General features: G+C 64.2%; 78 protein-coding genes and 3 pseudogenes (1 of these 81 only partly in view). 39 read left to right on the plus strand and 42 right to left on the minus strand.

Annotation, left to right across the window (positions count from 1 at the left end):
* From BHE75_RS21865 to BHE75_RS21885, 5 genes and pseudogenes are all read right to left on the minus strand, one after another.
* Positions 1-233, minus strand: a pseudogene (locus BHE75_RS21865) (hypothetical protein); its annotated part reaches 370 nt to the left of the window's first position; the annotation flags it as partial.
* Between the two features lie 103 nt (positions 234-336).
* Positions 337-801: a hypothetical protein gene (locus BHE75_RS21870; RefSeq protein WP_048939391.1), complete on the minus strand. Its 465-nt coding sequence runs from the start codon at positions 799-801 to the stop codon at positions 337-339.
* Entirely contained in the window at positions 785-2587 is a 1803-nt protein-coding gene (locus BHE75_RS21875) for an integrase (protein WP_048939390.1), read from the minus strand. Before BHE75_RS21875 ends, BHE75_RS21870 begins: the two co-directional genes overlap by 17 nt.
* A 4-nt stretch (positions 2588-2591) precedes the next feature.
* Positions 2592-4274 carry a site-specific integrase gene (locus BHE75_RS21880; RefSeq protein WP_254684570.1) on the minus strand — a complete coding sequence of 561 codons (1683 nt, stop codon included), beginning with the start codon at positions 4272-4274 and terminating at the stop codon, positions 2592-2594.
* A gap of 127 nt (positions 4275-4401) precedes the next feature.
* The gene (locus BHE75_RS21885) at positions 4402-5544 is read right to left on the minus strand and encodes a tyrosine-type recombinase/integrase (RefSeq protein WP_048939388.1); all 1143 of its coding nucleotides are present in this window, start codon (positions 5542-5544) and stop codon (positions 4402-4404) included.
* A gap of 203 nt (positions 5545-5747) precedes the next feature.
* Here BHE75_RS21885 and BHE75_RS23705 point away from each other — a divergent pair, with 203 nt between their 5' ends.
* The 3 genes from BHE75_RS23705 to BHE75_RS21900 are packed head-to-tail and all read left to right on the plus strand — an operon-like array spanning position 5748 to position 8061.
* Positions 5748-6236 carry a TIR domain-containing protein gene (locus BHE75_RS23705; protein WP_020819452.1) on the plus strand — a complete coding sequence of 163 codons (489 nt, stop codon included), beginning with the start codon at positions 5748-5750 and terminating at the stop codon, positions 6234-6236.
* A gap of 5 nt (positions 6237-6241) precedes the next feature.
* Positions 6242-7402, plus strand: coding sequence for a toll/interleukin-1 receptor domain-containing protein (locus BHE75_RS23710; protein ID WP_048939387.1), 1161 nt, complete (start codon positions 6242-6244; stop codon positions 7400-7402).
* Between the two features lie 2 nt (positions 7403-7404).
* Positions 7405-8061 (plus strand): hypothetical protein, encoded by a 657-nt coding sequence (locus BHE75_RS21900; protein WP_048939386.1) that lies wholly within the window; start codon positions 7405-7407, stop codon positions 8059-8061.
* 16 nt (positions 8062-8077) lie between these two features.
* On the opposite strand, the gene BHE75_RS21905 is transcribed toward BHE75_RS21900, so the two are convergent.
* From BHE75_RS21905 to BHE75_RS21915, 4 genes and pseudogenes are all read right to left on the minus strand, one after another.
* On the minus strand, positions 8078-8632 hold the full coding sequence (locus tag BHE75_RS21905) for a toll/interleukin-1 receptor domain-containing protein (protein WP_048939385.1): 555 nt from the start codon (positions 8630-8632) through the stop codon (positions 8078-8080).
* Between the two features lie 49 nt (positions 8633-8681).
* Positions 8682-9179 (minus strand): TIR domain-containing protein, encoded by a 498-nt coding sequence (locus BHE75_RS23715; protein ID WP_048939410.1) that lies wholly within the window; start codon positions 9177-9179, stop codon positions 8682-8684.
* A gap of 239 nt (positions 9180-9418) precedes the next feature.
* Positions 9419-9793 (minus strand): annotated as a pseudogene (locus BHE75_RS23720) (hypothetical protein); the annotation flags it as partial.
* Positions 9794-10015: 222 nt separating this feature from the next.
* Positions 10016-10285: a metal-sensing transcriptional repressor gene (locus tag BHE75_RS21915; protein ID WP_070936307.1), complete on the minus strand. Its 270-nt coding sequence runs from the start codon at positions 10283-10285 to the stop codon at positions 10016-10018.
* A gap of 98 nt (positions 10286-10383) precedes the next feature.
* Here BHE75_RS21915 and BHE75_RS21920 point away from each other — a divergent pair, with 98 nt between their 5' ends.
* The 5 genes from BHE75_RS21920 (at position 10384) to BHE75_RS21940 (ending at position 17844) form a co-directional block, all read left to right on the plus strand.
* Positions 10384-11721, plus strand: coding sequence for an MFS transporter (locus BHE75_RS21920; protein WP_070936309.1), 1338 nt, complete (start codon positions 10384-10386; stop codon positions 11719-11721).
* A gap of 110 nt (positions 11722-11831) precedes the next feature.
* Positions 11832-12134: a hypothetical protein gene (locus tag BHE75_RS21925; protein ID WP_137864399.1), complete on the plus strand. Its 303-nt coding sequence runs from the start codon at positions 11832-11834 to the stop codon at positions 12132-12134.
* Positions 12135-12188: 54 nt separating this feature from the next.
* On the plus strand, positions 12189-13457 hold the full coding sequence (locus BHE75_RS21930; RefSeq protein ID WP_070936313.1) for a TolC family protein: 1269 nt from the start codon (positions 12189-12191) through the stop codon (positions 13455-13457).
* A complete protein-coding gene (locus tag BHE75_RS21935) occupies positions 13454-14614 on the plus strand; it encodes an efflux RND transporter periplasmic adaptor subunit (RefSeq protein ID WP_070936315.1) in 1161 nt (386 codons plus the stop codon). The genes BHE75_RS21930 and BHE75_RS21935 overlap by 4 nt, the downstream gene beginning before the upstream one ends.
* Positions 14611-17844: an efflux RND transporter permease subunit gene (locus BHE75_RS21940; RefSeq protein ID WP_070936317.1), complete on the plus strand. Its 3234-nt coding sequence runs from the start codon at positions 14611-14613 to the stop codon at positions 17842-17844. The genes BHE75_RS21935 and BHE75_RS21940 overlap by 4 nt, the downstream gene beginning before the upstream one ends.
* A gap of 231 nt (positions 17845-18075) precedes the next feature.
* On the opposite strand, the gene BHE75_RS21945 is transcribed toward BHE75_RS21940, so the two are convergent.
* The 12 genes from BHE75_RS21945 to BHE75_RS22000 all read right to left on the minus strand — a co-directional run bounded on the left by BHE75_RS21945 (position 18076) and on the right by BHE75_RS22000 (position 27989).
* A complete protein-coding gene (locus BHE75_RS21945; RefSeq protein WP_070936319.1) occupies positions 18076-18315 on the minus strand; it encodes a hypothetical protein in 240 nt (79 codons plus the stop codon).
* 180 nt (positions 18316-18495) lie between these two features.
* On the minus strand, positions 18496-18948 hold the full coding sequence (locus BHE75_RS21950; protein WP_070936322.1) for a hypothetical protein: 453 nt from the start codon (positions 18946-18948) through the stop codon (positions 18496-18498).
* A gap of 141 nt (positions 18949-19089) precedes the next feature.
* On the minus strand, positions 19090-20373 hold the full coding sequence (locus tag BHE75_RS21955; protein ID WP_083629939.1) for a hypothetical protein: 1284 nt from the start codon (positions 20371-20373) through the stop codon (positions 19090-19092).
* Positions 20374-20393: 20 nt separating this feature from the next.
* Positions 20394-21038 (minus strand): hypothetical protein, encoded by a 645-nt coding sequence (locus tag BHE75_RS21960; protein WP_070936326.1) that lies wholly within the window; start codon positions 21036-21038, stop codon positions 20394-20396.
* Positions 21039-21130: 92 nt separating this feature from the next.
* Entirely contained in the window at positions 21131-21889 is a 759-nt protein-coding gene (locus BHE75_RS21965) for a PRTRC system ThiF family protein (RefSeq protein WP_070936328.1), read from the minus strand.
* A complete protein-coding gene (locus tag BHE75_RS21970; protein ID WP_070936330.1) occupies positions 21879-22538 on the minus strand; it encodes a PRTRC system protein A in 660 nt (219 codons plus the stop codon). Before BHE75_RS21970 ends, BHE75_RS21965 begins: the two co-directional genes overlap by 11 nt.
* Entirely contained in the window at positions 22535-23365 is an 831-nt protein-coding gene (locus tag BHE75_RS21975; protein WP_070936332.1) for a PRTRC system protein B, read from the minus strand. Before BHE75_RS21975 ends, BHE75_RS21970 begins: the two co-directional genes overlap by 4 nt.
* 10 nt (positions 23366-23375) lie before the next feature.
* Positions 23376-24272 (minus strand): hypothetical protein, encoded by an 897-nt coding sequence (locus BHE75_RS21980; RefSeq protein ID WP_237241404.1) that lies wholly within the window; start codon positions 24270-24272, stop codon positions 23376-23378.
* A 266-nt stretch (positions 24273-24538) separates the two neighbouring features.
* Positions 24539-24745 (minus strand): PRTRC system protein C, encoded by a 207-nt coding sequence (locus BHE75_RS21985; protein WP_030090566.1) that lies wholly within the window; start codon positions 24743-24745, stop codon positions 24539-24541.
* 45 nt (positions 24746-24790) lie between these two features.
* Positions 24791-25225: a PRTRC system protein E gene (locus tag BHE75_RS21990; protein ID WP_070936336.1), complete on the minus strand. Its 435-nt coding sequence runs from the start codon at positions 25223-25225 to the stop codon at positions 24791-24793.
* 33 nt (positions 25226-25258) lie between these two features.
* Entirely contained in the window at positions 25259-26878 is a 1620-nt protein-coding gene (locus BHE75_RS21995) for a PRTRC system ParB family protein (protein WP_376765092.1), read from the minus strand.
* 97 nt (positions 26879-26975) lie between these two features.
* Positions 26976-27989, minus strand: a complete 1014-nt coding sequence (locus tag BHE75_RS22000) for a DUF7221 family queuine tRNA-ribosyltransferase-like protein (RefSeq protein WP_062787883.1) — start codon at positions 27987-27989, stop codon at positions 26976-26978.
* Positions 27990-28076: 87 nt separating this feature from the next.
* Here BHE75_RS22000 and BHE75_RS22005 point away from each other — a divergent pair, with 87 nt between their 5' ends.
* Positions 28077-28565: a hypothetical protein gene (locus tag BHE75_RS22005; protein ID WP_070936340.1), complete on the plus strand. Its 489-nt coding sequence runs from the start codon at positions 28077-28079 to the stop codon at positions 28563-28565.
* Positions 28566-28568: 3 nt separating this feature from the next.
* Here BHE75_RS22005 and BHE75_RS22010 read toward each other — a convergent pair whose 3' ends face one another.
* The 10 genes and pseudogenes from BHE75_RS22010 to BHE75_RS22055 form a co-directional block, all read right to left on the minus strand.
* Complete coding sequence (locus tag BHE75_RS22010; RefSeq protein WP_369805560.1) at positions 28569-29069, minus strand: thermonuclease family protein; 501 nt, start codon at positions 29067-29069, stop codon at positions 28569-28571.
* Positions 29069-29269, minus strand: a complete 201-nt coding sequence (locus tag BHE75_RS22015) for a hypothetical protein (protein WP_030090560.1) — start codon at positions 29267-29269, stop codon at positions 29069-29071. The genes BHE75_RS22010 and BHE75_RS22015 overlap by 1 nt, the downstream gene beginning before the upstream one ends.
* Before the next feature lie 42 nt (positions 29270-29311).
* Positions 29312-29677, minus strand: a complete 366-nt coding sequence (locus BHE75_RS22020) for a DUF6927 domain-containing protein (RefSeq protein ID WP_176593284.1) — start codon at positions 29675-29677, stop codon at positions 29312-29314.
* Positions 29674-31596, minus strand: coding sequence for a reverse transcriptase domain-containing protein (locus BHE75_RS22025; protein WP_020819409.1), 1923 nt, complete (start codon positions 31594-31596; stop codon positions 29674-29676). Before BHE75_RS22025 ends, BHE75_RS22020 begins: the two co-directional genes overlap by 4 nt.
* Positions 31597-32208: 612 nt before the next feature.
* Positions 32209-32475 (minus strand): annotated as a pseudogene (locus BHE75_RS22030) (DUF6927 domain-containing protein); the annotation flags it as partial.
* 43 nt (positions 32476-32518) lie between these two features.
* The gene (locus BHE75_RS22035) at positions 32519-33460 is read right to left on the minus strand and encodes an ArdC family protein (protein WP_030090556.1); all 942 of its coding nucleotides are present in this window, start codon (positions 33458-33460) and stop codon (positions 32519-32521) included.
* A 101-nt stretch (positions 33461-33561) separates the two neighbouring features.
* Entirely contained in the window at positions 33562-35667 is a 2106-nt protein-coding gene (locus tag BHE75_RS22040) for a ParB/RepB/Spo0J family partition protein (protein WP_037505400.1), read from the minus strand.
* Positions 35668-35772: 105 nt separating this feature from the next.
* Positions 35773-39996, minus strand: coding sequence for a strawberry notch family protein (locus BHE75_RS22045; RefSeq protein ID WP_070936342.1), 4224 nt, complete (start codon positions 39994-39996; stop codon positions 35773-35775).
* Positions 39997-40071: 75 nt separating this feature from the next.
* Positions 40072-40917 carry a DUF7146 domain-containing protein gene (locus BHE75_RS22050; RefSeq protein WP_070936344.1) on the minus strand — a complete coding sequence of 282 codons (846 nt, stop codon included), beginning with the start codon at positions 40915-40917 and terminating at the stop codon, positions 40072-40074.
* A gap of 164 nt (positions 40918-41081) precedes the next feature.
* Positions 41082-42386, minus strand: a complete 1305-nt coding sequence (locus BHE75_RS22055) for a replication protein RepA (protein ID WP_062787891.1) — start codon at positions 42384-42386, stop codon at positions 41082-41084.
* A 542-nt stretch (positions 42387-42928) separates the two neighbouring features.
* Between BHE75_RS22055 and BHE75_RS22060 the strand changes: the two genes are divergently transcribed.
* Entirely contained in the window at positions 42929-44131 is a 1203-nt protein-coding gene (locus tag BHE75_RS22060; RefSeq protein WP_062787893.1) for an AAA family ATPase, read from the plus strand.
* A 259-nt stretch (positions 44132-44390) separates the two neighbouring features.
* The gene (locus BHE75_RS22065) at positions 44391-45374 is read left to right on the plus strand and encodes a ParB/RepB/Spo0J family partition protein (protein ID WP_030092784.1); all 984 of its coding nucleotides are present in this window, start codon (positions 44391-44393) and stop codon (positions 45372-45374) included.
* A gap of 46 nt (positions 45375-45420) precedes the next feature.
* On the opposite strand, the gene BHE75_RS22070 is transcribed toward BHE75_RS22065, so the two are convergent.
* Positions 45421-46371 carry a hypothetical protein gene (locus BHE75_RS22070; RefSeq protein WP_051743944.1) on the minus strand — a complete coding sequence of 317 codons (951 nt, stop codon included), beginning with the start codon at positions 46369-46371 and terminating at the stop codon, positions 45421-45423.
* Between the two features lie 161 nt (positions 46372-46532).
* On the opposite strand from BHE75_RS22070, the gene BHE75_RS22075 reads away from it, so the two are divergent.
* A complete protein-coding gene (locus tag BHE75_RS22075; RefSeq protein WP_070936346.1) occupies positions 46533-47771 on the plus strand; it encodes a site-specific integrase in 1239 nt (412 codons plus the stop codon).
* Positions 47772-48085: 314 nt separating this feature from the next.
* On the opposite strand, the gene BHE75_RS23725 is transcribed toward BHE75_RS22075, so the two are convergent.
* Positions 48086-48964 (minus strand): AAA family ATPase, encoded by an 879-nt coding sequence (locus BHE75_RS23725; protein WP_009824028.1) that lies wholly within the window; start codon positions 48962-48964, stop codon positions 48086-48088.
* Positions 48891-50291, minus strand: a complete 1401-nt coding sequence (locus BHE75_RS22085) for a Mu transposase C-terminal domain-containing protein (RefSeq protein ID WP_070936348.1) — start codon at positions 50289-50291, stop codon at positions 48891-48893. Before BHE75_RS22085 ends, BHE75_RS23725 begins: the two co-directional genes overlap by 74 nt.
* Positions 50292-50482: 191 nt before the next feature.
* Between BHE75_RS22085 and BHE75_RS22090 the strand changes: the two genes are divergently transcribed.
* A complete protein-coding gene (locus BHE75_RS22090; protein WP_009824027.1) occupies positions 50483-51055 on the plus strand; it encodes a recombinase family protein in 573 nt (190 codons plus the stop codon).
* A 289-nt stretch (positions 51056-51344) separates the two neighbouring features.
* Complete coding sequence (locus BHE75_RS22095) at positions 51345-52547, plus strand: aspartyl protease family protein (RefSeq protein WP_013039112.1); 1203 nt, start codon at positions 51345-51347, stop codon at positions 52545-52547.
* On the opposite strand, the gene BHE75_RS22100 is transcribed toward BHE75_RS22095, so the two are convergent.
* Positions 52541-52957 (minus strand): MerR family transcriptional regulator, encoded by a 417-nt coding sequence (locus BHE75_RS22100; RefSeq protein ID WP_438830638.1) that lies wholly within the window; start codon positions 52955-52957, stop codon positions 52541-52543. The two genes, BHE75_RS22095 and BHE75_RS22100, sit on opposite strands and share 7 nt — an antisense overlap.
* A gap of 78 nt (positions 52958-53035) precedes the next feature.
* On the opposite strand from BHE75_RS22100, the gene BHE75_RS22105 reads away from it, so the two are divergent.
* The 13 genes from BHE75_RS22105 (at position 53036) to BHE75_RS22165 (ending at position 67680) form a co-directional block, all read left to right on the plus strand.
* Positions 53036-53662, plus strand: coding sequence for a cation transporter (locus BHE75_RS22105; protein ID WP_004212870.1), 627 nt, complete (start codon positions 53036-53038; stop codon positions 53660-53662).
* Positions 53662-55629: a cytochrome c/FTR1 family iron permease gene (locus tag BHE75_RS22110; protein WP_004212871.1), complete on the plus strand. Its 1968-nt coding sequence runs from the start codon at positions 53662-53664 to the stop codon at positions 55627-55629. The genes BHE75_RS22105 and BHE75_RS22110 overlap by 1 nt, the downstream gene beginning before the upstream one ends.
* A 73-nt stretch (positions 55630-55702) precedes the next feature.
* Positions 55703-55999: a hypothetical protein gene (locus BHE75_RS22115; protein ID WP_007406840.1), complete on the plus strand. Its 297-nt coding sequence runs from the start codon at positions 55703-55705 to the stop codon at positions 55997-55999.
* 60 nt (positions 56000-56059) lie between these two features.
* Positions 56060-57337 (plus strand): TolC family protein, encoded by a 1278-nt coding sequence (locus BHE75_RS22120; RefSeq protein ID WP_013039111.1) that lies wholly within the window; start codon positions 56060-56062, stop codon positions 57335-57337.
* Complete coding sequence (locus BHE75_RS22125) at positions 57337-58515, plus strand: efflux RND transporter periplasmic adaptor subunit (protein WP_070936352.1); 1179 nt, start codon at positions 57337-57339, stop codon at positions 58513-58515. The genes BHE75_RS22120 and BHE75_RS22125 overlap by 1 nt, the downstream gene beginning before the upstream one ends.
* A gap of 3 nt (positions 58516-58518) precedes the next feature.
* Positions 58519-61764: an efflux RND transporter permease subunit gene (locus BHE75_RS22130; protein ID WP_004212878.1), complete on the plus strand. Its 3246-nt coding sequence runs from the start codon at positions 58519-58521 to the stop codon at positions 61762-61764.
* A 53-nt stretch (positions 61765-61817) separates the two neighbouring features.
* Positions 61818-62306: an SRPBCC domain-containing protein gene (locus tag BHE75_RS22135; protein WP_013849881.1), complete on the plus strand. Its 489-nt coding sequence runs from the start codon at positions 61818-61820 to the stop codon at positions 62304-62306.
* The gene (locus BHE75_RS22140) at positions 62303-62680 is read left to right on the plus strand and encodes a hypothetical protein (protein ID WP_009824022.1); all 378 of its coding nucleotides are present in this window, start codon (positions 62303-62305) and stop codon (positions 62678-62680) included. Before BHE75_RS22135 ends, BHE75_RS22140 begins: the two co-directional genes overlap by 4 nt.
* Before the next feature lie 47 nt (positions 62681-62727).
* Complete coding sequence (locus BHE75_RS22145) at positions 62728-63141, plus strand: hypothetical protein (protein ID WP_004212881.1); 414 nt, start codon at positions 62728-62730, stop codon at positions 63139-63141.
* A gap of 3 nt (positions 63142-63144) precedes the next feature.
* Entirely contained in the window at positions 63145-63831 is a 687-nt protein-coding gene (locus tag BHE75_RS22150) for a ZIP family metal transporter (protein WP_070936354.1), read from the plus strand.
* Positions 63828-64436 (plus strand): cation transporter, encoded by a 609-nt coding sequence (locus BHE75_RS22155; RefSeq protein ID WP_004212885.1) that lies wholly within the window; start codon positions 63828-63830, stop codon positions 64434-64436. Before BHE75_RS22150 ends, BHE75_RS22155 begins: the two co-directional genes overlap by 4 nt.
* Entirely contained in the window at positions 64433-66934 is a 2502-nt protein-coding gene (locus BHE75_RS22160; protein WP_004212886.1) for a heavy metal translocating P-type ATPase, read from the plus strand. Before BHE75_RS22155 ends, BHE75_RS22160 begins: the two co-directional genes overlap by 4 nt.
* A complete protein-coding gene (locus BHE75_RS22165) occupies positions 66931-67680 on the plus strand; it encodes an HAD-IIB family hydrolase (RefSeq protein ID WP_004212890.1) in 750 nt (249 codons plus the stop codon). Before BHE75_RS22160 ends, BHE75_RS22165 begins: the two co-directional genes overlap by 4 nt.
* A gap of 196 nt (positions 67681-67876) precedes the next feature.
* Here the strand turns inward: BHE75_RS22165 and BHE75_RS22170 are convergent, their stop codons facing one another.
* Positions 67877-70768 carry a Tn3 family transposase gene (locus BHE75_RS22170; RefSeq protein ID WP_070936356.1) on the minus strand — a complete coding sequence of 964 codons (2892 nt, stop codon included), beginning with the start codon at positions 70766-70768 and terminating at the stop codon, positions 67877-67879.
* Positions 70769-70893: 125 nt separating this feature from the next.
* Between BHE75_RS22170 and BHE75_RS22175 the strand changes: the two genes are divergently transcribed.
* Positions 70894-71514, plus strand: coding sequence for a recombinase family protein (locus tag BHE75_RS22175; RefSeq protein WP_070936357.1), 621 nt, complete (start codon positions 70894-70896; stop codon positions 71512-71514).
* A gap of 2 nt (positions 71515-71516) precedes the next feature.
* Positions 71517-72041: a GNAT family N-acetyltransferase gene (locus BHE75_RS22180; RefSeq protein ID WP_011607966.1), complete on the plus strand. Its 525-nt coding sequence runs from the start codon at positions 71517-71519 to the stop codon at positions 72039-72041.
* Positions 72042-72107: 66 nt separating this feature from the next.
* Here BHE75_RS22180 and BHE75_RS22185 read toward each other — a convergent pair whose 3' ends face one another.
* From BHE75_RS22185 to BHE75_RS22215, 6 genes are all read right to left on the minus strand, one after another.
* Positions 72108-73370, minus strand: a complete 1263-nt coding sequence (locus BHE75_RS22185; protein ID WP_007683327.1) for a hypothetical protein — start codon at positions 73368-73370, stop codon at positions 72108-72110.
* A 281-nt stretch (positions 73371-73651) separates the two neighbouring features.
* On the minus strand, positions 73652-74056 hold the full coding sequence (locus BHE75_RS22190) for a copper-binding protein (RefSeq protein ID WP_007406376.1): 405 nt from the start codon (positions 74054-74056) through the stop codon (positions 73652-73654).
* Positions 74053-77196 (minus strand): efflux RND transporter permease subunit, encoded by a 3144-nt coding sequence (locus tag BHE75_RS22195; RefSeq protein ID WP_016746446.1) that lies wholly within the window; start codon positions 77194-77196, stop codon positions 74053-74055. The genes BHE75_RS22190 and BHE75_RS22195 overlap by 4 nt, the downstream gene beginning before the upstream one ends.
* Positions 77193-78683 carry an efflux RND transporter periplasmic adaptor subunit gene (locus tag BHE75_RS22200; protein ID WP_037512039.1) on the minus strand — a complete coding sequence of 497 codons (1491 nt, stop codon included), beginning with the start codon at positions 78681-78683 and terminating at the stop codon, positions 77193-77195. The genes BHE75_RS22195 and BHE75_RS22200 overlap by 4 nt, the downstream gene beginning before the upstream one ends.
* On the minus strand, positions 78680-79942 hold the full coding sequence (locus BHE75_RS22205) for a TolC family protein (protein WP_029548875.1): 1263 nt from the start codon (positions 79940-79942) through the stop codon (positions 78680-78682). The genes BHE75_RS22200 and BHE75_RS22205 overlap by 4 nt, the downstream gene beginning before the upstream one ends.
* Before the next feature lie 398 nt (positions 79943-80340).
* Positions 80341-80703 carry a hypothetical protein gene (locus tag BHE75_RS22215; protein WP_007406428.1) on the minus strand — a complete coding sequence of 121 codons (363 nt, stop codon included), beginning with the start codon at positions 80701-80703 and terminating at the stop codon, positions 80341-80343.
* 261 nt (positions 80704-80964) lie between these two features.
* Here BHE75_RS22215 and BHE75_RS22220 point away from each other — a divergent pair, with 261 nt between their 5' ends.
* From BHE75_RS22220 to BHE75_RS22265, 10 genes are all read left to right on the plus strand, one after another.
* The gene (locus tag BHE75_RS22220; protein ID WP_007406371.1) at positions 80965-81303 is read left to right on the plus strand and encodes a hypothetical protein; all 339 of its coding nucleotides are present in this window, start codon (positions 80965-80967) and stop codon (positions 81301-81303) included.
* A gap of 140 nt (positions 81304-81443) precedes the next feature.
* Positions 81444-81923, plus strand: a complete 480-nt coding sequence (locus BHE75_RS22225; RefSeq protein ID WP_007406417.1) for a heavy metal-responsive transcriptional regulator — start codon at positions 81444-81446, stop codon at positions 81921-81923.
* Entirely contained in the window at positions 81920-82141 is a 222-nt protein-coding gene (locus BHE75_RS22230; RefSeq protein ID WP_007406426.1) for a hypothetical protein, read from the plus strand. The genes BHE75_RS22225 and BHE75_RS22230 overlap by 4 nt, the downstream gene beginning before the upstream one ends.
* Positions 82142-82200: 59 nt before the next feature.
* Entirely contained in the window at positions 82201-82521 is a 321-nt protein-coding gene (locus tag BHE75_RS22235; RefSeq protein WP_007406382.1) for a hypothetical protein, read from the plus strand.
* Positions 82522-82544: 23 nt separating this feature from the next.
* Positions 82545-84455, plus strand: coding sequence for a 2Fe-2S iron-sulfur cluster-binding protein (locus BHE75_RS22240; RefSeq protein ID WP_030089529.1), 1911 nt, complete (start codon positions 82545-82547; stop codon positions 84453-84455).
* On the plus strand, positions 84455-85183 hold the full coding sequence (locus BHE75_RS22245; protein WP_070936360.1) for a hypothetical protein: 729 nt from the start codon (positions 84455-84457) through the stop codon (positions 85181-85183). Before BHE75_RS22240 ends, BHE75_RS22245 begins: the two co-directional genes overlap by 1 nt.
* On the plus strand, positions 85180-85902 hold the full coding sequence (locus tag BHE75_RS22250) for a hypothetical protein (RefSeq protein WP_007406380.1): 723 nt from the start codon (positions 85180-85182) through the stop codon (positions 85900-85902). The genes BHE75_RS22245 and BHE75_RS22250 overlap by 4 nt, the downstream gene beginning before the upstream one ends.
* A complete protein-coding gene (locus tag BHE75_RS22255) occupies positions 85889-86332 on the plus strand; it encodes a DUF1622 domain-containing protein (RefSeq protein ID WP_007406411.1) in 444 nt (147 codons plus the stop codon). The genes BHE75_RS22250 and BHE75_RS22255 overlap by 14 nt, the downstream gene beginning before the upstream one ends.
* Before the next feature lie 14 nt (positions 86333-86346).
* On the plus strand, positions 86347-86787 hold the full coding sequence (locus BHE75_RS22260; RefSeq protein ID WP_015449267.1) for a four-helix bundle copper-binding protein: 441 nt from the start codon (positions 86347-86349) through the stop codon (positions 86785-86787).
* A 254-nt stretch (positions 86788-87041) separates the two neighbouring features.
* Positions 87042-88343, plus strand: a complete 1302-nt coding sequence (locus BHE75_RS22265; protein WP_438830636.1) for a glycoside hydrolase family 130 protein — start codon at positions 87042-87044, stop codon at positions 88341-88343.
* Positions 88344-88483: the final 140 nt, after the last annotated feature.

An 88483-nucleotide genomic window follows, 5' to 3' on the forward strand; every position in this document is an offset into this window, starting at 1 on the left:
TCGATCCGGGCGATGCAGCGATCGCGCGTCCAGTTCCATTCGCGCAGCGGATAGCGGCACTGGAACAGCGGATCGTCCAGCCCGGCAGCATGGGCATGACGCCGGGAATCGGAGGGCGACGTGTCGTAGCCGATCAGCCGCTCGACCTTCTGCCCATTCGCCCATGCGGCGCGAGCCGGTGCCCATTGCTTCAGGAAAGCGTCTTGCGGCGCCACCTTCCATTTGAGGCTGCATTAGGTCTGCATCGACCTGTCGTATTGGCTGCGCAAAGCCCGCATTTCCGACATCCCCAGTCCTCCTCCCCTTCCAAGACGCCCGATTAGGGCGTGACCGCCTTCAGGCAGTGGAGGGATCGGGCGCTTCGGCGTTGATGCGGATAGGGACGGGCAGGCGTATCCGATCGAGTTCCTGCACGAGTTGCGCGTTGCGGCGTTCAAGGCGCTCCGCGCGCTGTTCGGCCTCGAGGGCGCGCTTCAGCAGGCTGGCATTATGTGTTGCGAGGGCGATGTTCTTGGCTTCCACGTGCCGAAGAGCAGAGCGTGTGCGATCGGCATCGCCGGCGGCCATTTCAGTGGCGCCCTCACGTTGCGATTGAAGCTCGCGCAGGGCGTCAAGAACGTCGGCATGGTGCGTATAGATGATGTTGCGGCCGACCCCGGCTGCTCGTGCAAGAGCGGCGACCGTTGGCGCGGCGGACGGGTCTTTGGCAAGGACGCCAAGGGCTTCGCGCAGACGTGCATTGGTGTTCGCCCGGCGACGGGCCTGCGGGGTGGATAGGTCAGATTCAGACGTCACCGGCATTTCCTTCGTCGAGCTGGTCGAGGATACGGCGAGATTCCTGGATGCGGGCTTCGGCAAGTGCTCGGCTCTCGCGATCGAGGTCATCGCGCTGGATCAATGCGGTGTTTCGTTCAAGCCGCGCTTCCCAGACCGGCCTATGCCGGTCGGTCACGGCGAAGTTGGCGCAAGTCGAGCAGGTGCTTTGTGTGCGAAGCACCGGGTTCGGCTCGCGCTCGCCGCCGAGGCAAGCGGAGGTCTCCCGGCGGTAGAGGCAGTAGCCCCAGTCGCATACGCCGAGGCGCATATCCGTGCCGGCGAGGATCTCGGTGATATATCCATCGACGTCGCTCGATAGCGTGCGCCCGCGGAACGGCGATCGCTCGGAGAGCATGACGCCCGCCTTCCCGGCGACGTTCGGCGCCAGGAGCAGGTCTTCCAGCGCCTTGCGGGTTTCTTCGGCGGCTTGGTCGTCGATCAGCTGGGCAAGCTCGAAGTCGGTGCCCACATAGGCCCGGTCGGTCATCGCGCGGTGGACATGGCCGAGATGGCGTTGCAGCGCCGTCAGGCCGGTGCGGTCGCGCCGCCCGATGAACCGTGAGAACGTCTTGCGACCCTGATAGGTGGTCAGGTGCCAGGTTCCGCCTTGGTGTTCCGGCAAGGCAAGGAACGGCGCAAGTCGTTCGTTCAAGCGGATATTGACCATGGGTGATCGCAGTCGAGCGACGGGCATCATCGTCGGAAGCGGCGAGCGTCCCCGGCCGAGCTGGTGGAGCCAGAGGTTCCTCTTCCCGCTAAGTTCGCGAAGCGGAGCGGAGAGACGTTCGAGGATGTGGATCGCCCGCTGGACCGGCTCGGGCGCGAGCCAGCGATGGACGTCCCCATGTTCCGTCAGCGACGTCTTCGTGATCGTGCCGACCAGATAGACGTGTTCCTCGCCGTCTCCGTCGGCCGCGCGCCGTTCGAGGCAACCCTCCTCAAGCCTGAGTATTTCGGAGGCTCTCGCGCCAACGAGATAGGCGATGACGACGAAGCAGGCGTCGCCAAGGCGATCGAGCATGAACGTCAGGCGGCGCAGCGGCCATTCCGGATTCGGATACAGATCCGCGTGGGGGCATGGCTCAGCCAACATGGCGCGTCTGATATGCCAGTGGAGCCTTCGCCCCTGATGCTGTTGTCGAAACTTCTCATACAGATCTTCGAGGCGATCGCGCAGCGCGAGTATCTGGTCCGCTGGGTCACCGAGCAGTTCCATAGCGCCGCTGATGAGAGGCACGGCGATCTCGTCGGGCGTATAGGGATGGCCGCCATAAGGTTTCCAGTGCCGCTTCCCAACCGAACCGGCGCGAGGCGGCGCCATCAGCGGCGCGTCGTCCAGCTTGTCGCGCTGCATGTGGAACGTGCGGATCGTGCCGAGATAGCCTTCGGCGGTGCTGAGGGAGAGCCGTGAAGCGTTCCTGCCGGGACGGGCGCGCAACATGGCCACGAACCGGTCGACGGCGTCTTGATCGAGATCCTTGAAGCATCGGACGTTCTCGGCTGCCATCCATCGAACGAGGAAGCGGATGTGGCTGAAGTGACCATCGACCGTTTCCTTGCGAAGTGGCATCCGCCCTTCGGGCGGATCGGCCCGCAGCGAGAACAGGAACAGTTCGGCGGCGTGCCGGAGCGGCGTCCACTGATCGTCCGTGAACCGGCTCCCGTCCGGCATTTCGAAGCCCCAGTTGAACGTCGTGGCGGCGGGGACGCCTTCGTTTCCGAGCAATGGCGCCGGAAGTTGGGTAGGCGTGGATGTCGGGACGGAGGCCATGAGGCTATTCCAGGTCCGGCAGCGGCGGCAAGGCGGGTATGTGCCGTTCCGCGTCCGGCATCATTTCGGGCGGGAACGCCGGCAGCAGGTCTTGTGTCAGCGCCCGAAGGCTGGGGGCATAGAAGAGGCTGAACCGGATCGGGTCGATGCGTTCCCGCGCCGCTTCAAGATGCATGGTGGCCTGGACAATGCGCGCCAGATGACCCGGGTCGATCGGGACGATTAGGCCTGGACAGGCAAGGCAGCCTCCCAGTTTCGGGCACACGCGGCCAGGCTGTGCCTGCCCGCCGTCGACCGGTCGAAGGCAGTCGTGGCCGAACAGCGCCGTCACCCGCGCGCTGGTATCCGGCCCTTGATGTTGCGAGTCATGGGCGGGCGTCTCGCCGGTGACCCATGTGATCATCAGCGACTGGAGCCGAGCGATCGTATCGCGTTCGAGGCGGCGGACGGCCTCGCCATCGACATAGATGTCGGTGGTGGCGACATTCGCATGATTGAGGACCGCCTTGGCCGCCATGATATCGCCCTGCGACGCTGTGTAGTGGGCGCTTGCCATGCTGCTGCGGAACAGCTTGGGCGAGAAGTCGGGAAGCAAGGAACGGGACTTGCCCGGATGCGCATCGTTCCAGGAGGCGATCGCGCCATTATGCCGTTCGTAGAAGCGCAACATTGCCGATCGCAACGTGGCCTGCACGATATGACCGGCGTGATGCTCGCGCTCGAGGCGTCCTGTCGTCATGAGGAAGCGGTGGAGGAACAGCCGGTCGCGTTTGGACGGCTCCACATGCGGTAATAGGGGCGCCGTCATCGCAAGGAGCTTTTCGATCAGGCGCGGCGCCGCATAGGGTCGGCGATTGTCGAACGAGCGCCGTTGCATGCGCTTCACCTTGCCGCCGGCACGAGGTTTCACCCACTCGACCATGACGCGATGCCGCTCGAGCGGATGCGGCACGAGGCAGTCCCGCTTGATCTGGCGCAGCGGACCGGCGTTGGCCGCCGTCTGGATCAGCAGCACGATATAGAACGCAACCAGCGTGTCGGTCGTGAGGTGGAGATAACCCTCGAGCTCGCGGAACCCGCCTACCTCGGCGATCCTCTGCCGATCGGGCTTGTTAAGGTCCAAGCCTCGGTCGATCGGCATGATGCCGTGGCCGCGGCGATGGAGCTTCCAGATCCAGCGATCCCGTTCGGCGGTCCGCCCACTATGGAGCGGCACGTTCGGAAGATTGACGATGGTTTGCCCGTGCTGGAACTTGGCCCATGCCGTGTCGATCTCGGCATAGCAGACTGCCAGCAGGGCGCGCATTGCGGCTGGTGTCAGCCGGTCTTGCGGTAACCGCTGGACGCCGGCGAGCGGGATCGGATTGTTGGGAACGGCGAAGCCCGGTGCGAACAAGCCTGGATTGTCCGCGATCGCGCGCTTGAGGACGGGCCGGATCATACCGAACTGACCGGATTGTGAGCGGACGCCACGCCTGCGCCCGTCAGTGGGCATCGCCAGCCAGGTGATGAACCGGCGGATCGTTGCCGTGTCGAGGTCTGCCGCGCGCCTGACACGCGCGTCTTCGCGCAGGAACCTACCGAACACGCGCATCGCGAACCAGCGCGCGGTGCGGGTCGCGACGCTGGATGCCATATCATGATCGCGGAAAGCCCGGGCGATGGCGGCGCTGATATCGTCCGGCAACCCGAACAGCGCCGGGTCGAAGCGTTGGACGATCTTGCCCCATTCGTCGCGGAACTGGATCTCGACGACCTCCGCCGGATGGTTCGCCGGTGCCGGATCGAGTCTCAGCGTGCGATCGAGGCGGCCCCTAGCCATCGGCGGGGATCAGCTCGCCATAAAGATAGGCGAGGCTTTCGCTCAGGTCGCGCTCGTGCAGCTCGACGCAGCGCAGATAAATCGCGGTGGTTGTGATCGAAGCATGGCCGAGCAGCACCTGCACGACCTTGAGCGGGTTGAGATCGGGATTGGTGCGGGCCTGGATCTGAAGGCGGGCCAGCATCGCCATCGCGAAGGTGTGCCGCAGCCAGTGCAGCGTGCCCTGAAGTCCCGCGGCCGCGAACGCTTCCGCGAGCTGCGCCGTCAGGAGTTTTCGCGTCATGGCGCGGCCATGCTCGTTCAGCAGGAGATTAGGCGGCGCGCGATAGCCCCGGTCGGAACGGCGGATACCGCGGACGATCCGGGCGCGATCCTCGCCCGCATACCAGTGTGTATGATCAAGCAGCCGAAGCGGCGGATAGACCGTCCTTGGCCGGTCGCCCTTGGTGATATGGAGCGGCACGCCGACAAGTGGATCGCTGTCGAGGTAGAGTGGCCAGCTATCCGGGATCTGGTCGAGGGCGAGCGCGCAAAGCTCCTTGCGACGCAGACCCGCCCCAAGCGCCCATTGCGCGGCAAGTCGGGCGGTAGGCCTCAGATGCGCGAACAGCCGTGCCAGTTCGTCGGCACGCAGCGGTCGCGGCAGTTTTTCCGGGCGTGAGACGATCAGCTCATTGACCTGGCGCCGCTGCAAGCCTGGGCGATAGGCGCCGTCGAGCATCAGCGTCATCTTCTCGGTCAACCGGAACGGGCAGTGGTCGATCAGCCCCTTATCGAGCGCCCAGCCATAGAAGCGGCAGACGGTCGAGACACGCGCATTGATCGTGGTCCGGGCATAGGGCCGCCCGGTATGCGTGCTGGGATTCTCCAGCATCCGGTTGCGATAGGCGGCGATGACGCGTTCGTCGGCTTCGCGCCATTCGATCCCCGATTGTTCGAGCGAGTCGAACCAGTCGTGGAGATGCTCGCCGTAGGTCCGCACGGTTTCGGAGGCGTGGGCACGGCCGCTTAGCTCTGCATGCTCCATGAGCCAGACGAAGGCCGGCTCGATGATCGCCATGTCGGCGTCGAACAGAATCGGGAAGCCAGCGGGGACATTGGGCACGCCAGAGGCAGCCCGAATCACTGATACCACGGGCCATCTCCCTCGCCCGCACAGGTGCGATTTCGAAAGTAGCGCAACATGCTCGATTTGGCCGACGCATTTCGATGGAATGGGCGCTTTCCTCGCCATGCCGAAGGGTGTCGCTTCGACCAGCCTACCCCAAGCACTCACCGCGCCTGCTGACACCTGGCGTCCGCCTTGATATGAGTGGACGATGATCGAGGGGGGAAGCGGTGGCGCGTCGGGTATTCTTTAGCTTTCACTATGACCGTGACGTTCGACGGGTCGTGCAAGTCCGCAATTCCTGGGTGGTTCGTCCAGGTGGCGAAGCGCAGCCTTTCTATGACAAGGCAGAGTTCGAAGAGGCAAAAAGACGCGCGGGCGGCATAGAAAAATGGATCGAAGAGCAGCTCAAAGGCACGTCCGTGACTGTGGTGCTGTTCGGCGCAGAGACGTATGATCGCGAATGGGTCCGGCACGAGATCAAGAGAAGTTACGAGCTTGGGAAAGGCCTATTGGCCATCGACATCCATAGCGTAAAAGATCCGCAACTTGGAACTGATCGACAGGGGACCAACCCTCTCAGTTATTTTACAATAAAGCAGAATGGCCGAGATATTCCGCTGTCGAACCTATACGGGACATATGATTGGGTCCGGGATAACGGCTATGCCAACATGCCGGCTTGGATCGAAACTGCGGCAAAAGCGGCCGGTCGCTGACACCAATGAGTATCTATGAACTGGCCATACTTGGTGCGGCAACGCCAGAGGAGCGTGCAACACTGACAGCGACGCTCACGGATATCGTTTCCGACTTCGGATTGACGTTGGGGGACGATGTAGTTGTGCATAATGCGGCAACGCTGGGTGAGCGGCACAAGCCAGCAGCATTCGCGTGTGCGTATTTTGGAGGAAATGCCCAGCAAGATCTCGAAGCGGCCCAAGACCTGATCCGGGCCAGTGCGCCCATCATTCCAACGATTGCCGCTGGCGCAGACTTCAATGCTCACATCCCCCCGCTTCTCCAGCCCATCAATGGGCTAACGCGGCGCGCTGACGATCCAAATATGACTGAACTCGCGTCAGCAATGCTGGAATGCGTGGGCTTACTTCGTCGACAGCGACGGGTTTTTGTGAGCTATCGGCGCGTGGAATCCCGAGCAGCAGCGTTGCAACTTCACGATCTCCTTGCGTCCCGCGGATTCGACGTATTCTTGGACACGCACGACATTAGGCCCGGCGATCCGTTCCAAGATGTGCTTTGGCATAGGCTCGTCGATTCTGATGTTATGGTTATGCTCGACACGCCTACCTATTTCGATAGCCGCTGGACTCGACAGGAAATAGGAAGGGCGCGCGCGAAAGAGATCCAGGTCCTTCGTGTAATTTGGCCTGAGCATACGCCAAACAAGCTGACCGATCTTGCAGAGACTATATATCTTGATCCAGAGGAACTCGAGGGGCCAGATGGCCCAATAGTAGCCAAAACGGCGGATACAATCGTCCTGGAGGTCGAGCGGCTACGAAGCCGGAGCATCGCATCTCGATATATGTCGATTACCGGCAAACTCCGCGCTGACGTCGAGAAAATTGGTGCGTCAGTGGAAGGCGTCGGCGCACATCGGGCCGTCGCCGTGCGGTTGCTGGACGGCGAAAAGATCTGGGCATATCCGATCGTCGGAATCCCCACGGCTGAAATTTTGAACGATGTGGCCGATAAGGCGCGACGAGCGGAACAGCAGGAGATACCGGTACTGGTCTACGATCATATCGGCATCCGTGATGCATGGAATGCTCATCTCCGATGGCTTGGGGAGCATATTCGCGCGGTCCGCACGATTAAAGTTTCCGAAGCCGGATGGGCTCTTGCGGCATGGGAGAACTGACCATGACTGAGGCCATTTTTCTTTCGGCAGGCGTGCCGGATCCGAAGCGAGGCCCACAATATGCGGCGACCGCTGACAGTGTCGCGATTACAGCCGCAGTCTCCGCTTTGGTGCACGTCACGCTAGGACGCAGGCTGCTTGTTTGGGGTGGTCAACCCGCAATAACACCAATGATCTGGGTGGTCTCGCAAGACATAGGAATAAATTACGGACACTGGGTCCGGCTCTACCAGTCTCGCCATTTCAAGGACGAGTATCCCGAGGATAATGAGCGGTTCAACAACGTGGTTTATACGGACGAGATTGAGAAGGATCGGGAGAAGAGCTTGCTGGCCATGCGCGAGCGTATGTTTTCCGAACACAAGTTCAAAGCGGCAGTTTTCATTGGGGGTATGGGCGGGATTGTACAGGAATATGAAATGTTTCGACGCCTGCAACCGGACGCTGCAGTGATTCCAGTAGTCTCCACGGGCGGCGCGACGCTTGAAGTTGGGGCGCAGGTTGAATCTCTATCGCCCGACCTAGCGGAAGACCGGGACTATGTTGCGTTATTTCACCGCCACCTTGACGTTTCCGTCCGAGAGGAGCGCTTCGAAAGTCCAACTCTCCAACCGGATGTCGTTGAGAAGCGATTTTGGCAACCCCCTGCCACTGCTTAAACGGGACGGGAACTCGTTATTCACCAGCCAGCCACTCGCTAAGCTCGGTAGCTGTGTTCCTTTTCTCGTCGAGGACCATCCAGACGCGCTTTTGATGACCCTGTAGATCCCCCCAGACGATGCGGCGGTATAATCCCAGATACTCCCACGACGCCCATGCCTGCTCATGCGCGCTGTCGGATGCCGGGAACAGCGCGATCTTCGTCAACCCTTTATACCCATCCGCGACGCCCAACTCCCAGGGCACCCAACGACTGTCCTTGCTGTTCTTGCTTGCAAGAAGGACAAAGCGCTTGGTCTGACGAATACGGCTCTTTAACAGCCCTGCCGTTTCCTCCGTCGTGTATGGGGGCATTTCCGGGTCGATTTCATCGACATAAACCTTGGCGCCGTGCCCTTCTAATACACGAATGGCGCCAACGACGAGATCATCGTCCTTGCTTGAGTGCGAAAGAAATGTAGCACCCGACAGCGCCCGAGAAGAAGCAGATTTCCTGAGGTTTACCTGCTCGTTGATGTTCAATTTGCCAGCGAAATTACGAAGCTCGGATTTGGTAATATATTCTATCATTCTTGCCGCCCGCTCTTAATTCCGCGCAAAATCTCCGATTCTCTGCACTTCAGTTATTTGCTCGGATCGCAATGGCCTCTTCAATCCAAGTCTCGATCCCATTCTTAATCGAGTCATAGGCGGCTTTGCTATCTGCTCCGGAAGGAGAGACGAGCTTCACTATGGACGAAAGCTTCTTCCCTGTATTGGCGTAGCCTATTTCATCAAATGGATTGCTGCCTGCCACGCACGAGTTCCCATCGTGACCAAGAAGTTTGTTTATCCGGATACCCACCACGCCTTTGCCTGCGTCCCAACCTTTGACGATCTCGCGGATCACCCATGGCCGGTTCGCTGTTTCCGAACCGACGAGCACCACCACGCAACTCTTGCCGTACATGTTGTCATCGATCCATTTTTCGATGGAGGCTTTGCCCTTCCGCTTGACCTCCTCCCAAGCATTCGCAGTGCAAAGAGTCTGCCCTTCGAGGGCTCCGATGTTACGCACCTGCTGAGTACGCCAAAAATCGTTCGCGAAGTGAAAACTGAAGAAAACGCGCCGCGCCATAAGGCCCCCTTTTGTTCTCCGACCTTCTACAGAGGCGGCCATCGTTCCGCTAGAGAAATCGATTCGGAAACGAATGGCTTGAATAACAAGCGCGGCATTTTTGTGCGGCGCCTCATGCGACGCTTAAGCGTCGCTGCGCGACGCGAGGGACGGGCCGACCACCGCCAGCTCTTTGGGTTAGCGCGGCAGTCGGCCCGTCCCTCATCGCGCGCAAAGGAGACAGTTTCAATGGGTAGACCTAAGCTGCAGCTGTGCCGTCCAAGGCTGATGCTCGGCAGTGTCGCGTTCGTGAGGACATTGGCGAGGATCGAATAGTAAGGCGGCCAATGCTTGAAACGCGTGGGCACATAGCGGACCACCTCGTAGGGAATGCCGCGCGCCGCCATCCAGAGCGAGATCACTCTCTGATACTCGTAGGTTTCCGGCTTTTCGGCACCGGGATCGGCCGTCAGGACCAGGTCGGGCGGCTCGCCGCGCGATTCGAGTTCGACGAGGAGAGCGGTTGAATCGACGCCGATCCCATAAGCAAGAACGACCGGCGGGGGCGCGGCAACAAGGATGTAGTCGACCGGCGCGCGAGCCCCAGCGGACTCGACAGTTGGATGTGGAAGCATGGGGCTTCGAGTCCTTGAGGGCGGCAAAATTGCCGCCCCGCCCGGCCCCCCTCCCCTCTCTGCTGGAATCGGAGCAGGCATCGTCCGATCCGCAATCGGACGGAAGCACGATGGTCATTACGCGGATGATCCGCTCATGCGGCCTGGGCGGCGGCGCCTATTGCTTGGAGAGGGCCTCCTGCAGCGCGGCCTTCACCTTTGAGCCAGTACCGAGACAGAGTGTTACAGGTAGCGCGAGATCGCCTTGAAATCCTCAATCGCCCTGGCCGCGCCGCCTTCGTCCGCGGCATGGCTTAGGCAATGGTCGATATGATCGTTGATGAGGGCGCGCTTCGCGCTCGCCACGGCCTTCTCGACCGCATCGAGCTGCTGCGCGACGTCGACGCAGGTCCGCCCCTCCTCGATCATGGTGACGATGCTGCGGAGATGCCCCGTGGCGCGATTGAGCCGCTTGATGATCGCCGGGTGGCTGGCGTGCTTGTGGTTGCTCATCGGTCTATCTTTCACCACCCAAAACGCTTGTCGAGGAATTCATACATCCCCCCCAAGGGGATGTTGCACACATCCCCCCAGGGGGATAGGGAGAGACCATGCTTCATGTGCTCGCCAACCGCACCTATCGCCACCTGTTTCTGGCGCAGATGATCGCGCTCGTCGGGACGGGCCTGGCGACGGTCGCGCTTGGACTGCTCGCCTATGACATTGCCGGCGGCGATGCGGGCGCGGTGCTGGGAACGGCGCTGGCGATCAAGATGATCGCTTATATCGGCGTTGCGCCGATGGCGGGCGCCTTCGCCGACCGGGTGCCGCGCAAGGCGCTGCTCGTCTCGCTCGACCTGGTCCGCGCCGCCGTCGCCATCTGCTTGCCGTTCGTCACCGAGGTCTGGCAGGTCTATATGCTGATCTTCGTGCTGCAATCGGCCTCGGCGGGGTTTACCCCGACCTTTCAGGCGACCATTCCCGACGTTCTGCCGGAGGAAGCCGATTATACCCGCGCGCTGTCGCTGTCCCGGCTCGCCTATGACATGGAGAGTCTGACCAGCCCGATGCTCGCGGCCGCGCTGCTGACGGTCATCAACTTCCACTGGCTGTTCTCGGGCACCGCGATCGGCTTTGTCGCTTCGGCCGCGCTGGTCGTGACCTCGGGCCTGGCTAAAACGGTGGCCGCAGCGACCCGCAGGATGGGCATCTACGACAAGACGACGCGCGGCATTCGCATCTACCTCAAGACGCCGCGGATGCGCGGCCTGCTCGCCGTGACGCTGGCCGCGGCGGCGGCGAGCGCGATGGTGATCGTCAATACCGTCGTGATCGTGCGCGGGCTCGGGCTCGGCCAGCGGGACGTGGCGCTGACCCTGGCCGCCTTTGGCGGCGGCTCGATGTGCGCCGCTTTCGCGCTGCCCCGCATCCTCGATCGCGTCGCCGACCGCGCGATCATGATCGGCGCCTCGTTCTTGCTGGTCCTCGGCTTGGCCGCGTTGACTGCGATCAGCGCCATGATTCCGCCGGGGCAGGCTTATTGGCACATTCTGCTCGGTGGCTGGCTACTACTCGGCGTCGCTTATTCGATGAGCGTCACGCCGGGCGGCCGGCTGCTGCGGCGTTCAGCCAGTTCGGAAGACCGGCCTGCATTGTTCGCGGCGCAGTTCGCACTCAGCCATGTCTGCTGGCTGATCGCCTATCCGCTGGTCGGCCAGCTTGGCGCGCGGGTGAGCATGACCGCCGCATTCGGCGGTATGGCCGCGCTGGCGGCGGTTGGTGCGGTCGCGGCGCTGCTGCTGTGGCCGGCGAACGACCCGGACTCGGTGTCGCACCGTCACGATGATCTTCCGGCCGATCATCCCCATCAGCGTGACGCTCACGCCGACGGCGATGCCAAGCACGCCTTCGTGATCGATGACCTCCACCCGCGTTGGCCGACGACATGAGCAACACTCGCGCATTGCCAGGGCGATTACTCTCGCGTTACCAAAGAGCGGTGATCGCGACACCTTTCCGCACCAAGCTTGTTCGGGGCCGCCCTTTGGCGTTGCTCCTGATGCTGCTCGCCCTGGTGGGGATGGTCGGCATTGCGAGCTGGCACGATTCGAAACCCCACGTTCATGACATCGCGAGTGCCGAGCATGTGATCGAGCTTAGCGATCATCATCCCGGCGACCTGCCGCAGCCAAGCGATCCGCTGCACCTCGCAGCGCATGTCGTCCTGCAAGGGCTCGCCATTCCGGCCGAGCCGGCAGTCATCGCAACCGCGCCCGCTCTCGCGGTCGTGTGGACGATGGCGGGGCCAGCCGCGGTCGATTCTCTCCCGCCGATATCGATCCTGCGCCCCCCACGGGACTGACGGTCCGACGCGGCATCGTCGCAGCGGGAACCAGTCAGCTCGAAGGGAATAATCATGAATGGCGTAAAACGCCGGCTGGCGCGTTGCGCGATGGTCGGCATGACGGTCGTGCTATGGGGCGCGGCCTTGGGAAGGACGGCCTATGCCCAGGAGGCGCCGCCGTTCCCCACATTGCTCAAGCAAAGCGAAGGGGCACCTCGTGCAGCCGCTATCGCCGCCGATGTCGCGCAGGCGGAGGGACTCGCCGAACAAGCGCGCGCAAGGCCCAATCCGAGCGTGAGCGTGCAGGCCGAAAACATTGCCGGCAGTGCACCTTATAGCAGATTCGACGCGGCGGAGACGACGCTTCAGATCAACCAGCCTTTCGAGCTGGGTGGCAAACGTTTTGCCCGCATCGCTGCTGGTGAGGCAGGTGTGGGTGCGGCAAAGGCGCGTGGGCTCAATGCGCGGGTCGCCTATGCCTATGATCTTGCGACCGGCTATGCCGCCGCGGAGATCGCGCAGCGCCGGATCGAGCTTGCCCAGGATGAAGTTGGGAACGCCGAGGCCGACCTGAGAGTCGCCAATGCCCAGGTCGGCGCTGGCAAGGAAGCACGGCTGCGCAGCCTTCAGGCGGAAACCGTTTTGCAGGCGTTGCGGGCCGATCTGGACCTCGCGAGGGCCAACTACACTGGAGCCCTTGCCCGCCTGTCAGCGCTCTCTGGCGTTGCGCAGCCCTATACCGGCGTTTCCGGGTCCGTGCTGGCGCTTTTCGATACGTCTCCGGCGGTCGGTCCTGTCGATCCGGGCCGTTCGACGATCTATCGAACCGCCCTCGCCGAACGGGAGGCGGCAAACCAGCGGCTCGCTTATGAGCGCAAGCGTGCGATACCCGACGTCACCGGCTCGCTCGGCGTCCGGCGGCTCGAACGCGAGGGGGCGAACGCGCTTGTCGTCGGCGTCTCGGTGCCGCTGCCGCTGTTCGACAGCAACCGGGGGAATATCGCCGCTGCGCGCGCCGAAGTAGCCGGCGCCGAGGCACGCGCAGAAGTCGCCCGGACCGAAGCGGAAGCAGAGCTTCGTGGCGCCATCGCGCAGGCAGAGGCATCCGAAGCGCGTGTTAGAGCCGCGCAAGCGTCGCTCGCGACCGCGCAGGAAGGCTATCGCCTTGCCCGCATCGCCTACGAAGGCGGCAAGGCGCCGCTGATCGAACTGCTGACCGCGCGCCGCAACCTTGGGCTGGCCCGAGGCGTCGTGCTCGACGCCCAGGCCGGCCGTTTCACCACTTACGCCATCCTGGCCCGCCTTCAGGGCCGCACCATCACCGGAGACCCGATCCAATGACCTCCGAGAAGAACCGGCTCTATGCCGGAGCCGCTATTGCGCTTGCCATTGCAGCCGGAATCGGATTCGGCATCGCTCGCCTAACCCAACCCGTTCTGCCCGCTCCCGAGGCCGCTTCCGCCAAGGCCGACACACCGAAGGATAGTGTCGTCATCACCGCCGAAGGCATCCGCATCTCGAAGATCGGCATTGCGCCGGCCGCCGCAGGCGGACTGGATGCGGCGATCAGCGCAAGCGCCACCGTTGATTCGACGCCCGACGCCGAAGCGGTGCTGACGGCGCGCGCGGCGGGGACGGTCACGCGCATCTTCAAGCGGATCGGCGATCCGGTGCGTGCCGGAGAAACGATCGCTTTGCTCGAAAGTCGCGACGCCTCGGCAATCGCCGCCGACCGCGGCGCCGCGGCCGCGCGCGTCACGCTCGCAGAGCGACAGCTTGCCCGTGAGAAATCGCTGCTCGATCAAGGCGTGAGCCCGCGCGCCGACTATGAGACCGCGCAGGCTAATCTTGCCGTGGCGCAGGCCGATGCCCGTCGCGCCGCCGCCGCCGCCGGTGCTGCACGGGTGGCGTCTGATGGCCGCTCGGTGGCGGTGGTCAGCCCGATCACCGGGCGCATCACCTCGGCAACCGGAACCCTCGGCACCTTCGTGTCGGCCGAGACGGAGCTGTTCCGCGTCGCCGATCCGACACGCCTGCAAATCGCGGCAAGTCTGCCGCCGGCCGATGCGCCCCGCGTGCGGGCCGGCGATCACGTAGAATTGACCACCACTGACGGGCGCAGGATCGAGGGGCAGGTCCGCTCCGAGACCGGCGTGGTCGATCCGACGACGCGCGCCGCGACCGTCATCATCGTGCCGAGTTCGGGCGGCAGCACGCTTGTCCCTGGCCAGCTCGTCCAGGCGCGTATCTTCGCAAGCGGAGGCGCGGCCAAGGGCGGCGTGAGTGTACCGCAAGATGCCGTGCAGACACTCGGCGACCGCACCGTCGTCTTCGTTCGCACCGCGACCGGCTTCAAGGCCACGAACGTGCAGGTCGGGAGCCGCTCCGGCGGGCTGGTCGCGATCATCTCCGGCCTCGTCGCCGGTATCCCGATCGCGACCTCCAATGCCTTTCTCCTGAAGGCTGAGATCGAGAAGAATGAAGGAGGTGAGGAATGATCGCCGGTATCCTCGCGCTCTCCGTCAGGATGCGATGGCTCGTCGCGTTCCTGACGCTCATCGTAGTCGGCTTCGGTGCCTGGCAGATCACCAAACTGCCGATCGACGCGGTGCCGGACGTCACCAACCGCCAGGTGCAGATCAGCACCTTTGCCCCGACGTTGGGTCCGGTCGACATCGAGAAGCAAGTCACCTTCCCGGTGGAGACGGCACTCGCAGGTATTCCCGGCCTGGAGATGACGCGCTCCTTCTCGCGCAACGGGTTCAGCCAGGTGACGGCGGTTTTCACCGACGACACTAATATCTATTTCGCGCGCCAGCAGGTCACGGAGCGGCTCACTCAGGCCAAGGACAGCTTGCCCGCCGGCATCCAACCCAACCTCGCGCCGCTCAGCACCGGCCTCGGCGAGATTTTCTTCTATTCTGTCGCGTTCCGGCATCCCGACGGCAAGGGCGTCAAGGTCGTGGACGGCAAGCCGGGCTGGCAGTCCGACGGCAGCTATCTCACCCCCGAAGGCGAGCGGCTGACGACCGAATTGGCCAAGGCCGCCTACCTGCGCACCGTGCAGGACTGGATCATCCGGCCGCAAATGCGCAACGTGCAGGGTGTCGCCGGGGTCGATTCCAACGGCGGCTATGTGAAGCAATATCTGATCGAGCCCAATCTGAACGCGCTTGCCAGCTATGGTCTGTCGATCACCGAGCTTGCAGACGCGCTGGAGCGCGCAAACCTGTCGGCGGGCTCCAACTATGTCCGGCGTGCAGGGGAAAGCTTCCTTGTCCGTGCCGATGCACGGCTCAAGTCGATCGAAGACATTCAGGAAGCTGTGGTCGCCACCCGCGCCGGCGTGCCCGTGCGGGTGAAGGATGTCGGCCAGGTCGTGATCGGCGGTGCAGTCCGTACCGGATCGGGCAGCCGTATGGGCTCGGAGGCGGTGATCTCGACCGTGCTGATGCTGGTTGGCCAAAACAGCCGCATTGTCGCAAACAGTGCGGCCGAGAAACTCGACCAGGTCAACAAGGCGCTGCCGCCCGACGTGTTCGCCGAGCCGGTCTATAACCGCTCCAAGCTGGTCAATGCGACCATCGCGACGGTCGAGAAGAATCTGGTCGAAGGCGCGCTGCTCGTCATCGTCGTCTTGTTCCTGCTACTCGGCAATATTCGCGCGGCGCTCATCACCGCCGCGGTGATCCCGATCACCATGCTGATGACGGCAGCGGGCATGAATGGGCTCGGCGTCTCGGGCAATCTGATGAGCCTGGGCGCGCTCGATTTCGGTCTCATTGTCGATGGCGCGGTCATCATCGTCGAGAATGCGCTGCGGCGCCTCGCCCAACGCCAGGAGCATGAGGGGCGGCTGCTGACCCTGCGCGAACGCCTGGGCGAAACGATCGAGGCATCGCAGGAGATGGTGCGGCCGACCGTCTATGGCCAGCTCATCATCTTCCTCGTGTTCGTGCCCTTGCTCACCTTCCAGGGCGTCGAGGGCAAGACCTTCTCGCCGATGGCGATCACGCTGATGGTGGCGCTCGCCAGCGCTTTCGTGCTGTCGCTGACTTTCGTGCCGGCGATGCTCGCAATCCTTATCAAGGGAAAGGTCAGCGAGACCGAAGTGAAAGCAATCCGCTGGTTCAAGGAGAAATATGCACCCATGCTGCGACAAGCAGTCGCCCGACCGCTGCCGTTCATTGCAGGCGGCGTCGGCATCTTTGCGGCGGCGATCCTCTGCTTCGGCCTGCTCGGCGAGGAATTCATGCCGCAGCTCGACGAGAAGGACATCACCGTTACGAACTTCCGCGTGCCCTCGGCCTCGATCGACCAATCGACGCAGATGCAGCTCCAGATCGAAAATGCGCTGAAGTCGCTGCCAGAAGCGGCGCTGGTCTTCTCGAAGAACGGCAATGCCGATCTCGGTACTGACCCGATGCCGCCCAACGCCTCGGACACCTATTTCATCCCCAAGCCGGAGAAGGAATGGCCGGCAGAGGTGAAGTCCAAGGAGGATATCCTGCGCCGCATCGAGGAGAAGATGAAGCCGCTGATCGGCAACCGGACCGAGATCCAGCAGCCGATCCAGATGCGCTTCAACGAGCTGATCGCGGGCGTCCGCGCCGACGTTGCAGTCAAGCTCTACGGCGACGATCTGGATCAGATGAGCCAGCAAGCCCAGCGCATTGCCGGCATCCTCCGCGCGATTCCCGGCGCAGGCGATGTCAGCGTCGAGCAGACGGACGGCGCCCCAACTTTCGACGTAAAGATCGATCGCCAGGCAGCGGGACGCTACGGCCTGTCGGTCGAAGAGGTGGCGAACACCGTCGCCGCAGCACTTGGCGGACGGGAAGCCGGGCTCCTGTTCGAGGGCGACCGGCGTTTCGCCGTAGTCGTTCGGCTGCCCGACGCCCAGCGCGACGATCTGGAAACGCTCGGCGCTATCCCGGTCATGCTGCCGGCGGCCGAGGGACAGGTCGCGCGGTCGATCCCGCTCCGGGAGGTGGCCCGGTTCAGCTACACCCAGGGGCTGAACCAGATAAGCCGCGAGAACGGCAAGCGCATGGTGGTCGTTCAGGTCAATGTGCGCGGGCGCGACCTCGGCGGATTCGTTGAGGAGGCGCAGGCGAAGATCGGCCAACTCCAACTCCCGGCCGGAATGTACACGGCGTGGGGCGGCACATTCGAGAGCCTGCAATCGGCGCGGCTACGACTGCTGATCGTCGTGCCGATCTGCTTCTTGGCGATCTACGCGCTGCTCTACATGGCGCTCGGGGGCCTGGTGCCGGCAGCGATCGTGTTCAGCGCGGTGCCCATGGCGCTGGCGGGCGGCGTGTTCGCGCTACTGCTGCGCGGTATCCCGTTCTCGATCACGGCCGCGGTCGGGTTCATCGCCTTATCCGGCGTGGCGGTGCTCAACGGCCTCGTGATGATGAGCGCGATACGCAAGCGCCGTGAGGATGGTGTGACCGAGGACGAGGCGATCATCGGCGGAGCGATGGAGCGTGTACGTCCCGTACTGATGACCGCGCTGGTGGCCAGCCTCGGGTTCGTGCCGATGGCGCTCGCGACCGGTACTGGCGCCGAGGTCCAGCGGCCACTGGCGACCGTCGTCATTGGCGGGCTGATCACTTCGACCGCGTTGACGCTGCTGGTGTTACCGGCAATCACCGTGTTTGTGGGTCGTCGCTCGCGGCGAAGGCAGGCGGGGCAAGCTATCGCCCCGTCTGCTGCTAGCTGACCACTACCGAACGGCGAGGAAATGATCGAGCAGGCCGGGGCACAAGCTATTAGGATTGGCGTGTCACCAGGCCTGCTCGATCAAGGAGAGCGCCTGCCAACAAGAGGTCGACAGCGGGTAGACCAAAGAGCTGCTGCGGTGCCGCCCAAGGCCGATGCTTGGCGGGATGACATCGGGAGGCGTCGAGCGTGAATGGTCTCAGATCACCACCCCGCCAGCCCCCCTGCTCCGTCAGCGCGCGGGCCCGCCGCGCTGGACGGCCTCGGCGACACCCTGGATTTCGGCGACTGCCATATCGAGCCTTCGCACCGCTTCATCGCGACCGTCGCAGCCCTCGCTCGAGGAGAGCTCGATCATCAGGAAGGTGAAGAGCGTGTCTCCGGCCTCACGGGCGTCGCTCAGGCTTTCGACATGGGCGAAGTCGCTCCCGCCATAGACATCCGCGCAGGCGCGTTGGAACTGGTTCAACATGACGGGGGCTCCTGATCGGGAGTTGCGAAATACGCCCAACAGATCTCGATCCCGGCATCGAGGGTGACACAGTCGGGCCTGCGAAGCCTTCCCCTGCACCGGACACGCCGCCGAGTGGCATGTAAGGTCACCGCGATGGTACGGCGATGCGCGAAGCGAGGATTTCGGCGACGGCCGCCGTCAGGTTGGCGTGGCGGGCGCTGAAACGGATTCGGGTGGCACCGCGGCGATCGTATCGGAGATCGCGGCGTAGAAGGCCGTGAGGAACGGCAGGGTCTGGGCAAGAAGCGCCGCAGGCCATTCAACATCGTTAGGTCGCCGAAAACCGCCTTGCATGTAGAAGGGATGGACCAGCGTCAGCACCGGTTCGGCGGCGTCGGGGAACGAAAGCCCCTCGATTTCCGCCAGGCTACGCGCGATAGCGAGGTCATGCCCAACGGTGCGGCGCATTTGGTCGTCGGTGAAGCCGACAAGGCTAAGCCACGCTTTGAGCGCCAGTTCGATCGAGATGGCGGTCCAGTAGTAGCGGTGCTCGGTGGTCATGGGCGCATAGTCGGCAACTGCTGACTGCAGGAAATGTTGGGCCGCGTCGATCAGGTGACGCGCATAGGCGCGTCCATCGGTGCGGGACATGGTGGTCTCCTGCGATGGGCTGCGGTGCGGGTGTTCGATGACCTCGAAGGCCTAGGCGGCGGGATCGATGACCGTGAGATCGCGGTCCACAGAGCAACGGCGTCCGCGCCAGCGCTGGCTGCGGGTATTTCACCCCAGGGATTAGCGAGCGCCGAATCTCGTCGCCCCGCCGAACAGGCGAAGCGCCCGTGCCATCTCCTCGCGCAGCCGGGCCTTGCTACCGACGACAACCGTGGGATCGAGGAGTTCGCCGTCAGGATCGATGAAGCCATACGCGGGCGCACCGCCCTGCTCGATCGAAACCATATGCCCCCTGTCGGGGCCGGGCCCCTGATAGCGGGCCGTCAGCTCGCCCAGCTTGGCGGTGAGGCCTTTGGTCGCCTTGGACCAACGGATGTGGCCGGCGCCGACATTGCTTCCGGCCTCGCGGCCTCGGTCCATCCAGAGCTTCAGGTGCGCTTTGACCTGCGGCGGCGTGTTGCGCGTGCGCTCACGATTTCGACAGGTCGGCAGGGCTGCCGAATGGGCGTCGAGAACCCGCAAATAGTCGCCATGCAATGCGACAAGAATGTCCTCAACATCGCTGTCCGCCAGGAGGGCGCGAAGGCGGTCTCCCTGCTCGGGACTGGCAATGAGTTCATCGGCGCGAGCCGCCGTCAATTCCTCGGCCTCAGACAATGCCGACGCTGACGAAGCGAAGCCCCTGGCGGCCGTGAGGACGATGGCGCGACCGCCGCAGCGACCGCCCGTCTCCTGAAAGCGCTCGAAGATGTCGCCGCGGCCGAGTGCGGCTGCTGGGTGATCACCGAGGATGATGACCCGCCGTGGCCACGGTGTCGGCCGTGGTCGATCGCTCGGCTTCAACCAATCCGAGGGCAGACATCGTGCCGCGACGAACGGTCGCGACGGCGCGCCTGTTCTTGCCGCGGCAAGATTGGCGCGGCGGGCCGCATCGAAGAGATCATCGACGTCACCGCCACCATCGGCAAACCCGCGATCATAGGCCGAGCGTTCTGCGGTTTTGGACGGTGGACGGTGATTCCAACCAACGTGGGCCGCATACCAGCCATCGGCATAGCGGATCGCCTGATTCCAGTCATAGCCGTAGCGCTCTCTGCCGCGCAGGATCGCCGCATCGCGCTCGTCGCCGCGTACCGAGGCGGCTCGGTCCTCGGTGAAGCTGAAATTGCGTGCCTGGCGCTCGGCCTCGGCAGCTGCGGCGATGGCGTCGTTGACCGGCTTCATCGCGACGACACGTTCGCGGGTACGCGCCATGCGGTCTGCCGCCGTCGATGTTGGCGGCAGGTCGGGATAGTCGCGCCAGGCTTTCGCAATCGCCTCGGCTTGATCCGGTGCGCGGCCTCGGGCAAGCCAGGTGGCGGCCGAGCAGGGATCGAAGGGCGGGATATTCTCGGCACGTGTCATGTGCTCGGCCTCCGTCGACATCAGGCAAAGAGGCGCATGGGCTGTGCGACCGGCGGGGGCAGGCGCAGGTCGCGCTGCAGGCGGGCGGCGAAACGGTCGGGCGCCATGAGGTCGTTGACCGATGCCCAGTGATTGCGATCGCCGCAGTGGTCGTCACGGCCGCGAACGCGGCGATAGAGGACTTCCCGGCCCGGGCCCGAACAGCCGAGCGAGAGCTGCACCCACGCCTCCTCGCCATGGAGCGTGATTTCGCCGGAGACCGCGGGGCCGCCCTTGTTGGAGCGAATGTCGTAGGTCCCGTCGCAGAGGCCGAGGGCGTCGGCCAGGCGCCGCATCGCGGAGCGGCCCTCGGAATGGAAGAGCCGCTTGGCGGCCTCGTCATAGCTGACGCCGCGATAGGCCAGATTTCGCAGCACCGGGGTGCGGCGGATTTCGGCAATCTGGTCCATGCAGGTGCGCCGAAGCTCCAGGCTGGACGGCCGATCCTCGCACACTGCGCTCAGATGGCGGACGAGCAGGATCACGGCAGGATCGGTTTCCGCATCCTTGCCGGCGTTGCGGCAATCCTTGATTGCGGCGCCGATGGCGTGGAGGGTGGTGAAGACCGTGATCAGCGAGCTGGGATCGAGCGCTTGCTGATGGCGCATGGCGACGTCGTAAGTCATGGGGAGGCCCTCCGGTCTTGAGCGAAAATCCGCTCAAACGGCCCTCTCCCCCTCCCCTTTCTCCCGTGGGCGGCCTCGGGGAGCGCTGACTCTCAGGCGGCGATCGGCAGCGGAATGGGAACGCTCTGCCCCGTGGCAATGTTGATGAAGGCCCCCGCATGCCCGATCGATCCTCGACCAATGAGGTCAAAGAGCAGCGCCAGGGCATGGCTCGCCACGACTCTGTTCACGAAGAGCGATTGACGCTCCAGGGCCTCGGCCATCGAGCATGACGGCGCATCGTCATCCGGTAGGGTCTCGTCCGCGATCTCCGGAAAATATTCGAGGACCGTGGGAGGTAGTTGATGGTCGGCCTCGGCCTCGTGGTTCGGGCAGCCGAGAATGAATTGTCCATCGCCCGCGCGATTGCCGAGGTCCATCCAGTAGGTCGGCGGGCTCCGCCCGGCCACCAGTGCTGCTCCTATGGCCCGGCGCGCGGAGGCGGTATCGACGCAGGTGATGAGAATATCAGCGCCGTCGAGCTTGGCGGCCTCGGGCGCCCGTCCGTGTACCGCCGTCCAGGCAAGGCCGTGAGCGAGATTGACCCGCTCGGTCAGGGTCCGGGCCTTGGAGTTGCCGATGTCGCATCGATAGAAGGGCTGTCGGCCGAGATTGGCTTCGCTGACGATGTCATCGTCGACGACGGTCACGTCGAGCGAGCGAGAGGAAATGGCGCGCAGTGCGGTGTCCAGCGAGGCGAGGCCCATCAGCATCTGCGCTCCGTTGCCGCCGCAACCCACGAGCACGACCTTGATCGCCCCGCTGCCAAGGGCCGCGGGCAGATAGTGGCGGGCAGGCGGATCAGAGCTCATGATAGTCTCCAGAAAATGGGCTGCGCGGAAGCGGCAGGAACATCCCGCCGGCGCACAGCCGGGAGGCGATTGTCGGGCCATCCGCGTGACCGAGACGTCCGACCACCATGGAAATCTTGGTCGCGTGTGCGTCGTCGGCGTCGTCGGTTGCGCTGAAGAAGGCGGGAGCATGGCCATGGCTGTGGATGTCACAGACGATATGCCGGTGCGGCGGCTGCACGGGTGGACGGTAGGTGAGGTGCGACGGCGTCGCGTGGTCGATCTGGGGGAGATCGAGCGTGAATTGCCGATCGTTCTCATCCCAGACGATGAACGCCGCGGCCTCGTTCGGCAGAGCGGCCCGAAAGTGCTTGAGGACTTGTGCCAACAGCTCTGCCGGTATCAGTCCGCAGCGCAGATCCGCGCGCCCGGCGCCAATGCTTCCATACGGGAGATAAGCTGGAATAGGCGGTGTGACGGGCAGGTCCAGAGCGAGCCAGGCCCGGCGCAGGATCAAGCAGACACCGTCGCGGCCGACGACGAGGCATTGACCGACACGGGCTTCGCGAACCGCGTCGATGGCAGGGGATTGCCCACTGGGCGGCACCGGATAACATGGCGCGGCCGCCAGGACGGCAGCGGAGGTCGGGTCTTCGGCAAGGGCTATCATCGGCGGGACTTTCCGTAGATCAAGTCACCAAGCGTCATCGGCTCGGCCTTGGTGCCCCCTCGTGGGACGGCTTGACGACGATCGCCAACGAACGCCTTCAGGCGTTTGACCGGGAAGCGTGTCGCGCGGGTCGCCGCGAGATTGTCCCAGAGCCGCACGAGACCGCCCTTTCCCGTGACGGTCAGCTCCTGGCCCGGATTGGGGTGCGTCGACCAGGAGTCAAAAAGCGCACGTTCGAATTCGGGAATGGCCGCCACCTCCAGCGATGTCGGCCTCGGAATGTTGCCCCAACACAGCGAGCCATTGAGGAAGACGTTGAGGATGGGCGAATGAAGCAGGATGGTCTCGGCCGTGGGCCGCTCGCTGCGGCCAAGGGCATAGACACCAAGCCTACGCCGAGTGGCGACAAGGACGTGCGCGGGATATGCGACCGGGACAACGGTACGGCCAGCAAGCGCACGAAGGCCCGCCGGCGGGGTCGACAGGTTGAAATATGCTGGCCGCACCTGCGCGGGCACCCACCAGACGAGCAGATCGGGATGCGCAACGAGCACCGTCTCGGGGAGAATTTGGGGCGCGGCGACGCGGCCGAGCGCCTGCGACCAATGCCGCAAATGTGCTCGTGTCAAAGGCGTCCCGGCGGCGATAGTCGGTGCGCCGGCGGCGTCATGGTCGATCTGGTGGATGCTGGCGAAAGCGTCGGCATCCTCGTCGGGGGTAAGATGGGAACCGAGGCCGCGGGCCCCGTTGCTTCTGTAAAGCAGGATGGCGTTGGTCAGCACCAATCCGCCGGCAGTTCGCTCGAACTGCACGCAATGGTCGGTCATGTCGGCCTCGCTATTCGGGGGGATAGAGTTCGATTAGGTGTCTGGCAGCGCGCAGAAGCCGGGCGCCAACCGCGAGCGAGGCAAGCCATGCATCGATTGCTGCGATTTGTGTCATCGGGCAGAGACCCGTCACGTCCATGAAGCCATACTCCATGCCGTGGCGCCCGACATCGTCGACCTCGACCGCGAACTGCTCGACGGGAACGAGGGTCAGCGGCGGCAGTGGCGAGCATTCCTCGATGCCGGGGACATATTCGTAGAGAACGTCCATCTCTACGCGCCAGGCATGATGCTCGTCGGGCAGATCGGTGAGTGCCGCGTGAGCATCGCGTAATTCGCGCAAGGCCCGGCGAAGGACAATCGGTAGCTTCGACTGAGGCGCCGCCTTTGCTGCGAACATCCATTCCGGCCGCTTGGCATTCATGGCGGACGGCATGATTTGGGCGTCGATTTCGCTGGGATCAGCCCCGTGGTAGGCGATCAGGGCTTCGCGGGCGGCCCCATCTTCGGTCTCGCCATCCCAATAGTACATCGAGATATTGTCGAAGAGATCGTCATAGCAGAACACCGGGAGAGCGCTTCCGAGCGTGCGCTCGAGCGCCCGGTAGGCCGCCGCGCGCCACGGGATCGGCCGATTGCTGTCCTCGATCCATCCAAGATCCAACTGTCCGACGCTATCGCAGACGATGGCGATCGCCGGCGCGCCGCAGGATTCCCCGTTGAGGAGGACGACGCGCAAGTCCGCGATCGTACAGCTTCGCAGGATGTCCAGGACCTTCGCCGTGAAGACCTGCTCGATGCGCCGCCGTGCCTCGGGGCGCGTCAGACGCGCTGTCGCCCCCTCCTTCGACACCACCCAGCTGCCCACCAGCTTGTGATGGGCTACGAGCGAGCGATCGAAGATCACGGGAATATCGGGCGAGAAGCGGACGGACCGTCCGGCGAGGTCAGCCGAGCGGTGGGAGGGGCAGGCCGATGGGTGGAGCGATGGGATCGGCGGGACCGTCCTCTTGCGTGCCCGCGCAAAGGACGATCTGCGCATGGAGGGCTTGGGCCTGTTTGCTGCAGGTTGGCCGGGAAAGTCCGGAAGTGTCGCCATGGTCGTTCTCGATCCATTCGAGGAGCGTGTTGCGCGGTGCTGCGGGGATGGCCGCTGTTCGCGGGCGTGCCACCTCAGCCCTTCGTGCCGACCGCGCGGCGATATTCGGTGACATGGACACCGCCGGTAACCCCGGCATCCACCAGGTCGGCATTGAGGATCGCCGGGTAGAGGGTGGCGTGATAGGCGCGCAGCCCTTGCGGGTCGTTGGCAAGGTGCGGCGGCTGCGGGAGGTCGATACCGTCATAGCGGTAGACCCGGGCAAGGTGATCGATCTGCATCGTAATGTCCTCGTTGGAATGGCAAAGGGGCGCCGGTTCATCCCGTCACCAAAGACTGGCGGGTTCCTCCGATTTGGCATCGGCCGGAAGGGCGCCCGGTGCTGGCGCAGCCGGCGCGATGGTCGTGGGGCCTGCCGACTTGGGAGGCGTCGATGCCGCCTTTGCCTTCGCCGCCTCGGCGGACGCTGCGCGGGCGGCCTCGGCCGCGCCCCGCTGGGTGGCGATCTGGTCAGCGAGCGTCTTGCGCGCGGCAATCAGTCCGCCAAGGGCGCCGTCGGCACCCTTCGAGAGCTCGGCATCGATCTCAGCGGCCGTCGCTGTGATCGAGATCGGACGCAGCTCGCCGGCCTCGGCCTTGTGCGTTTTCCCCTCGGCGATGCGGGGAATGATGATGAGGGTGACAACATCGTCAGCGCCGGCGACGAGATCGAAGGCGAGCGAATAGCTGCCCAGCAAGGGCAATAGGCTTGAGATCAGCATGTTGGTGGTTCCTTGATTGGAAGGCTGGTGGGGTCAGGCGGCCAGGTCGGCGACCACCTCCTCGGTCTCAGCGGGCGGAAGAAACTGGGGCGGCGAATAGCGGCCATTGAGGGCCATCGCGCTCGGCACCCGGTCGGCCCAGTCGAAGCCAACCGCATTCAACATGCCGGAGATGAGGTCGGCCTTCTTGGCGCCAAGCAGTTTGGCGAAGGCTTTCTCGCCCATATGCGCCACCAGGCCGCATTCGCCGGCGATGAATTTGAGCTCGTCCTTCGTGTAGCGTTCGAGGAATGAGCGATCGACCTGCCAGACCGTCCGAATGTCGATGCCGAAGGCGCTGGCAAGATCGGCGACATGCGTAAACGACTGGACGTCCCGGGCATAGGCGGCCCCGATCGCGGCGAGCACCGTCGTGGCTTGTCCCTCCGACAGCTCACGGATCTCTGCGATCTTGTCCTTGAAACCGCGATCGGGGAACGCGGCGTCGACCAGCAGCGCGGCGCGCGAGGTCAAAGTGCCTGCCTTGATGTGCGACAGTGTGCCGGTCAGCGCCGCCACGAGGATCGCCGCCTGCGCAGCCGATGGATCGTCAGCCAGCCCGCGCGCGAGTGCCGTCCGCCAGGTCGCCTCTCGCAGGTCGGCGGTGCGACCCGCGATGGACTTTGCGGTGATGCTCGGCCCGGTGCTGGTGGAAACCTTGCGCACGACGGTCCCGCGGCCGGCCAGAGGTGCCACGGGCGCGGCGTCATCGATCAGGCTGCCAGTTTCTCCGCCATCCTCGATTTCGTCGCCATCGTCGGCAAGATCGGCCTCGTCGCCATCATTGGACCCGATTGCTGCGGCGGCATCCTCGGCCTCGGCGGCCGCCTCCGCTTCACGGCGCGCGGCTTCGACGACTTCGGTCTTGAGCTGGAAGCAGGTGGCATTGGTGCAGTGACCATCGTCGACATGGGTGTCGAACAAGGCGCGCTGCGTCCCCGAATTGAACGGACAAGTCATGCATTCCGTCTTGTCGAAGAGGGCGTCGGCCAGACGCTGGGTGACACGCATCAGGAGGTCGCGGGTCTTGGCGATATCAAGGCTAGCCGCGATGATCGTCTCGAGCGCCTTGTCCTGCTTGTCGGCGGGAACGGCGGCCAGCAGCTCGGCGTGTCCGACCTTGATGCGGCGCTCGTCGAGCGCGGTTTTGACGGTGTCGGAAAGGTCGGCGAGCGCGAGGCGGCGATCGAGCTTCGCCCGAGACCAGCCAAGCCGCCGGGCAGCCTCGGCGCGGTCGCCTTGACACGCCGCGAGGTAGCGAACGGCCGCGTCTGCCTGCTCAGTCTCCGAGGGGTCATCTCGATCGTCGTTTTCGGCAATAGCGGCATCGAGCGCCTCCTGATCCGTCATCTCCCGGATCAGGACCGGCACCTCCCCGTCTTCGCCGAAGGCTTCCATGGCGGCTCGGAAGCGGCGCCCACCGGCGACGATCGTGAAATGCTCCGGCAGGTCGGCAGCGGGCCGAACCAGCATCGGCTGCAGCATGCCTCGCAAACGCAGGGAGGCGACGAGTTCGTCATGCTTCTTCCGGTCGAAATAGCGGCGCGGATTATAGCCCACGGCAATCCGGGCGAGCGGGACCATGGCGGTTCCGACAGGGTGCGATGCGGTCAAGGCGGTTCTCCTAGTGAGAATGGCGGTGCACGCGCTTGCTCGCGACGCGCACCCTTTCGGTGAGCCTGATGCTCACCCTTCCACTCCCCCTCCCCTTTCACCGCTCCGCCGTCTGGTCATGGAAGATGTCGGCCGCCCATTGCTCGAGCCACGGCTCGAACATCTCATCATGATCAAGATCGCCGGACTCGATGAGATCGCGGATTTCGGTACGGGCCTGCGCGATTGCGGCCTCCCAGGGATCGATCGGCGGAGGATCTGCGTCAGCAGGCCGTTGCTGCGGAAGGCGGCGCGGCCGCTCGGTTAGTCGGTGGTACTGACCGGCGAGCCATTGCTCCATGTAATCGGCCACGACGCGATCGGTCTTGGAGATCCCCGCCTTCAGGGCTGCCCGACGCGCACCGACGCCATAGGCCTGGCTGTCGATCGACGCGACCCGGTGTGCGAAAGGCAGAAGGAAGGGCAGTGCCGTGCCCTTGACGCCGAATGCGTGGAGCAGAACACCGGCCGGAAGAATCTGATCGAGATGGTCGATGACCGCGATCAGGCCTTCCGGTCCGTGAATATCGCGCCGGCACATGCTTCCGACACCGATCAATGCGCCGGGGCGGAGCGAACCCCAGAGCGCATCGACACAGCGCTCATAGTCGGATGGTCGCCGGCCCTGGATCACAGGCATCAGTCTGTCGGCTATTCCGGCATCCTCGCCCAGGATGCGGCAGTCGCGATTGGCGCGGATGGTGCGCGACAGGCGGTCGAAGACTTCGTCGCGATCTCGCGCGATCTCAGCCTCGACGCAGTAATCGGCACTTGCCCACCATTGGAATGGATAGGCCGCCGCGAGCGATACATAGTCCGACAGGGACCACGGGAAGCCACCATAGCGCGCAGTCGCGACGAAGCCTGCGGAGTCCAGGCAGAGGCCGGACAAACCCCGTGCATTCTGGAGTTGCCCCAGGCGCCATCCGGTCCATTCCCGCCAGCCGCGCTTTTCGGACCAACGTGAAAGCGCGTTCGCCGAGATGAGCGCGGTCCGGCCAAGCGCGCGTGCCCGCTGAAGGATCGGCCCATCGTTCAGGTGCGGAAGGCCGACGATGACGTTGATGGGCATGATGCGCGCTCCGCTCGCAACGGAAGCACGCGGACAATTGACGGTCGCGCATGTTCACGTTACGTTCTAATGAGTAGGAGATTTGCCATGACGACGCCCAGCATCCGACACCTGTTCGATCTCGACATAACGCTGCGGGATGCGGCGCTGGATATGGAGAACCGGCCGACCCGTCGGATGATCGCCAATGCGGCGATCGGCATGCATGTCGAGGACGCCTACTATTCGGTGCGGGAGCTGCGCGAGGCGGTAAGCTGGGTGCATGAAGGGGTTTCGGCGGGCAAGCTGAAGCTGGCGGAGATCCTGGGCAATGATGGTGCCGACGATTTTCAGCGCTGCATCTATTTCTGCCTCGCCGGCCGCGGCGTGGTGTCGATGCTCGACGATCTTGAATGGCTGGAGGATCTGCTGGAGCGGCGCGGGCGCATCGCAGGCGAACAGAAGCGCCTGAAGGAGACGGTGATGCCGCTCGTGAACCCCTATGTGGCCGACGCGCCCGATGGGCCGTTGGTCAGGATGGACGGAAATTTCGAGCAGGGACCATCTTGGTGGGCCGACCCGACTTTGTCGGCCTGACCATCAGCGCTCGCAGCTCAGGCGGTTCCCGTGCCGCCAGCGCGACGGTTCGATCCAGTCTCCGGCAAAGGCCCCTGCCCTTTGCCTCCTGGCCGAAGCGAAGGCCGCATTATATGCGCGCAGGCGAGCGGGATCGTCTCTGAGATAACTCGCCTGCGGGGTCGCGAGACCCGCGCGGATAAGACGCTCTCCCAAATCCGCGCCGTCGACTGTAACGACCGCAACGGGGCGGCCATAAGAAGACGAAGACACGAGCCGGATCGTCGCGGCCTTGGAGCGCAGGGCGTTCGCGGCGAAATCCTGTGCGGCCTTCCCACACTGCCAACATCCCGAGGCGCGCCGACAGAGCTGCCCGCGCTCGAATGCGTCGACCCCAAGCAACCGGAAATCGACGGCCACGGTATCGCCATCGAGCGCCCGCGCCTTCGCGTCGAAACTCTGAGACCATGAGGGCGATGTGAGAGCGGCTCCGCCCGCGAGGATGATGGCCGCCGCGATCCGGATCAAAATGTCATCTCCACCTCGACATGATCATCGGCCGCCGGCGTCGTGCAGACCCGGAATGGTTGCAGCGGATCGCCAGTGCGGACGATCGACAGCCTACCCGGCCGCTCGTCGAATAGGCGACCTGCGACGCGATTGGCGTTCTCGCGGCTGCAAAGCTGCAGACGCTTGGGCGACAATTCAAGACACGCGGCAAACATGATGGCTTCTCCCTGCTGCGGGAATGATACTGGCTGACGCACTCATGCAAAGATCGTCTTGTGAACCTTAGTGACCGGCAGGATCGTCCAGTCGCGCTCCATGAACCGGCTGATCGCATAGCCGCAGCGAGTCGCGGGATCGCGGAAACTCAGGCGGCGGCCGCGCTTCACGACGATAAATTCGTCACCCACATGACCATCGGAGAAGGTCAGCGCCTGGGCCAGTTTGATCCGGTCGCCGTCCTCGATCTTGCGCGATCGGCGGGCCAGGTTGGCACGGCACCGCGCGCGCCAGTCGAGGGCGTGCTCCCGGTCGGTCGGGGTCAGAAGGTCGAGAATGTGGCGGGGACAGCTATCCTCATAGGGGCCGACAGATTCGTCCAGTCGGGTAGGATTGGTGCTGCTCATGGAGTCAGCCCTGATCCCCCCGCCGAACCGCACGTGCAGCTTTCACCGCATGCGGCTCTCCACTGTGACGAACCATCACTTTGCCGTAGATCGGGCAGGCGGCCTCTGTGAGTATCCCAGTGGCATTGCTCGCACAGGACCACCGTCCTGCGGGCGCGTGCCACCTTCATTCTCACGACAAAACCGCGGTGCGAAACATCGGCCATCCCCCGGATATGGTGCACCTGACACGGAACATCGGATCGACCGCAAGCCTCGCATTGCTTGGCATTCTGACGATCAACCCAGTCCGTACGTGAGTGGGTGAACACCTGCGTCCAAGGCTGGATATCAATCCTGGACGAGGTGGCCGGATCACGTTTCAGATGAGCCAGTTTCCAGACTTTGACCGATCGGGGCTGGCCATCGACGTCGTAGCCGATGGTGAATTCCTGCCCCGTCCTCATGCGGGCCAAGACCGCTCGCACATTGGTTTTGTGCTTGCTGGCCAAGGTCTTGAACAAGCTCCACCGCTGGAGAAACTCAAGCCTGTTCAGCTTGAAGCTCACATCCTTGGCGAGAGCATAGTAGTTCGCAAAACCCCGCAATTCGGCGTTGTAAGCTAGGACGATCTCAACGTCGCTGCAGCTGAGCAGCAGGCTACGATGACGCGGCTTCAACACCGACAGATCACCATAACCTTTTGCAGAAGCGAACGCGTGGACCTTCTCCCAAGGGACATGCAGCTGCATCACTTCCGACGGCGGCCTACGAAGGAAGCTGACGGAACCTTGTCGGCTCCGGACAACCCGTTGGCGTGTCGTATATGTGCGGACCTCATATCCAAGGAAGGCGGCTCCATCGCTCGCCTTGCGGATACCGCTTTTCTCCTCGGACACCGTGAGCGCCAGCGCCTCGGTCAGGAATGCCCTGACTTCGGCGAACACGCTTCGTGCATCCTCCTTGCTACCGATAACCCCAATCATGAAGTCGTCCGCGTAGCGACAGTAACGAAGTCGGCGATAACCGGGGTCCATCGCGTCTCTCGACGGGATGGACCGCTTTTGCGGCAGTAAGGTTTGGATTTTGGCCAAGGAGGCCGCAACCTTCACCTCGTCGACATTGTCTTTGGCCCGCAGCATGGTGACGCGCTTCCGTTGTTTCTGGATGCGCCCAGCCAGTCGCCCATATTCCGGGTTCGTGGCACGGACCTTCCCCCTCTCGAAAGCCGCGATCCGTTCCGCCATGAACATATCGAGTTCATGGAGGTAGATGTTGGCCAAGATTGGAGAGACGATACCGCCCTGCGGAGTGCCGCTGTAGGTCCGGGTGTGAACCCGGTCTTCCATAACACCCGCCTTAAGCATGCTGCCGATCAAGCCGATGAATTTCTCGTCATCGATCCTTTTCCGCAACAGCCGCAGGAGGATGTCGTGGTCGATGTTCTCGAAGAACCCCGCGACATCCACATCTACGAGCCATTTCACCCCCGTCCATACGGCTTTGACGTGTTCAAGCGCCGTATGACACGACCGGCCCGGCCGGAATCCATGGGAGGCGTTCGAGAACACCGGTTCATAGATCCGTTCGAGCAGTTGCCGCGCCACTTCCTGAACGAGGCGGTCGTCGCGCGTGGGAATGCCCAGCGGACGCCGTTTGCCCTTGCCTTTCGGGATAAACACCCGACGCACTGGTTTGGGATCATAGGTCCCTGCCGTCACGCTGGCGATAATCGGGTCGAGGTCTTCCGGTCCGAAGTCCGCGAAGGTCTCGCCGTCAATACCCGGCGTCATCGCACCCTTGTTGGATCCGATCTTCTGGAGCCCCTCCTCCCAAAGGAGGCGAGACCCCATCAGACGATAGAGTCCATTCACCCTTTTGCCCGACGCAACGAGCGCCGGAATGGCCTCCAACCGGCCTTTCACAGTTTCTGGCAGCATCAGCACACCCCATGATCGGTGGTTGAAGAATCACAGCTGCCGCCCTTCCCCCGGTCTTCCCCGCTTTCGGCCCGATCGCTCGAGACCTTATACAGTTGCACCGCCGCCTCCGAAGAGGTCGATGTCCCGGGCATTACCCCGGGCATTTGAGTAATATGGCGGCTCCGTACCCATGCAGGCCGGCAGAAGCCGCCTGTTTAGGGCATCCCGTAGTTACGCTGAATGGAGATGCGGCGCGGTTAGGTGTCCCGTTCGTCCACTAAACCCCTCGACGAGAGGCGCACCGGATGGGCTGAGAAACAGGCGGCCAAGACATGAGACCGCTGTCATCATCCGGACCTGGCGTGACAGTCGCTTTCGCCAGTATCGCTATATAGATTGCTGCAGACTGGGATTTAAGCAGTGTAGCCTTCACCATACGCACCTTGCCCTGACCGTCATCGCCTCCATTTGCGACTAAGACGCATCTGGCCTTTTCCGAACATGCTATTGTTCCCCGTCCCTTTCGGGATTTCAGACCTTGTGAGGCCCGAGGTTAGTCCGGCGAGCAGAGGCATTCTCAACTTACCTCATCATCACTGATACTCCATTTCAGCGCCGCAACGGCGCACTATCCTTGTAGCCGAAATGCTCGCCGGACTTGCTTTTGGGATTCCACATCACCTTGCAGACGATCGCGAAAACCTCCTTGCCGACGCCGTCGATCATCACCTGAGCCGCAGCATAATAGGTGCGATTCTGGGGGCAGGATGAGGCGAGCACCTTCAGTCCCTTGATCGTCCCGTCCGCCTCGCGGCTATAGGTGAATTGCGCGTCCAGATAATCCTTGGCGGTCTTGTGTCCGCCCATGTGGAAACGGGACATGGTGAGCCAGCCCATCGGTATCTCCTGTGATGTCGGGGAAAATTCGGATTAGCGGCGGTCAGGCCGCCTCGAGGATCTGCCTGACCCCCTCGGCCGATGACGCCGTGTCGTCGCTGTCGCCAAACGCCAGAAGGTAGTTGAAGGCCTGCTCAGCTTTCGAGGCGGCGTGAATGATTGCGGTCTTGTCCGCGCGCAAAATGCCGAGCCAGTGGGCGACGTAGCTCGCATGATTGTCGTGCAGTTCGTTCGGCAGATCCAAATGCGCGCAAATCAGGCCGCTTCCGATCTCAGCCACAAGCTCCTCGAAACTATAAGCTTTGTCGCCGAACCGCTTGCCGAAGGTCCGGGCAAGGCGCGAGCTGCCGCCTGACCAATGAACGGTCTCGTGTGCCCTCACCGAGGCGTAATGATCCATCGTTGTGAATGACCGCCGGTGCGGCATCTGGATGAAATCAAATGTCGGGTGGAAGAAGGCGCGATCGCCGCCATGTCGAACATCTGCCGGCACATGATCGAAGAACTCGTCGATGGCAGCTTGCCGCGCAGATGGATCGATCGGCGCAGGGGTCGCGTCGTCCGGATAGAAATAGGCGGGCAGCCCATCGATCTGATCGGCGTTGAACACGAGATAATGGCGAAGGAAACGAATGCTGCGTTCGCTCTCGGCACCGGTCACCCGGTCCGACTCGGTCTTTTTGAAGCTCGAATAATAGACCGAGAGCGAGCCGTGCTCCCCCCGGCGAACATGGCCGCCGAGCGCTTCGGCCTGGCGATACGTCATCCAGTAGCGCGAGCGATAGCCGTTCGCGTCTGCGATCGCCCAAAGATAGACCGTGTTGATCCCGGTATAGGGCGTGCCGCAGTGTCGGAGCGGACGGCCACCGGCGCCGGCAACCCGCCAGGGCCGAGTCCAGGGCGGGACGCCTTCTTCCAGCTTTCTGATGATGAGGTTGGTGATTTCGGCCGCGACGTCGCGGCTCGGACGGGCTTTCGCAGGCATGGCTGATGCTCCAGCGGGATGACGATGGGGTTCGGGAGAGGCAAGCGTGCGGGAGGGGACGATCGCGCAAGTGGCGCCGACCGCCCCCCTGTCCTGCTGGGTCAGGCTTCGACCGGCTCGATCACCGTATCGTCCGCGACCGAAGCGCCTTCCGCCATGTGATCATCCGACAACGCAGAGCGATCCGGCTCGCCACCGAGACGATCGGTCGGGCACGGGGCCGCAGCACCAAAGCGCATCGCGTCCGGCACCCATGCGAGCACAGCGTCCTTCGTCTCGGGCTCGACAATGGCCGCCCCGGCGAAGAGTTTTTCACAGCTCTCCGAGATCTCCGCCTTCTTCAGGGTGGCGTGCCGAGCCGTCAGCGCGCCGCCGCCGACGTCATGAAGCAGGCTCAAAATGCTGCCCTTGTTGACCCGATCGAAGAAGTTTTCCGCGGTCGGACGCCACCAGCTCGCAACGTCGATCTCGAGGATCGAGGCCAATCGATTGTGGATCGCGACCTGGCCGCTGGCCCCGCGCGGCTTGGCCTCGATCGACATGGCAACGATATAGGCCAGCCACTGCGCCTTGCTGTCGTCATCGAGCGCGCGAAACCCTTCGAACCGATCGATTTCGTGATCGTGGTCGCACCATCCGGCATCAAGGCCATCATGCGCTTCGGCCAGGTAGGACCGGGCGCGTGAGCCGGGCAAATCCGCCGTGACGGGATCCTGCGGGGCATCAGCGCAGATGGTGGTGCCATATTGAACGATCTCGTCGGCAGAACCGCCGCCGGCGAAAACCCGGGCGTCGATCATGACGAACAGCGCGTAATCGAGCGCGAGCGCCGGCTGAGCGAGCAGACAGGATGCGAGAATATCGCGGCGTTGTATGGCAAGCTCGTCGTAGAGCCGATTGCTGAGCGGCTTGCCGCCAGGTGCCACAGCTTCGGGTCGGCGAGCTGGCTCGGGCGAATCCTTCACGCCGACGCGAAACCTGCCCGCCCCGCCCTCGTCGGGTTCGCCGGGATTTCCGCCGCCCGCATCATCGATCGCGTCGGGTTCTTCGACGATGAGCTCCTGCTCGCTATAAAATTGGGTGTCGAGACGCATCTCGCCCTGCGGCGTCAGAAGCAGAAACGCGCCGACATGCGGCCGCAGCTCATCTGGCAGCACGGGCGCGCGATGCTCGATCGCCTCGGCCTCGGCGATCAGTCGGTCATCCTCCTGGTCCAGGGCCTTGTAGGCATCGGGCGAGATGGATTCGTCCTGCATTTCGGCCTCGAGCTCGGCGCGGCGCGCCTCGATCTCGCCAAGGCGGGCGGATTGCTCCTCGGTGAGCGCGGGCGGCTGCAGGATGGCACGGTAGAGGCCGTGGGCGGCGTTGTGGGCGTAGTTGCTGGCGATCGGCCTGATCCAGGCAAGGCCCGTCTCCTCACCGATGCGTCTCGCTTCGGCCTCCATGATGTCGCCGGCGAGACGGTGCGCGATCTCGGGATTGTTCCAGCGGTCGTTGCCGTCGGTGAAGAGGTCGCCATCGACCTTGCCGCCTGCCGCGCGATACCGCTCCTCGCCGACCAGAATCGCGATCGGATCGCTGGCCTTGAGCGTCTCATTGGCGATGACGCGGCGGATGGTGTCGGCCGTTACGTGGCCATTCTGGTAGCTGTTCCAGACCAGAAGCTGCTTGTCGTGGCTTTCGGTCGACGCATAGGCTTTGGCGATGTCGAGCGTGATCTCGCTTTTGCTCAAGGCGTCGAAGATCGGCGCTGCCAGCGAGGCGAGGCGCAGGCGCCCCTCGACGAAGCGACGTGTCACGCCGAAACGCTTTGCGACAGCATCGAGATCGCCGGTCGAGCCGATGAAGTGCTGAAAGGCGCGGCATTCCTCGGCGGGGGTCATCTTGAGCTGATGGAAGTTGGTCGCCGTGGACGTTTCGGACAATTCGGCATCGTCGCCGGTAAGGATCATGACGGGGACATCGAAATCGGCTTCCGAGATCGTACCGCGCTCGGCGAGCAGGCGAAGCGCGCGCCAACGGCGTCCGCCATCGAAGACCTCGAAGGTGCCGCGCGGCTTTTTGGCGGGCGTGACGAGCAGATTCTGAAGGACGCCCTTGGCCTCGATACTGGCGGCCATGGGTTCAATCTGAAGCTGTTCGTCCGGTGCGGTACGGACGTTGATCGGCGAGAGCCGCAGCTTGGCGAGTTTGATGGTCTGGATCACCGGGGTCACTCCTCTTGGCGTCCGGCAATTCCCGGACACCACCCCGTTCCCCCTTCCCTCTTTCCCAAGAGCGGCCTCGGTCGTTTGACCAAGGGCGACCCGCGCTCACCCAGGATCGGCGAGAATGCGCCCAAGGATGTCGGCGGCGATGCTCACCGGAAGGAACACCCGTGTCCGGTACTGAATGATCTCGGTGAAGCAGCCCAAGGATTTCAGCCAGGCGAGCTGATCCGACGGCGCCCCGACTATCTCGATGCGATGATTTCGGTTCACCATCGCGCGGCGGATCGTCATGGGGAATGGGCGGGCAACATCAACGCTTCGACCGGAATGGGCCGATTTGATGATGTCCGAGGGCGGCAGGTTCTCGGCGCGATCGATGCCGAGCTTGGTGAAAAGCTGGACAACGTGCTCGTCGAAAACGAGGCGGCCGAGCCAGCTATTTCCCGCTTTGTCAGCGATGCGGTTGACCACCAGATGATCGCTGGGCAGCGCCGACCAGATCGGCAGAAGCAAGCCGGTCGCGAGGCGGATCGTCTCGGTGTCGACCTTGTTCGCCGCTTCATCGGCTTCGGCCTGCCATTTCGCGCAGAAGGCGTCCCGATCGACTATTTTCCAGGCGCTCTCGAAGAGCTCATGCTCGCGGATATATTCCCGCCGGGTCGGCCTCGTCAGCTCGAAGCGCGGGATCGGCGTTCCGTCCTTCTCCTCCATGAGCGCTCGGGCGCGGGTCTGCAGCGCGACCATCCCCGACTTGGCGTTGAGCAGAAATACGGCGGTGCTATCGCTGTCGGCGATACGCAGCACGCGCTCCAAGGTGACAGGGGTCCGCCGCCGCGCGATCTCGATGGTCAGCAAGTGCGACGTCGCCCCGCTGACCGGGTCGGTCCGGAGCAGTGTGTCGTCGATCAAGGTGGCGGAATCGACGAGGATCGTCTCGACACCGACATCGAGCCGGCCAGCCTCCCTCGCCGCCGATACCCGTGTCTCGACCAGGGACAGAAACTCATCGAAGATGCTGTTCTGCAGGCCGATGGGAAGCGCGAGGATGCGATTTAGCCATCGCTGGATGGGCGGCAGTTCCTCTTTCAGGACGCCGTCCTTGTCGCAGAGCTCGAGACCGGTCCGATCCTCGAATTCCGAATGCGAGATGCTCTTGAGCTTGCCATCGACCAGCAAGTGGAACCACGTCACCAGCGCAGCGCAAGCATATTCGCTCTCCAGATTATCAGCCGGGTCGAAGAGATTCTGACCGCCGGTCTGGCGCTGACCCCGTGTGAGTGCGCCGAGGCTGTCGAGCCGCCTCGCAATCGTGCTGGTGAAGCGGAGTTCGCCTTTGCAGTCGGTCGTGACGGGCCGGAACAGTGGCGTGCTCGCCTGATGGGTCCGATGGGTTCGGCCAAGGCCCTGAATGGCGCGGTCCGCGCGCCAGCCCGGCTCGAGCAACAGATGGACGCGTTGCTCCTGGTTCGGCACGTCCATTGATGCGTGATAGGATCGCCCCGTCCCGCCGGCGTCCGAGAAAATGAGGACGCGCTTCAGCCCCTGCATGAAGGCCGCGGCCTCGGCCTGACTGGTACGGGTCGAACGGGTTTCCAGCTTCTGCCGGCCGTCGCCCGTCGAGATTAGGCGTTTTGTCCGCCCAGTGACTTCCGCGACACGATCATGCCCGAAATGCTCCAGGATGCCGTCGAGCGCCGACATGATCGGCGGCAATGCGCAAAGATGCTCGATCATCAGCGCGCGGGCAGCTTCGGCTTCGGGATTGTAGACGGGATTACCCGTCTCGTCCGTCATCGGCTCGGAGCGCTGCGTGCCTGTGTCGTCGGTGAAGACGCGCATTTGGCGAGTAGGGAAAGCGCGCTCGAGATAATCGATGACATATTCACGAGGGCTGAGGTCGATTTCGAGGTCGACGCGCTCATCCGGGCTGAGCATGCCCAATCGCCGGTCGAGGATGGACTCGGCCGTCGTCACCAGTTGAAGCACCACCGACTGGCCCGCCATAAGATGCTCGCCGACCGCGGCGATGACCGTTGGCAGCTTCATCGAAAGCAGCACCTGGCCGAAGAAACGCTGCTTGGTGGACTCGAAGCGCGAGCGGGCCGATGCCTTCGCCCCGCTATTCAAAGTGGTGTTCTCGAGACCATCGACGACGCCGGTGAGTTCCAGGGCTTTTTCCATGTTCCGGTGGATGATGGACCAGGCATTGGCGTAAGTGTCGTAGATCTCGATCTGCGCGGGCGTCAGTTCGTGCCGCAGGATCTCATATTCGACACCGGCGAAGCTCAGCGCTCGCGCCATGTAGAGCCCAGTCGCCTTGAGATCGCGTGCGACCAATTCCATGGCGGCGATCCCGCCCTGGCGAATGCTGGAGATGAATTGCTCGCGATTGGCGAACGCCGTCTCCGGTCCCCAGAGCCCGAGCCGCACGGCATAGGCAAGGTTGTTGACCTCGGACGCCCCCGTCGCAGAGGCGTAGAGGATCCGCGCGGCGGGCAGATGGTTCTGGAGCCGAACGCCGCTGATGCCCTGTTGCGATCCCTCCTTGGCTCCGAGTGCGCCCTCGCCTCCTGCGACACCGCCCATCTCGTGCGCTTCGTCGAAGGCGATGACGCCGTCGAAATCGGCGCCGGCCCAGTCGATGATCTGCTTCAGCCGGCTATGTTCCCCGCGCATCGATCGAAGGGTCGGATAGGTGACCAGAAGGACGCCCTGGTCAAGCCTGATGGGTTCGTCGATCTTCCAGTTCGATATGGGCTGAATGTCACCGGCGAGCCCGCCGAGGGCCGTCCAATCACGGCGAGCATCTTCGAGGAGGGGCGCGTTCTTGGTGACCCAGATATTGCGACGCCGCCCCTGAAGCCAGTTGTCAAGAATGGCGGCCGCGATTTGGCGACCCTTGCCTGCCCCGGTTCCGTCCCCGAGGAAGAAACCCTTTCGGTAGCCGCGGCCCTCCTCCGAGATAACGAGGCCGACACCATCCTTGTCCGGTGCGAAGCGCCCAGGGATCGTCTGAGCCCAGGCATGGCCGGCGTAAACGACGGTTTCGAGCTGGGAGGCCGAGAGCAAACGCTCTGTGACAGTCCGCTCCGGCAGCGAAGGGACGTAATCGGGGATCGGCGCTGGGATTGATCCCATGGCAACGGATTCGACGAGCGCAGTCGGGTGTTCGCCGGCTTTGTCGAAAACCAGGCGGCTTGGCCGATAGGGCAGATAGACGCCGGTCTGTTCGAGCAGCGGCGCCGGGGTTTCGAGCCTGGTGTAAGCAACCGGCAAGACATGGTTGCGCACGGCAGCGTGAAAGGCCCGGGGCATGGGCTTGGCGCTTTTGACCGCTCTGAAGAGCGAGATGCCTCCGCCCCGCTTCGGCGCGGGTGCCGGCTGATCTGCGACAAGGGACAGGCGAGGTGTCACGGTGAGAACGTCGAGCAGTTCCGCGATTGATCCACCCTGGATGACTTCTGGTGCGAGCCTGCCGGCGACCTTGTCGATGACGAAGATTCGCACGTCGATAGACGTGCCGTGTTTGAGATAGCAGCCTTCAAGTCGAACAGAGGCTTGCACTGTCGATCCGCGAAGGACGGTCTCGTAGTGGTCGCGCATTCGGGTGGTCGGTCCGAACCAGTCGGGCATGATGGCAACGAGGCGGCCCCCAGTCTGCAATCGGCGAAGTGCAGCCTGAAGATGCCGAACGGCCGCAAGATCATCGACGCCGCGGCCGAGCGACCGCGAAAACGGCGGATTCATGAGGATCAGGGAAGGACGCGGTGCGTCGCCAAGAGCAGCATCAAGAATCGCCCCATCATGGCCGGTGATCGTTGCGCCGGGGAAAACGCCGTGCAGGCGATCGCGGCGGATCGGATCGAGCTCGTTGAGATGCAGCGATCGATGAGCCCCAAGCTGTGCAACGAGCAAACCGTTGCCGGCGCTGGGCTCGAGAATGACGTCATCCTGCCGGACATCTGCGAGCAGAATCGCGACGGCCGCAATGTCGACAGGAGTCGAGAATTGCTGCCATTCGATCTGGTCTTCGCTCCGCACGGTCTGAGTGGGGAGGCGCTGCGCGAGGTCAATCCGCGCGGCGACATCGGCGAGGCTGGCCAGAGGCGCCAATGATCCACGGAGATGAAGGGCGAGTGCGTGCTCTAGCACCTCGAAGCTTGAGCGCTGCGTCCAGCGTCCTTCGGCATCGGTTCCGCCGAACGCCTGCACCATCGCCCGATTGAGATGTTGACGGGTGACCGGCTCGCCTGACGCCAGTTGGGATAGAAGGATGTGCGCAGCGGCACGGTCGCCGCGCTCGGCGGTCTGAAAAAGGTCGGTCATTTGGGAATCTCCTGCGCGGCTGCATCTGTCGCAGCGACACACCCTCGATCCCCCTCCCCTCTCTCCGCCCCGGGATCAGGTCCGGCAGTGCGCGTCGAGGAACTTTGCCCAATCCTTGAAAGCCGGCGGCGGCGGGTCGCGGCGGATGATGAGCCCGGGACGGGGATATTTCGCTTCGGCGGACGCCGCGGCGCGACGCCCTTCTGGATCATTGTCCTCTGCGATCAGCAGGGTCGTAATGCCGGGTGGAATGACCAGTTGATCGAGCCGCCTGGCGCCAAGTGAGGCCCAGCAGGGGATGTCCTTGATGCGGGTGTAGGCGCCGGCAGTCTCGAAACCTTCGGCGATCGCCAGCGTCTCGCCCCCTGCCCGGCCCCGCCATGCGCCTGTCCCAGGCACGCCGAGCATGACTTTTCGGAGGCACTTCGCTGTCGCAGGGTCGAGAAAGTTGCGCTGGATCGCGACGAGCTGCCGGATCTCGCGAACAGCAATCAGCAAAGCCGGTCGATAAACGGTTTTCGGCTTCGGGAGGTATGGGCAGCGCGAATGGAAGCGCACGTCGGCAGGCGCTGGCAACAAGTTGCGTCGCTCAAGATAGCGCTCGGCCAGCGTCCCTTTGACGCCAATGGCCTGCTCCCAGATGCGCGAGACATTGGCGCTGCCTTGCGGTCGATCCTGTTCCGGTATTGCATAATGTTGGCCGGTTCGAACCCGACGCAATTCCCGCAGAACATCATCGCGTGCGCAACCCGCGAAGCACGTCACCAGAATGCCGCGGTCACCTTGGCGGATCGAAAGACTTGGATCGTTGTCGCCATGTGCCGGGCAACGGGCCATAGCCCTGTAGCCGGTCCAGGTGCCGCCAAGAGCGCCTACGAGGTCAACAAGTTCCTGGGTCGGTCGTTTGGCCGTGAGTGGCATAGGACTACCTCCTGCTCGGTAGCCACATCCCCCCTTCCCTCTTTCAGCGCATGGCGCTGTGACCCGGACCTATCAACGATGAGGGTCGGCGCGCTCACGTTGATCGCTTCATCGGGCACGACTCGGGCTCGTTCGCAGGCGACGAACGGCTCGGACATCATCGGTCAATCGTCAGGCCGGTTCTTCCGCCGATCCGCATATTTGATCACGAAGGCCTCCCAGAGCCGCATCCATTCGGTGTCGGTCCGGGGCCTCTTGATATCGGCGAATCCCTTGCGGAATGCGTTGGCCATATCGTCGACTGACCAAGGATGGCCCTTAGTGAGACCGACACTCCGAAACGCCTGTTCGCGGTCGCCATAGGAAAGCGTTCCCGGCGGGAATGCGTGAAGCGGTTCGTCTGATTTCGCTGCGGGTTTCGTTGCCTGCGGAACGGTGCGAACCGATGATCTCGGTGCCGTTTCGACGCCTGGCGCCCCAACAAGTCGCAAATGGGGTCCGACCAATTTACGCTCCATCGGCGCTGGAGACGGATGAAGGACCACCTTCCTGCCGGAGAGATCGACGTTCGCATTGGGATAAACCGCCGAGACGAGCTGCATCGTCTCCCGCACCGTTTGACGAAAGCGCTTGCTGTCAGCCTCGTTGCCGAGGTGCTTTGCCAGTTGATCCCAAGAAATGATCTGCCCCTTGTCGGAGCCGATCCGTGGGAGGCGATAGGCAAGATAGGTATAGAGATCGAGCGCCGTTGGCGTCCCTTTAAGCTCCCGGATCGCTACTTCGTTTAATGGGACAGCGTGCTCGATAAGGTGACTGTAGAAGACCTCCGACATACGGATTTCCCGCGCGAAGGTGCCGTTCTTGTCGAGTGAACCAGCATATTCATTTGAGATCTTCACATCGCGGACCGCAAAGGCGTTGTCGTCCGTTTCGGTGCCATCCCAGCGAATCTGCCACTCGCACGCCAGCAAGCGGTCGACCTGTTCGCGCATCAGATTTGCGGTGCCACGGGGGCCATAGGACACCGTTTGATAGCCAAGCCGCCGCATCCATTCCGTGAAGTTGCGGCCGAGATAGACGTCGCGCGAACGCTTCATTACCGCCTGTGAAAGCAGATAGATGAGCGCAACCCTGGGATAGGCCCCATATGGAACACCCAGGCTTCTCATGACCGACTTGCCATCGATATTTTGAAGAACCGGCCGAGGGTTGATTGCCAGCGCGTACTTGCCGTCTTCCCGGATAATCGGGAGCGTGTCGTCCTTCGGGCGCTTGGTCGGGAGCGACATGGCGCAAAGCGCGGAATGGAGAAATGCCGGGACAGGCTCTTCGTCGTGGACTCGCAGGAAGGCGTCGAGCGTCAATTGGGTTCCGGCAGTGGAGGCAAGCTTCCGGACATTCTCTGCACCGCCATCGATCATGGCGAGTGCATATTGGTGCCCAATCGGCCTATGCTGATCTCCGTTCATTGTTCCGCCCTTCCCCGAATCTCCGGGGTCTGTGATGGCGCTGTCTCAACAGGTTTGGGTTTCGAAATCAACCCTGTTGGCAGTTTTGGCGGGAAATCAGGGGTGAGAGTTGCAATTCGACCGATGATCTCGGTGCCGCTTTTGCCGAATCGCCCCTTCCCACTTTCAAAAATCGAAATTTTGAAGCCGATTCGCGAATCGGATTGATTCAGGGATTCATGTAATAGGTATGCGCTCCGAGATCATCGGTCTGTTGGCACCGAGATCATTGGTAGGACGCACCGAGATCATCGGAAGGTACTGAGATCATCGGTATTCATCCACAGGGCATCGCTCGGTGCAGCCGGACGCAGCAAGTTTTCGGAAAGCTTGCACCGACTCGGAGATCATCGGTGCGCCTCTACCAGGGCGCATTGGCATTACCTTGAAATCCGAAACGGCTCGGAGATCATCGGTAAAGTTGTAAGTTCGATGGCCAAATCGTTGCTCGAAACTGCCAACGTCGCTATTGTGGGCCATCAAACCCACAAAAGCGGAATCTCATGGCCACTGATCCCACAAATGTCCCCGCCGATGACCTTCTGGAAGGTGGCCTGGATGTGCTTCACCGTAAAGCGCTCACGATCCTCAAGCGGATCCGCGACAGCGCGGTCGATCCAGAGACAGGGCAGAAGCGAGCCCCCACCTTCCCTATCTCCAAGGCTGCATCACTTGTCGGACGCACCGCGTCGGCGATCCGAGAAGCTGAACGCGACGGGCGTTTGCCGGAGCGTGGGCGGACGGCTTCCGGTCATCGCGTCCAATATACGCTCGAAGAACTCGATCATATGCGTGAGGTGTTCGGAACGCGTCCGTGGCGCAGCCCGGAAGATCCACCCGCCATTCTCTCGGTCTGCAATTTCAAGGGCGGTGTCGGCAAGTCCACGATCGCGCTGCACCTGGCTCAGCACTTCGCGATCAACGGCTATCGTGTGCTGTTTATCGACTGCGACAGCCAAGCTTCATCGACAATGATGTTCGGCTACCGACCAGACGTCGATCTGGAGGAGGACGACACGCTCTATGGGCATTTCCATAACCCGGAATTGCTGGGTGTGCGAAAGATCATTCGGAAGACCCACTTCCATGGGCTCGATCTGATCCCTGCGAATTTGCGGCTCTACAATCTCGAATACGAGATCGCCGGCTACCTCGCGCGCAATCAGAACCTGAACATCATCGACCTGATCGCCGAGGCCATCGACTCGGTGGTAGAAGATTACGATGTGGTGATCATGGATCCGCCTCCAGCACTCGGCATGGTCTCCATGGCGGTCCTTCAAGCAGCCAATGCGATGGTGATCCCCGTGCCGCCAAGCCTGGTCGACTTCGCATCGACGGTGTCGTTTATCGACATGGCGAAGACCACGATGAAGCAGCTCGAGCAGCTCGCGGGGAGGGGGCGCCCGGCTTACAATTTCATCCGTCTCGTCGGCAGCCGGGTCGACGACAGCAAGTCGATGCATCGTGAGATACTTTCGATGATGCGGAGCGTTTTCGGAGGCTCAATGTCTTCTTCGGTGATGGTCACCAGTGCGGAGATCGACAATGCCAGCTCGCGGATGAAGACGGTCTTTGAACTGGAAAAGCCCGTCACTTCGCACGAGGTTTACAACCGGTGCATGAGGCATCTGAATGAGGTTTGCCGAGACATCGAAGAAGACGTTTTGCGGACCTGGCCGAGCCGGGCAGGGGGGCAGCTTTGAGCAGCAGTTGCCACGTGGCAACTGCGGGCAATTGTTCGCCGTCTATGGGGCTGAAATCTGCTAAGAATGATGCGTTGTTGCCACGTGGCAACCGAGCAAGGAAAGCGTTTATAAACAGTATCATGAGCCAAATTCCAGGATCAGTTTTCCCTCAGAAAAGGGGAGCCGAAGGCGAGGCGAATTTCGGTTTGTTGCCACGTGGCAACAGACCAACAAATCGGGTCTCCAAGATGCCGGAAATTCGAGTAGGAGCGAGCCGATGACAAAAGGAAATAAGGGCTTCGGCTCGATGTTCACCGAAGGCCTGGATAATGAGGCCGAGCTTGACAATGCGAGCCCCTCGGAAGGGATCATGGCGAGCCGAAGCCAGACCCTGGCGCGGATAGCGAGCGGCAAGACGGTTACCGATCGAACGGAGTGGGTGGACCCGGCTCGTTGCCGTCCCTGGCGGATGCACAATCGCGACCTGGACCATTTGTCCGAAGAGAGCTGTCGCGATCTGATCGACTCCTTTCTCGCGGCGAAGCGGCAGCGCATCCCGGCGATCGTGCGTCGTCTGAAGGACGATCCTGACTACGATTATGAGATCATCGCTGGCGTTCGCCGGTGGTGGACCGTCCAGTGGCTCCGCGAACATCATCATCCAGAATTTGATTATCTCGTCACGATCCAGACCGTCACGGATGAAGAGGCATTCCGGGTTTCGGACGTTGAAAATCGGTCGCGAAAGGACATTTCAGACTGGGAGCGTGCAAAGGAATATGCGCGAGCGCTGTCGGAGTTTTACGAGAACTCCCAGTCCCAGATGGCGGAGCATCTCAACCTCTCGCGGTCATGGCTGAGCCGCCTGCTGGATGTTGCGAGGCTTCCTGAGGAGATCGTGGCGGCATTTTCGGACACCCACGACATTACCGTTCGAGTGGCGCGCGATATCAAACCGCTGACCAGCGAACCGAAAACTCTGAAGCGAATGCGAGACGAGGCCGAGCGCATCGAGGCCGAGCGTAGGAATGGTGGTTCCAGTCTGACCGGACCCGAGGTGGCGAAGCGACTTGTTCGTGCGACCGTTGAGGCAAAGAAGAAGGAGACTGGCGAGCGAGAGATCACGGGCAAAGGCGGAAAGACGATTCTGCGCTATGCCAGTGCCAGAGGTGGGGGGATCACGATCAAGATCGTGCCCCGGACCGGCGCCACGAAGGCCGAGCTCATGAAAGCGATCGAAGAACTGTTGCCGGCGAGCTGAGCAAAACAAGCGAGACGGCGTTTCAGTACGGAGGGCGTCCCGGTCGCTATTCGGCCCGCAGCCGGCGCTGCGCGGCAGGCGTGGTGGGCAGCGCCGCGAGGAGCTTTCGGGCACCCTGAGGTGTCACAGACAGCAGCTTCGAAACGGAGGATGCCTGGAGCCCTGGATAGGCGATCAATAGGCGCCCGAGAAGCGGCAGGCGACTTCGCTGAGTTGCACCTAAATTGGTGAGCTTGGCGACGTCATGCTCAATTGCGGAAAGCTCGCGGAGCCCCGCCGCGCTGATCTGCCCGATCTCCTTAGCGAGGAACCCGGTCAGCGCGGCAGGGGAAGGGGGCATGAACTTGGGGAGCGGCACCAGTGAGGGGATGATGCGGCTCGTGAAGCCAGCGCGGTAGAGCATGCGAGGAAGAGCGGTCGCGACGAGCCAGTTGCGATCGCGGCAGCGGGGAGGAAGCTCCAACGAGCGTCCGTCGATCGCAACAACCTCCGAGGCGCCGACCGGAAGACGCTCGGTCATTTCGGCAAGAGCGAACACGCGCTCGGCGATGGACCGGAGATCGGCGACGGGGAAGGGTGCATCCGCCGCAGACTTCACCTGACGCCAGAGCGGGCCGAAGTGTGCGAGATCGTCTCCACCATAGCGCTCAGCCTCTGCACGGTCGTCGAGGATGGTTCGGAGAGCATTGAGGGATGCGCGGCCAACCGGGTCTCTGACATCCTCGTCCCGACTTAGTGCGAGGTGGAAAATGGACGCCACCGATATCGGATCGTTGAGACCTTCGGAGGCGCGGGGAGGGGCGCTTCGCCCCGCGATCCAATCCTGCAGGTCGCCGACAGCGATCGGCACGCCGGCGAGACCTGCTAACGCCGCGGCGCCGTGAAGGCGCGATCGCGCAAGGAAAATGTCGGCGCTTGTACTATGATGAAGCCGGCCGTCGAGCCGGCCGAGCAGCAACATTGGGTCATTTGCGCGGCGGTCGACGATCTCCTGCATCGCTCTTACGCTTAGCGCGTGAGGAAACCAAAGTCAGCAGTTGGTTTCGCCTCATGCTATCGTCGAAAAGTTCATATGCGATAATTGCACTTATCACATAAGCAGATTTGACCGTTCTTTATAAGGTGGGCTACAAGCGCGCCTGAGGAGCGAGGCGCGTCGTGAGCACCGAAACCGCCCGGGAAGGGCCAGAAATCCCCGTAGCGCCGCCTGAGGCTGTCCTGCCGGCCGTCAGGGCGCCGGCCGACCTTGCGTGGACGATCGTGCAGATGCGCGCCGGCGAGCGCATCACCGTCAACGAGGGCCTGATCGCCGCCTATCAGGCCGCTTCATCGCCCCATAGCATCCGTGCGCTCAAGTCCGACGTCGAGGCGTTCGATGCGTGGTGTAGGCGCAACGACCGGATCGCGCTGCCGGCCACGCCCGAGACCGTGGCCGATTATCTCGACGCGCGGGCCGGGAAGGGGAGCCGGCCGGCCTCGCTATCCCGCTACAAGGCGTCGATCGCCAAGATCCACCAGCTGCTCGAGCTCAAGGATCCGACGCCGGCGCCGCTGGTGAAGCTGCGGCTCCAGACGGTGCGCCGCGAGAAGGGGGCTGCGCAGAAGCAGGCGCGGCCGCTGCGGTTCAAGGGCCCGGTGCGCGACGTCGAGCGCGACAAGGCGCGGGGGCTCAACATCCGCGCGCTGCTCGAGAGTTGTGGCGAGGATCTGCCGGGGCTGCGTGATCGGGCGCTGCTATCGGCCGCTTATGACACCGGGCTGCGCGCCTCCGAACTGGTGGCGGTCGCCATTGAGCATATTGAGGAGGCGATCGATCCCGAAGCGCGGCTGCTGCAGATTCTGCGTCATAAGGGCGATCAAGACGGGGAGGGGGCGACCGCCTACCTCAGCCCGCGCACCGTCGCGGCGATCGCGGCGTGGACCGAAGCGGCGGGGATCACGACAGGGCCGCTGTTCCGGCGGGTGCAGGTGCGGCGCTACAAGGCGCGGGCAGCCGTGCGCGGTCGGCCGATCGACAGCATCTCGGGCCGGGAGACGTGGGATCTGCGCAAGACGCTGTCCAAGCCGGCGGTGAAGGCGCGCGTCGAATATGACATCGGCACCGTGGCGCTGCACCCGGGCTCGATCGGACCAATCTTTCGGTCGATCATCGGCCGCGCGTTCGACCGTGGCGCGCTGCCCGATTTGACGGCGGACGATCTGGCGCGGTTGCTGAAGGGGATCAGTGCGCACTCGACGCGGATCGGGCTCAATCAGGACCTGTTCGCCAGCGGGGAGGATTTGGCCGGCATCATGGACGCGCTGCGGTGGAAGTCGCCGCGGATGCCGCTCGCTTATAATCGCAATCTCGCGGCAGAGCAGGGGGCGGCGGGGCGCCTTATGGCGAAGATTGGCTAGTCATGACGGCCTAAATAGGTCTTTGGATGATGCCGTGCGACCACACGACGGCGGCAGGTAGATCGAGGGATTTGCGCAGCGGCAAGAACCGGAGAAGGGAGGCTGAGCCCCCGGGGTCTTGAGCTACAACGTTAAGCCTAAGAAACGGGCAGGGGCCTGGTAGCGCGTAGTGTATGAGCGAAGCCACCATCGCTCAAACTCATCAGCACAGTCCAATTTCGAAGAGGAAACAAGAAAGTGGTTCCGGAAACGGTATGGATCTTATCCTGTGTAAACGCTCGCGCTAAATGGCGGCGTTCTGATCGCGCTATTTGTCAGTTGCCGGGTCCGATGACGAGGCAATCGCGCGCGGCCTGAACGATGTCAGCGGTGACCTCCTCGACGCGGTTGAGGGTCATGATCCGCCGCATCTGCGCGAACAGGCGCTCCATGAGCCGGAAGTTGCCGCGCGTGATGCGGATCACGGCTGCCTGCGCTTCGATCGCGTCGAGTTGGGCCGGGTCGAAGCTGATCCCGAAATCGCCGGCGTGGGTCGCGAGCAGCAGCCGCATTTCGGTCTCGGTAAGCGGTTTGAACTCGTGGACGAAGCCGATCCGCGAGTAGAGCTGGGCATAGCGGGCGAGGCGCTTCTCCAAGCCCGGCATACCCATCAGGATCAGCCCGAAGCCGTGGCGATCGGCCATGTCGCGGAGATGTTCGAGCGACTTTATGGTCAGGCGGTCGGCCTCGTCGACGATGACGAGGGGGCAGGCGATGCGGGCGGCGTCATGGGTGATTTCGTCCTGCGAGCCGCCCGCGACCGTCAGCCGGGCATAGCCCAGCTTAATGAGGTTGAGGCCCAACACCGCGTCGATCGTCTTGGGCGTGTTGCTGACCGACACGGTGTAGAAGACGGCGCGGCAGCGAGCGACCTTTTCGCCAAGGAGCGCGGCAATGGGACGGAGCGCGGCATATTCCCCCAGGTCGGGGAAGCTGGAAAACTCGCGCGCCGATCGCGTCTTTCCGACGCCCGGCCGGCCATGACACACGCCGATATAGCGGTAGTGCGCGCAGGCTTCGGCAAACTCGACGAACCGGGCATGTTCGCGGGTCGCCAGGAACGGCTGCTCGACCAGGAACTCAATCGTCAGCGGCGTAGAGCCGGAGCCCTCGGTAGGTGGTGGGCCGGGAAGCCGTATCCTCTTGGTCGCCATCGAAGGTCTCCGTGGGGGCAGGCACCTGCTTGTCGCGCTCCTTCGCGCCGCGCCGGGCGCGCTGGATCGCGCGCAACGACGGGTGCCCAGCGTGCTCGGAGCTGAGCGCACGGCAGACGAACCGGCCCTGGTGGTAGACGTGGATCTCGGTCAGGTCGCGGGGGTCATAGACCGCCTCGACCTGCTCGCCGACGAAGGCCGCGAGCGTGGGTTCGACATAGCGCCTGCCCATCAGACGGATGCCGTCGCGCAGCACTTTACGGGGCTTGGGCACGTGCACGAGCAGCATGTCGAGCTGTTCAAGGCTGTCGGGCATTGCGGGCAGGAACCCGCCCTCCTGCCAGCGCGTGATCGGCGGTTCGCCGGTGCTGCCATGCGGGCGACGATGATAGACGCCGCACACGAACGCCTCGAAGCGGGCGCGCAGCTCGTCGAGCGTGAGCACTGGCGCCGACAGCGGCTTGCCCGCGATCAGGTGGCCGGGCAGGTCGGGCAGGAACATGTCGTTGATGGTGCGGAACAGCCGCTCGATCTTGCCGCGCCCGCGAGGACGCCCCGGCAGCGAATGGATGAGGCGGATTTTGAGGGCGATGCACGCCTGCTCGATATGCTCGGAGATGAAATCCGAGCCGTTGTCGACGTAAAGCTGTTCGGGAATGCCGCTGACGATCCATTCGGGATTGGGCTTGCGCCAGATCGCCTGCCGCAAGGCGAGCGCCGTGTTGAGGGCACTGGGGGCATCGAGGCTGAGGAAGTAACCGGCGATGGCTCGGCTGTGATCGTCAACGATGACGGTCAGCCAAGGACGCACCGGGGTTCCGGCATCATCGAGCACGAGAATGTCGAGAACGGTATGATCGGCCTGCCACATCTCGTTCGAGGTCGCGGCTTCGCGCCGATGCACTAGCTCGTGCTGGTCGCGGTAGACGGCCGGATCGGAGGCTGCGGCGATCTGGCTTGCCGGTATCGCCCTGACGACACGCGCGACGGCCGCATAGCTGGGGGTTCGGTGTCCATGCGCGATGGCGAGTTCCTGCACCTTTCGGTGAATGGCGGCGACCGGGGGTCGCGGGCGCTTGGTGGCGAGAGTGCGGGTCAGTTCGACCAGATGTTCCGGCAGGTGCAGCCTGCCCCGATCGTTGCGCGGCAGACGCGCGAGACCGGCAAGTCCTTCGGCACGGTAGCGCCCGAGCCAGCGCTGCAACGTCCGCTCGCTCAGCGTGCCGGTGCGGGCGAGGTCCGCGAGCGGGATGCCATCGGCGAGGTGCGGTTCAAGGACGCGGTAGCGCTCGATCGCCAGCGGCGGGACAAGCGCCGGATGCGTCACCGCCGACGGTCCGTGTCGCAGGTAAGGAAAACGGAGATTTGCCTGCCCATCGCCATGCGAGTCCGCTCGCGTTGCCAAACCGGCCTGTTCGGCGTAAATCTACCCGGTAAAGAAAACTAGGGCAACATAGACCTGCCGATGACGACTTTCTTCCCAAACCGCGCCCGATCGGGGCGCCACCGGCCCTACGCATGAAAATCGGTTACGCCCGCGTATCGACCGCCGAGCAGAACCTGGACCTCCAGCGTGATGCGCTGAAGGCTGCCGGCTGCGAGAAGGTCATCACCGACAAGGCCTCCGGGGCGACTGCCGCTCGCCCTGGATTGGAAAAGGTGAAGGAGCTGCTTCGCGCCGGCGACACACTGGTGGTCTGGCGCCTCGACAGGCTCGGCCGCTCGCTCCGTGATCTGATCGGATGGATGACCTACCTCGACGAGGAAAAGGTCGGGCTGCTGAGCCTGCACGAGGCGATCGACACGACCACCACGTCGGGCAAGCTTACCTTCCACCTGTTCGGGGCATTGGCGGAGTTCGAGCGCAACCTGATCCGCGAGCGGACCCAGGCCGGTCTCACCGCAGCCCGCGCTCGCGGCAAGAAGGGTGGCCGGCCGGCCGCACTCGGCAAGGACAAGCGCGACCTGCCCGTCAGGCTCTACCACGAGAACACGATGCCGATCGCCAAGATTTGCTCGATGCTCGGCATCTCCAAGCCAAAACTCTACGCCTATGTGCGATCGGCCGAGACCAAGCCGGTAGCCGCGTAGCGACGCTCGCCGACAAATAGCGCGATCAGAATGCCGCCACTTAGCGCGAGCGTTTACACCGTTCGCGGTCCCGATCGGCCCAGCGTCCCCCGGAACCGTTCGTTATCGGGAAGGCATCTAAGCGGTCTGCACCATCCTTCATCTAAAGTTCTCCAAGCGCTTCTGAGGATTTTCGGGCGCACCAAAAGCACTTGCTCCTCCAGTGGCTGGAGCATGTAACCGCAATTTGCTCTCCTGCGGACGGGGGGCTGGAGGTGGCTTTTTGACGGCCCGTGTTGAAGCAATCGGTATGTCTCGACGCTCATTAGTGGCGCGGCTGGTGGCCTGTGGAACCGGCTTGGTGCTCGGTTCTCCAACGCTCGCGCGACAGACTTCCCGGTCTGCGGGCTCGTGGAACTTCGGTGCGGCTCACCTCGAATGGGAGCCGCTGGAAGTCGGCACGGGTGATACCCTCCTTGTTTCGGCACAAGTGCGCGGAGTGCCGGTGCGGGCGGTGCTCGACAGTGGCAGCGGCGCGTCGATCATGAGCACGGCGCTCGCGGCGAAGCTCGGCTTGAACGATGGTGAGCGGCGCATGATTAGCGGGCTGAGCGCCAAGGCCCCGGTGCTGCTGGTCCGCGACATCGACGTACAGCTCGCCCGCGAAACCCGTCGCTTACCCTTTGCCGTCGTTGGTGATCTGAGTTCAGTGTCGGCGGCCTTCGGACGACCGATCGATATCCTCCTCGGTGCCGATATGTTCACGGGTAGCTGCATCGCGCTCGATTTCGCGAAAAGGCGTATGGCGGTCGTCAAGTCAGGCACGTTTCTCGCCGGTCCCGACTGGCGCGCTGTCGCGCTCGGGCGCGGTGCCAAGCAGGAGCTGTTCATTCGAGCTTCCGTCTCGGGTTTGCCTCCCGTGCCCTTGATGATCGATCTTGGCAGCTCGGCCGCGCTGATGCTCTCGTCGGCCTATGCCCGCGATCAAGGGCTGTTGAACGGGAAGCTCGTCTCGACCGCGGCGATCGGCGGCGTCGATGGTGTGCGTATCAACGATGCTTTCACGATCCAGAACATCAACATCGAAGGGCTTGGCGTCTCGAACGTCCCCACACTCGGGATGAGAGCTTGGCTCTCCACCAGCACGGTTGGCAATGTCGGCCTACCGCTGATCGCTCAATTCGACGTGGTGTTCGACGTGACCGCCGGATTCGTGTGGCTCCGGCCACTCGGTCCTCGTCGTCGCCTGCCGATGCTGAAGGACCGTAGCGGCCTTGGCCTCGCAGCCTCACCAACGGCGCTCACCGTTGTTCATGTGGCGGCGAACAGTCCCGCGGAAAAGGCTGGCTGGGCGGTCGGCGACCGGATCGTGGCGGTGAACGGCCATTCGATCGATGCGAACTATACGCGTGGGGAGCTCTGGCAAGTGCGCTCCCGGCCTGCTGGCACCCTCGTAAAGCTGACGATGGCCTCGGGTGATGTGCGCGAGCTCAGGCTGGCCGATTATTATTGATTGGCTTGAGGGTGGCCTTTGCCGATCGCCTTCATGATCCGACAATCGGCCATGCGCGCCTTGGTGCAGCTCTGGCTGAGCATTGCCAACTCATCCCGCAACACCGCGAGTTGCGCCAGTCTCTCCTCCACATCCTTGAGGTGCTGAGCAGCGATAGCTGAGGCGGCACCACAATCCTGGTCCGGGTTCTGCGCCAGCCCCATCAACGAACGGATCTCGTCGACGGAGAAGCCAAGCCGGCGACCGTTGCGGATGAAGTGCAAACGCTCAATGTCACTGGCATCGTAGGTTCTGCGACCCGACGCCGTGCGAGGGGCGGATCGGAGCAACCCGATCGACTCATAAAAGCGGATCGTCGTCACCTTCGTCGAGGTCTCGCTGGCGAGCTGCCCAATCATCACCGGCTTCATCATGCCATCCTTGCTTATGCGAACGTGTCGCACATTTCGCTTGCTTCTACAGCGACTGGAGGTGGTAAGGAAGGCCGCATGAATGCTTCTACCGAAAGCTGCGGGTGCCACGGGGAGCCCGCGCGCGCGCAAACCGATCCGGCCTATCGCCGTGCGCTGCTGACCGTCGTGGTGCTCAACCTCGGCTTCGGAGTCGCCGAGCTGTTCGGCGGGTTCATCGCCGATAGCCAAGCGCTGAAAGCGGATTCGCTCGATTTTCTCGGGGACGGGTCGATCAGCCTTATCGGTCTTCTCGCGCTTGCCTGGTCCGCACGGGCGAGGGCAAAGGTCGCGCTGACGCAGGGGTTGTTTCTCGGTGCGCTTGGCGTGGGCGTAATCGGTTTCGCGATTTGGCGCGCCCTGAACGCAACCGCGCCCGATGCCGAACTGATGGGCACAATCGGCGTTGTCGCGCTCGCGATCAATGTCGTGTCCGCCTTGGTGCTTGCGCGTTTCCGGGAAGGGGACGCCAATGTTCGCGCGATCTGGCTGTTCAGCCGCAACGACGCGCTCGCCAACGTGGCGGTGATCGCCGCGGCCGGTCTGGTGGCGTGGACAGGAAGCGCCTGGCCGGACCTCGCCGTCGCCGGCCTCATCGCCCTCCTGTTCCTCCACTCCGCTTATGAAATCGTCACTGGCGCTCGGCGCGAATTGGGAGAGCGGTAGTGCGTCTGCTCGCGTTGATCCGGGCAATGCTCTCGTTGCGGCTGCTCTCCGCGCTCGCGGCGCTGCTGATCCCTGCTGCGGCAATCGCCGAACCCGGCGACGTGCAAACCGCATGGCGGCTGCTCGACTATATGGCCGTCGATTATGGCGGCGCGGTCGCCAACGGTCGGATCAAGAGCACGTCGGAATATGCCGAGATGACGGAGTTCGCCGCGTCGGTCTCGACACGGCTTCAGGGCCTGCCGGCGAAGCCGGAGCGTCAAGCCCTCATCCAGCGGGCTGCCAACCTCCAGGCGGTGATCGCGGAAAAGGGACCGACTGAACAGGTGGCAACATTGGCGCACGGGCTCGCGGCCGATCTGTTGCGCGCCTACCCGGTGCCGCTCGCGCCCGATAAGGCTCCGAACCTCGTCTCCAGCGATGCACTGTTCCGACAATCCTGCGCGTCCTGCCACGGGATGACGGGCAACGGCCGTGGCCCTGACGCCGCCAAGCTCGCTACGCCCCCGATTGCTTTCACCGATGCCGAGCGCGCGCGCCAGCGCAGCGTGTTCGCGCTCTATCAGGTGGTGACGCAAGGCATCGACGGGACCGCGATGCAGAGCTTCGCCGATCTGCCCAACGATCAGCGCTGGGCGTTAGCATTCCGAGCCGGGAGCTTCGCCTTCACGGATGCGCAGGCGCGCGAAGGCGAGCGGCTTTGGAAATCCGACCCGACCCTTCGCCGGCGCATTCCGGACCTGAAAACCCTGGTCGCGCTCACCCCGGCCGCGCTCGGCGCGGCGATCGGCGACGCCAAGGCTGACCCAGTGCTCGCGTTCCTGCGTCGTCATCCCGAACAGGTGATACAACAGGCTCCCGGCTCGCTCGCGGTCGCCCGCGCCAAACTCGCCGAAAGCGTGGCGGCTGCGCGGCGCGGCGATGCGCGCATGGCGAAAGAGCTGGCGCTGTCGGCCTATCTCGATGGGTTCGAGCCGATCGAGCCAACACTCACCGCGCGCGACGCGACGCTGATGGGTCGAATCGAGGGCGCGATGGGGGAGTTCCGCGCCTCGATCGACCGGGGCGCGTCGCCCGATGATCTCGCGGAGAAGGTCGCAGTACTGGGCGGCCTTTTCGACGATGCGGAAGCGGCGCTCGCGCCTGATGCCGCCACCGAAGCGTCCACGTTCCTGGGCGCGTTCACGATCCTGCTGCGTGAAGGGCTCGAAGCCCTGCTCATCGTTGTCGCCATGATCGCGTTCCTGCGTAAAGCCGAGCGCGGCGAGGCGCTGCGGTACGTGCATGGCGGCTGGGTCAGCGCGATCATCGCGGGCGGGATCACCTGGGCGGTCGCCACCTATGCGATCGGGATCAGCGGTGCGAGCCGGGAGCTGACGGAAGGGTTTGGCTCGCTGTTCGCCGCGGTCGTGCTGCTCTCGGTCGGGATTTGGATGCACGGCAAGGCGCAGGCCGATCAGTGGCAGCGCTATATTCGCGAGAAGATGTCGCGGGCGCTCTCGGGCGGGTCGGGCTGGTTCCTGTTCGGGCTGGCGTTCGTCGTAGTTTATCGCGAGGTCTTCGAGACGATCCTGTTCTATGCCGCGCTTTCGGCGCAAGGTGACAACGGGATGCTTCTCGCGGGGGCCGGGTCGGCGATTGGACTGCTCAGCCTGATCGCTTGGGCCATGCTTCGCTACAGTCGCAAGCTGCCGATCGCGCAGTTCTTCCGCTATAGCTCCTGGCTCATGGCGGTCCTGACCGTCGTGCTGGCGGGTAAAGGCGTCGCCGCGCTCCAGGAAGCCGGCCTTATCAACATCGCACCGCTCGCGGACGTGCCACGGCTGTCGATGCTCGGCGTGTTTCCCACTTGGCAATCGGTGCTGGCGCAACTCCTGATGGCGGTCGCCATTGCGGTCGGGTTCGCCTGGAACGGGCGCGACCGATCCCGCTCGGGTTCCGGCTCAGTGACCCTTGGTTCGAATTAGTGCAATGACATGAAAACCCTTCCGTGATAGAGGCAAGCTAGTGCGAGCCTTTTTGCCTTTCCTGACATGCCTGATGCTGGTCCTGACCAGCTTCTCCGGCATGGCCCATGCCGCCGATCTGGCGGGGGGAAGCATCGCGGGCGTTGAGTTCACGGTCCATACCGCCGGTGACATCGATCAGGTGCCATCGGACTCGGACAAGAATGTCCCGCATCATCACAATTATTGTCACGGACACGACGTCGGCGCGCCTGCGCGCACGACGATGGAATATACCCCCGTCCTCACAGTGCCCAAGCCGACAATCTCCGCCTCTGCGTCGCTCGACGGCCGCACCGGCATGGTCCATTTGAGGCCCCCCCAAGCCTGACGTCCGATTTGGGCGTGCGTTGGCGCGCCCCTGTCGATCATCGTCAGGAGTCCTATTTTCATGAATCGTATCCTCGCGGCCATGCTGGCCGCAGCGTCTTGCGCCACGATGGCGCAGGCGCAGGTCGGACCGTCCGCGCCTGTTGCGCAGGATGCGCCGGTCTACACGCTTGACCAAGCGGTCAGTGCAGCGGGCGGTTCGGCCCCTGCTGCGGAAGCGGCGACAGCTGGAATCGACGCGGCCCGTGCAGGTCGCACAGTCGCCGGCTTGCGGCCCAATCCGGTGGTTCAAGGCCAAGTCGAGAATGTCATCGGCTCCGGGCCGTATCGGGGGGTCCGCAGCGCGGAAACCACGGTCGGCTTTGCGATCCCGATCGAGCTAGGCGGCAAGCGCGGCGCCCGCGTCGCGGTCGCCAATGCGCAATTGTCCCGGGCCGAGATCCAGGCCGCGATCATCGCGGCGGATGTCCGGCTTCAGGTAACGCAGCTCTATGTCGAAGCGGTCGCGGCCGATCGCCGGGTAATGACAGCCCGCGATCAGGCCCGGATCGCCAGCGATGCGCTGCGGGCCGCGAGCGTTCGCGTGCAGGCAGGGCGGGCATCGCCACTCGAGCAACAGCGCGCGGATGTCGCGCGTATCAATGCCGACGCCAATGTGGAGCGGCAGCTTCGCTTGGCCGAGGCGGCCCGCGCCAATCTGGCGCGTCGGATCGGACGGCCGATCGACGGCCTGCTCGATGACACGCTGCTCGATCGCCTTCCCGATGTGAACGTCTATGGGCCGTTGGCACCGGTCAACACGACCGGCACACTCGCGCTGGCGGCAGCCAACGCGGATTTCTCCATTGCCGAAGCCGGCGTGCGGCTCGCGCGCGCCAATCGCGTGCCTGACCTGAACGTCGGGCCGTCGATCCGCCGCCTGGAAGCGACCAACGACATGGCGGCGGTGTTCAGCGTGTCGATCCCGATCCCGGTGTTCAACAATGGTCGCGCCGCGATTGCGCAGGCGACCGCGCAGCGGACCCAGGCGGATGCGCAGCGCCGCGTGACCGCGCTCGACATCGAACAGGCGATCACGGACGCGCAGGCGCAGGCGGCCAATGCCGCAACGACGGCTCGTGCGGCGTCGGGGCCGGCGCTGGCGGCTGCACAGGAGGCCGCCCGCATCGCGCGGATCGGCTATCGCGAGGGCAAGTTCGGCCAGCTCGAATTGCTCGATGCTGAACGCACGCTCGCCGAAACGCGGGTCGCCGCGATCGACGCGCTTGCCAATTACCAGAATGCCCGCGCGCAAGTGGAGCGACTGACCGCTCGTGCGCCCAATGGGGGGAATCAGTGATGAAGAGCTTTTATCTCGCGGGCGCGGCGTCGCTCGCCCTGCTCTTGGCTGCCTGCGGCGGCAAGGATGGCGGAAACGAGGCAACTGCCGAAGGCGCAGCTGCCAATGAGACGGCAGCGGGCATGGAAAAGGGCGGTGCTGAAGGCGGTCATGCCGGTGAAGGCGTCGTCACATTGGGTGCCGACCAGATCGCCACAGCGGGCGTCCAGGTCGGACGGCCGATCATCGGCGGGGCCGGGACGATCGAGCTGCCCGCGATCATCGAGGGCGACCCACAGGGAACGCAGGTCGTCTCGGCCGCAATTGCGGGACGCGTGGTCGCGCTCACCCGTAACCTCGGCCAATCGGTCGGACGCGGCCAGACCATTGCGGTCATCGAAAGCCGCGAGGCGGCGCAGATCAAGGGCGAGGTCGAGGCGGCGCGGGCGCGGCTTCAGCTCGCTAATTCGAACCTCGCGCGCGAACAGCGGCTGTTCGCGCAGAGAGTCTCCCCTGAACAGGATCTGATCGCCGCCCGCACAGCGGCGACGGAGGCGCGGATCGCCCTGACGCAGGCGCAGAGCATGGTTTCGGCGGCGGGTGTCGGCGGCGGCGGGCTCAACCGGCTCGGCATTGCCGCGCCGATCTCGGGCCAGATCATTGCGCGCCCCGTGACGCTGGGACAAACGGTCGCGGCGGATGCCGAACTCTATCGCATCGCCAACCTGAGCCAGGTGTCGATCGCGCTTAATCTCAAGCCCGAGGATGCGGGCCGGGTGCGTCCCGGCAATACGGTGCTGGTGAAGGCGGCAGGCCGTCAGGCGACCGCCCGCGTGACCTTCGTGTCGCCGGCGCTTGATCCGCAGACGCGGCTCGTGCCTGCGCTCGCCACCCTCGACAATCGCGGTGGCGAATGGCGGGTCGGCGAGCCTGTGACGGCAGCCGTGCAGCTCACGGGCAGCGGCGGGAGCGGGGCGGTCCGCGTGCCGACGACGGCGGTCCAGAGTTTCGAGGGCAAGTCGGTCGTGTTCGTGCGCACGCCCACCGGCTTCAAGGCGACCCCGGTCCAGCTCGGCGATGCGTCGGGCGACACGGTGATCGTCCGGTCGGGCCTGACCGGCAACGAACAGATCGCCACCACCGGAAGTTTCACGCTCAAGGCCGAGATCGGCAAGGGCGAAGCGAGCCACGAGGATTAAGCCATGATCGCCCGTATCGTAACCTGGGCGGTCGAGAAGCGCTGGCTAGTCCTGCTCCTCACCGTCATCGTCGCCGCCATCGGCGCCTTTTCCCTCTACCGGCTACCGATCGACGCGGTGCCGGACATCACCAACAATCAGGTCCAGATCAACGTCCGCGCGCCTGCCCTCTCGCCCGAGCTGGTCGAGAAGCAGGTGTCGTTTCCAATCGAAACCGCGCTCGCCGGCACCCCCGGCCTGGAATATACGCGCTCGTTGAGCCGCAACGGCTTCGCGCAGATCACGGCGGTCTTTTCGGACGCGACGGACATCTATTTCGCCCGCCAGCAGGTGGGCGAGCGTCTGCGGGGCGTGCAAGAGAATCTGCCCGACGGCGTGAACCCTGAAATGGGTCCGATCGCGACAGGCCTGGGCGAGGTGTACATGTACACCGTTCGTCTCGATCATCGCGAGGACGACAAGCACAAGCCCGGTGAACCGGGCCAACAGCCCGATGGCAGCTACATCACGCCAGAGGGCGAGCGACTGACGACCGAAGAGGACAAGGCGACCTACCTGCGCACCGCGCAGGACTGGATCGTGACGCCGCTTCTGAAGACCACACCGGGCCTCGCCGGTGTCGACTCGATTGGCGGTTACGCCAAGCAGTTCCTCGTCGTGCCCGACGTGCAGAAGCTGGCCTCGCTCGGCATCACGCTGACGGACCTGGGAAATGCGCTGGAGCGCAATAACACCAGCGTCGGCGGTGGCTTCGTCAATCGCAATGGCGAAGGTCTGGCTGTTCGCTCGGATGCGCTCGTTCGCAATGCCAGCGAGTTGGCCAGGACCGTGATCGCGACACGTAACGGCGTGCCGATCACGGTCGAACAAGTTGCGACTGTGAAGACGGGTCAGGCGATCCGCATGGGTTCGGCATCGGAGAACGGTACCGAAGTCGTCGTCGGCACGGCGATCATGCGGATCGGCGAGAACAGCCGCATCGTGTCGACCGCGGTCGCTGAGAAACTGAAGACGATCAACGCTTCGCTGCCTCCTGACGTCGTAATTCAGCCGGTGCTGAACCGCACCGAGCTGGTCAATTCGACGATCAAGACGGTCGCGAAAAACCTGTCCGAAGGCGCGGTGCTGGTCATCGTCGTGCTCTTCCTGCTGCTCGGCAACTTCCGTGCGGCCCTGATCGCGGCGTTGGTCATCCCGATCACCATGATGCTGACAGGCTTTGGTATGCTGCGCGCTGGGGTCTCGGCCAATCTGATGAGCCTTGGGGCTTTGGACTTCGGTCTGATCGTCGACGGCGCCGTCATCATTGTCGAAAACGCGCTGCGCCGGCTTGCCGAGCAACAGCATCATGAAGGCCGATTGCTCAGCGTCAAGGAACGGCTCGCGACCGTGGCAGCCGCTGCGCGTGAGATGATCCGTCCCTCTGTGTACGGGCAGGCAATCATCATCCTCGTCTACGTACCGCTGCTCACGCTGACCGGCGTGGAGGGTAAAACGTTCGGACCGATGGCGCTGACCGTCATCATCGCGCTCGCCTTCGCCTTCATCCTCTCTCTCACCTTCGTGCCGGCGATGATTGCGATCTGGCTGTCGAAGAAGGTCGAGGAGAAGGACGGCCGCATCATCACGTGGCTGAAGAAGCGCTACGAACCCGGTCTCGACCGGGCCATGAAGCGCCCGACGCTGACGATCGGTGCGGGTGTGGGAAGCCTTGTGGTGGCGGCGCTTGCTTTCACTACGCTCGGCTCGGTGTTCCTGCCGCAGCTCGACGAAGGCGATTTGCTGATCCAGTCGCTCCGCATTCCGGCAACGTCGGTCCAGCAGAGCCAGGCGATGCAGGTGCCGATCGAGCGGATGATGTCGAAGCAGCCGGAGGTGCAATTCGTCTATTCCAAGACGGGCACCGCCGAGCTGGCGGCCGACCCGATGCCGCCGAACGCGACCGACATGTTCGTCATCCTGAAGCCGCGCAAGGATTGGCCGGATCCTGAGCTTCCCAAGGAGGAGCTGGTCAGCCGGATCGAGGGTAATCTCGCGAAGATTCCGGGAAATGCCTACGAGATCACCCAGCCCATCCAGATGCGCTTCAACGAGCTGATCGCCGGCGTGCGCGGCGACATCGCGGTGAAGGTGTTCGGGGACGACTTCAACCAGATGAACCGGACGGCCGAGCAAATCGCGGCGGTGCTGCGCAGAACGCAAGGCGCAGCGGACGTGAAGGTGGAGCAGACGACCGGTCTTCCCATGCTCGACATTCGCGTCAACCGCGACGCGATGGCGCGGTTGGGCGTTACGGCTCAGGATGTGCAGGACACCGTGACTGCGACGATCGGCGGGCGAACATCGGGCCAGATCTTCGAGGGCGACCGTCGCTTCCCCGTGGTGATCCGCCTGTCGGAGGCGCAGCGTGCCGACATCGGCCTGCTCCAACAGGTGCAGGTGCCGGTGGCAGGCGGCGGCTATGTACCGCTGTCCAGCGTCGCCGAGATCAAGGTGGTCGATGGTCCGAACCAGATCAGCCGCGAGAACGGCAAGCGGCGCGTGGTGGTGCAAGCCAACGTGCGTGGCCGCGACGTCGGATCCGTCGTGGCGGATGCGCAGGCGGCGATCGGCAGCCAACTCCGGCTGCCTGCCGGCACCTATCTCGAATGGGGCGGCCAGTTCGAGAACCTCCAATCGGCAAGCGAACGGCTGAAGCTGGTCATTCCGGCTTGCTTCATCTTGATCCTGCTGCTCCTCTACGGGGCGTTGGGATCGGTCCGCGACGCCGCGATCGTGTTCACCGGCGTGCCTTTCGCGCTGGTGGGCGGCGTCCTGTTGCTGTTCCTGCGGGGCATGGACTTCTCGATCTCGGCGGCAGTGGGCTTCATCGCCCTCTCGGGCATCGCGGTCCTCAACGGCCTCGTCATGGTCAGCTCGATCCAAGATCTGATCCGATCAGGGATGAGCCGCGAGGAAGCCGCGCATGTTGGCGCGATGCAGCGTCTGCGACCCGTCATCATGACCGCGCTAGTCGCCAGCCTCGGCTTCGTGCCGATGGCGCTGGGCGAAGGCGCCGGCGCAGAGGTTCAAAAGCCTTTGGCGACGGTCGTCATCGGCGGTCTGATCTCGGCGACGCTTCTTACGCTGTTCGTGCTGCCGACACTCTATGCCCGGTTCGGGCAGAAAGTGATCGAGAAACCCGAGCACTACAATGAGGAGCATGAAGGGGACGACCACGGTCAGACCTTCGTGAACAACTTGGCCTGATGGATGGGCGGGGCGATCCGCGATCGCCCCGCCCATCTCTGGGAGATGGGGATATGCCTCGCACCATAACCAGCTCGATGCTTCACGGCGGGCCACTGCGCATCTGGTCGGCACTCACCGATCCGGATCATCGCCGGGCGTGGAGTCCGCTCGTATTTCTCGATGATCCGTCCCGGCTCGGCGACACAGAATGCACCTTTGCGATCCAGGGCATCACCCGGCCAATTCGGACGCCAGCACGGATTGATCGATTCGATAAACCGCACGCCTTCGCTTGGTCCTGCGGCATCCCCTATCTGTTCACGCTCGAAGAGCGGTACGAGCTGGCGGGGGACGATGGCGGCACCAGGCTAACGCATAGCTGCACGCTGCGCGGGGCGCTCTCCCTGCCGTTCGCGGCGATGATGTTGCGCCGCCTGCGATCCCTGATGGTCGAATCTGACGATCGCCTCGCAACCTATCTCCGCTGGCGGGTAGGTCAGCCTGCCCGGGCTATCAATCGTCAGCGCGTCCCCTTCCGCTGCAGGAGGAAGGCGCGATGATGATGCACTGTAAGCGGGTGCTGCCCGCCGTCATCCTCGTTGTCGGGCTCGCGGCGTGCTCGGAAAGAAAGCCGCCAGCCCCGCCAACGGAGCAGCAGATCCATTCGTCCGACAGCGCCGTGGCGACCGGGGAAATGGGGCGGCATAGATATCGCTGTTCCGACGGGGAACCGCTGTTCGTCGATTACAAGGACAACGGCCTGCAGATCGATTTGCGGCGCTCCAACGGGGGACCGCCGATGATGCTGACCGCGCCAGCGCAGGGCCTGCAATATGTCGGCGAAACAGCCACCGCGACCTTCAAGGGGTCGCAGCTCACCATCGTGGAAGGCGATGGCCGTACCCGGATCTGCGAGCAGGAAGGCACGCGATGAACTGCCCTGCCTTCGAACGCCACAGGGCGCTTCGTCGGAAGAGACCGATGTCTGACACGTCGATTTCAAATGTGACAACCTTGTGCGGCCTGAATCGGGCCGGTCTGGCGATCGCGCGCCTCGGCGTCGTTCTCGTCTCCGGGGCGGTTATAGGGGCGTGTAATCCAGCGCCGACCCAGCCTACCGAGCCGGCGCATGAAAAGCATCTGACGTCGAAACTAATCGCGCAGCGCATCATGTACTGCGACGACGGCACACGCGCCGATGTCGACTTCATCGATGACGGCTTGAAAATGGCCGTCACCTGGCTGCCGAAGGGCAGGACCGAGATCCTGCGCGCGCAGCGAACCGGTGACGAGTTTCGCGGCGACCATTCGCGGGCTGTCGTGGCGGGCGGATCGATCGCGTTCACGCGACGCGGGAAGATCCGCGTCTGCCACCGAACCCCGGAGGAGTCCTAGGAAATGCAGGCACTGCTCTATACGCTTGCGCCTGTGCTGGCGGTCGTGCTCGGCGCGATTGTCGCGAGCCGCACCAAGTTGAAACCTGGCCTCGTGGCGGGCCTACAGCATCTCGCTGCCGGCGTCGTGTTCGCGGCGGCAGCGACCGAAATCCTGCCGCAGGTCAAGCATGAGGCATCGCCCAGCGCGACGTTGATCGGCGGGGCGGTGGGCGTCGCGACCATGCTGGGGCTCAAGGCTCTTGAGGCCCGCTTCAAGGGGCCGATGGCGCTACTCGCCGCGATCGGCATCGACATTCTGGTCGACGGCCTGGTGCTCGGCCTCGCTTTCGTGGCGGGCGAGAAGGCAGGTCTCCTGCTGACGATCGCGCTCACTCTGGAAGTGTTATTTCTGGGACTGACGCTGACCGACGAGCTGGCGGAAACCTATCGCTCGCGCTTGCGCATCATCGTGATCGTCTCGGCATTGGCCCTGCTGCTGCCGATCGGCGCGCTCGCTGCCGTGCCGGTCGCCGCGCTGTCGCCGGTGATGATCGCCGGCTTCCTCAGCTTCGGGCTGATGGCGCTGCTCTACCTCGTCACGGAGGAGTTGCTGGTCGAGGCGCACGAGAAACCCGACACCCCGCTCATCAGCTCGATGTTTTTCTTCGGCTTCCTGGCCCTGCTGACACTTGAGGAGATGATGGGATGATCCCGGGCAACGACAACAATGGCGGGCAGGAGCGCCGCACACTGTGGATCGTCCTGCTGCTGAACGCGGCGATCGCTGCGGGCTTCTTCGTTTCCGGCTTCTTCGCGGACTCGAGCGCGCTGATCGCCAACGGCGTCGACAACCTGTCCGATACGGCTGTGTATGCGCTGAGCCTTGTGGCGCTCACCCGGGGCCAGACATGGAAGACACGCGCCGCGGTCGCTTCGGGCGTCATGCTGCTGATCTTCGCGGGCGGCATCTTGATCGATGTCGGACGGCGCTACGTGCAGGGCAGCGAGCCCATCGGACCTACCATGATGGTCATGTCCGCGATCGCCGGCGTCGTGAATTACCTCTGCCTGCGGCTGCTCCAGCGCCTCAAGGATCCGGACGTCAATCTCCGGGCCGCAACCACCTTCAGCTTCAACGACTTCATTTCCAACGGCGGCATCCTGATCGCCGGCGTGCTGGTGCTGTGGTTGGGTACCAATTGGCCGGACCTGCTGGTCGGCTTCGCCACCGCCATCATCGCCATCAAGGGCGGTGTCGAAATCCTGCGCGACGCGCGCGCCGAAACCAAGAAAAGCGAAAGGAGGTCGTCATGAACGACAAGCTCGAACTCGACATTCCAGTGTTGTTGCCGGACCTTCCTGACGCGGCCGATGCCTGCCTGGACCGTCTCGTATCAACCCTGTCAAAGCGCGAAGGTGTCGAGCGGGCGCATGTGATCTGTCTCGACGGCAACACGCCAGCGGCGCTGTGCATCCATTTCGATGCCGCCAAGCTGCCGCTGCCACGGTTGCGCGAAATGGTGCGCGCCGCAGGTGCCGAAATCACCGAGCGCTACGGCCATGCGATCTGGCAGGTGACGGGGATCAACCACGAACGTCGGGCGCGCACGGTCAGCGATGCGCTGTGCGCCTTGCCCGGCGTGGTCCAGGCAAGCGCCAGCACCAGCGGGTCTGTCCGGGTCGAATATGATCGCCGCGAAACCACCGAAGAGGAGGTGCGCGCTGCGCTTCGCAAGCTGAAGGTGAGGGTGGGCAAGCGGGTCGCTGCCGATGAACATGCCGGCCACGACCACGGCCCCGGGGGCCACGGCGCGGGCGAAGAGAAGCACGGCCCCGGCGATGGCCACGACCATAGCCACGCCGAATTTCTCGGCCCCAATACCGAGCTGATCTTCGCGCTCGCCTGTGGCGCGCTGCTGGGGATCGGCTACGCGATCGAGAGGCTGGTCGCTGGCGCGCCCGAATGGCTGCCGACCGCCTGCTATATCGCAGCCTATTTCTTCGGCGGATTCTTCACGCTGCGCGAGGCGATCGACAACCTCCGGATGAAGAAGTTCGAGATCGACACGCTGATGTTGGTCGCTGCGGCCGGCGCCGCTGCGCTGGGCGCATGGGCCGAAGGTGCGCTGCTGCTGTTCCTGTTCAGCCTCGGCCATGCGCTTGAGCATTATGCAATGGGCCGCGCCAAGAAGGCGATCGAGGCGCTGGCGAAGCTCGCGCCCGAAACCGCGACCGTGCGACGCGGCGGGCAGACCAGCGAAATCCCGGTCGAGCAGATGGTCGTCGGGGACATTGCCATCGTCCGCCCGAACGAGCGCCTGCCTGCCGACGGCTTCGTCATCAAGGGCACCAGCGCGATCAACCAGGCCCCGGTCACGGGTGAAAGCATCCCGGTCGACAAGGTGCCGGTCGCAGATGCCGCAGCGGCACGCGCCAAGCCCGATGCAGTCGACGCGGAAAGCCGGGTTTTTGCTGGTACGATCAACGGCGGCGGCGCGATCGAGATCGAGGTGACACGCCGTTCCAATGAAAGCGCGCTTGCCAAGGTCGTGAAGATGGTGAGCGAAGCGGAGACGCAGAAGTCGCCGACGCAGCGCTTCACCGACCGGTTCGAACGGATCTTCGTGCCCGCCGTCCTGGTCCTGTCAGTGCTCCTGCTGTTCGCATGGGTGGTCGTCGACGAGCCGTTCCGCGACAGCTTCTATCGCGCGATGGCGGTGCTGGTGGCGGCAAGCCCGTGCGCGCTCGCGATCGCAACGCCGAGCGCGGTCCTGTCGGGCGTTGCCCGTGCAGCGCGGGGCGGCGTGCTCGTGAAGGGCGGTGCACCGCTCGAAAACCTCGGGTCGCTCAAAGCGATCGCTTTCGACAAGACGGGCACGCTGACCGAAGGTCGTCCGCGCATCACTGATGTCGTGCCCGTCGATGGCGCCGATGAAGGCGAGTTGCTGGCGCTGGCTGTCGCCGTCGAAGCGTTGAGCGACCATCCCCTGGCCCAAGCGATCGTCAAGGACGGCCGCGAACGTCTGAACGATCGTGCCGTGCCGACTGCCGGCGACCTCAAGAGCCTGACCGGTCGGGGCGTCACCGCGAGCGTGGATGGCGAGACGGTGTGGATCGGCAAGGCCGAGATGTTCGGAAGTGAGGGCATTCCGGCGCTGGGGCAGGGCGCGCAGGACGCAATCGCGAAGCTGCGCGAGAACGGCCGCACGACAATGGTGGTCCGCAAGGGGGACCGCGACCTGGGCGCGATCGGCCTGATGGACACGCCTCGCGAAGCTGCCAAGACCGCGTTGCGTCGGCTGCACGAGATGGGCGTGTCGCGGATGATAATGATCTCCGGCGATCACCAGAAAGTCGCCGAAGCGATCGCCGACGAAGTCGGGATCGACGAAGCGTGGGGCGACCTCATGCCCGAAGACAAGGTTGCCGCGATCAAGAAGCTCGCCGGCGAAGACAAGGTCGCGATGGTGGGCGACGGCGTGAACGATGCGCCGGCGATGGCAAGCGCCACGGTCGGCATCGCGATGGGCGCGGCGGGGTCGGACGTTGCGCTGGAGACAGCCGACGTGGCGCTGATGGCCGACGATCTGGCGCACCTGCCATTCGCAGTCGGTCTTAGCCGCCATACCCGTGGAATCATCCGGCAGAACGTCTTCGTCAGCCTGGGTGTCGTCGCCTTCCTGGTGCCTGCTACCATCCTCGGCCTCGGCATTGGGCCAGCGGTGGCGGTTCATGAGGGATCGACGCTGCTCGTCGTCATCAATGCGCTCAGGCTGCTCGCCTACCGCGATCCGGCAGGGAAGGCGGCATGAAGTGGCTGATCGCCTTCGACCTCGACGGCACGCTTGCCGAGAGCAAGCGGCCGTTATCGGAGGATATGGCCGCAATCCTCGCCCGATTGCTCGCCATCACGGATGTGGCGGTGATCTCGGGCGGGGACTGGCCGCAGTTCGAAAAGCAGATCGCCTCGCGCCTTCCTGCCGGCGTCGCGCTCGACCGTCTCTGGTTGATGCCGACCACAGGCACGAAACTCTATCGGTTCATCAATGGCGCTTGGCGCGCGGTCTATGCCGAACTGTTCGACGACGCGGAGAAGGCGAAGATCCGCACGGCCTTCGATCAGGCGCTGACCGATGCCGGTCTCGCCGACGAACGTATCTGGGGCGAACGGATCGAGGACCGGGGCAGCCAGATCACCTTTTCGGGCCTGGGGCAGGCAGCGCCGCTGAAGGAAAAGGAAGCGTGGGATCCTGACCGAAAGAAGAGGACCGCGTTGCAGGCCACGTTGCGCGCGAAGCTGCCGGAGCTCTCGATCAATCTCGGTGGCACGACATCGATCGACGTGACCAGAGCAGGGATCGACAAGGGCTATGGCCTGAAGCGCCTGAGTGCCGAGAGCGGTGTCCCGCTCGACGGGATGCTGTTCATTGGGGATGCGATATTCCCCGGTGGGAATGACTATCCCGCTGCTGAAATCGGCCTCGACACAGTGAGGGTGCGCGACGTCGCGGAAACCACCGCCGTCGTGACCGCCATCATCGCGTGTCTGCACCGATAGGATCAAGATACATGGTCGGCTCCATCGCGGAATGCCGCATTGTCAAAGCTCTGGCTTCTGTCGCTTAGGGCAGCGCTTCCTAAAACGAAAAGAAGGCAATGTGCGCGTCTCCGCGAACAAAGCCTCCAGCGATCAATCTAAGAGATTCCGCCGCGCTTCTCAATCGTAGGGGGCGTTTGCGGGAGGGGGCGGAATCCTACGCTAAGGATTTGGGCCAGCGATATTCCCCGGTTAGATTGATGTGTTCCCATCCCAACGGCGAGACGTGGGCGAGTAGATCAGGCTCGATATGGGTACCGCTGGCGGCCCGGGTATTGACGACCTCGCCGAGCTTCATGGTGTTCCAGAATATGATGATGGCGGCGAGCAGGTTCATTCCGGCGATGCGATAGTGCTGGCCTTCGCCGGATCGATCCCGGATTTCACCTCGGCGGTGGAAGCTGATGGCGCGCTTTAGGGCGTGGTGGGCCTCACCCTTGTTGAGGCCGATCTGAGCCTGGCGCTGGAGGCCGGCATCAAGAATCCAGTCGATCATGAACAGGGTTCGCTCGATGCGGCCCACCTCTCGCAATGCGAGGGCCAGCTCATTCTGGCGCGGGTAAGAGGCGAGCTTGCGAAGAATCTGGCTGGGGGCGACGATCCCCGCTGCGATCGTCGCCATGATGCGCAGGATGTCGGGCCAGTTGCGCTCGATGAGCGGTTCATTGATCTTACCTCCGACCAGCGCTCGCACATTGGCCGGCGTCGCGTTGGGCGTGAAGGCATAGAGTCTTTTCTGAGGGAGATCGCGGATACGGGGGGCGAACCTGTAGCCGAGCAAGGCGCAGGCGGCGAACACATGATCGGTGAAGCCGCCCGTGTCGGCAAAATGCTGGCGAACGCGGCGGCCCGCGTCATTCATGAGCAGCCCGTCCAGGATATAGGGAGTCTCGCTGACCGTTGCCGGGATCACCTGGGTTGCGAACGGCGCATATTGATCGGACACATGGCTGTATCCCTTGAGGCCCGGGACGTTGCCATATTTCGCGTTGATCAGATTCATCGCCTCGCCCTGCTCGGTAGCAAGGAAGAACTGCCCGTCGCTGGATGCCGATTGCCCTTGTCCCCAGAAGGCGGCCATGGGCAGGGCGGCGTGGGCCTCCACGATCATGGCGAGCGCCCGATCATAGGCGCTGCCTTCGACATGCCAGCGCGCGATCCGCAGCAATTCCCAGAAGCTGTGCGTGTTGGTCGCCGCCGCCATCTTGCGCAAACCGAGATTGACGCCTTCCGCCAGCAACACGTTCATCAGGCCGATCCGGTCGCTGCAGGGCGCGCCGGTGCGCAGATGCGTGAACGCCTCGGAAAATCCGGTTCGCTCATCGACTTCCAGCAACAGATCGGTGATCCTCGCGGGCGGGAGCTGTTGATAGAGATCGAGCACGAGATCCTCGGCCCCTTCGGGCGTGTCGGCCCTCAGCTTGTCGATGTGCAGCTTGCCGTTCTCGATGATGCCGCCTGGGATCGTGCCGGTTCGCGCCGCGCGGCCAAACTCCTTCAGCCGTGTATCCAGTCGAGCCCTGCGCTCGGCCAGCCATTCGCCGGGCCGCAGCGGCACGGCGAGCCGCGCGGTCTGCTCTATCGCCTGTGGCGGGACCAGAAGCTGCTTGAGGTCGCCATAGCGGCGCGATCCCGCCAACCATATGTCACCGGACCGGAAGGCGTCGCGGATGTGGAACAGCACCGCGATTTCCCAAAGCCGGTGGTCGCCGCTGGGCTCAGCGCGAAGATGACGATGCCATTTCGAGTTGGGACGTAGAAAATCCACCGGCGGATCGACCTTGATCCCGTTACGCAGCATCGCAACGGCCGCCAGAAGAGGCGTGGCGATCGGCGCCGCCTGCATGTCGAGCAGGCGCAGCATCCTGGGCGCGTAGAGGCGGAAACGGTGATAGCCGTCCAGCACACGGCTGAGCGGGTCGGCCGCGAGCACGTTGGTCAGCGCGGAGGCCGTGGCGACAAGGGTTCTGAACCGTTCCCAGCCAGGCCCGGTGGCGATTATCCCGTCCAGGGCCGTGCCATCGTCCTGCGCTCCAAGCAAAGCACCACCGATTTCGGCAAAGGACTTCAGCGTGTCCCGAACGGCCGCCTTTTCGTCGGCGATCCTGGTGTTGCAAAGGCGTTCGGAGGCCCGATAGAGACGGCCTACGATGCGATCGTGGGTCTCCACGATGACATCGGCCAGCGATGACCGCCATTCCAGGGTGCAGACAGCGAGGATCGCAAGCCGCCTGTCTTCGGGCAGATCACGCATGCCGTCGGCGTAATAGCGCTCGCCCTGCCGGCGAAGCCGGGTCACACGATGCGCCGGCACGCCGTCCAGCAAATCCGCCGGAAGATCGAACCTTTGAAGATATTCCAGTCGATCCATCAGCCGGTTAGCGGCTGCTGAATTTGCGCCAACCTCGAACTGTCGCAGCCATACGAAGCGCGTGACGCGACCATCCACCGTATCCTCCAACAGGTGAGCCAAATTCTCGCTCAGGGTTGGCGTGATGCGATGGGCGATAAGATCCTCGATCCGGCGCTCGGCCTCAACCAGCGCATCGGCGCAAAGGCGCTCGATCGTCGAGGAGCCGGGAAGGATCGTGCGGGTGCGGCGACACTCCGCAACGAAGCGACGGGCAAGATCCTCATTCGATGTCGCCGCCTCGGCTTCCCGAGCGATCCATTCGCGCAAATCCCGTGCGCCCCGCCCCGAAAAGGAGCGATAGCCGTAGATTCGGCGAAGGTCCGCCAGATGCTCGTGCCGGGTCTCCTCGCGCGCGGCATAGAGGAGTAGATCGTCGCTGGTCAGGCCGAGCTGGGCCGCGATGAAATCCGATACCTGCGCCGGGATCAACTCGCCAGGAGCGAGCACCCGGCCCGGGTAGCGCAGGACGCACAGTTGCAGCGCGAAGCCAAAACGATTGTGGGCGCGCCGGCGCTGGCGGATATGCCCGAGATCCTCATCGCTGAGGGTATAGTGCCGCAGCAGCTCACCTTGATCGACCGGCAAGTGAAGCAGCGCCTCGCGCTGTCGATCGGTCAGGGTCACGCGACGCGGCATACATGCTCCTTATTCTTTCCGAGCTACGGTTTGAGATAGCTTGATTGAGATGCTGGTTAAGATACACAATAGCCCAATCTTATGTGCTCATGTTCGTCACCGCCTCAAACCTTCGTTTGTGATCCATGCTGATCGGCTACGCCCGCGTGTCCAAAGCCGACGGCTCGCAGTCGCTCGACCTGCAGCACGATGCCCTTCGCGCTGCCGGTGTCGAGCCAGGCAATATCTATGATGATCGTGCATCCGGTAGCCGTGATGATCGCCCCGGTCTTGCCGCCTGCCTGAAATCGTTGCGCGACGGCGATGTCCTCATCGTTTGGAAGCTCGACCGGCTCGGCCGAACGCTCACCCACCTGGTCAGCACGGTGCAGAATCTGTCGGATCGCGGTTTCGGTCTGCGGGTGCTCACCGGCAAGGGCGCGCAGATCGACACCACGACGCCATCGGGCCGGATGGTGTTCGGCATTTTTGCCACACTGGCGGAGTTTGAGCGGGATATGATCCGCGAGCGCACCATGGCTGGCCTGGCCGCTGCCCGCGCGCGGGGACGCAAGGGTGGCCGCAAGTTCGCCCTCTCCAAGGCCCAGGTGCGGCTCGCTCAGGCTGCTATGGCCCAACGCGACACGTCCGTTTCCGACCTCTGCAAGGAACTCGGGATCGAGCGCGTCACTCTCTACCGCTATGTCGGTCCCAACGGGGAACTCCGGGATTACGGTCAGCGCGTGCTTGCTGCCAAAACGCGATGATGATGACGGGAGCCCCGATCAAACTTACCCAAGCGGACGCCGCAGACGTTGCAGACCTGTACAACCGTTGCAGCGACTATTTCCTGTTGCAGGACGGGGCCGCGCCCACGCTGGACGATGCTCGCGAGCTTTTCTCCGATGTGCCGCCCGAAAAGAGCGCCCATAATCAAGCTGTCCTGGGATGGAAGGGGCCTGGCGGCCTATATGCAATCGCGGCCATCCTCCGCGATTATCCGCGTGATGGCACATGGTATCTCGGCTTCATGATCGTAGATGCCGCACAGCGTGGTCGTGGCGTCGGACGCTCAATTTACTCGACGGTCGAAAGCTGGGCCGCTGCGAGAGGTGCCACAGAGATTCGGTTGGCCGTGCTGGAAGCGAATGAAGCGGCAGAGCGATTTTGGCGTTCTCTCGGCTTCATTGAGTATCGGCGCGTTGGGCCAGACACCTTCAAAATGCGTAGCCATCGCCGGATAGAACTGAGCCGTCGCCTTTCTGGCGCGACCGTAGAAGGCAGCAACAAGTAAGATCTCGCGCCGGCTATCTGGGCGAGCTTGGCGTAGGATTCCGCCCCCTCCCGCAAACGCCCCCTTTCAGGGAAGGGGGCTTGAGATCGCCTTGATGGCCTTCAATCCCGTTCCAAAACGAGCGATCGCGTCCCTGTTTCTCTCCAGCTCGCCATAGGGCAGATAGGCGAAGTCGAGATCGGCAATACGGCTGAAAGCCGGGCGACGGAGTTGCGCGCGAACGTCCTGCTCGCGCGCATTCGGTGCGACCAGGAATAGCCCGGCGGCAGCGTGCAGATCGCTCCCCGACAGCGCCAGATCGAGCATGCGCACGATCCCCGAGTAGATCGAGGTCGAATGTTCAACCTCGAACGCGGCGGCGACGCCGTCGCCACCCTTCGCCAGCCACAACACGTCGATGAGGCGGATCGAGTCCGCTCCGGGAGAGGTCGCAATTGCGTCTGGAAGGCGCTCGAGGCATCCCTGTCCAAGCGGGCAGCCAGCGTGAAGTCGACCGCGGTCATTGGCGGCGATCCACACATCGTAACCGAGGGCATGGCCGAGGTCGCGCAGCCAGGCCTGGATTTCGGCGTGCGTGCGATCGGTTTCGCCCTGCGCGGCGGCTGTCTTGTCGAGCCGGCTTGCCTCCGCTCTGGCATGTTCCAATCTGCCGAGCCAGTCGTCGGCCGCCGTTGCGTCATCCTCCAGCGGTGGCGCGGGATAGCGGCCCGAGCCAATGTCGAACAACAGTCCGCCGATCGCGCCGAGATCGTTGGAGAGCAACTCGCGGTAACGGTCGTTGAGGTCGAGGATGCCGGCGCGCATGGCGAGAAAATGATCCCATGACCCGAGCTTCACCTTGGCGCCGGTGACGGCATTGTAGCCCTTGACGATCGCGGTATTGAAGGGCGGCACCAGCGTCGGGTGAAGGAAATAGAGCAGGTTGGCCGCCGCCGGCCCCAGCCCCTTGATCTTGAGCGCGTCTATGCTGCGGATGTGGCTGATGATCTCCTCGGCGGTATCGCAGCACGAGCAATTGTCGAGCAGGCGACCGAACGCCCGCTGGTTGTCCGGGCTTTCGTAGATGTCTGGAATGCGCAGCTTGGGCTTCCACAGCCAGGCATGGTCGGCGCCCTTGAAGATCTGCCGCTGTTCGGCGATCGAGTGGACAACCGTTTCCAGTGACGAGCCGCGATAGGCGACGCCGAACCGCCCACTTTCGATTTCTGCGACCACCTGCTGCAGCCCGCGACGGATGGAGCGGAAGTTTTTCAGCCGTTCGTCCCACAGAAACCAGGAGCGATAGGTGGCGCCGGGATCGTCTCGCCAACGACGGACAAGCTCGCTCACGAGATCATGATGTGTCGCGGGTAACAAGGTCATACTGGCTGGGTCATCTAAACTGGGCTCCTTGCCGTTCAGGCTATCGCGAGCAAGGGCGGCTTGCACGTTCAATGTGCGATCCGCGAAGCGTGCTCAAATTGTCGGTGATCGCGCAGGGAAACGCCGCTGGCATTGGGCGTTGCCGGTCGCAACCGTCGACCGGGCGCACAGCCAGGCAGACGGCCGGCACGGGCGTCGCCGCCCGGGAGCGGCGACGCAACCAGCTTTTTCCGGTCGAACTTAGCGGATCACTGCTTTGCGATCGCGGTGACCTCGCCATCGCTGCCCTTGAGCGAGAGGTCGAAATCGACCTTGTCGCCGACCTTGACCGCATCGGTGATCGACGGCGCGGCCTTGAACGCCATCGTCATCGCGGGCCACTTGGCCTCCGGGATCGGACCATGATCGAGCGTGATCGTGCCTGCCGCCTTGTCGATCGCGGTGACGGTGCCATGGCCCTTGGCCTTGATCGCGGCGTTCGCGTCAGGCGCCATCGACATGTTGCCCATGTCGCCGCTCATGGTCGCGGCGGGCGCCGCCTCGTTGGTCTCAGTCGCAACGGGGGCCTCCGCCTTCTTGCCGCACGCGGCAGTCAGGGCGGCGAGGCCGAGGGCAATGGTCAGTCGTGCATGGTTCATCGTCTTCTCCTTCATGATGAAACGGGTTGAGGGATGGGATCGGTCTTGGGCCGGCGCAACAGCAGATAGGCGGCGGGCAGGACGAACATTGAGAGCAAGGGCGCGGTCAGCATGCCGCCGATCATCGGCGCGGCAATCCGGCTCATGACCTCCGAACCCGCGCCTGATCCCAGCAGGATCGGCAGCAGGCCGGCCAGGATCACCGCCACCGTCATCGCCTTGGGACGGACGCGCAGCAGCGCGCCTTCGCGCACGGCGGCCTCGACTTCGGCGGCGTCCGGATTTGCGGTGTGCTCCGCCAGCGCGTTCTTGAGATAGATCAGCATCACCACCCCGAACTCGGCGGAGATGCCGGCGAGCGCGATGAACCCGACCCCGGTGGCAACCGACTGGTTGAACCCCAGCAGATAGAGCGTCCAGATGCCGCCGGTCAGCGCGAACGGCAGCGTGCCCATGATCAGCGCAGCCTCGTCGAAGCGGCCGAAGATCAGGTAGAGCAGCACGAAGATGATCAGCAGCGTCGCGGGCACGACCAGCTTCAACCGGTCGACTGCGCGCTCGAGATATTCGAACTGGCCCGAATAGGCGATGCTGACCCCCGGCGAGAGCCGAACCTGTCTCGCCACCGCGCGTTGCAGATCGCCAACCACCGAGGCGAGATCGCGCCCGCGCACATCGACATAGACCCAGGTCGAGGGCCGGGCATTCTCGGTCTTGAGCATCGGCGGCCCTTCGGCGATCGTGACATTGGCGACCGTGCCGAGGGTGATCTGCTGGCCCGCGGGCGTCAGGATCGGTAGCCCCCGCAGCCCGTCGAGGCTGTCGCGCAATTCGCGCGGATAGCGCACGCTGATCGGGTAGCGGGCGAGGCCCTCGACCGTCTCGCCGATCGTCTCGCCGCCGATCGCGCCGGAGACGATGGCCTGGACGTCGGCGATGTTGAGCCCGAACCGCGCGGCGGCGGCGCGGTCTATGTCGACATCGACATAGCGTCCGCCGGTCAGCCGCTCGGCGAGCGCCGAGCTGACGCCGGGCACGCTCCTGGCCACGGTCTCGACATCATGCGCGATGCGGTCGAGCTCGGCGAGGTCACTGCCCGACACCTTGACCCCGATCGGGCTCTTGATGCCCGTCGCGAGCATGTCGATGCGGTTGCGGATCGGCGGCACCCAGATATTGGCGAGACCCGGAAGCTTCACCCGGCGATCGAGCTCGTCGACAAGGCGTTCGGGCGTCATGCCCGACCGCCACTGGTCGCGGGGCTTGAATTGGATCGTCGTCTCGAACATTTCGAGCGGCGCGGGATCGGTCGCGGTCTCGGCGCGGCCGGCCTTGCCGAACACGCTTTCGACTTCGGGCACGGTCTTGATCAGGCGGTCGGTCTGCTGGAGCAGCTCACTCGCCTTGGCGGCCGAGAGGCCCGGCAGCGCCGAGGGCATGTAGAGCAGGTCGCCCTCGTCGAGATTGGGCATGAACTCGCCGCCGAGCCGGCTGAGCGGCCAGGCCGTGGTGGCGAACACCAGAGCCGCGATCAGCAGCACTGCCTTGGGCCGCTTCATCGTCCAGTCGATCGCGGGCCGGTAGATATTGGTGAGCCAGCGATTGACCGGATTGGCCTGCTCGGCCGGAATGCGGCCCCGGATCAGCCAGCCCATCAGGATCGGCACCAGGGTCACCGACAGGATCGCGGCCGCGCCCATCGCATAGGTCTTGGTGAAGGCGAGCGGCGCGAACAGCCGGCCTTCCTGCGCCTCCAGGGTGAAGACCGGAATGAACGACAGCGTGATGATCAGCAGGCTGAAGAACAGCGCCGGCCCGACCTCGGCCGCCGCCTCGGTGACGACGATCCAGCGCATCTCGCCATCGAGATGTCTGTCCGGGTGATCCTGCTCCCAGCGTTCGATCCTCTTGTGGGCGTTCTCGATCATGACGACCGCCGCATCCACCATCGCGCCGATGGCGATGGCGATGCCGCCCAGCGACATGATGTTGGCGTTCACCCCCTGGAACCGCATTACGACGAACGCGGCCAGCACACCGAGCGGCAAGGTCAGGATCGCGACCAGCGCCGAGCGGACGTGCCAGAGGAACAGGGCGCAGACCAATGCGACGACGATGAACTCCTCGACCAGCTTGCGGGTGAGGTTCTCGACCGCGCGATCGATCAGCTGCGAGCGGTCATAGACCGTGACCACCTCGACGCCCGGCGGCAGGCTTTTCCTGAGATCGGCGAGCTTGTCCTTGACCGCCGCGATGGTCTCACGGGCGTTCTTGCCTGACCGAAGAATAACGACGCCGCCGGCGACCTCGCCTTCGCCGTTCAGTTCGGCGATGCCGCGCCGCATCTCGGGGCCGACCTGGATCGTGGCGACATCGCCGAGCCGGACGGGCACGCCGCCCGCCGCAGTCTTGAGCGGGATTGCCCGGAAATCGTCGAGCGTTTTCAGATAGCCCGAGGCGCGGACCATATATTCGGCCTCGGCCATTTCCAGCACCGAGCCGCCGGCTTCCTGATTGGCTTGGCTGATCGCCTGCACTGCCTGGGCGTGGGTTACGCCGTAGGCCGCGAGCTTCACCGGATCGAGCAGCACCTGGTACTGCTTGACCATGCCGCCGATGCTGGCGACTTCGGCCACGCCGGTCACGGTCTTCAGCTCGTAGCGCAGGAACCAGTCCTGCAACCCGCGAAGCTGCGAGAGATCGTGCCGGCCGGTGCGGTCGACCAGCGCATATTCATAGACCCAGCCGACCCCGGTCGCGTCCGGCCCGAGCGCGCTGCGGGCGCTGGCCGGCAACCGACCCTGGACCTGGTTGAGATATTCGAGCACGCGGCTGCGCGCCCAGTAGAGATCGGTGCCGTCCTCGAAGATCACATAGACGAAGCTGTCGCCGAAGAAGCTATAGCCGCGCACCGTCTTGGCGCCGGGCACCGACAGCATGGTGGTGGTGAGCGGATAGGTGATCTGGTTCTCGACGATCTGCGGCGCCTGACCCGGATAGGAAGTGCGGATCACGACCTGCACGTCGGAAAGATCGGGCAGCGCGTCGATCGGGGTCGAGCGCACCGCCCACAGGCCCGCGCCGACCAGCGCGAGCATGCCGAGCACGACGAAGAAGCGGTTCCTCACCGACCAGCGGATGAGATGGGCGATCACTGGCCCGCCACCTTCGCCATATGCCGCAGCGTCGGTCCCGTCGGGGGCCGGTCGAACCCGAACCGGACCCGGTCACCCGCCTTGAAGCCGCGCGCGATGCCCGGATTGGCGAGCGCGAAGGTCATCGTCATCGCCGGCCAGTCGAGCGCGGGAACGGGCTCGTGGCTGAGCGTCACCGAATTGGCCGTGATCCGCTCGATCTTGCCCGTCGTCTCGTACAGCGTGGCTTTCGACGCCGGCGCGGCGATGGTCGCCGATGCCGCACCGCCGCCGATCGGCCGCGCCTCGATTCCCGACAGGCTCGCCTCGGAATCGATCAGGAACTGCCCCGAGACGACGACGTTCTCGCCGGGCGACAGGCCGGCAAGGATCTCGGTCTCGCCGCCTGCCTCGCGGCCGATGCGGACCTCGGCGGGATGATAGCGCCCGTCGCCTGCGGCCAGCATGACGAGCGTGCGCCTGCCCGTGCGGATCACCGCTTCGCTCGGCACCAGCAGCGCCGGCTTGGCATCGCCGCCAAGCGCGACGCTGGCGAACATGCCCGGCCGCAACCGGCCGTCCCGGTTGGGCAGCTCGATCCGCACGGTGAGCGTGCGGCTGTCGGCCTGCGTGGTCGGCAGGATCGCGATCACCCGGCCGGCGAAGCGCTCGCCGGGGAAGCCCGCCAGCGTGGTGCTGGCATTCTGGCCGACCCGGACATCGCCCGCGCGCGCTTCGGGCACCGCGGCATTGAGCCAGACGGTGCCGAGCCCGCTTACCTGGGCGAGCGTCTGGCCCATGGCGAGCGTCACGCCGGCACGGGCGTCGAGCGTCTGGATCGTGCCCGAGATCGGCGTCGTGATCGTCACCACGCCGTTCGGGCGTCCGCTCCGCTCGACGCTGGCGATGAGGCCGTCGGACATGCCCATCAGCCGCAGTCGCTGGCGCGCGGCCGCGGTGAGGTCGGGCTTGCCGAGCCGCCTGACGCTCAGATATTCGGTCTGCGCGCCGCCCCATTCGGGCAGGAGCAGGTCCGCGATCGGCGCGCCGGCGCGGACCACGTCCCCGGGCGCTCGCGCATAGACGCGGCTCACGAACCCGCCCGAACGCGCCTGGATGACGGCGACGTCGCGCTGGTTGAAGTCGATCGTGCCGGTGACCTCGAGGGCCGAGGCAAGGCTGCCCATCTTCGCCGCGACGACCCGCAATCCCAGGCTCTGCCGCGCGGCGGGATCGACGGCGACCGTGGGGGCCGCGCCGGCGCTTCCTCCGTCCGCGTATCGCGGCACGAGCTGCATATCCATGAAGGGCGACTTGCCGGGCTTGTCGAACTTCTGGTTGGGGAACATCGGATCGTACCAGTAAAGGACTTTGCCTGCCCCGGCGGGCGTGGTCGCCTCCGATTGCGGTGCCTGGCGATGGCCAGCCCAATAGCCTGTGCCGCCGGCCAGCAGCGCGACAGCCAGGATCGATGCGCCCCAGCGCAGCGCGGATTTATCGAGCGTCATGGCCGCTCCTCCCCATAGGTGATAGTGATGCGGACCGCGTCGCGCGCGACGTCGGCTTCGCGGTTGAGCGCCTCGACCTCGGCCTCCGCGAGCCCGAGCGTCGTGAGCAGCGCGGCGCCAAGGTCGAGCTTGCCGGCGCCATAGCTGTCGCGGTCGAGCTCGGCGCGGTGCCTGGCGAGTGGCACCAGCGTCTCGCGGGCATTGCGCAACCGGGAGAGATGCATGGCATGGTCTGCGAGATCGGCGTCGAGCTGCGCCACCAGCTCGCGGCGGATCGCCTCGCGGTCGAACCGACCCCCTTGCGCAAGGCTCTCGCTTGCAGCGATCCTGGGGTTCTGGCGCTTGCCGGCGAACAGCGGCAGGTCGATCGACACGCCGACCGAGGCCATGTCGCCGTACATGGGATCGCGCCGGCCATAGGTGACGCCGACCTTCCAGTCGGGGCGCTTGTCGGCGCGCGCGAGACGCACGTCCGCTTCGGCGACTGCGATCCGCGCGTCCTGCGCGCGCAGGGCGGGAAGCGCATCGATTTCGGCCCGCAGCCGGATCGGATCGACATCGAGCATCGGCGGGTCGCCCGTCGCCTGCGGGTCGGGGTCGCCGGTATAGCGCGCGAGCCGGGCCCGCGCCTGCGCCACCACCGCAGCCATCTCGGCGCGGCGATCGGCGATGGCGGCGCGGAGCTGGTCGGGCTCGAGCGCCTGGCTCGGGCGCGCGCTGCCCGACGCCAGGCGTGCGGTCACGGTCTTCTGCAGGTCGTCGAGGCTGGCATCGAGCAGGTCGAGCTGCCGGAGCCGGCGTTCTCCATAATAGAGATCGACCCAGGCGAGGGCGGTCTCGAGCCGCACGTTGCGGCCTTCGACCAGCTCGCCTGCCTCGGCGATACCGATATCGGCCGCGGCGCGCGCGGCGCGTGCATGGCGCTTGGCGAGATTGGGGAAGGTCTGGCTGAACCCGATCGTCGCCATAGTGAAATCGTCGCGCGTGAAGCTGCCGGCATTGGGGCCGCTCACCGGGAAGTTCTGCAGGCCCAGGTCGAGCGTCGGATCGGGCAGGCGATCGGCCGCGACCGCCGAAGAGCGGGCGCCGGCTGTCGCCGCCGCGCGCGCCTTGAGGCTTGGCGCGTTGGCGGCAGCGAGCCTCACTGCCTGCTCGTAGGTGAGCGGGCCGGCCGACACCGGCACGGCCCAGGCGCTCGCAAGCGTCGCACCGATAGAGAGCAACAGGCGTCGCACAGCGCGCCTCGGCATCATGATCATGGATATCATCCCCTCATGACAGAGGCGGCGCGCCAAGATGTGACGCGCCGCTCCGGAGCGGGTTTAGCCCTTGTCCGACCTGACTGCGCCGCGCATGCAGTCGGCGGCGCTTGCCTGCATCATCGCGCAATCGCAGCTGGCCATGTCCCGGCTGTCGGGCACCCATATGCGGACACGCGCAGGGCCAGTCGCCCGCGGACCATATTGCGGCGCCGACCGCCATTCCCAATGGCCTTGCGGCGTGCGGCTCGCGTCGGTTGCAAGCGCAGGCGCGGCGAGACTGAGGGCCGCCACAAGGGCGGCCGGAAGCAGTTTGATCATCACGAAAACCTTTGACTGAAAAGAAGGAAACCGGGCGCGCACGCATCGATCGATGCGCGCAGCCCGTGCTCGTTCAATCAGGCAAGGCTGGTGGGAGGATCCGGCTCGGGCGCAACCGCCTTGCCGGTCAATATCGTGTCGGTCGTCCAGAAGCTGGGCGCGTCGTAGAGACGCGCAGGCGCAACGCCGCCTGCCAGGTCCGCTGCGACCAGCGGGATCACGCACCCCATCGCGGCGATGCAATCGAGCGTCAGGCCCTTGCAGGGCTTTTCGCTGGGCGCAGGCTGCTGCTTGGCCATCATCGCCATGCAGTCCGCATCCATGCCCTTGGCCAGCGGCGCGCCTGCCGCCTGCGGCACGCTGTGCGCGGCCGCCATCTGGGCTCCGAAGAGACCGGACAGCGCTCCGATGACGAGCAGGAGGGCGAGCAGGCGTTTCACGGGCCTCGATATCTAGCGGGTTTCGCGGGCGCAGCCAACCAAAGTCTCGCGCCGCGCGGATTTTGAAGTGCTGACGGCTGATTCCGTCAACTCCGCGTCAATAAAGATCCGGCCCGGGGAAGAAGATCGGCTGCGGCCTCTACGTATATCGAGGCTGGACCCGGGACCGTAGTCCCAAGCCTGAAGAGACGCTCTTCCCCTCGGCAAAGTCCGGGCGGTGGCTTACCATCCAAGGAGGTGAATATGGTCAGAAAAACTCTCATGGTCGCGCTTGCCGGCATTTCGATGCTTGCTGCCGTCCCCGCTATGGCCCAGGGCATCGGGCACAGCCTGTTCATGCGCGGCTCGATCGTCGACACGGGCAGCAACGGCACGGTCGTCTGCATCGGCAAGGCCGATGGCGCCGAGGTCGGCCAGAAGCTCGAGGTCTATCGCGTCGTGACCCATCCGGGTCCGTCCAAGGGCGTGGCGCCGACCTATCACCGCCAGCTCGTCGGCCATGTGACGATCGACCATATCTTTGACGATCACTTCGCGCACGTGTCCGTCGCCGACGGCACGCCTGCCAGGCACGACATCGTCGAGCTTCGCAAGAACTGACAAGCCGGTGGCCCGGCGGCACGGGCTGCCCTGCGACGCGTCGGGGCAGCGGGCCGCCGGCGACGAGGAGACCGTTCGGGGTCAAAGCGAAACCGCTTGACCCTGGACCATGGTCCAACCGGCATGATCGAGCGGATGACATGGGCAATTTCAAGATCGGCGAACTGGCCGCGGCCGCAGGCGTGGGGCGGGATACGATCCGCTATTATGAGCGGATGGGCCTGCTGCGCGAGCCCGCGCGCACGGCAGCGGGCTACAGGCTCTACGACGCGACCGACCTCGAGCGCGTCAATTTCATCCGCTCGGCGCAGGAGCTTGGTTTCACACTCGAACAGGCCCGGCAGCTGCTGGCGCTCAGGGCGTCGGACACCGCGCATGCCCAGGCCGTGCTCGATATCACGCTTGCCAAGATCGCGGACGCCGAAGCCCGGCTCGAGCGCCTGTCGGATATCCGCGACATGCTGCGGATGCTCGCCGACGAATGCCCGGGCGAAGTGCCGGTCTCCGATTGCCCGATCCTCGCCTTCCTGACGGCGCGGCGGAAAGACCAGCAGCATAACAAGAAACATCAGGCAGCGCAGGACGAACGATCACCACGAGCGAAAGGGGTTTTGTCATGAAGAAAATGCGTTTGATCGCCGTCCTCACGCCGGCGCTGCTTCTAGGCGCCTGTGTGACCACGCGGCCGACCTCGGCGCAGGTCGAGAGTTGCCGGGCGATGGAGGGCAATATGGGTCTCCAGACGCCGCATGATCATGGCGAGATGAAGGGGCAGGGGCGCAACCCGATGAACCTCTCGCACGACCGGTGTCTCCGGATTCTGCGCAGCGCGCAATGAGCCGGTCCGGACGCCAGGGATGGCGCCCGGACACAGTTTTCAAGCCAAGGAGCAAAGCCATGATCGACCATGCGAAGAAAGCCCTTCCACTTGTCGGCGGAAGCCTGTTGCTGGCGCTCGCGCTTTCGGGCTGCGACCGCCAGGCCGACCAGACGGTGCCGCCCGCGGCGAACAGCGTCGCCGCCACCCCGGTCCTGACCGACAGCGGCAACGCTGCAGACGCGGCGCCGATGGACGCGATGAGCAACCAGGCCGAGATGGAGCGGCATCACCGTCAGGCGATGGACCATGACGCGATGCGCGCCGGGGCCGGCAACCAGACCGCGCCGGCACCCGATCCCGCGCCGGGCAATGCGGCGATGCCGATGAAGGATATGTAGGCTCGCACACTAAGGGGATGAGGATGTCCAGGCGGATCAGCCTTCGACGCTTGAGCCTCGGCTGCGCAATCGCTCTCAGCCTGTCCGCGAGCGCGGGCGCGCAGGAGGGCGAGGATCATGCCGCGCATCATGGCGCAGGCATGCCGGCCGGCGGGGGCATGTCCGCACCGGCAGAGCCGGGGTCGTCGGACATGGCGAAGATGATGAACCCCATGATGGATCGCATGATCAATGGGGAAGGGGAGAATGAGCACGGCCACGAATCGCGCCGGACCGGCTTCATCTCGCAGCTGCTCGCCTTTCCCGCGCTTGACGAAGCGGCAAGGCAGCGGGTCGCTGCGCAGGCCGGCGAACGGGTAAGCACGGGTCTGGCGATGATCAACGCCGCCTCGGCCGACGGCGCGCGTGCGACCACGGTCTCGGCCCGGCTCGATGCGGCGCGGCGCCTGCGCGAGGGAACCGACCTGTTCCGCTCCGGCACCGCCGCGCAGGGCGCGATCGGGGGCTTGCAGCCGCCCCGGGAGGTCGGGCTTGCCTGGCTGCGCGATCAGCTCGACATCGACCAGGCCGCGCCCGGCCATGCCGATCACTGGTTCGGCATCTCGCCCTCGCACCTCCTTCTCATGCTGTTCCTGGGGCTGGTGAGCGCCACGCTTATCGCGCTGCAGATCTTCCGCCTGCGGCGGATCGGGGCGATCGCCGGCGGTGTCGCCACCGCCAAGGTTCCAGCAAAGCCGGAGCCGAAGGCTGCCCCTCCCGCTACCAGGGTTGCGCCCGCGCCTGCACCCGTTGCCGACAGCGCCGGGCTCGCGCCGAGCAATGCGGCCGCACCCGCTGGGGCGTCGCTGCGCAAGCCCAAAAGCTGGGCGGGGCAGCTGCGCGTGGTCCAGATCGTGCGAGAGACGCCGAGCGTGCTGACCTTCCGGCTCGCGGACCCGACCGCCGACCGGCTGCCGTTCGACTTCCTGCCGGGCCAGTTCCTGCAGGTCGAGGTAGAGCCCGAAGCGGGCAAGACCGCGCGCCGTTCCTACACGATCGCCTCTTCGCCGACCCAGCGGGCCTATGTCGAACTGACGGTCAAGCGCGAGGAGCAGGGCGTGGTCTCGCGATACCTGCACGACAAGGTCGTCGCCGACGATCTGCTGAAGGTCAGCGGACCGTTCGGCGCCTTCACCTTCACGGGAACGGATGCCCAGAGCATCGTGCTGATCGCGGGCGGGGTCGGCATCACCCCGATGATGTCGGTGCTGCGCTATCTCACCGACACCGCGTGGAAGGGTGATATCTTCTTCTTCTACGGCGCACGGTCGACCGAGGAATTCGTGTTCCGCGACGAGCTCGAGCGGCTCGAACGCCGTTTTCCCAACCTCCATGTCGTCGCCGCGATGCAGCGCGCGCCCGGCACCGTCTGGATGGGCCCCGAAGGGCCGATCACGCGCGAGATGATCCTGGCCGCGGTGCCGGAGATCGCGAGCCGGCGCATCCATATGTGCGGCCCGCCGGCGATGATGGGCGCGATGCGCGGCGTGCTGGCGGAACTCGGCGTCCCCGAAGCGCAGCTGCACACCGAGGCGTTCGGTCCGGCCTCGCTGCCGGCCGACCACGAGGATCTCGAGGTCAAGCCCGCGCCCCCGCCAGCGGATAAGCCGGCCCCGAGCGCCGAGGTGGCGCCGAGCACGGTGACCTTCTCCGTGTCGGGGGTGTCGGCGGCCTTGCCCGCGGACGAGACCGTGCTGGAGGCGGCCGAGGGCGCGGGCGTCGAGATCCCCTATGCATGCCGTGCGGGCACATGCGGCGCCTGCGTGGTCAAGCTGCTGCAGGGCGAAGTGACGATGGAGGTCGAATCCGGCCTTGCGCCCGCCGACAAGGCGCAAGGCTATGTGCTCGCGTGCCAGGCGAAGGGGACGGGCACGCCGCTCGTGGTCGAAGCCTGATGCGCGAACGCAGCGACATTGCCGTGGGCCTGCTGGTCGCGTTCCTGCTGCTGTTCCCGTTCGGCTATCTCGTGCATGTGTCGCCCCGCTTTCCGGGTAGCCTGGCCGGCGGGATCATCGGGATCGCAGCGCTCGTGCTGATGCTGCTGACGCTTCCTTATGTCGCGGCCAAACACATCGCCTGGGTCGACAAGGCGCTCTCCCGGGTCGTCAGCAAGCCAACCCTGCTCGCCATCCACATCTATGCCGGCGTGCTGGCGCCGATCCTGGGTCTGGTCCACGCCGCGCACAAGCTCGAAAGCCCGGTCGGCCTGCTTCTGACCGTCCTCCTGCTGATGACGGTCATCACCGGCTTCATCGGCCGCTACCTGCTTGCCCAGCTTGGTCGGGCGCTGCGCGGACGCAGGTCAGAACTGGCCTCGCTTCGCGCCGCCTTCCTCGAGGNGCCGGCGGCGCCGACGCAGGCCGATACCGCAGCCCCGCCGCTGTCGGGCTGGAAGCGCTATCTGTTCGTCGCCGGGGATGCGTCCGCGGGCCAGCGCCCCCAGGACAAGGCGGGGATCGCCGCAGCGCTGGCCGATACCGAATTCGCGATCCGTGCCGAAGAGGCAACCAACACCCTGTTCGCGCGGTGGCGGTTCCTGCACATCCTGCTGGGCTGTCTCATCTTCGCGCTGCTCGCGCTCCACGTCGGCGCGGCGATCTATTACGGGCTGCGCTGGCTATGAGCTGGCAGCGTCTTTCCTACGCCGTCTTCATCGCAGCCCTGCTGGTGATGGTCGCCGCGGTCGCGATCCGGATGCGATCGGACGCGCCGAGGGATGCCGGCCTGGTGGCGCAGCTCGTCTCGCCCGGCCCGCTCTCGAGCGCGCACCAGTCCTTTGCCGGCCAATGCACGGCCTGCCACACGCCGGGCAAGGGCGTCGAAACCCGGACCTGTCTCACCTGCCATGCGGGCACCGATTTCGGGACGAAGCAGTCGACGCAGTTCCACGCGAAAGCGACGCAGTGCACCTCCTGCCACGTCGAACATGAGGGAGAGCGCGGCATCATCCGCATGGATCACGCCGCGTTGCTCGACATGGCGAAGTGGCGGCAGCCTTTGGCGGGCATGTCGACAAACACTCGAAGCCTGACCCCCGAGACCGCGCTCAATTGCGCGAGCTGCCATGCGTTCCGCGATCCGCACCAGGGCCTGTTCGGCACCGACTGCGCGAGCTGCCACAAGACCGACAGCTGGAAGATCGCGAATTACCGCCATCCATCGGTCAATTCGACGCAGTGCGCCGAGTGCCACAAGGCGCCGCCGAGTCACTTCATGGAGCATTTCAGCATGGTCTCGCAGCGCGCAGCCGGATCGAAGGCGCGCGTCGACCAATGCTATGCCTGTCACGCCACCGACAGCTTCAACAATATCCGCAAGCGAGGCTGGTATGATCACCATTGAGGCCGACTGGCTGAGCGCCTTCTTCCGGCTCGCGGTGATCGGCCTGGAACTGGCGGGCACGCTGACCATCCTGGTCGGCGCGGGGCTCGCAACCTTTCTGTTTGCGCGGCGGGCGAGGGCGGGCGACCGAACCGAGGCCTATAGCGCGTTCCGCTCGGCGCTCGGCCGCAGCATCCTGCTCGGCCTGGAATTTCTGGTCGCCGGCGACATCGTCAAGTCGCTGGTGATCAACCCAACGCTCGACGATCTCATCGTTCTGGCCGGGCTGGTGCTGGTGCGGACCTTCCTGAGCATCTCGCTCGGGGTCGAGATCAACGGCCACTGGCCCTGGGAGGAAACCCGGATGGCGCGGGAGAAGGCGCGTGCGGCGTCGGATGGGTCGCCTGCGACGGCTGAGGCCGCCGGATGCGGCACAGCGCTCAAGGGATAGCAGATGGGAGGTGCATGATGATCGAGAGACGCGAATTGCTGATGGCCGGCGCCGGCCTTGCCGCCGCCGGAACGCTGGCTGTGCCGGCGGCGGCGCAGCAGCATCGAATGGAAGGGATGGCGATGTCGATGACGGACTGCATCGACGATTGCGTGGCTTCGCACCGCATGTGCCTGGAAACCGCCGCTTGGCTGACGAAGCAAGGCGGCGCGTCAGCTACGGCGTCGCTGATCGCCATGCTGAACGACTGTGCGGAACTGTGCCAGGCGACCGCCAACTCGATGCTGCGGGAATCTGCCCTGCACCGCATCGTCTGCCGCGCCTGCGCCGACGCTTGCGAGCGCTGCGCCGAGGAATGCGGACGCCATAGCGCGGACCAGCGGATCGCGCGTTGCTCGGCCACCTGCAAGAAATGCGCGGCGAGCTGCCGAACGATGGCGGACATGTCGAGCTGAGCGGCGCGCTTCGCACGTGCCCCACATAGTCACGTTCAGGCCAGAGCCCCCGGTCACAGCTTGTGTGTCCGACAACTACGCCAGGACAGCGATCATGGCACGTGGCACAAAGTCCGAGTATCCGGCAACGGCGGAAATCATCGCACCCGCCATCGCCGGAGCCTTCCGTGCCGCCACCCGATAGTCGGGTAATGCCGAGCACCATCTTTACGATTGCGTGAACGCTCCACGGTCGATCTGTATTGGAGAAGTCAGTGTCAACCGCCGAATTTGTCAACCGGCTACCCGAATTGCTCCGCCCCAATCCAGCAAGGGTAGTGATCAGACCCTATATGCCGTCGACGGAAACCTATAAATATGCGGTACCGGATCAGCCACGTGCGCAGCGCATCGCCGACCGCGTCCTGGCGCTCGACCCAGCATCGCTCCACGATGAGTTGCAACGCATTCTTGATGATTTCTCGGGAAGGCATCGTGAGGTTCCGTCCCTGTTTTTGCGGCGGTTCCACGAGGTTGATGGCATCATCGTCTGTGATTGCGAGGTCACCCATGAACAGGCGCTCTTGATCGGTGCCCATTTTTGCAACGAATATTCCTATGAGGCAGCAGCGCTTTTCAATCCGAGCATCGTCCTGCATCCTGATCAGTCTGCTGTACCTGAAAACTCTCTCCGATTCATTCTTTCCCTGCGAGGCGTGGGCGAGGGGCATATCTCCTCCGTCACCTTTCGCACCGGGTTTTGCGCCGCGGACGGAACCATAGCAATCAATCCTCCGAGCCCCATGCCGCTCGTGCTGGAGACTGAAAACATCTCCGGCGAGGACGGGCCGGACGCGGGCATTCGGATCAAGTGCGATGGCAGCCACGATCTCTCGGAGATCGTGATCTTTCCGACAACCCCCAGCCAGCGTGGTGGCATCGAAGACCTTCGCTTGGTCCGCTTCCTGGACGACGATGGCCGAGCCACCTATTTCGGTACATATACGGCATTTAGCGGCCAGTCCGTCCGGCAGGAGTTGTTGTCCACGCCGGACTTCCGGACATTCGAACTCAGACCGCTGCGTGGGGATGCCACCGGTAGCAAGGGCATGGCGCTTTTCCCCCGACGCATTGCCGGGCACTTTGCCATGCTTGGGCGCGAGGATAACGAAAATATCTGGTTCCTGACGTCCGCGGACATTCACGACTGGAGTGGCGGAGCGAAAGCCATCGAACCTCGCTGGCCTTGGGAGTTTGTCCAGATCGGTAATTGCGGATCGCCGATCGAGATCGACGAAGGCTGGCTGGTCGTAACTCATGGAGTCGGCGCCGTTCGGAACTATTGCATCGGGGCGTGCCTGCTGGACCGTGACGATCCCTCGAAGCTGCTGGCGCGGACGAAGCTACCGCTTTTGCGGTCGGACATGGATGAGCGCGAAGGTTATGTGCCAAACGTAGCCTACAGCTGCGGCGCGATGGTACATAATCGGGTGCTGGTACTGCCTTATGCCATTGCTGACAGCTTCACCACTTTTGCCACTATTCCTCTCGAGCGTCTGCTGGCCGCCATGGATTAGTCACTGTTGCCGACCTGTCCTGCTCTCGAGTCCGAACCATAGTTAGAGCCCGATCGGAAATTAAGTTGAGTGGTATCAGCAGGTTAGCTTGACGGCTGAGCCTGTCGTTGATTCAGGGGTTTCGCCAAAAACTGCCGTGG

Source organism: Edaphosphingomonas haloaromaticamans, assembly GCF_001853345.1.
Classification (GTDB): domain Bacteria; phylum Pseudomonadota; class Alphaproteobacteria; order Sphingomonadales; family Sphingomonadaceae; genus Sphingomonas_E; species Sphingomonas_E fennica.

What these genes read in the sequence shown, in the direction of transcription:
- BHE75_RS21870 (WP_048939391.1), bottom strand. Translation starts at nt 801, where the DNA reads ATGCCGGTGACGTCTGAATCTGACCTATCCACCCCGCAGGCCCGTCGC.
- BHE75_RS21875 (WP_048939390.1), bottom strand. Translation starts at nt 2,587, where the DNA reads ATGGCCTCCGTCCCGACATCCACGCCTACCCAACTTCCGGCGCCATTG.
- BHE75_RS23710 (WP_048939387.1), top strand. Translation starts at nt 6,242, where the DNA reads ATGAGTATCTATGAACTGGCCATACTTGGTGCGGCAACGCCAGAGGAG.
- BHE75_RS21900 (WP_048939386.1), top strand. Translation starts at nt 7,405, where the DNA reads ATGACTGAGGCCATTTTTCTTTCGGCAGGCGTGCCGGATCCGAAGCGA.
- BHE75_RS21905 (WP_048939385.1), bottom strand. Translation starts at nt 8,632, where the DNA reads ATGATAGAATATATTACCAAATCCGAGCTTCGTAATTTCGCTGGCAAA.
- BHE75_RS23715 (WP_048939410.1), bottom strand. Translation starts at nt 9,179, where the DNA reads ATGGCGCGGCGCGTTTTCTTCAGTTTTCACTTCGCGAACGATTTTTGG.
- BHE75_RS21915 (WP_070936307.1), bottom strand. Translation starts at nt 10,285, where the DNA reads ATGAGCAACCACAAGCACGCCAGCCACCCGGCGATCATCAAGCGGCTC.
- BHE75_RS21920 (WP_070936309.1), top strand. Translation starts at nt 10,384, where the DNA reads ATGCTTCATGTGCTCGCCAACCGCACCTATCGCCACCTGTTTCTGGCG.
- BHE75_RS21925 (WP_137864399.1), top strand. Translation starts at nt 11,832, where the DNA reads ATGCTGCTCGCCCTGGTGGGGATGGTCGGCATTGCGAGCTGGCACGAT.
- BHE75_RS21930 (WP_070936313.1), top strand. Translation starts at nt 12,189, where the DNA reads ATGAATGGCGTAAAACGCCGGCTGGCGCGTTGCGCGATGGTCGGCATG.
- BHE75_RS21935 (WP_070936315.1), top strand. Translation starts at nt 13,454, where the DNA reads ATGACCTCCGAGAAGAACCGGCTCTATGCCGGAGCCGCTATTGCGCTT.
- BHE75_RS21940 (WP_070936317.1), top strand. Translation starts at nt 14,611, where the DNA reads ATGATCGCCGGTATCCTCGCGCTCTCCGTCAGGATGCGATGGCTCGTC.
- BHE75_RS21945 (WP_070936319.1), bottom strand. Translation starts at nt 18,315, where the DNA reads ATGTTGAACCAGTTCCAACGCGCCTGCGCGGATGTCTATGGCGGGAGC.
- BHE75_RS21950 (WP_070936322.1), bottom strand. Translation starts at nt 18,948, where the DNA reads ATGTCCCGCACCGATGGACGCGCCTATGCGCGTCACCTGATCGACGCG.
- BHE75_RS21955 (WP_083629939.1), bottom strand. Translation starts at nt 20,373, where the DNA reads ATGACACGTGCCGAGAATATCCCGCCCTTCGATCCCTGCTCGGCCGCC.
- BHE75_RS21960 (WP_070936326.1), bottom strand. Translation starts at nt 21,038, where the DNA reads ATGACTTACGACGTCGCCATGCGCCATCAGCAAGCGCTCGATCCCAGC.
- BHE75_RS21965 (WP_070936328.1), bottom strand. Translation starts at nt 21,889, where the DNA reads ATGAGCTCTGATCCGCCTGCCCGCCACTATCTGCCCGCGGCCCTTGGC.
- BHE75_RS21970 (WP_070936330.1), bottom strand. Translation starts at nt 22,538, where the DNA reads ATGATAGCCCTTGCCGAAGACCCGACCTCCGCTGCCGTCCTGGCGGCC.
- BHE75_RS21975 (WP_070936332.1), bottom strand. Translation starts at nt 23,365, where the DNA reads ATGACCGACCATTGCGTGCAGTTCGAGCGAACTGCCGGCGGATTGGTG.
- BHE75_RS21985 (WP_030090566.1), bottom strand. Translation starts at nt 24,745, where the DNA reads ATGCAGATCGATCACCTTGCCCGGGTCTACCGCTATGACGGTATCGAC.
- BHE75_RS21990 (WP_070936336.1), bottom strand. Translation starts at nt 25,225, where the DNA reads ATGCTGATCTCAAGCCTATTGCCCTTGCTGGGCAGCTATTCGCTCGCC.
- BHE75_RS22000 (WP_062787883.1), bottom strand. Translation starts at nt 27,989, where the DNA reads ATGCCCATCAACGTCATCGTCGGCCTTCCGCACCTGAACGATGGGCCG.
- BHE75_RS22005 (WP_070936340.1), top strand. Translation starts at nt 28,077, where the DNA reads ATGACGACGCCCAGCATCCGACACCTGTTCGATCTCGACATAACGCTG.
- BHE75_RS22015 (WP_030090560.1), bottom strand. Translation starts at nt 29,269, where the DNA reads ATGTTTGCCGCGTGTCTTGAATTGTCGCCCAAGCGTCTGCAGCTTTGC.
- BHE75_RS22020 (WP_176593284.1), bottom strand. Translation starts at nt 29,677, where the DNA reads ATGAGCAGCACCAATCCTACCCGACTGGACGAATCTGTCGGCCCCTAT.
- BHE75_RS22025 (WP_020819409.1), bottom strand. Translation starts at nt 31,596, where the DNA reads ATGCTGCCAGAAACTGTGAAAGGCCGGTTGGAGGCCATTCCGGCGCTC.
- BHE75_RS22035 (WP_030090556.1), bottom strand. Translation starts at nt 33,460, where the DNA reads ATGCCTGCGAAAGCCCGTCCGAGCCGCGACGTCGCGGCCGAAATCACC.
- BHE75_RS22045 (WP_070936342.1), bottom strand. Translation starts at nt 39,996, where the DNA reads ATGACCGACCTTTTTCAGACCGCCGAGCGCGGCGACCGTGCCGCTGCG.
- BHE75_RS22050 (WP_070936344.1), bottom strand. Translation starts at nt 40,917, where the DNA reads ATGCCACTCACGGCCAAACGACCGACCCAGGAACTTGTTGACCTCGTA.
- BHE75_RS22055 (WP_062787891.1), bottom strand. Translation starts at nt 42,386, where the DNA reads ATGAACGGAGATCAGCATAGGCCGATTGGGCACCAATATGCACTCGCC.
- BHE75_RS22060 (WP_062787893.1), top strand. Translation starts at nt 42,929, where the DNA reads ATGGCCACTGATCCCACAAATGTCCCCGCCGATGACCTTCTGGAAGGT.
- BHE75_RS22065 (WP_030092784.1), top strand. Translation starts at nt 44,391, where the DNA reads ATGACAAAAGGAAATAAGGGCTTCGGCTCGATGTTCACCGAAGGCCTG.
- BHE75_RS22070 (WP_051743944.1), bottom strand. Translation starts at nt 46,371, where the DNA reads ATGCAGGAGATCGTCGACCGCCGCGCAAATGACCCAATGTTGCTGCTC.
- BHE75_RS23725 (WP_009824028.1), bottom strand. Translation starts at nt 48,964, where the DNA reads ATGGCGACCAAGAGGATACGGCTTCCCGGCCCACCACCTACCGAGGGC.
- BHE75_RS22090 (WP_009824027.1), top strand. Translation starts at nt 50,483, where the DNA reads ATGAAAATCGGTTACGCCCGCGTATCGACCGCCGAGCAGAACCTGGAC.
- BHE75_RS22095 (WP_013039112.1), top strand. Translation starts at nt 51,345, where the DNA reads ATGTCTCGACGCTCATTAGTGGCGCGGCTGGTGGCCTGTGGAACCGGC.
- BHE75_RS22100 (WP_438830638.1), bottom strand. Translation starts at nt 52,957, where the DNA reads ATGAAGCCGGTGATGATTGGGCAGCTCGCCAGCGAGACCTCGACGAAG.
- BHE75_RS22105 (WP_004212870.1), top strand. Translation starts at nt 53,036, where the DNA reads ATGAATGCTTCTACCGAAAGCTGCGGGTGCCACGGGGAGCCCGCGCGC.
- BHE75_RS22115 (WP_007406840.1), top strand. Translation starts at nt 55,703, where the DNA reads ATGCTGGTCCTGACCAGCTTCTCCGGCATGGCCCATGCCGCCGATCTG.
- BHE75_RS22120 (WP_013039111.1), top strand. Translation starts at nt 56,060, where the DNA reads ATGAATCGTATCCTCGCGGCCATGCTGGCCGCAGCGTCTTGCGCCACG.
- BHE75_RS22125 (WP_070936352.1), top strand. Translation starts at nt 57,337, where the DNA reads ATGAAGAGCTTTTATCTCGCGGGCGCGGCGTCGCTCGCCCTGCTCTTG.
- BHE75_RS22130 (WP_004212878.1), top strand. Translation starts at nt 58,519, where the DNA reads ATGATCGCCCGTATCGTAACCTGGGCGGTCGAGAAGCGCTGGCTAGTC.
- BHE75_RS22135 (WP_013849881.1), top strand. Translation starts at nt 61,818, where the DNA reads ATGCCTCGCACCATAACCAGCTCGATGCTTCACGGCGGGCCACTGCGC.
- BHE75_RS22140 (WP_009824022.1), top strand. Translation starts at nt 62,303, where the DNA reads ATGATGATGCACTGTAAGCGGGTGCTGCCCGCCGTCATCCTCGTTGTC.
- BHE75_RS22145 (WP_004212881.1), top strand. Translation starts at nt 62,728, where the DNA reads ATGTCTGACACGTCGATTTCAAATGTGACAACCTTGTGCGGCCTGAAT.
- BHE75_RS22150 (WP_070936354.1), top strand. Translation starts at nt 63,145, where the DNA reads ATGCAGGCACTGCTCTATACGCTTGCGCCTGTGCTGGCGGTCGTGCTC.
- BHE75_RS22155 (WP_004212885.1), top strand. Translation starts at nt 63,828, where the DNA reads ATGATCCCGGGCAACGACAACAATGGCGGGCAGGAGCGCCGCACACTG.
- BHE75_RS22160 (WP_004212886.1), top strand. Translation starts at nt 64,433, where the DNA reads ATGAACGACAAGCTCGAACTCGACATTCCAGTGTTGTTGCCGGACCTT.
- BHE75_RS22165 (WP_004212890.1), top strand. Translation starts at nt 66,931, where the DNA reads ATGAAGTGGCTGATCGCCTTCGACCTCGACGGCACGCTTGCCGAGAGC.
- BHE75_RS22170 (WP_070936356.1), bottom strand. Translation starts at nt 70,768, where the DNA reads ATGCCGCGTCGCGTGACCCTGACCGATCGACAGCGCGAGGCGCTGCTT.
- BHE75_RS22175 (WP_070936357.1), top strand. Translation starts at nt 70,894, where the DNA reads ATGCTGATCGGCTACGCCCGCGTGTCCAAAGCCGACGGCTCGCAGTCG.
- BHE75_RS22180 (WP_011607966.1), top strand. Translation starts at nt 71,517, where the DNA reads ATGACGGGAGCCCCGATCAAACTTACCCAAGCGGACGCCGCAGACGTT.
- BHE75_RS22190 (WP_007406376.1), bottom strand. Translation starts at nt 74,056, where the DNA reads ATGAAGGAGAAGACGATGAACCATGCACGACTGACCATTGCCCTCGGC.
- BHE75_RS22200 (WP_037512039.1), bottom strand. Translation starts at nt 78,683, where the DNA reads ATGACGCTCGATAAATCCGCGCTGCGCTGGGGCGCATCGATCCTGGCT.
- BHE75_RS22205 (WP_029548875.1), bottom strand. Translation starts at nt 79,942, where the DNA reads ATGATCATGATGCCGAGGCGCGCTGTGCGACGCCTGTTGCTCTCTATC.
- BHE75_RS22220 (WP_007406371.1), top strand. Translation starts at nt 80,965, where the DNA reads ATGGTCGCGCTTGCCGGCATTTCGATGCTTGCTGCCGTCCCCGCTATG.
- BHE75_RS22225 (WP_007406417.1), top strand. Translation starts at nt 81,444, where the DNA reads ATGGGCAATTTCAAGATCGGCGAACTGGCCGCGGCCGCAGGCGTGGGG.
- BHE75_RS22230 (WP_007406426.1), top strand. Translation starts at nt 81,920, where the DNA reads ATGAAGAAAATGCGTTTGATCGCCGTCCTCACGCCGGCGCTGCTTCTA.
- BHE75_RS22235 (WP_007406382.1), top strand. Translation starts at nt 82,201, where the DNA reads ATGATCGACCATGCGAAGAAAGCCCTTCCACTTGTCGGCGGAAGCCTG.
- BHE75_RS22240 (WP_030089529.1), top strand. Translation starts at nt 82,545, where the DNA reads ATGTCCAGGCGGATCAGCCTTCGACGCTTGAGCCTCGGCTGCGCAATC.
- BHE75_RS22250 (WP_007406380.1), top strand. Translation starts at nt 85,180, where the DNA reads ATGAGCTGGCAGCGTCTTTCCTACGCCGTCTTCATCGCAGCCCTGCTG.
- BHE75_RS22255 (WP_007406411.1), top strand. Translation starts at nt 85,889, where the DNA reads ATGATCACCATTGAGGCCGACTGGCTGAGCGCCTTCTTCCGGCTCGCG.
- BHE75_RS22260 (WP_015449267.1), top strand. Translation starts at nt 86,347, where the DNA reads ATGATGATCGAGAGACGCGAATTGCTGATGGCCGGCGCCGGCCTTGCC.